The following is a 113309-nucleotide window of genomic DNA, read 5'->3' as shown; positions in this document are numbered from 1 at the left end:
TGACAAGCGGCACCGCACCACCCAGCGGTAGCGCTGTCGGCGCGACGGCGTGCCAGGCCGCCGAACCGATCGGGGTCACCTCGCACCGCCAGCGCGGCCGACGTCCCGGCGGGTCGACGAAGAGCAGCCGTTGCCCGGGCGCCAACTGCCCCAGCACCGTCGAATGCCCGTCGACGGACCAGCGGGTCCGGCTGAACAGCACCACCCAGTCGCGGGTGTCACCGTCGGGCAGCGGGCCGACGTCGCCGCGCAGCGCGGCGAGCAGGTCGCCCAGGCCCAGCTGTACGGACCGACCGAAGAGCCGCTTGACCAGGTGATCGGCGATCAGCGCGGCCCGGAACACCGGCAACCGGTACCGGGGCTGGGTCAGCCGCAGATACCCGACCAGGCTGCCCAGCAGGTGTCGGAAGCGGATGGTCGGCCCGAGCAGCCGACAGGACGCGCCCCGGCTGTGCGTCACCACGGCGTCCGGGAGCATCCACAGCTGGTGCCCGGCCTGGTCGAGCTGCCGCGCGAGGACCGCGTCGTTCCAGTAGACGGGGAACGTCTCGTCGAAGATGGTCTGCTGTCCGAGCACCGCGCGGCGCAGCAGCATGCAGCTGCCCGAGGCGAGTTGCCGGGGCCGGCTGAAGTCCTCGCCGCGCATCTGGAACCGGTGCAGCGCCTGGCGGAACCCGGGCAGCCGGCGCAGCGCGGTCACCAGCGCGATGGTGGCGGTGAAGCTGGGCTGTTGGACGTAGTGCTGCTGGAAGGTGCCGTCCGGGTTGAGGTACAGCGGGCTGACCCCGGCCACGTCCGGCCGCTCCCGCAGGTGCTCGACCATCCGCGACAGCGCGCCCGGGTGGAACCGGATGTCGCTGTTGAGCAGCAGGATCAACTGCCCGTTCGCCCGGCGGTACGCCTGGTTCACGGCGGCGGCGAACCCGGTGTTGTGGTTGTTGCGGATCAGCCGGACCCGGGGTTGGTCGGCGAGCATGTCCGCCGAGCCGTCGGACGAGCCGTTGTCGACGGCCACCACCTCGTAGTCCAGGTCGGGGTCGACTGTCGACGCCAGCGACTCCAGGCACTGCCGGGTCTGCTCGCGGGTGTTCCAGCTGACCAGCAGCACCGACAGCAGCGGGGTGCCCATCAGGCCACCGCCCGGTCGTCGCGCCGGGCGAAGATCCGCAGCAGGTCGCCGAGTCGCGGGTGCGTCACCCGGGGTGAGCGGCTGGCGGCGACGTCGGCGACCAGCAGATCGCGGGCGTTGCGCAGCCGTGCCGCCGGCTGCCAGTAGAACCGGGAGAAGACCGTGTCGTGGGAGATCACCCGGAACCCGGACTCCACAAGCATCCGACTCAGTGTGTCGGGCGTGAAGTGCCAGCGGTGGTACGCGGGAGCGATGGCGGGCCAGTCGGTGCCGAGTCGGTTGGCGGCGGCGGAGGCGATGTTGGGTACTTCGAGGGCGAGCCAGCCGCCGGGGGTGAGGGCGGTGTGCGCGGCGCGGAGGAAGGCGCGGGGGTCTTCGACGTGTTCGAGGACGTGGAAGGCGCAGACGACGTCGGCGGTGAGTGTGGGTGCGATGGTTTCGAAGTAACCCTGGCGTACGGGCATGTGGAGGTGGTCGCGGGCGAAGCTGGCGGCGGCGTGGCTGACCTCGATGCCGCTGGCGGTGATGCCGGCCTGGTGGGCGGCTTCGAGGAAGTAACCTCCGGCGCAGCCGGCTTCCAGCAGGACTGTGGGGTGGACGCCGGACAGCAGCCAGCGCAACCGGCGGCTCGCTTCGAACCGGCGCTGACCGGCGGAGGCGAAGTAGTCCTGGTAGCCGTCCGTCGTGTAGTAGGCCTCGTCGTACAGCTCCTCCGGGGCCGGGGCGCTGCCAGCGGTCCAGACGAAGCCGCAGTCCGGGCAGCTCCACAGCAGCTCGCCGAGGGTCGGCGAGTGCCCACCGGCGCGGCCGCAGAGCTGGCAGCGGACCAGCTCGATCCCATCGAGTTTCATCAGGTGCTCCGTCCGGTTCGTGGCGCCCGGGCGATCACCCGGAGTAGGTCGCCGAGGCGTGGGTGGGTCAGCCGCGGTGAGCGGAGCCCGAGCACGTCGGCGGGGAGTAGATGTCGTGCGTGCCGCAGTCGGTAGGCGAGCGGCATGTAGTAGCGGAAGACAGTGGTGTCCTGCCGGACCACCTCGAAGCCGAGGTCGGTCACCAGCCGGACCAGGGTGTCGGGGGTGAAGTGCCAGCGGTGGTAGCGCGGTTGCAGGCCCGGCCAGTCGGTGCCGAGTCGGTGGGCGGCGGCGGAGGCGATGTTGGGTACTTCGAGGGCGAGCCAGCCGCCGGGGGTGAGGGCGGTGTGCGCGGCGTGCAGGAAGGCGCGGGGGTCTTCGACGTGTTCGAGGACGTGGAAGGCACAGACGACGTCGGCGGTGAGTGTGGGTGCGATGGTTTCGAAGTGACCCTGGCGTACGGGCATGTGGAGGTGGTCGCGGGCGAAGGCGGCGGCGGCGTGGCTGACCTCGATGCCGCTGGCGATGATCCCGGCGCGGTGGGCGGCTTCGAGGAAGTAGCCCCCGGCGGGACCGGCTTCGAGCAGCACCGTGGGGCGGACTGTGGAGAGCAGCCAGCGCAGCCGCCGCCGTGCCTCGAACCGGCGTGGCGCGGCCCGGAAGTAGTCGTCGTAGCCGCCCTCGGCGAAGTAGTCCTCGTCGTAGCGTCCGTCCTCGGCGGCCTGCTCCTGCGCGGTCCAGCTGAAGCCGCAGCCTTCGCAGCGGCGCAGCAGCCCGCCGAGTCGGGGCAGGTGGGCCTGCCGTGGCCCACACAGCACGCACCGCGCGGTGCGGTGCTCGACGCTCATCGCGGACCGCCAGTGCTCGGCGACAGCACGGCCGTCGGCGCGCGCAGCAGCCGGTGCAGCCGCATCCGGTCGCTCGCGCCCAGGTGTCCGCCGGCGATGAGCAGCGTGCCGGCGACGAGCAGGGTCAGACCCGCCCGGGATGACACCGCGAGGGCGGCGTCGAGTCGTCCCGGGCCGTCCGGCAGGAACTGACTGGCCGCCGCCGCGACCAACCCGGCCGCGACGGCGGCGGCGAGCGGCGGCCAGATCGCCCGCACCAGCGGGGCCAGCGGCCGGGCCGTGGCGGTGTGGAAGTAGACAAGGAAGTACCCGGTGCTGAGCACCACCGCCAGCGCCGTCGACAGGGGTACGCCGAGCGGCCCGCAGAGCAGCAGCATCGGCACGGTGAGGGCCAGATTGAGGACGACGGAGAGCAGCACGTAGCGCGTTTCCAACCCGGGCCTGCCCTCGGCGCGGGCGGCGATCGTCGCCGCCCCGGTGATCAGGTTGAGGGCGTACGCGGGCGCGAGGATCATGATGTTCGCCGCCGCCCAGGGGACCTGGTGGCCCAGCCAGAGCCGGACCAGCGGATCGGCGCTGACCATCAGCGCCGCGGTGGCCGGGGCCAGGAACAGCGCGAGGTACCGGGTGGCGGCCAGGTAGAACCGGTCCAGCCAACCGGTGCCCCGGGAAACCGTGCGGGCGACCGCCGCGGGGAACAGCACGACGAGGGCGAAACCCGGGGGCAGACGGAGCAGGTTGAGCAGGCGACTGCCCAGGTCGAAACCGCCGGCCACGGCGGGGCCGAAGGCGCCACCGAGGACGAGGCGGTCGAGCTCCACGTTGACCATGCCGGCGCCGCTGGAGACCTGCACCCGCAGGCCGTAGCCGCCGATCCGGCGGATGTCGGCCAGGTCCGTTCGACCCCATCGGGGGGACAGGTCCGGGCACTGGCGGTGGGTCGTCGCGGCGAGCAGGAGGGTGCGGATCGCCCCGGTCGCGGCGGCCGAGGCGGCCAACGCCACCAGGCCGCCGCCGAGGCGTACCACCAGGATGGCGAGGGCGGCCGCGAGGATCGCCGTGCCGGCGCTGATCGCGGCGAGCGACCCGTACCGTTGGCCGCCTTCGAGCACGGCCCGCCACGGCAGTTCCACGGCGCCGGCCACCAGGCCGACGACGAGCCACACGGTGGCCTGCCACGCCTCGTCGGCCAGGTCACCGAGGCGTAGCAGCCCGACGAGCCACGGCCAGCCGGCGCCGAGCGCCCCGAGGGTGAGCAAGCCCAGCAGCACTGCCCAGCCCAGCCCCAGCCCGAGCAGCCGACGTACCAGGTCCCGGTCGGCCGCGCTCTCGGCTCGGGCGACCTCGCGGACCAGTGCGGAGCCGAGTCCGAGGTCGATCAGGGCGGCCATCGCCAGCAGACCGGCGAGCACTACCCAGATCCCGAACTCCCGCGGCCCGAGCCGTTGGTAGATGACCGGCACCGAGACCAGCCCGGACACCGCCATGATCACCCGCGCGGCCAGCATGCTGGCCGTGTTGCGGGTGACCCGGGTTTCGACCGCGTGGGCCGCACTAGCCACGGGGGAACCCCCGGAACAGTTCGACCACTGTCAGCAGGAGCAGGGTGAGGTCGACCCGCATGGAGCGGCAGTTGAGGTAGAGCAGGTCACACCGGAGCTTGTCCTCGACGGTGGCCGCGTATCCGCCGGTGAGCTGTGCGATGCCGGTCAGTCCGGGCCGGATCAGGTGCCGCAGGTCGTAGTCGGGCAGCCGGTCGAAGCCGGCGATGAACTCCGGTCGTTCCGGGCGGGGCCCGACGAGGCTCATCTCGCCGCGCAGCACGTTCCAGAGCTGGGGCAACTCGTCCAGCCGGGACCGTCGCAGCCAGCGCCCCAGTCGGGTGATCCGGACGTCGTCCGGCAGGGCCAGGACCGGGCCGGTGGTCTGCTCGGCGCCGACCCGCATGGTCCGGAACTTGACCACCCGGAACAGTCGGCCACCCGTGCCGACGCGTTGCTGGAGGTAGAACGGTGGGCCGGTGAACGACACCACTGCGGCGATCACCGCGATCAACGGAATCACCACGACGGCACTGAGCAGGATCACGCTGAGGTCGAAGAACCGCTTGAGCCGCTCGCCACGGGGTCGGCGGGTGCCGCCCGATCCCAGCCGAATCCACGGCAGCCCACCGAAGCGCGCCATGGCCGGTGCTCGCAGCAGACCGTAGACGGGGCGGGCCAGCACCATGATCTCGACGCCGGCACTCATGCAACTGGTGATGATGCGATCGTCGATGCTCTCCAGGGAGTGCTTGAGCAACAGGAGTCGAGGGCGGACGGTGGCCAGCACCCTGGCGAGTTCCTCGGCGCGGGCCGGCACCGGGAGGCGGACGGCCACGTCGAACTCCTCGTCGAGGCGGTCGGGCGTGGTGGTCGCGTCGTTCGCCTCGAGCACCACCACGCGGGCCCGCCGTCGGTGCTGGTCGGATCGGACCTGCTCCTGATGGGCGAACAACTCCTGAAGCTGGAGCGGGATCTCCGGACGTTCTCGCGGTTCGGACCACGGTGCCTCGGCGAGGTCGTGCGGGGCCGCGCTGTCGTTGCCTGGCATCGGAGCTGAGTCCGCGGTCACGGGTCCCGGGGTCTTTCTCAACGCGCCGACCTCCTCCTCCGTCAGGTGCTTCGAGGGCATGCGGACGAGCAACCCCGGGAGTAAGTTACTAGTCACAAATGCCCCAATAGTCCCGGATGGGTAAAAACAGGACGTCTTGCTTTGAACGTCGCATTTCAGCCCAGACCGTTGGGCGAAACACACCTTTAGTGGGTATTTGGTGGGTTACGGTCGTGCCCGGTCGTCCGGTTGCCGCTGAGGGCCGACAACCCCGTCGTTCCAAGGAGTTCCACATGGACCAGCCAGTTGTTGCCGCCGGTGTCGACCCGCCGACGGACCTGATTCCCGGGCGCGTGCTGGTGACCGGCGGCGCCGGCTTCATCGGCAGCCACGTGGTCGCCCGGCTGATGCTGATGGGCAGCCAGGTCCGGGTGCTCGACAACTTCTCCACCGGCCGGATCGAGAACCTGGCCGACGCCGCGTACGGCGGACTGACCGAGGCCGACGTCGTCTCGGGTGACATCCGTACGCCGGAGGGCGTCGATGTCATCCACCAGTGGCAGCCGGACGTGGTGGTGCACCTCGCCGCGCAGCCGAGCGTTCCCGCGGCCCGGCGGTCACCCCTGTACGACGCCGACGTGAACGTGTTCGGCACCGTCAACGTGCTGGACGCCTGCGCCCGCGGCGGCGTACGGCTGGTGATCAACGCGGCCAGCAGCGCCATCTTCGGCAGCGTCCCCGCCCACGACCTGCCGGTCCGCGAGGACTACCCGATCGCCCCGGTGAGCCCGTACGGCGTCAGCAAGGCCGCCGGCGTGCACTACCTCGACTGGTACGGGCGTCAGCACGGCCTGCCGTACACCTCGATGGTGTTCGGCAACGTCTACGGGCCCCGCCAGGAGGGCAGCGACTGCGGCGTGGTGTCCCTGATGGCCGACGCGCTGCTCGGGGGCCGGCAGGTGGTGATCTACGACGACGGCACGCAGACCCGGGACTTCATCCACGTCAGCGACGTCGCCGAGGCGATCGCCGTCGCCTGCCACCACCCCGGGGTGGGTATGGTCAACATCTCCTCGGGTCGGCAGACAAGCGTCAACGAGGTGTACGACACCGTCCGGGAGGCGTCCGGTGTCGGCAACGCGGCCCGTTACGAGCCGTTGCCCTGGCCCGGCGAGGTGCGCAACATGGCGCTGGACACCAGGAAGGCGCGCGAGTTGCTCGGGTGGTACCCGAAGATCGGCTTCACCGAGGGCGTACGGATGACGGTGCGCGACGCCCGCCGTCGCCAGGCCGGCAGCCAGATCCTGTCCCCGGCGCGGGCGTTGGAGCGCGCCGTCAGCGGCTGAGGCCTCAGCGCGTAATTCCCGTCATCTGATCGGGATTTTCATTGATCAGTCTAACTCTTGCGGGTCGGCATCCACTGCTGCCACGATGGCCGTCAATGCCTTCCGTCCCGAAGGAGTGGTCGTCATGGCGGTCTCCCGCCGCAGGTTCGTCACATCGGTGCTGGCCGGGTCCGCCCTCGCCACCGCCTCCACCACCGAGCTGCTCACCAGCATGTCCAGCCCCGCGCAGGCCGCCAGTCCTCCCGGGGACGTGGTCGGCAAGGTGACGGTCGGCTACCAGGGCTGGTTCAGCGCACCCGGCGACGGGGCGCCGATCGGCGGATGGTGGCACTGGGGCCGCGACCGGTTCCAGCCGCCCTCGCCCGCCAACACCACGATCGTGTCCTGGCCGGACATGCGCGAGTACACCCGCACCTACCCCACCGCCTACCCCAACCTGGGCAACGGCCAGCCGGCCACCCTCTTCTCCTCCTACGACCAGCAGACGGTGGACACCCACTTCCGCTGGATGCAGGAGAACGGCTGCGACACCGCCGCGCTGCAACGGTTCAACCCGATGGGCGACGAGGGCCCCACCCGCGACGCGATGACCCAGAAGGTCCGCTCCGCCGCCGAGCGGCACAACCGCAAGTTCTACATCATGTACGACGTCACCGACTGGCTGACCTTCCAATCGGAGATCAAGACCGACTGGACGACGAAGATGGCCGCGCACACCGCGTCCTCCGCGTACGCCCGACAGAACGGCAAGCCGGTCGTCTGCATCTGGGGCTTCGGCTTCAGCGAGCCCAGCCGACCCTTCACCCCGGGCCCCTGCCTGGAGGTCATCAACTGGTTCAAGGCCCAGGGCTGCTACGTCATCGGTGGCGTACCGACCTGGTGGCGGCAGGGCATCGAGGACTCCCGCCCCGGCTTCCTCGACGTCTACCACGCGTTCCACGCGATCTCGCCCTGGATGGTCTACCGGGCCAGGACCGTGGAGGAGCTGGACTCGTACTACAACAACGTCAACGTCGGCGACATGGCCGACTGCGCGGCGCGCGGCATCGACTACCTGCCCTGCGTGATGCCCGGCGACCTCGCCGGGGGCCACCGCAAGCACGGCGACTTCTACTGGCGGCACATCTACAACATGGTCCGGCTCGGCTCCCAGGGCCTGTACGTGTCCATGTTCGACGAATACAACGAGGGCAACCAGATCGCCAAGACGTCCGAAACCCAGGCCACCACCCCGGCCGGCGCGAACATCCGGGCCCTCGACGAGGACGGCGTCGCCTGCTCCTCCGACTACTACCTGCGGATCACCGCCGACGGCGGCCGGATGCTCAAGGGGCAACTCGCGCTCACCGCCGTACGCCCCACCCCGCCGATGGTCGGCACCCCGCCACCGGTCACCGGCAACCTGGCCGCCGGTCGACAGACCTCGGCGAGCAGCCAGGGCGGCGGGTTCCCGGCGTCGAACGCCGTGGACTCGAACGCCGGCAGCTACTGGGAGAGCGGCGGCGGCTCCTTCCCGCACTGGTGGCAGGTCGACCTCGGCGCCAGCCACCAGGTCAACAAACTCGTGGTGCGGCTGCCCGCCGGCTGGGGCGCGCGCACCCAGACCATCACCGTCCAGGGCAGCGTCGACGGCAACTCCTTCGCCACCATTGCCGGGGCCTCCGCGTTCGCCTTCGACCCTGCCACCGGCAACACCGTCACCCGCACGCTGACGACCACCACGGCCCGCTACGTCCGCCTCAGCATCAGCGCCAACACCGGCTGGCCGGCCGCCCAACTCGCCCAGGTCGAGGTGTACGCCGGCACCACCGTCCCGGACAGCCCGCCGTCCACCCCGAGCGGCCTCACCGTCACCGGCAAGACCTCGACGAGCGTGTCCCTGGCGTGGACGGCCTCCACCGACGACACCGGGGTGACCGGCTACCAGGTACGCCAGGGCGGCACCGTCGTCGCCACCGTCACCGGCACCACGGCGACGGTGAGCGGGCTCAGCCCGTCCACCGCGTACACCTTCACCGTCACCGCCCGCGACGCCGCCGGCAACACCTCCGGCGCGTCCTCGGCGGTCACCGCCACCACGGACGCTGCCGCAAACGCGGACCTCGCCCGGGGCCGACCCACGTCGGAGAGCAGCCACGTCCAGAGTTACGGGTCGGGCAACGTGGTGGACGGTGACGCGAACAGCTACTGGGAGAGCGCCAACAGTGCGTTCCCGCAGTGGGTGCAGGTCGACCTGGGTTCCTCGCGGACCGTTGGGCGGGTGGTGCTGAAGCTGCCGCCGTCGTCGGCTTGGGGCAGCCGGACGCAGACGCTTGCCGTGCAGGGGAGCGCTGATGGGGGGAGCTTCGCGACGCTTGTCGGATCGGCGGGGCGGACGTTCGATCCGGCTACTGGTAATCAGGTGACGTTGACGTTCAGCGCTGCGCAGGCGCGCTACGTTCGGATCACCGTCACCGGCAACACCGGCTGGCCGGCCGGGCAGCTGTCGACGCTGGAGGTCTACGCCAGCTGATCGGGCGTGGGCGGCCGCCGGGGGAGCGGCGGCCGCCCATCTCATCGCACGGGCGCAAGCCGCACATCGCCAAGGCCAACGTCGAGGCGGACAGGTTCACGTGAGCTGCCGCAACGAGAACCGTCGAGGTCCCAGTGCTTCGTGACGACTGCGCATTCTCGGGTGACTTCGCCTCCAAGCGCTCGATGAGCCTAAAGCGCGGTGGTCAGCTGAGGCGCCGGATGAACTGACGGTCTCGGGCGCTGACCGAAGCCGTCGGGATGGCCGCTCGGAGGACGACATGGCTTGACGAGCAGCACGTTGCCGGCCGGGTCGGTGATGAAGGCCGCAGCGGCGGCGTAAAACGAAGCCAGGTTGGCGTACCACGTGGCGGGCTCCGTCCAGGTCACCTTGGTGACGCTAGCGGACTGGTCCAGGTGAAGCTCTAACGCCGAATGGATGCCTGAAGCGTGCTGCGCCAACTCCCGACCCCAGTCGCAGGCGGCGTCGGTGCCCCCAGCGCGGGCGTGAGTCACGGCCCTCATCCCACGATGGTGATCAAGAGATTTGCGGGACTTTTGAAGGTCAAACTTCCCGCAAACCTCTTGATCACGAAGGTCGGCGCGGTAGCCGAGGTCAGGGCGATCACCGGGGTCAGGGCGACCGCCGGGAGTGGGCGGTGGGAGTGGGCGGTGGGTGGGACGTTGCTGCTTCAGGCTGCTCTGGCCGCCGCTGGCGGCGGCCAGAGCAGCCGAGCTGACGAGCTGCGGACAGTGTCGCGCCGGCTGAGGTTCGGTGTCGGCCTCTGGCGCGTACCGTGATCGCCGACGTTGCCCGCGCGCGGCCGGCGCCGGCTGGCGTGGCGCGACTGGCCACTGTGGTCGGTCTCACCCGCTGACGGGACGCGCGCCGGCGCTCCGACCGGATAACTCCGCGCCGAAGCCAACTGGCCCCGGCAGGGTCAGTGCTCCCAGAGGTCCTCGGTGCGGAAGTACCTGGCGGTGAACGCCTCTTCCAGGGAGCCGGTGTCCGTCTCATCTGTCCACCAACCCGGCCAGACGTCGACACCGGAGGGCTCGCTGATGGCCGTCAGGACGGTGGAGCACCGGTGACAGCGCCGAGGTGCCGAGTCACGGAACCGCCCGCCGCAGTCGCATCGCCGCAGCCGCGCCTCAAGTGCCGCCATCAGCGTGGGGTAGGCCCTGTCCTCGGAGGGGAGCGCGTCCGCGATGGTCCTGAACGTCTTGTCGTAGTAACCGACATCCACCCGCATCGGGCAGCTGTCGCAGTAGAGGAAATAGCAGTCCAGCAGTGGCGAGTGGTCGAGGCGGTGGAGGCGTTCGTGGCACTCCGGACAGGCGACTTCCTCGCCGTTCAGCCAGTTGTCGTCGTCTTCGTCCGGTTGGCTCACTGGTTGATCTTCCCATGGGTGTCACGCCGAGGAGCGGCGGCGATTCGCGTTTCGGCCCGGGTGGCGTCGGCCCGCTGTGAGACTGGGCGAGTGCCGGCACGTCGGTGCATCGGCGCTGGCCGACTCGACTTTGCGAGGTGGGGAAGATGTCCAACGACAGCGAAATTCGTCCCTTCCGGCTCGACACGCCGGAGGACGTGATCGCCGACCTGCGTCGCCGGATTGCGGCTACCCGCTGGCCCACCCGCGAGTTGGTCACCGATCGATCCCAGGGTGTGCAGCTGGCGACGATCCAGGAGTTGGCCCGCTACTGGATGACCGATTACGACTGGCGTGCGTGCGAGACGACGCTGAATTCGCTGCCGCAGTACACGACGAACATCGACGGCGTCGAGATTCACTTCATCCACGTACGGTCGCAGCACGAGAACGCCCTGCCGCTGATCATGACGCACGGCTGGCCGGGCTCGGTCGCCGAGCTGCTCGGGGTCGTCGGCCCGCTGACCGACCCGACGGCGCACGGCGGCACGCCCGAGGACGCGTTCCACCTGGTGCTGCCGTCGTTGCCGGGCTACGGCTTCTCCGGCGAGCCGACCGAGCCTGGCTGGGATTCCGCGCGGATGGCACAGGCGTGGGCGAAACTGATGGACCGCCTCGGGTATTCGCGTTACGTCGCACAGGGCGGCGACGTCGGCGCGGCCGTTACGGACGCCATGGGACGTCAAGCACCCGAGGGGCTGCTCGGCATCCACGTCAACCTGCTCGCCGGGGCGGTCGGCATCAAGGACAAGCTGCCGGCGAATTCCGAGCAGGAACGTGCCGCGCTCGAGGCGCTCAAGCTGTTCTCGATGGACGGTTTCGGCTACTTCCTGGAGCAGTCCACCCGGCCGCAGACGATCGGCTACTCGCTGCTGGACTCACCTGTCGGGATGGCGGCCTGGATGCTCGACCACGACACGGACAGCTACTACAAGATCTCCCGCGCGTTCCTCGACGGTGAGCCGGCCGGCGGTCTCACCCGGGACAGCATCCTCGACAACATCACGCTGTACTGGTTGACGGGCACCGGTGCTTCGTCCGCCCGGTGGTACTGGGAGCAGGGGCGGTTTCAAGCAGCGGCCCAGGCGGCCGGTCAGGCTCCGCCGCCGGTCACGGTGCCGGTCGGCTTCACCACGTTCCCCGGCGAGATCTGGGCCGCTCCGCGTAGCTGGGCCGAGGCGGTCTATCCCGGCATCGCGTACTTCAACGAGGCTGACCGCGGCGGGCACTTCGCGGCGTGGGAGGAGCCAGAACTCTTCTCCGCCGAGGTGCGGGCCGCGTTCGGGCCGCTGCGGAAAACCTGACGGTCTCACCCGCTGACGGACGTGCGCCGGCGCCAGTCGTCCGCCGGGTGGATGGTGCGTACCGGGTCGGGCACCGGCCCTCGGGGCTGCCACTCGCGGGGGTAGCCGAGGGAGACCTCCTCGAAACGCACCCCGTCGTGGATGGTGGTGCGGGGGATGTGCAGGTGCCCGTAGACCACTGTGGCCGCGTCGAAGCGCAGGTGCCAGTCGCTGGTGCGGACCGTGCCGCACCACTGGGCGAAGACCGGGTACAGCAGGACGTCGGTGGGTTCCCGCACCAGCGGGTAGTGGTTGACCAGCACCGTTGGCAGCGCCGTGTCGCGTTCGGCCAGCCGGCGTTCGGTCTCGGTGATCCGGGCCGCGCACCACGCCTCCCGGCTCGGGTACGGGTCGGGGTGCAGCAGCGCCTCGTCCGTGCACACCACACCGGCCGCGTACGCCAGGGCCAGCGACTCCTCCTGGGTGCGCGCCTCGGGCACCCGGAAGGTGTAGTCGTAGAGCACGAAGAGCGGGGCGATGGTGGCCGGGCCGCCGTCGCCGTCCCACACCGGGTACGGATCTTCCGGGGTGAGCACCCCCAACCGCCGGCACATCCGCACCAGTTCGCGGTAGCGCTCCTCGCCGCGCAGCGTGACCGGGTCGCGCGGTGGTGTCCACAGCTCATGGTTGCCCGGCGCCCAGACGACCCGCGCGAACCGACTGCTCAGCAGCCCAAGGGCCCACTCGACGTCGGCGAACCGGTCGGCGACGTCGCCGGCGACGAGCAGCCAGTCGCCCTCGTTGTCCGGGTGTAGATCCTGCACGAATGCGCGGTTCTGCGGGTGCCCGACGTGCAGGTCGCTGACGGCCCGCAGCCGGGGCGGAAGTTTCACCCCCCGAGGTTAGGACGACACGGGCGGCCCGCGGAAGCTCTGCGCCTGCCGTTCGCGCCCGATCTGAGGGCCCGCATATCCGGCGACCCGACGGGAAAGCGCGGGGGGTCCGACAGCCCGAGACCGGAGCAGGAGACAAACATGCCTTTCATCACCGTGGGGACGGAAAACTCCGCGCCCATCGACCTGTACTACGAGGATCACGGTTCCGGTAAGCCGGTGGTGCTGATCCACGGCTTCCCGTTCAATGGCGCAACCTGGGAGAAGGAGACGCGGGCGTTGCAGGACGCCGGATACCGGACGATCACCTACGATCGCCGCGGTAACGGTAACTCCGCCCAGCCGGCCTTCGGGTACGACTACAACACGTTCGCAGCGGACCTGGACGTGTTGATGACCGAGCTGAACCTGAACGAGGTGACCCTGATCGGTCACTCGATGGGCACCGGCGAGGTGGTCCGTTACCTGGGCAACTACGGCTCGCAACGGGTCAGCCGGGCGGTGCTGCTCAGCCCACTGCAACCGATGCTGGCCAAGGCGAGCGACAACCCGGAGGGCGTCGAGCGGAGCCTGTTCAAGGGCTTCCAGGACGCCATCATCAAGGACCGGTTCGCCTACCTGACGTCCTTCTGTGACGCGTTCTTCAACCCGGACCAGAACATGGGCAAGCGGGTCAGCGAAGAGGCGTACCGGGCGCACTGGCAGATCGGCGCGATGGCCTCCGGTAAGGCTACCCACGACAGCGTGAACGCCTGGCAGGAAGACTTCCGTCAGGACCTGCCGAAGATCGACATTCCGGTGTTGATCGTGCAGGGTGACCAGGACCGGGTGCTGCCGTATCCGGTGACCGGTCAGCGGCTCGGGCCGATGATGCCGACCGGCACGCTCGTCACGCTCAAGGGCGCGCCGCACGGTATCCCGTGGACCCACGCCGACGAGGTCAACAAGGCGGTTCTGGACTTCATGAAGCAGCCCGCCAAGGCTCGCGCCTGACCCGTACCGGTAGCCGATCGGACGCCCGCGCCGTGAGGCGCCGCGACACCCGGCCCACGGTTCGCACCGGGGCCGGGTGTCGTCGTCGGTCAGGGCCGGCGGGCCACCACCGCGCCGTTGGCGCCCGGCGCGTCGAACGGCACGGTACGCACGTCGACGAAGCCGGCGTCGGTGAGCCACGCCGCGTACTCGGCGCCCGAGTAGTTCCGGCCGCCCTCGGTCTCGACAAGCATGTTCATCCCCATCAGGGCCGCCTCCGGCGGTCCGGTGCGTTCGTCGTTGAGCAACAGCTCGCAGACGACGATCGCCCCGCCGGACGGCAACGCCGCGTGGCAGCGGGCCAGCAACGCCCGGTTCGTCGGCTCGTCCCAGTCATGCAGGATCATGCTGAGCAGGATGACGTCGTGCCCGTCCGGCAGCGCCGGGTCGGCGAGGAAGTCACCGGCCACCGCGTCGATCCGCCCGGTCAGCCCAGCCTCGGCGATCCGCTCCCGGGCGCGCACGCAGACGTGCGGCAGATCCAGGACGGTCGCCCGCAGCTCGGGCAGACGGCGGCAGAACTCGATCGGGAACGCGCCCGCGCCGCCGCCCACGTCGAGCAACCGGCGATGCGCGGAGAAGTCGTACGCGTCGGCCAGCGCGCTGGCGGTGAAGCTCGACGTGGAGAACATCGCGTCCCAGAACTGCGCCAGCATCTGGGGGTCCTCGGTGTCGAACATCGACTGTTGGGCCTCCGGATCCCAGGTCAAGGGTCGATCCGTGCGCAGGGCGTCGCCGATGCGGTGCCAGGGCAGGTAGGTGCGCAGGTCCGAGTAGCGGACCTGCGCCCCGAAGTAGTACGGGCGGCCCTCGACCAGGAACTGCTCGGCCAACTCGGAGTTGCGGTAACCGTCGCCGGCCTTCTCCAACAGGCCGAGCGACGCACTGGCGGCCAGCAGCAGGTCAGCGGGCCGGTCGGGCAGCCCGAACTCGGCGGCAGCCTGCTCGACGGTCATCGTCCGCCCGCCGGCGAGCCGGGTGAACAGACCGAGTTCGACGCCGGCCGCGAGGGTCTTGAACCCCCACACACCGGCCACTAGACGCATGAGGGGAGTCGGGGTGATCACCACGACATGAGATCACACATCACACGTTTCCACGATGGACGCTCACGCCCGGAGCAGCGTCACCATCCCTGCGGCCACCAGCACCCCGGCCCAGAGCCGGTCCACGTTGAACCGGGCCCGACGCAGCACACCGACCCCGAGCACCGGGACCGGCGACCACGTGGGCGTCCCGTTCGCCGGCGTGGCAGCGCCGCAGCCCGCCGGATCCCGCTGACCGGCTGCCTCCGGCTAACCGGCGATCGTCCAAGCCACAAGTGCCGGCAGGGTCAGTAGGTAGGCGCTGCCGCAGAACCGGAACGCGCTGTCCGTGGCGCGACCGGACAGTCCACGACGGCCGGTGAGCACCTCCAGCGGAGTCGTGCCCTCGTTGTCACCGCCGTCCTCGAAGGTCAACGCAGACACCAGGAGCAGGACGTCGGCCGCGATGAGAAGGGGCCACGCAGACGGTGGCGCGGCGAATCCGGCGTAGATCAGCGGCCCCAGCACGATCGCGGGCACGATGCCGAGCGAGAAAGCGCTCACGATGGTCGCGATGATGGCGTACCAGCCGAACGTCGTCAGTCGCAGAAGCACAGCCAGTCCGACGACCATGACCTGAACAACACCCATTGACACCGCAGTCACCCTTCTACGACCGCATCGCGTACCGCGAGCTGGTCAAACCTGACCCGCGTCCTCGTCGGAGCGGCGTCCCCGCTGGTCTGCACCGTCAGAGTGGCTGTCGGGCTGGGCGTGTCCTCGACGATGACCACGTCCGTCACACCTGCAGGCAGGTCGGCAGGCCATCCGGCATCGTCGGTCGGGTCACTGGTCAGGAGGCGCGCGGCACGCCCCTTCAGGCCCGTGTCGGTAGCCCGCACCGGCCGCCACACCATCAACGCCGGCCGGGGAGGCTGGTTGACGGGCACATGCGAAGGCCCGGCCGTGCTCGCTGGCGCCCAGCTGCCGTCCGGCTGTCGGCGGCGCCTGGGCCGGTCACTGACCGATCCACATGTGCAGGAGGTCTTCCCTGTCCACGACGCGGCGCTCGGAGAGCTCGGCGAGCAGCTCCAGATGAACGGGTCCGTCGACGATCTCGGCCTGGTCGGGGCGCAGCGCCCCGCCGAGACCCAAGGCCGGGACAAAGCCATAGATGGTGTCGGGGCCCACCGGACCACGCAGTGCGAGTATCCGATCGAACAACGGCTTCCTGTCGGCACCGTGAAGGTCAACGCTGCGGCGGTCCTGGGACATCAACAGAGCGTAGAGCCGGTCATCGCGGCGATCGTCCGACATCGCGCGGTCCGCCCGATCCGTGTGGACCACCCACCCGTACTGCGCGCTGATCGTCAACCGTGAGCCTGTCTGCTGCCCCCACACCTGCACATCGCCGAACGCGCTGCGGCTCACGGCAATCCATCGTTCTTCTTCCGGTAGGGCAAGGCCGTTGGTCCACGCGTCGACCGCCGGCTGCCACACCTCGGGATCACACAACCAGAACGATCCGTTACCGAAGCCGGCGAATCCGTACGTACGCCAGTGCCGCTGATCTGCCGGCGAGCTAGCCGGGCAGCATATGGCGACTCGCCAAGGTACACCCACGGCGTACCGTGTGCCGGCTGCGATTCGCGCCGTCGGCACCAGTGGGGTGGAACTGACCGGCTGGCGGGAGTAGGCATCGCCCGCACGAAACAGGCTTGCGCGGATCAGCCGGTGAACCGCTGGCCAACCCGCCGCCCCGCGAGGCTCACCACGGTGCTGCCGGCCGCCATCCCGACCAGAACCAGAATCCCCCCGACCACCCACAACCCGCTGTCGTCGGTCGACGCGGCCCGCCACGACCACACCACCGTGAACGCCACAGTCATCACCGGCGCCACCAGCCACGGGCTGAGCCGCGTCCCGGCGAGCGCGGCCAGCAGCACGAGCGTCAACACACAGCCGATCACCTGCCACGGCTCGTACGGGCCGCTGCTCGCGCCGGTCTGCGCGTCGACCGTGTACCGGGTGTCCCAGCCCAGCCAGAGGATCCACGCCCCGACCGTGGCCGCCGCCAGGAACAGAACACCGAGCAGTGCCCGGGTACCCCTCGTCGCCGTCATCCGGTGATCATCCCCTGCCTGCCGCTCTACCGGAACACGGACCGGTAGCCGACCAGATCCCTGATGGACTGTTGCCTCGGTCGGTGGCGATCCTCTACGGTCTGCTCAGCGGTGGGCGGTGCGGTCCGCATCCGACCCGACACCGCCGGTTGCCCGTCGTGCGGGCCGGGATGGTGGAGTCCCGGGTCGCCCCGTCGGCGGTGACCCGGCGGTCGTGTGACTCCCAGCTCGTCCCCGGGCGCTGATGCCCGGCGTGGCTCCGTGCGGAGCCGACGACGAGCCGGGGCACGCCGACCCACCGGGAGAGCCCCGTGTTCCTCAGCCCGCACGAGCAGGACCGCCTGCTCGTCCACGTCGCGGCCGATGTCGCCCGCGCCCGCCGCGAACGCGGCCTGCGCCTCAACTACCCCGAAGCCGTCGCGGTGATCACCGCGTTCCTCCTCGAAGGGGCCCGCGACGGGCGGTCGGTGGTCGACCTGATGTCCGCCGGCCGGGCGGTTCTCGGTCGCGACGACGTCCAGGACGGCATCCCCGAGCTGCTGAGGGAGGTGCAGGTGGAGGCGACGTTCCCGGACGGCACCAAGCTCGTGACGGTGCACCACCCGATCCCGTGATCCCCGGGGAGATCCTGCCGGCGGCGGACCCGGTCGAGATCAACGTGGGTCGTCCGGTGACCACACTGCTCGTGGTCAACACCGCCGACCGCCCGGTGCAGGTCGGCTCGCACTACCACTTCGCCGAAGCCAACCCGGCGCTGTCGTTCGACAGGGGCGCGGCCTGGGGCCAACGGCTCGCCGTTCCGGCCGGCACCTCCGTCCGGTTCGAGCCGGGCATCAACCGCAGCGTCGACCTCGTGCCACTCGGCGGCGCACGCGTCGTGCCGGGCCTGCGCGCAGAGTGCGCGGGACCGCTGGACCCGTCGCCGCACGCGGTCACGGCCGACGGGTCGCCGCGGTGAGCGCCGTGCGGCGGGACCGCTACATCGACCTGTACGGCCCGACGACCGGTGACCGGATCCGACTGGCCGACACCAACCTGCTGATCGAGGTGGAGACCGACCACTGCGTGGGCGGCGACGAGGCCGTCTTCGGCGGCGGGAAGGTGATCCGCGAGTCGATGGGACAGTCCCGTGCCACCCGCGCCGAAGGGGCACTGGACACCGTCATCACCGGCGCGGTGGTACTCGACCACTGGGGAGTGGTCAAGGCCGACGTGGGGCTGCGCGACGGGCGCATCGTGGCCCTCGGCCGGGCCGGTAACCCGGACACCATGCCCGGTGTCCACCCCGACCTGGTCATCGGCCCGTCGACCGAGGTGATCGCGGGCAACGGGCGGATCCTCACCGCCGGCGCTGTCGACACCCACGTGCACTTCATCTGCCCGCAGATCGTCACCGAGGCGCTGGCCAGCGGCATCACCACGATGGTCGGCGGCGGCACCGGGCCGGCCGAAGGGACCCGCGCGACAACCGTCACCCCGAACGCCTGGCACCTGGCCCGGATGCACGAGGCGCTGGACACCATGCCGGTCAACGTGCTGCTGCTCGGCAAGGGCAACACCGTCTCCACCGAGGCGCTGTGGGAACAACTGCGGGCCGGTGCGGGCGGTTTCAAGCTGCACGAGGACTGGGGCACCACACCGGCGGCGATCGACGCCTGCCTGCGGGTGGCGGACGCGTCCGGGGTCCAGGTGTCGATCCACACCGACACGCTCAACGAGGCCGGCTTCGTCGCCGACACCCTGCGGGCGATCGGCGGGCGGGCGATCCACTCGTACCACACCGAGGGAGCCGGTGGCGGGCACGCACCGGACATCATCACCGTGGCCAGCGAACCGAACGTGCTGCCGTCGTCGACCAACCCGACCCGGCCGTACACCGCCAACACCCTGGCCGAGCACCTGGACATGTTGATGGTCTGCCACCACCTCAACCCGTCGGTGCCGGAGGACCTGGCCTTCGCCGAGAGCCGGATCCGACCATCCACGATGGCCGCCGAGGACCTGCTGCACGACCTCGGCGCGATCTCGATCATCGGTTCCGACTCGCAGGCGATGGGCCGGGTCGGCGAGGTGATCACGCGGACCTGGCAGAGCGCCCACGTGATGAAGGACCGGGTCGGCGCGCTGCCGGGCGACGGGCCCGCCGACAATCACCGGGCCCGGCGGTACGTGGCGAAGTACACCATCTGCGCCGCGATGGCCAACGGGCTGGAACGGGAGGTCGGCTCGGTCGAACCGGGCAAGCTCGCCGACCTGGTGCTCTGGGACCCGGCGTTCTTCGGCGTCCGGCCGCTGCTGGTGATCAAGGGCGGCATGATCGCGTACGCCCAGATGGGCGACGCCAACGCCTCGATCCCGACACCGCAGCCGATGCTGCCCCGGCCGATGTTCGGGGCGTACGGCGCGGCGGCGGCCGCCACCAGCCTGGCCTTCGTGGCCCCGGCGGCGCTGGACGCCGGGCTCCGCCTGGACGTGCGTCGTCGGGTGGTGCCGGTGAGTGACGTACGGTCGCGGGGCAAGGCCGACCTGCCGGAGAACAACGCGATGCCGCGCATCGAGGTGGACCCGGACACCTTCACGGTACGGATCGACGGGCAGGTGGTGGAGCCGGACCCGGTGACCCGGCTGCCGATGGCCCAGCGGTACTTCCTGTTCTGATGGCGACGCCGAGCCTGCTGTTGTTGTTGGCCGACGGACGCTTCCCGGCCGGGGCGCACGCGCACTCCGGTGGTCTGGAGGCGGCCGTCGCCGCCGGCCGGGTCACCGACCTGGCGTCGTTGGAGGCGTTCCTGGCCGGGCGACTGGCCACCGCCGGTCTGGTCGGCGCGGCGTTCGCGGCGGCCGCTCACCGGGTGGCGATGCCCGAGCCGATCGGCTCGGCGCACCCGGCCCGGTCCGCCCAACCGTCGGACACGCCGGCTGAGTCCGCCGCTCGGTCGCGGGCGCTGGCTCGGCTCGACGCGGAGCTGGACGCGCGTACCGCCGCCCCGGCGTTACGGGCGGTCTCGCGCCGACAGGGCCGGGCGTTGCTGCGTGCCGGCCGGACCATCTGGCCGGACGCCCCGTTCGCCGATCTGCCCGCGACGCCCGGTGGGGCACACCAACCGCTGGTGCTCGGGCTGCTCTGCGCCGCGGCCGGGCTGTCCCGAGTCGAGACCGCCACGATCGCCGCGTACGGGACGCTGACCGGGGCGGCCAGCGCCGGCGTACGGCTGCTCGGCCTCGACCCGTACCAGGTCCAGGCCCTGCTGGTCGGCTTGGCCGACGCCTGCGACGGCACGGCCGCCGACGCGGCGCGGGCCGCCGACGACCCACCGGAGCGGCTGCCGGCCGCCGCCGCTCCACTGGCCGACATTCATGCCGAAATCCATGCCACCTGGGAGGTGCGTCTCTTTGCGTCCTGACACCGTTGTGCCGAGCGCTGTGCCCGCCGTCGAACCGATCACTCCGTCGGCGGCCACGCCGCCGCCGGCCATGCCACCCCATGACGAGACCGTTCCGCACACCCATCCGGAGCCGGGGGTGGACCCCCATCCGCCGTTGGCGCGTGCCGGCCGTGCCCTGCGGGTCGGCATCGGCGGACCGGTCGGTTCCGGTAAGACGGCCCTGGTGGCGGCGCTCTGCCGTGCCTTCGCCGACGAGTTGCGGCTCGGCGTGGTGACAAACGACATCTACACGACCGAGGACGCCGACTTCCTCCGGCGGGCCGGCGTGCTGGACCCGGCCCGGATCCGCGCGGTGGAGACCGGTTGCTGCCCGCACACGGCGATCCGCGACGACATCGGCGCCAACCTGGACGCCGTTGACGAGTTGGCCGAGGCGGTCGGCCCGCTGGACCTCGTCCTGGTGGAGAGCGGTGGGGACAACCTGACCGCGACCTTCAGCCGGGGGCTGGTCGACCGGCAGATCTTCGTGGTCGACGTGGCGGGCGGGGACAAGGTGCCCCGCAAGGGCGGGCCGGGGGTCACCGCCGCCGACCTTCTCGTGATCAACAAGACCGACCTGGCGCCGATGGTGGGTGCCGACCTCGCCGTCATGGATCGTGACGCGCGGGCCCGGCGCGGCGACCTCCCGACCCTCTTCCTGTCCATCGTGGGAGACCCCACGGCAACGTCGGTCGCGGACTGGATCCGGCACGAGTTGACCCACCACGCCGCCCTGCACCCGCTGGCCGTGCCGGTCGGCCCGGCCTGATGCGAGCGCTCGCTCGGCTGGTCGCCCGGGCCGACGGGCGGGGCGGTACGGCCCTGGTCGAGTTGCACGGCGAAACGCCGTTGCTGCTGCGCCAGACCCCGACCGACGGTGGTGTCGCCACTGTGCACCTCGTCGGCGGGGCGGCCGGACCACTCGCCGGAGACGATCTGCGCCTGGAGATCGAGGTCGGGCCGGGCGCGGCCGTCCGGGTGCACAGCGTCGCCGCGTCGATCGCCCTGCCGGGTCGCGCGGGTGCCGTGTCCCGGATGGCGGTGCGGGCGGTGATCCACGCCGACGCCACGCTGCACTGGCTTCCGGAACAGTTGGTCGCGGCGGCCGGCTGCGCGCACCTCGCCGAGTCCCGGATCGAGCTGGCCGCCGGCGCGAGCCTGCGGTGGCGCGACGAGCTGATCTGCGGCCGGTACGGCGAGGCGCCCGGCGGCGCCGTCGTACACACCCAGGTCGACTACGCGGGTCGACCACTGCTGCGTCAGTCCCTCGCGGTGGGACCGCAGGCGCCGGGCTGGGCCGGCCCGGCGGTCCTTGGCGGCGCCCCGGCCACCGGATCGCTGCTGGTGGTCGACCCCTCGCGACCCGCCGAACCGCCAACGGCCGAGGGCAGCGTCGCCCGGCTGCCATTGGCCGGCGGCCCCGCCACACTGTGGACGGCCACCGCTCCCGACGCGCACACCCTGCGCACCCACCTAACGGTCTAGGAGCCGCTACCGGGCCGAGTGCCGGTCTTGGCGGTCTTGCTGGTCTTGGCGGTCCTGCCGGTCCTGCTGGGCCTGCCGGTCCTGCTGGGCCTGCTGGTCCTCCTGGTCTTGCTGGTCTTGGCGCAATGCCGTCTTGGCCCTGCGCGACGCCGCCATGGCCCGTGTCCCCCGCGGCGGCCGAGCGGGGATTGGCCTCGACCGCCGAAACCGTTCCCGAGGCCAGGTTGGTGCAGAGCACGACGGTGCCGGCCGGCGGACACTCCAGAAAGCGTGATGTCTGTGAGTCATCACGGTGACTCACAGACATCACGCTTCCTGCCGTGTGGGGTGGGAGGTCGGGCCGCGCTCACGGCCGTGCCGAACTAACCGCGAGCCCGAACGCCCGGAGCCGAACGCCCGGAGCCGAACGCCCGGAGCCGAACGCCCGGAGCCGAACGCCCGGAGCCCGCAGCCCGCAGCCCGCAGCCCGCAGCCCGCAGCCCGCAGCGGGGAGCGGGGAGCGGGAAACGGCAGCGCGGAGCGGGAAGGGGAAGGGGTCAGCGGGGAAGGGGAGCGGGGAAGGGGTCAGCGGTGTGGGCCGGCCGCGTCGGCGTGCACTCGTTGCCGGGCCGGGTCGAGGCGGTCGATCAGGTCGTCGAGCTGGCGTACGAGGTTGGCGGCCGGGGGCGTGCCCGGCTCGCTGGTCTCCGCGACGCCCATCTCCGTGATGCCCAGTTCGGCGATGCTGGCTCGGACCCGCTCGTCCAGGCGGGCGTGCTCACGGCGGCCCCGAGCGGTCAGGTACGCCCGGATGCGTCGGCGGTCGATCGGATCGATCCGGCGGAAGACGAGGTTGCGGTCGACGAGTTGGTCGACCAGCTTGGTGAGGGTGCCCGGCGGCAGCGACGCCTCGGCGGACACCTCGCTCATCGGGTGGCCCTGGCCGTCGGCGAGCAGGCAGAGCACGCGCCACGCCTCGATGCTGATCGCGTCGTCGGCCAGAATGGCGCCCAGTCGGCGGGAGAGCAGCCGTTCGGCGCGGGTGAGCGAGCGCAGCAGGTCGGCTGGCGTCCCGGGCACGTGTGACATGAAACTCCCTGGGCCGGTGGCCCTGTCATGGTAGCGAGTCGTCCCGGTCAGTGGTGAACGCTGGTCTTCCGTCGTGGGCCGGGCAATCATGTGCTCATGTCCGCGCCGGCACCGCCGTGGCTGACCGTCGACCGTGCCGTGGTCAGCATCGCGCTGGTCTATCCGATGCGCGGGCCGGCCGGCATGTTCGGCCCCACCTGTGAGCTTTGCGCGCAGCTCGCGGTCGAGGAGATCAATCGGTGCGGTGGCGTGCTGGGCCGGGAGGTTCGCCTGGTGCCGGTCGACGGTGGCGCACCGCCGGCAGAGGTGGCCGCCGAGGTCGAGGCGTTGGTGTCGGTGGGGGCCGTGCAGGGAGTGACGGGGTGGCACATCTCCTCGGTGCGCCAGGCGTTGGCGCCCCGCGTCGCGCACCGGGTGCCGTACGTCTACACCGCACTCTACGAGGGCGGCGAACACACCGAAGGGGTCTTCCTGACCAGCGAGACGCCGGATGCCCAACTGTGGCCCGCGATGCGGCTCCTCGCCGGGGAACAGGGTGTGCGCCGCTGGTTCGTGGTCGGCAACGACTACGTGTGGCCGCGCCGTACGTCCCGGGCCGCCCAGCGGTACGCGCTGCGTGCCGGTGGGCAGGTGGTGGGCCGGCACTTCCTGCCGTTGGACGCGCACGACTTCACCGAGGTGTTGCGCCGCATCGAGCACAGTGACGCGGACGCCGTGTTGATGCTGCTGGTCGGTGCCGACGCGGTGCGGTTCAACCGCGCGTTCGCCCGATCCGGCCTGGACCAGCGCTGCCTGCGGCTGAGCACCCTGATGGACGAGAACATGCTGTTGGCCAGCGGCGCCGGCGCGACCCGGAGGCTGTACAGCACTGCGGGTTTCTTCGCCGGGCTGGTCACCCAGGAGAATCTCGACTTCCACGGCGAGTTCGCGCGGCGTTTCGGGGTGGAGGCGCCGCCGCTGGGCAGCCTGGGGGAGTCCTGCTACGAGGGCGTCATGCTGCTCGCCGCGCTGATCGGCCAGGCCCGCACCCTCGACGTGCGGGCCATCGAGACGGCCGCCGACACGGTCACCTATCAGGGGCCGCGTGGGCGGTTGCGGCTGCGTCAGCGGCACGTCCGGCAGCGCATCTACCTGGCCGAGGCCGACGGGCTCGACTTCACAGTGCTCGCCCAGCTCTGAACCGGGGGGCAGTCAGCCCACCCGACCCTTGACAGCGCCACCCGATCCCGTCCTAAGATGCTTCCTGCGTGAAGTATCTGGCCACGGGGTCAGGTCTCACCATTGCGTGCCCACCGTTGGCGGATTCGTCCGCCAGCCATTGTGGTGGCACTTATTCTGCGTCTTTCCGAACGGCCGACACCGTTTCCTCCCCAACGGTGTCGGCCGATTTTCGTGCGCGCCTCGACGTCCCCTCGGAAACAGTCAATTAAGGACTGGGAAACACCGGCGCAATCATGCCGGTCGACGCTTTCGGTGCCCATAACCGATCCGGTGCCCTGCGCGACGTCCACCCGTCGACCTTGGCACCGCCCACGTCAGCTCCATCGGACCGCACCGACCGTCCTAACGCCACTTGAGTGCACCGCAGGGAGAGTAGATGTCATTATTCCGGGGCCGCCGCATCCTGGCGGGTGCCATGACCCTGGTCGCCGCGGCCGCGTTGACCGCGTGCGGCAGCAAGACCACCGACGAGGGCGGCGCGACCGGCGTCACCGCCGACGTCTCCGGCGACACCGTCAAGGTGGGCCTGCTCAACTCGCTCTCCGGGACCATGGCGATCAGCGAGGTCACCGTCCGCGACTCCATCATGCTCGCCGTCGAGGAGATCAACGCGGCCGGCGGTGTCCTCGGCAAGAAGATCCAACCGGTCGGTGAGGACGGCGCCTCGGACTGGCCCACCTTCGCCGAGAAGGCCGAGAAGCTCATCTCCGAGGACCGGGTGGCCGCCGTCTTCGGCTGTTGGACGTCGGCCAGCCGCAAGGCGGTCAAGCCGGTGTTCGAGAAGAACAAGGCGTTGCTGTTCTACCCGGTGCAGTACGAGGGACTTGAGCAGTCGCCCTACATCTTCTACACCGGAGCGACGACCAACCAGCAGATCGTTCCCGGACTTGACTACCTCAAGTCGCAGGGCGCCAAGTCGGTCTATCTGGTCGGTAGCGACTACGTCTTTCCGCGAACCGCGAACAAAATCATCAAGGCGTACGCGGCCGCGAACGGGATGACAGTGCTGGGTGAGGATTACGCGCCGCTGGGCTCCACCGAGTTCGGCACCATCGTCAACAAGGTCAAGTCGTCCGGCGCGGACGCGGTGTTCAACACGCTCAACGGTGACAGCAACGTGGCCTTCTTCAAGGAGTACAAGTCGGCGGGTCTGAGCGCCGCCGCGATGCCGGTGGTGTCGGTGTCGATCGCCGAGGAAGAGGTAAAGGGCATCGGCACCCAGTACCTGGAGGGCCAGCTGACGGCCTGGAACTACTACCAGACCACGCCGGGCGCGGCGAACTCGAAGTTCGTGGCCGCGTACAAGGCGAAGTACGGCGCGGACAAGCCGACCAGCGACCCGATGGAGGCCGCGTACGTCAGCGTGCACCTGTGGAAGGCGATGGTCGAGAAGGCCGGGGCCTTCGATGTGGAGAAGGTCCGTTCCGCCTCGGACGGGATCACCTTCGACGCGCCGGAGGGTCTGGTCACCGTCGACGGCAAGACCCAGCACATCGCCAAGACCGCCCGGATCGGCAAGATCGGCGCGGACGGCCTGATCACCGAGGTGTGGAACTCCGGCAAGCCGGTCGCGCCGGACCCGTACCTCAAGACCTACCCGTGGGCGAGCGGCCTGAGCTGACGACGCCGGCCCGGGCGGAACGCGTTGCCGCGCGCTCCGCCCGGGCCACCCGACCAGCAGTTCGGAGTACCCACAGTGACAGTCCTCTTCGGTCAACTCTTCACCGGCATCAGCATCGGCGCGGTGCTGCTGCTCATCGCGCTCGGCCTCGCGCTGACCTTCGGCCAGATGAACGTGATCAACATGGCGCACGGTGAGTTCATCATGGCCGGCGCGTACACCACCTATGTCCTGCAACAGAGCATCACCGGCGCCGGCCTGTCGCTGGCGGTCGCGCTGCCGGTGGCGTTCGTGGTCGCCGGCACCATGGGTGTCCTGCTGGAGGTGCTGCTCATCCGCCGGCTCTACGCCCGGCCGCTGGACACCCTGCTGGTCACCTGGGGCGTGTCACTGATCTTGCAACAACTGGCCCGGGACATCTTCGGCAGCCCGAACGTGCAGACCCGCGCGCCCGAGCTGCTCACCGGCAACGTGGCGCTGCCCGGCGGGCTGACCATCGCCAACAACCGGCTGTTCATCCTGGCCCTGGCGCTGGCCGCCGTCGCGGCGCTCACCCTGGCGCTGCGACTCACCCCGCTCGGGCGTCGTATCCGCGCTGTGGTGCAGAACCGCGACCTCGCCGCCGTGTCCGGCATCGCCACCTCTCGGGTCGACCGGACGACCTTCTTCCTCGGCTCCGGCCTGGCCGGGCTCGCCGGGGTGGCCCTCACCCTGCTCGGCCCGATCGGCCCGACCATGGGCACCAACCTGATCATCGACGCCTTCCTGGTCGTCGTGGTCGGCGGGATCGGCCAACTCAAGGGCAGTGTGATCGTCGCCTTCGCCCTCGGCGTGCTCCAGGCCACCGGGGAGTACCTGACCACCCTCAGCGTCGCCAAGGTGATCGTGTTCGTGGCGATCGTCGCGTTCCTCCAGTGGCGGCCACAGGGCCTGTTCACCCTGCGGACCAGGAGCCTCGCATGACAGCCGTCACCCCCGCGCCACCCGACACCGCCGTCCGCCCGGCGCCCGCCGGCGCCGTACCACCGGGCCGCCCCGCCGGCCGCTCACGGATGCGGACGCTGGCCGGCTTCGCCTTCGGCGCGGCGCTGCTGTTCGCCGTCGCCCCGCTGGTGTTGTCGGACTTCCGGTTGGCGTTGCTGGCCAAGTACCTCTGCGTCGCCATGGTCGCGGTCGGCATCGGGATCGCCTGGGGCCGGGGTGGGATGCTCACGCTCGGCCAGGGTGTCTTCTTCGGCCTGGGCGGCTACGCGATGGCCATGCACCTCAAGCTCGCCGACGCGGGTCCGGGTGGGATGCCCGACTTCATGCAGCTGTACGGGCAACTCGACGAGCTGCCGCTGTGGTGGCGGCCGTTCGCCAGCCCGTGGTTCGCGTTGCCCGCCACGGTGCTGCTGCCGATGATCGTCGCCTTCGGGCTCGGCTCGCTGGTCTTCCGTCGCCGGGTCCGCGGCGCGTACTTCGCCATCCTCAGTCAGGCGCTCGCCGCCGCGATGGTGATCCTGCTGATCGGCCAGCAGGGCACCACGGGTGGCACCAACGGGCTCACCGACATCAAGGGCTTCTTCGGCTACGACCTGGACGACCCGGTCAACCAGCGGATGGTGTACTTCATCATCGCCGGGACGCTGCTGGCGTTGCTCGCACTGGCCCGCCAGCTCATCCACAGCCGCTACGGCGAGTTGCTGGTGGCGGTTCGCGACGGTGAGGAACGGGTCCGCTTCCTCGGCTACGACCCGGCGTCGGTCAAGCTGGTGGCGTACGTGGTGGCGGCGGGCATGGCCGGGCTGGCCGGTGCGCTGTTCGTGCCGGCGGTGGGCATCATCTCGCCCGCGCTGATCGGCATCGTCCCGTCGATCGAGTTCGTCATCGGCGTCGCGGTGGGCGGCCGGGCGACACTGCTCGGTCCGGTGCTCGGCGCGGTGGCGGTGGCCTGGGCGCGTACCGCCCTCTCCGAGCGTTTCCCGGGCACCTGGACGTACCTGCAGGGGTTGCTCTTCGTGGTCGTGGTGGCGTTCCTTCCCGGCGGCCTGGCGTCGCTGTGGGCCTTGGCCCGCCGCCGTGACGTCGACGCGCAGCCGCTGCGGCGCGGGCGGTTGTCGCTGGGCCGACGACGCGCCGAGCGGACGGAGGTACCGGCGGCATGAGCGGCGAGCGGTTGGACGGGTTGTCCGTCAGTGACGTGCGGGTCAGCTTCGACGGTTTCACCGCGGTGGACGGCGTCTCGTTGGAGGTGCCCGCCGGCGACATCCGGTTCCTGATCGGGCCGAACGGCGCCGGCAAGACCACACTGGTCGACGCGATCACCGGTCTGGTCCGGGCCACCGGTTCGGTCCGGTTCGGTGACGAGGAACTGCTCGGCCGGCCGGTGCACCGGATCAGCCGGCTCGGCATCGGGCGAACCTTCCAGACCTCGACGGTCTTCGAGGAGCTGTCGGTGTTGCAGAACCTCGACATCGCGGCGGGCGCCCGACGCAGCTGGGCGACACTGGCCCGCCGTCGCCGAGGTGTGCCCGACGAGATCGCCGCCGCGCTGGAGACCATTGGTCTGGCCGAGCGGGCCGCGGACCTCGCCGGGACGCTCGCACACGGCCAGAAGCAGTGGCTGGAGATCGGCATGCTGCTGGTGCAGGACGCGCGGTTGCTGTTGCTGGACGAGCCGGTCGCCGGGATGAGCCACGAGGAACGCGACGCCACCGGCGCTCTGCTGGAGTTGGTGAGCCGGGATCGCACCGTCGTCGTGATCGAGCACGACATGGACTTCCTGCGTCGTTTCGCGCGCAGCGTCACAGTGCTGCACGCCGGCCGGGTGCTCAGCGAGGGCACAGTCGCGCAGGTCCAGGCGGACCCGCGTGTGCAGGAGGTCTACCTTGGCCACCCGGTCGACGCCGGGTCGGCCCGTACCGGCCTGGAGGCATGATGCTGACGCTGCGCGGGGTGCACGCCGGGTACGGGCGTTCTCGGGTGCTGCACGGGGTCGATCTGGCGGTTCCGCCCGACGGGGTGGCCGCCGTGCTCGGGCACAACGGCGCTGGCAAGAGCACCCTGCTGCGGGTCGCGGCCGGGCTGCTGCGCCCGAGTGCCGGCACCGTCGAGCTGGACGGCGAGGACGTCACGCGCGCCGGACCGCACGAGCGGGTGGCGCGGGGGATGGCGTACGTCCCGCAGGGTCAGCAGTGCTTCCCGCACCTGACCGCGGCGGAGAATCTGCGGCTGGTCGCCGACGGTCGGCGCGACGGGGCGGTGGCCACCGCGGAGGTGCTGGATCTGTTTCCGGCGTTGCGCCAGTTGCTGCGGCGCCGGGCCGGGCTGCTCTCCGGCGGCCAGCGCCAGCAGTTGGCCATCGCCCGAGCCTTGATCACCCGGCCGAGGCTGCTGATGCTCGACGAGCCGACCGAGGGTATCCAGCCGTCGGTGGTCGCGGAGATCCAGGAGCGGATCGTCGAGTTGACCCGGCAGTCCGGGTTCAGCGTGCTCCTCGTCGAGCAGCACCTGGGCTTCGCGCTGCGGGTGGCGGACCGCTACCACGTGTTGGAGTCCGGTCGGGTCACCTCGCACGGCGACGGGGGCGTCACGGCCGAGCGGGAGGTCCGGGCGGCGTTGGCGGTGTGATCGGGGTGGCGTCGGTCAGGTTCTCGGTGCGGGCCCGGTCGAGTCGCGGACGACCAGCAGGTGCCCGGTAGGGCGGCGGCGAGGGCGTGTCGTGCGCGGCTTGAGCGCGAGGGTGAGTGCCGTGCGGCCCATCTCGGTCATCGGCAGGCGGATGGTGGTGAGGCTGGGCGCGAGGTCGGCCGCCACGGAGACGTCGTCGAAGCCGACCACCGACATCCGCGCGGGCACCGGCACGCGGCGGGACCGCAGCGTCGACAGCACGCCCATCGCCATCACGTCGTTGAGCGCGATGATCGCCGTCGTCTCCGGATGCTCGTTGAGGATCTGCTCGGCGGCGGCGCGTCCACCGCCGCGGGTGAAGTCGCTGTGCACGACGGCGAGGTCGGCGGGGGACCGCCCGCGCTGCCGCAGGGCCGACGACACCCCGGCCAGCCGGTCGGCGACCGTGGTGAGGCCGGCGCTGCCGGCGGCGACAGCGATCCGCCGGTGGCCGAGGTCCATCAGGTGCTGGGCGAGCGCGTGGCCGCCGGCCTCGTTGTCCGGCAGGACGGCGTCGACGCCGAGCGCGTGTCGTCCGATGGCGGCTGCCCGTCCGCCGTGGTCCTGGAACGCGGCCAGTTCGGCGCGGGCCGCGCTCTCCATCCGTGGGTCGTCGTAGCCGGAGCCGCTGATCAGCACGATGCCGACCCGTTGGGCGATGAGGTGGCGCAGCTGTTGCAGCTCGTAGTCGGGGTCGCGGCCGGACTGGCAGATCTGCACCAGCAGCCCCTGCTCGGCAGCGAGTTGGATGACCCCGGCGGCGATCTCGGAGAAGTACGGGTCGTCGACCTGGTGGACGATCAACCCCACGGTGGAGGTGGCCCCACTGGCCAGGGTGCGGGCGTACGGGTTGGCCACGTAGCCCAGCTCACGGGCGATCTGCCGGATCCGGTCGGCGACCTCGGCGCTGACCCCCTCGCGGCCGGCGAGTGCTCGGGAGGCGGTCGCCAGGGAGACGGCGGCGTGTTCGGCGACGTCAACGAGGCGCGGCCGCCGGCTGGCCCTGGGCATCCGCAATCCTCCGAAAACATTCATCCCGCCCGATCTGTTGCGAGCGACATCGATCGAAGCCTAGGGTACGTAAGCGCTTACGTAAGCGCTTACGTGACCGGCATCCGGCATGCCGCGAAACGAGGTGACAGCCATGTCCAGGGCCCGACGAGCAGCCGTCTCCCTCCTGGCGATCGGCGCACTGACCGGCGCCAGCGCGCCACCGGCGCAGGCGGATCGCAGCATCCCGTCCGACGTCCACCCGGCGCTGCGCGCGCACCTGGTCGCCGCGTACGACTTCGACCACCCGGTGCCCGGCGACCCCGCCCTGGAGCGCGACCAGGGGCGTTCCGGCACCGAGATCGAGCTGATCAACGGCGGTGTCGCCATGCGGGTGCCGGACCGCGCCTACCGGGGCAGCCGCAACGCGGTACAGACCCGGCAGGTCGCCCCCGCCGTCGCCGGCAACGACGACTGGAAGGCCGGCACCTGGTCGGCCAGCGGGGTGCGGACGCTGCGGGCCTTCAGCGCCACCGCCGGCACCACGGTCATGGGCTGGTTCAAGCTGAACATGGACAGCCCGCTGCCCAACTCCACCACCGCCGACCCGGACGACAGGTACAACGCGATCGGCCTGGCCGGAGTGCTGACCGGCGACTCCGACGGCCACGGCGTCCGCGCCCTGCTGGAGCTGATCGACGTCGACGGGGAGTTGCGTCTCGTCGCGCTCGGCCGGCGGCTCGACGGCGGCAACTCACAGACCTTCGCCGCCACCCGCGACTGGCGCGAGCTGCTGCCGGTCGGGGAGTGGGTGCACCTGGCCGCCACCTTCGACTTCACCACCGGCGCGCTCGCCCTCTACCGCAACGGCGAACCGGTCGACGGCTTCTACACCCGCGCCGACGACCCGTGGCTGGTGTCCGGGCCGGGCCCGCACGTGACCACCGCGTCCGACCCCCGGGGCATCAAGATCGGCGGCAGCTTTCCCCAGGACACCCTGGAACGCAACCCGTGCGACTGCCGGATGGACGGCCTGATGTTCCTCGACAGTGTGGTCTCCGCGAACGACGTGCGGAGGCAGTACCGCCACCTTGCCCGCTGACCACCCTCGGCACCGTCCCACCGAGACGGAGACACGCGTGCGCACCCTGCACCGCCGCGCCGGCACCGTCCGCCGGCCCACAGTGAGGGCCGGCCTCACCGCCCTCGTGCTGATCCTGTCCACACTGGTCGCCGCGCCGGCACGAGCCGCCGACGCGGTCGACGACCCGATCCCCGACATGCCGGTCCAGTCCCGACTCGGGCTGGTCCTCAGCGAGTACGCCAGCTTCCCGCAGTCGTACCCCACGCCGGCGCCGACCGACGCGCGGCTCATGCGTACCGCCCGGATCAACACCATCATGGAGGTGCCCGACGGCTCCGGCCGGCGGGCGGTGCCCGACCTCAACGGCAGCCTCTACCTGGTCGAGGGCGGCGTGCCGCACGTCTACCTGGACGTGGCCGCGACGTTCGCGCCGCGGTTCTTCTCCGGTCGTGGGCTCGGCCAGGGCTTCGGGTACGTCGCGTTCCACCCGGAGTTCGGGGTGAACGGCCGGTTCTACACCATCCACACCGAGTTGGCGTCGACGACGACCGTCACTCCGGACTACGCCCAGCCCAACACGCTCTTCCACGGCGTCATCACCGAGTGGGCGGCGACCGATCCGGCCGCCGCCACCTTCGCCGGTACGCACCGGGAGGTGCTGCGCATCGGCTTCGGCGGCCAGGTGCACGGCATCCAGGAGATCAACTTCAACCCCACTGCCAAGCGCCACGACCGTGACTACGGCCTGCTGTACCTGGCCGTCGGCGACGGTGGCCAGGGCGCCCGCAACACCGACCCGCAGAACCTGGCCCTGCCGCACGGCAAGCTGCTGCGGATCGACCCCCGGGGCACCAACTCCGCGAACGGGCGCTACGGCATCCCCGCCGGGAACCCGTTCGTCGGCCGGGCCGGCGCGCTCGGCGAGCTCTACGCGGTGGGTTTCCGGGACCCGCACCGGTTCAGTTGGGATCGGGCGACCGGCCGGATGTACCTCGGGCACATCGGCGAACACGCCGTCGAAGCCATCTACGAGGTCCGTGCCGGGGACAATTTCGGCTGGAGCGAGCGCGAGGGCTCCTTCGTCTTCGACAAGGCGGCCACGAACCCCTGCGACCGGCTGCTCCCGCTGCCCGCCGACGACGACAGGTACGGCTACACCTACCCGGTCGCCGCGTACGACCACGACCCCGCCGCCGGCTGGAACTGCACCGACGACGTCGGTGTCGCGGTGGCCGGCGGCTTCGTGTACCGGGGGCGGGCGCTGCCCGCGCTGCGCGGCACGTACGTCTTCGGTGACCTGGTCGACGGCCGGGTGCTCTCCACCGAGGCCAATGAGATGCGCCGGGGCCGGGGGCTGGCCACGATCCACCAGCTCGCGCTCTTCGACACGGCGGGCACCCCGGTCCGGATGCGCGACCTGTCCGCACCGGGCGCGCCCGGTGACCCCAACCGGGTGGACCTGCGCTTCGGCACCGACGCCGCCGGTGAGCTCTACGTCGTCGCGAAGGCCAACGGAAAGGTCTGGAAGGTGACCGGTACCCGGGAGTTCGCCAGCGGTGACGTCGGGGACGTCACCCTCCGTCGCACCGCCGCAGCCGCGAACTGGGCGCCGGTGACGCCGGCGAAGTGGCAGTTCACAGGCGACCAGGTCATCCTGGCCGAGGCCGGGGAGAGCCGGCCCGGTCCGCGCCGGCCCTTCGAGTACGCCGTGCTGACCAACGGCCCAGCGTGGTCGTCGGTGCGGGTCGACGCCCAGGTACGACTCGACACGCCGGTGGAAATCACCAACCGGGACGTGATCATCGTCTTCGGCTGGCGCTCGGACACCGAGTTCTACTACGCCCACCTCTCCACCGACAACACGATCTATCCGCACAACGGCATCTTCAAGGTGAACAACGCCGACCGGGAACGCATCGACCACCAGTGGAACGGCCGCTCCCGGGGCGCCAACCCGGCGATCACCGACGCCGACTGGCACCGGGTTCGGGTGGTGCACCTGCCGTCCACCGGTGAGATCGCCGTCTACGTCGACGGGCACCGGGACCCGCTGATGACCGCGAAGGACACCACGTTCGGCTCGGGCCGGGTCGGCTTCGGCTCGTTCGACAACGTCGGGCGCATACGAAACCTGACCGTGACCGGCACGCCGGCCTGAGCCGAGTGGGGACGGCGGCGCTCGCGCCGCCGTCCCACCGGGTCATCCGCCGACCTGGCCCGCGGGGTCCGGTCCGCTTCGTAGACTTCCTGCCATGCCGGAGATCGTCGAGTTGCTGGCCTCGCCCGTGCACCGCTTCCTGGGCCGGCCCGCCGACGGCCCGGCCCCGGCCCCGCCCGGTGAGCTGGTCGACGCCGTCCGGATCCGGGCCGGCCTCGGCATCGTCGGCGACCGGTACTTCGGCCAGCAGGCACACCGCGACGCCAGCGTCACAGTCATCGCCCAGGAGTCGCTGCCGGTCGGCATCGGCCTGGCCGAGGTGCGGCGCAACATCCTCACCACCGGGATCGCCGTGGACGAGTTGATCGGCAGGGTGCTGGTGCTGGACTCCGGCGACGGACCGGTCAGCCTGCGGGTCAACCGGGCGGCCCGACCGTGCGCCTGGATGGACGTCACCGTCGGCCCGGGAACGTGGAAGGCACTGCGCACCACCGGCGGCATCCGCTGCACGCCCCTCAACGACGGCACCCTGCGCGTCGGCGCGATCGACGCCGTCGTCAGCTGAGGAAAGGATTCGACGGTGCCGGCTCGGCTGGCCGATTCGGCGAGGTGACGCTCTGGCGAGCTGGCGCGTGGTAGAACCAAACCGCGCATCGGCTCGCAGGTCTCCGGGCAGCCGGGGGCAATGCCGGACGGGACCTCATCCGAAACAGAGGTGGTGCGTTGAACCTCGAGCTGCGGCAGCTCATCGAGGAGCTGCGGGCTGAGCTGGCCGATGTGCCGGACAGCCTGGCCTACGCCGAGTTCGGTGAGGGGGCGGCCATCGACGCCGTACCGGCGGGGCTCCCGGCCGACCTGCGGGACCTCCTGCTGGTGGCCGACGGGCTGCGGACGGGTCGGGTCGAGCTGGCCTCCTCGTCGACCCTCGCGGGGATGCAGTACCACCTGGACTACGCGCCGGACTTCTCGTCCATCCCGCAGGACCGGGCAGGCTGGCTGGTGGTCGGCGTCCGCAGCGACGAGCCGATCTTCATGGATCGTGGCACGGGAGCGATCTGGTACTTCCCACCCACCGGCACCGAGTGGTTCATGTCCGACGCGTTCGAGGAGCTCGCCCCCGACGTGGAATCCTTCGTGGACTACTACCTGCTCGGGCCGGGCTACGCCGACCTGACCCCCGCCGACGACCGGTGGTTCGCGTTCCTCGACGAGCAGGGCCTGCTCGACGAGGACGACGAGGACGGCAGTTGAGTCAGACCGGGCTGATGTGTGCGGCCAGGACCCGCCAGCCGTGCGGGTCGTCGTGGACCCACGTCCGGGTGTAGCGCAGCCGCGCCGCGAACGGCGCCCCCTCGGAAAAGCCGGACACCCGGCCCAGGAAGAACGTCACCCCCGTCTTGCCCACGACGAGCAGGTCCAACTCCTCCTCCACCAACTCCTCGACGACCGTGCGGCGGTCCCGGTGGGCGGCCAGGTCATCCTGCTTGCTGTGGGTACGCCCGTCCGGGCCGATGGCGATCAGCTGGTCGACCAGCAACTGATCGAGGGCGGCGACGTCACCGGCCCGTTGGGCGGCCTGCAGGGTGCGCTCGGCGTCGAGCAGTTCAGCCTCGCGTGCGCTGTCCGGCATGGTGGCGTCCTCCCGTTCTGGTCCGACCCGGTGCCACCGTCGGCCCGGGCTGTCCGCATTGTGGCAGCCAACCCGGCGCGGACGGGGGTGGATCGCCGCCGACGTTCACAGACTCAGGCGAATCCGTACGACTGTCTCCCCGGGACTGGCGAGCACGGCGACTTCGTCACAGATCTGCTCCACGATGGCCAGCCCGCGACCCCGTACCGAATCGGCGGCCGGCATGCTCCGGCCGAACGCCCGCGTCGGCCCCTGGTCGACCACGTCGCAGAACAGCTGACCCGACTCGGCCCAGAGCCGCACCCAGCCGCCGCCGGTGGTGTGCTGCAACGTGTTGGTGGCCAGCTCGCTGACCGCCAGCGTCAACAGCTCCGCCCGTTCGGCCGACAGGCCACGGGCCAGCGCCCCGGCGCTGACGAACGCGCGCAGCGCTCGTATGTCGGTAGCGACCTGATACGCCATGGTGTCCGCGGCGTGGGTGGGGACACTCTGCTCGGCCACGGTCTCCCGTCGCTCGCCCGGCATCAGCCCGCCCGATGCGGCTGCCCGGCCAGCGGCACCGCGTTCCGCGCGGGTGTCGTGGGCGTGCGAGCCTCGAAGTGCGCCATCGGGCAGCAGGAACCCTTCTCGTAGCGACAGCCGTTGTCGCCACATCATGTCACCCACTGCCCGCTTGACTGTCTCGTCCGTTCGGCGGTTGATCACCTGCGGGCCGGCCCGACCAGCGTCGCCGCGCCGGCGGCGGCACTCGCCGTCAGGGACGGATGTCCAGGGCGCCGATCAGCCCGTCGCGCAGGGTGAACCGGTACCGCAGCTCGATCGGGCTGCCGGGGAAGTCGCCGGACACCCGGGTGATGGCCAGGTACGAGTCGCCCGCCTGCGACGTGACCCGGACCGGTTCCGCTGTGTACGAGTAGGCGTCCATCGTCTTCTGCCGCCAGGCGCGGATCGAGGCCCGCCCGTCGTACAGGCGGTCCTCGTCGGCGACGCTCGCGGTGTCCGCGAAGCAGGCGACGAAGGCGTCCAGGTCCCGGTCGTTGACGGCCCGGAAGTACCGGTCGATCACGTCGGGCAGGTCGAGGGCCATCTGCTCCTCCTGCGGCACGGGCCGCCGTCGGGCAGCCGTCGGGTTCCCGGTCCGACCTCACCGTACGAGAAGCGGGCGGCACCGCGCGGAGCAACCAGCAGAACCATTCCCGCTGCGGCCGCCGGGTTTGCTGCCGGTGGGCCCGGGTAGCCACGCGTTTCCGAAAGCGAAGGGCAGGGGCATGGCCGAGCTGGCGTTCGTCGACAAGGTTGCGGCACGGGCGGGTCTCCCGCCGGAGCAGGCACGCCCGCTCACCGAGGCGGTCCTGCGGACCCTCACCGAGCGGCTCAGCGGCGGGGAGGCGGGCGCGTTGGCCCCCCACCTGGCCGGCGAGCTGAGTCCGCTGCTGGTCAAGGCCGCCGAGCCGCCGGAACCGTTCGGTTACGACGAGTTCCTGCGCCGGGTGGCCGACCGCGCGGGGATCGACCGTCCGGCCGCCGAGCGCGGCACCCGCGCGGTGCTCCAGACGATGCACCGGGTGGTCGGGCACCGCGAGTTCGAGGACGCCCTGGCCCAACTCCCGGCGGACCTGCGGGCACTGGCGCAACCGCTGCCGCACGGCCCCTGACCGACGCCCCCACCGCCGCGCGCCTCGGGCGTCGGTGACCGTTCGGTCCCTGGCGCGCCGCCACGACACCGGATCTACTGTGCGTTACCGATCGAACGCGCAGTGGTGGTGGTCCCGCGCCCGTCCGCCGGATCGTCGCCGCTCCGATCCGAGGAGCGTCCCCCTTGGCGTCCATGGTGTCCCCGCGTCCCCTGCTGACCGCAGCGACGACAGTCGTCGTGCTGATCACCCTCGCTCCCGCTCCCGCCACCGCGTCCCCGCACAGCTATCGGGTCGTCGACCTCGGCACCCTGAGCGGGGGTGACGGCGCTGCGACGGCGATGAACGACCGCGGCGACATCGTCGGCTGGAGCACCGTCGCCAGCGGAGCCCGGCACGCAGTGCTCTGGCGCCACGGTGTCATCACCGACCTGGGCGTGCTGCCGGGCGACACGGATTCCAGCGCCGTGGACGTCAACGAGTTCGGTGACGTGGCGATCACCTCCTTCGGCTCGGACTACCTGACCCGCGCGGTGCTCTGGCGCGACGGTCAGCTCCACGACCTGGGCACCCTGGGCGGGGAGAACAGCGTGGCGATCGGCGTCAACGACCGGCGGCAGGTGCTCGGCACCAGCGAACCGGCCGGCGAGATGCCGCACCGCTTCCTGTGGCGCGACGGTGTCTTCACCGACCTGGGCCTGGAGTACTTCTACGAGTTCACCGCCGACGTCAACAACGCGGGCGACGTGGTGGGCGGGTTCAATGTGCCGCCGCAGGACTACCCGTGCACCTGCGTCGGCGGTCTCCTGCGCAACGGCGTCTTCACCCAGATCGGCAGCGAGGCCATCGGGGTCAACAACCGGGGTCAGGTGGTGGGCGCGGCGAACGGGCGGGCGTTCCGCTGGCAGAACGGGACGTTGACCGACCTCGGCACGCTCGGTGGCTACTGGAGCCGCGCCACCGCGATCAACGACCGGGGCGCTGTGGTGGGCCAGAGCACCACCACAGCGGCGTGGCGCCCGTTCCTCTGGCGCGACGGGGTGATGACCGACCTGACCACCCGGGGCGTGTGGGAGACCGACTCGATCGAGGACATCAACATCCGGGGCCAGCTCGTCGGCGCCCGGGGGAACCGGCCGGTGCTGTTCCGCTGAGCGGCGTTCCTCGCACCACGGACGGGGCGGGGCGCGGCCTGACCCGCGGGTCAGGCCGCGCCCCTTCGTCCGAGGTCAGCCGGTTACCCCGCTGCTGACCACCCACTTCTGGTGTGCGCCGCCCGCGTACGTGCCGAGCTGGATCTGGGTGCGGTCGGCGCTGCTACCGCCGGCGGCCTCCATGATCTTGCCGGACTGCGGGTTGCGGATCGACCCGTCCGCCTGCGGCTGCCAGACCTGCGCGCCGGTGCCGTTGCAGGTCCAGAGCTGGATCTTCGTGCCGTTGGCGGTGCCGGCGTTGTCGATGTCCAGGCACTTGCCCAGCACCCGGTACGTGTCGCCGACCTTCGTCCACGACTGCGCGGCGGTGCCGTTGCAGGTCCAGAGCTGGATCTTCGTGCCGTCGGCGGTGCCCGAGTTGTCGACGTCCAGGCACTTGCCGCCGACGCCGGTGATGGTGCCGCCGGTCGGTGGCGGGGGACTGCCCGGGATCGAGTTGAGCGTGTACCACGCCTCGGTGCTCCACAGAGACTCGCCGCTGGTGGAGGTGAACGGGCGCGGCGAGCGCAGGTGCACCACCCGGCCGGCCTTGCGACCGGGCACCGTGAGGCTGACCTTCTTGCCGTCCGCCGAGAGGGTGGCCGCGGTGACGGTCAGCGTCTCCTCGTCGATCTTCGGGCCGCCGTAGTTCGACGTCGCCACGTACCGCCACTGCTTGAGCTTGTAGCGCGCGGCCAGCTCGGCGGCGGTCGCCGTCGACACCGGCTGGGTGTACTCCACCTCGAAGCCGGTAGTGGTGGCGCGCATCGCGAGCATCTCGAACGTGGTGGCGGTGTTCGGGGTGAGCTTCTGCAGGCCGTACGACAGCTTGCCGGTCTGGCCCCAGTTGCCGCCCGCGCCGAGCCCACCGACGTAGATCGCGCCGTCCGGGCCGACGTTGACCTCGGAGACGCCCGCCTCCAGGCCCTGGGTGAGCCGGAACAGCGCGCCCTGGTACTCGCCGTTGACCTTCTCCACGTTCGCCCGTTGCAGGCCGCCGTAGGTCACGTCACCGATGACGAACTGGCCGGCGTAGCGACCGCTGGTCAGGTAGAGCGGAGTGCTGGGCGAGTTGGCGATCTCGTTCTGCGGCATCCAGAGCACCGGCTGCGTGACCGCAGCGGTGTCGAACGGGCCCGCCGGGTTCGTGAAGTGGTTGAAGAACCGGCCCTGCTTGACGTGCACCAGCTTCGACGAGGGCAGCCAGCCGCCCTGGTTGTCGGTGACGAAGATGCCGCCCTCCGGGCCCCAGCCGATGCCGTGCGGCGTCCGCAGGCCGCCGGCGACGTAGCTGACCGCGCCGGTGTCCTTGTTGACCTTGAGGGTGGTGCCGCGGTTGGTGGCGGGTTGCGGGTTGGTGGTGGCGCCGCCGGAGTTGATCGAAACCGACAGGTTCAGGTAGAAGAACCCGTCCTGGTAGAGCAGGCCGAACGCGAACTCGTGGAAGTTGCCGCCGTACGGCCAGGTGGCCACCGTCTCGAGGCGCTCGGCCGCCTCGTCACCGCCGGTGTTCACCAGCCGGGTCAACCGCTGCTTCTCGGTCACGTAGACCACCCCGTCGACGATCTTTAGCCCCATCGGTTCCTTGAGGCCGCCGGCGATCTTCTTGGTGGTCACGTTGCCCGGGGTTGTCGACCCACCGGTGTTGCCGAGGATCCAGACCTCGCCGTCCTGCGAGCTGCCGGACTGGTCGCTGCCGCCCCAGGTGCTGATGACCAGCCGGCCGTCGGCCAGCCAGTCCATGCCGGTGACCTTCGGCTGGAAGCCGCTGGGCCGCAGGTTGGTCACTGTGTAGCCGGGGTGCACGCCGGTCAGCGGCAGGCCGTCGCCGGGGGTGTCGGAGACCCCCTCGCACTCCTTGCGTCCGGGTGCTGTCACCCGGACCACGCCGGCGTCGGTGCTCAGCGCAGAGTTCGGTACGACCACGAAGGTCGACGAACCGGGGGTCTTCCACTCCAGCGTGATCTGCTGCCCGCCCCCACGCTCGAAGTGGTCGATGCGCAGCGGGTGCAGGCCGGCGGTGAGGGTGACCGTGCCCTCCTTCGGCGGGGTCGCGCCGTGCAGCCCGTCGTGGTTGATCACCACGGCGTTGTCGATCGACAGCTTGGAGCCGTCGTCGCTGCTGAGCCGGAAGGTGTAGCTGCCGGCCTGGGTGGTGGTGATGTTGCCGAGCACCTGCGAGACGAAGTTGTCCTCGAAGCCGAAGTCGGCCGCCGAGGTCCAGTTGACCGTGGACATCAGCTTGTCCACGTTCGGGGTCTGGGCGGGCTTGAGCGTGCACAGCTCGGACAGCGGCACCTGCACGTCGAAGACGCGCAGCGTGACGCCCGGTTCCTGCGCGGGGGCGGCGTTGGCGGGGACGGCCCAGAGACCGGCGGCGAGGACGAGTGTCAGCGCACCCAGGACGGGATGGTGGAGTCGGCGTAGCAGGCGTGTGCCCATCGTTCCTCCAGGAGGCAGTGGAGTGTCCGACGGCCGGCGTGGATCAGTGGTGAGGATGACCGTCGGCCCGGCTCCGTAACGTCCTCGACGCCGACGAGTGACATTGCGGAAACACCGGGTGGATGGCTCGGAACATTAAGGCGTTTCGATTGGACTGTCCATGGCTTCGCCTCGATACATCAAAAGTTCCCAATGTCCGTGCGAAAGTTCGCGATAGTACGCGAAGAATGCCCGACTATTGCGACGGTCTACCGCCGTCCGCGCCGCGGCGGACCACCGCTCCGATTGCCGGTCTTCCGAGTCGGGTTGGCGGACTTGCGGGTTGCGGCTCCGCCTCGGCCCGCGCCGCCGGCGGACCGACTGTCCGCAGTGGAGGCTCCGCGTACCGAGGGCCGACGGCGAGCCGCCACCAGCACGATCGCCGAGACCACGACGACGATCAGGGCCGGGACCAACCAGGCCGGGAACCCGCCGTCGCGCTGCTCCTTCGCGGCGTCAGCCGGCTCGCTCGCCGCAGCGCCGGTGGGGGCGACGGAGCTGCCGGTGGCCCCAGGATTGGTCGAGCCCTCGCCCTCGGCCTGGGCGAGCAGCGCCGGATCCGGCCCCGCCGTGGGCACCGACCAACCGGCCGGGGCCGGCGTGCCCGGGCCCTGGTAGTCGAAGGTCACCTCGCCCCGCACCGCCTCACCGTCCGAAGCGACCGAGAGGTAGCTGGCGGTGTAGCGGCCCTTCGCCGGCCAGTGCGCGACGGTCACCATCGCCGGGAAGCCGGTGTGGTAGAGCCGTGGCTCGAACACACCGTTGACCATGAAGTACTCGGTGACCGGCTTGTCCAGTCGCTTCGGCTCACCGTAGGACCACCCGTTGTCCACTCGCGACCCGTCCGGACCGCTGATGGCGAAGTGCGCGTTGGACGCCGGCTTCTCGGTGAAGTACAACGCCAACCGGGTCAGTGGCTCGCGTACGACAGTGCCCTTCAGCGGGTTGGAGGTCGCCAGCTGGCCGTGCGCGGACGCCGGGGCGACGGGCAGCAGCAGCGTCACCACCAGTGTCGCCGCCAGCGCCGCCACGACACGGCTCAGAACCTCACGCACAGTGACCAGCTTCGATCGCATTCGTTCATCATGGTCATTTCCCCCGCACCGAACAAGACGTAGAGTTCTCCTCCCCGACGATCAACCCGACACCCGTCCCCCTCGCGTCGTTCGGAGTTCGCCCGTGTTCGTCAGTACCCCCGCCGCCCGGACCGCCGCCACCCTCGCCGCCGCCACCCTCGGTGCCCTGCTCCTCGCCGGTTGCGGGCAGGACGACGACCCCTCGGTGGGTACCCCCTCGCCGGCGCCCACGTCCGTCGCCCCGTCGGGCGCCACCCCCACCGCGTCGACCCCGACGGCCACCGGCACGCCCAGCGCCTCCGCCAGCACCGACGCGGTGGACAAACAGATCACCGTCACGATCGCGAAGAAGCGGGTCGATCCGCCCACCGGACGGGTCACCGTCAGTAAGGGTCAGCTGGTTCGGATCACCGTCACCTCCGACGTGGCCGACGAACTGCACGTGCACGGCTACGACCTGGGCGCCCGCCTGCCGGCAGGCACGCCCGGCTCGGTGGAGTTCCGCGCCGACAAGACCGGGCTGTTCGAGGTGGAGACGCACGAGTCCGAGCTGGTGCTCTTCCAGCTCGTCGTCCGCTGACCGAGATGACGGCCGCTCCCACGCTGCTGGCACACGGCGTCGGTGGCCGTCAGGACCTGCCGATCACGCTGCCGCAGCTCGTCGTCGCCGCCGCGCTGACCCTCGTCGTCACGTTCGTGGCGCTGGGCCTGCTCTGGCGCGAACCCCGGCTCGACCGGGACGCCACCGGCAGTCGCCCGGTGCCGCAGTGGCTCGCCCGACTCGTCGACGCGTCCGCGTTGCGGTGGGCGCTGCGCGGGCTCGGCCTGCTCGCCGCCGCCTGGTTCTGCCTCGGTCTGCTGGGCGGGCCCGACACCGCTGACAACCCGACCGCCGGCGCGCTCTACGTGCTGCTCTGGGTCGGGCTGGCCCCACTGTCGCTGCTGCTCGGCCCGATCTGGCGGGCGGTCAACCCGCTGCGCACCGTGCACCTGCTCGCGGCGCTGGCGACGCGGCGCGACCCGAACCGTGGGCTCCGTGAACTGCCCGACAGCGTCGGATGGTGGCCGGCCGCCGCCACACTGTTCGGGTTCGTCTGGCTGGAACTCGTCGCCCCCGACCGGGCCACCCTGCCGGTCATCACCGCCTGGCTGGCCGGATACGCGGTGGTCCTGTTGGCCGGCGCGGTGCTGTTCGGCGCCGGCTGGTTCGACCACGCCGACCCGTTCGAGGCGTACAGCACAGTGATCGGTCAACTCGCCCCGCTCGGCCGGGCCGCCGACGGCGTGCTGGTCTGGCGCAACCCGCTCGACGGGATCGCCGGCCTGCGACCCCGCCCCGGGCTGGTCGCCGTGGTGATCGTGCTGCTCGGCTCGACCATGTTCGACAGCCTCTCCAACGCGCCGGGCTGGTTGCGCTTCAGCCAGGAGAACGGCCTGCACCCGGCGGTCACCGGCAGCGCCGGTCTGAGCCTCGTCATCGCCGCCGTCGCTGTGGCGTACCTCGCCGCCACCGGTGCCGCGGCGCGCATCGGTCGCGCCGACGCCGCCGAGGCCCGGGGGGTGCCGGGCGAGATCGCCCACTCCATCGTGCCGATCGCTGTGGGGTACGTGGTCGCGCACTACTACTCGCTGCTGATCCTGGAGGGCCAGCGCACCGTCGCGTTGCTCTCCGACCCCCTGGGCACCGGCGCCAACTGGCTCGGCACCGCCGACTGGGAACCGCAGACCGCGCTGATCACGCCCTCCGGGGTGGCGACCCTCCAGATCACCGTCATCATCCTCGGACACCTGCTCGGCACGCTGCTCGCCCACGACCGCGCCCTGTACCTGTTCCCCCGGGCCCGGGCGGTGGCCGGCCAACTACCCCTGCTGGCACTGATGGTCGCCTACACCGTCGCCGGTCTGCTGCTGCTCTACGCGGGGTAGCCCCGCCCGGGTTCCGACCCGTGCGTCATGATGGCCCGTGGACTCCGATCTTCAGCGCTATCTCGACGAGCTGGTCAGCACCGCCCGGGACGTGCTCGGCGACGACCTGGTCGGCGCGTACGCGGCCGGCTCGGTGGGGCTCGGGGCGTACCAGCCAGGCCGCAGCGACGTGGACGTGGCGCTGCTCAGCGCCGGGCCGCTCACCGACACCGCCAAGCAAACGTTGGTCGCCCGGCTGCGGCACGAGGCGTTGCCCTGCCCCGCGCGCGGACTGGAACTGGTCGTCTACGACCGGGCGGTGGCCGCCTCCGGCACCCCGGAGCCCGGCTTCGAGGTCGAACTGAACACCGGGGCCGGCATGCCGTTCCGGCGCACCCTCGACCCCGCCGACCGCCCGGCCGCCGACGGCCGATTCTGGTACGGCCTCGATCGCAGCATCCTGCACCAGAGTGGACTCCCACTGCTCGGCCCGCCGGCCGGAGAGGCCTTCACCGACCTCGCCCCGGCCGACCTGCGCCGCCTGCTCATCGAGGCGCTGTCCTGGTGGCTCGCCCTGCCCACACCGCCGGCCGACCAACCCGCGCCCGGCACCGAGGACGCCGTACTCGGCGCCTGCCGGTCGCTGGTGCGCCACCGCGACGGCGTCTGGCTCGCGAAGGTGGCCGCCGGGCAGCGGCTGATCGACGCCGGCGACCCGGCCGAGGTGATCCGTCAGGCGGTCGCCGCGCGACACGGCGGGCCGCCGCCCACCGGTGCGCAGGCCCGCGCCTTCCAACAACGGGTACGCGACGAGATCGCCGGGTAGCCGCTTCGCCGCTGCGGGGGCGGGCCGCGCGGCGCTCAGCGGACCGGGCTGGCCTTCATCGAGGCGAAGAGCAGGTTGAGACCCTCGGTCATGGTCGGGTGGGTGATGATCGCGTCCCGAAGAGCGGTCCACGGCATCCCGGCGAGCATGGCCAGCTGCACCGAGGTGATCACCTCACCGGCCTCGGCGCCGAGCAGCGCCGCGCCGAGGATCCGGTCGGTGCTGGTGTCGACGACCGCCTTCCACATGCCCTGGGTCTGACGCAGGGTGCGCGCCCGGGGGATGGCGGCGACCGGCAGGTGGGCGACCTGGATGTCGTACCCGGCGCGGCGCGCCTCGGTCTCGGTCAGCCCGATCCGCGCCAGCTCCGGGGTGGTGAAGACGGCGTACGGGATCAGCCGGTCGGCGGTGCTGCGCTGGCCTCCCGCGAGGTTCGCCCGGATGATTCGGTAGTCGTCCAACGAGACGTGGGTGAACTGCGGGCTGCCGGCGACGTCCCCGGCCGCCCAGGTGCGCTCGGCGCTGGTGCGCAGGTGCTCGTCGACCTCGACGAAGCCCCGCTCGCTGAGTCGTACGCCGGCCACGTCCAGGCCGAGCCCGTCGGTGACCGGCTCCCGGCCGGCCGCCACCAGCACGTCGTCCCCGATCACCACGCTGCCGTCGTCCAGCGTCACCCGCAGCGAGTCATCGGCCTCCCGGTCGACCCGCGCGACCGCCACACCCACCCGTACGTCGATGCCGTCATCGAGGAAGACGCGCGTCACCGCGTCGCTGACGTCGGGGTCCTCCCGGGTGAGCAGCCGTGGACCGCCCTCCACCAGTGTCACAGCGCTGCCGAACAGCGCGAACATCTGCGCGAACTCCACCCCGACGGTGCCGCCGCCGAGGACCACCAGCCGGGCCGGCAGCCGGTCCAGGTGCAGCAACTCGTCGCTGGTGAGCACCCCGGCCTCGGCCATCCCGGGCACCGACGGCAGGTGGGGGCGGGTGCCCGTGTTGATCACCACGTCGCTGCCGCGCAACAGTCGCTCGCCGCCGTCGGCGAGTGCCACCCGTACGGTTCGTGGGCCGACGAACTGGGCCTCGCCGATCACCAGGTGCAGGCCGGAGTCGAGAAACTGCTGCCGGTTGGCGGCGACCATCCCCTCGACCACGTCCTGCTTGTGCGCGCGCAACAGGTCGATGTCGACCCGGCCACCCTCCACCGTCAGGCCGAGCGCCGACGCGTCCCGCAACTGGCGGGCAGCCCGCGCGCTGGTCACCAGGGCCTTCGTCGGGATGCACGCGACGTTGATGCAGCTACCGCCGATCATGCCGCGCTCGACCATGGCGACCCGCTGCCCGGATCGGGCGACGTCCATGCTCAACGTCTTGCCGGCCTTGCCGCCACCGACGACGAGCAGGTCGAACTCCTCCGGTTGGTCGGTCACCGGGCGCTCCTCTCGGTCACCGGCCAGGCCGGCGGCCACCGCTGGTGCGCGGCGGCCAGCCCAGCCTGCCAGCTCGAACGGGCACCGCGACCCGGTTCCGCGCAGAATCCGCTCGGGCCGCCCCCATTCCGCGATCTTGCACTCACTGTCGCGACGTAGGGGGCATTCCGCGCATCTCGGCGACCGAAACCGCAAGATCGGCGGGGACGGGGCCCGGGCCCGCGCGGATCCGCACGGGCCCGGGTTCGATCGCCGCTGAGGTCAGTGCCGGACGGCGCCGTTCTCGCTGACCGGCTGCCCGAAGGCGAGGAACGGTACGGGCGTCGGTGCGTCAGTGCCGATGTGCCGAGGGAAGGTCGGCTCGGCGTCGTCGGCGCTCACGTCCCGGCTTGCCGTACGGTCGGAGGCCACCGACTCGTCCGCCACCGCCGGTGCGCCAGCATGCTCGTCGTTCACCTGCTCGGCTGGGGCCTGGTCGCCGTTCGCCTGCTCGGTCGGGGACCGGTCGCCGTTGGCCTGGCCTACCGGGGTCAGGTCGGCGTAGCCGCTCTGGACCGGGCTCCGGTCGGCAGGCGCGGCGTTGAGCGGGGCGCGGTCGGCGGTGGCGCGATCGGCGTCCGCGTCGTCCACGGCGGGTCGCTCGGCGGAGTACCGGTCGACGCCGACGCGCTCGACGGTGAGCCGCTCGACGCCTACCCGCTCCGGGGCGGGCCGGTCGGCGCTGGAGCGGGAACCCACCATCGGGTACTCAGCGGTCTCCGTACCGCCGGCTGCCGCGGCCATGACCGCGGCGGCGGCCAGGTCGGCCACCCGCTTCGCCTCCCGCTGTACGCGGGCGCGGACCTCCTTGGCGTGCCGCTCGGCGGAGTCCCCGGCACGCCGGGCCTCGTCCAACCGGGCACTCTCGGCGGTCAGGTCCCGGCGGACCTCACCGAGTCGCTGCTGCATTCGGGACAGCTCGTTCTCCAGCGTCTCGCCCTCCTGGCGGATCTCGGCGAGCTGCTGGCGGCCGGTGTCCAGCTCGGCGTTCAGCTCGGCGGCCTCCTGCCGGCGCTCCTCAAGCTCCTTCTGCAGGGCGGCGAGCTGCTGCTGATGGCTGGCGGCCTGCTCGTCGGCGCGGTTGCGCAGCTCGGTCACGTGCTGCTGCGCCTCGGCCAGCAGCGCGGCGATCTGCTGCTCGGTCGCGCTGCGCTCCTCGGCCAACTCCTGCTCGGCGGCGGCCTGCTGTTCGGCGATGTCCTGCTCGGCGGCGGTACGCCGCTCGTTGACCTCTCGCTCCACGGTGGCCTGCCACTGGGCCATCTCCTGCTGGTGCTTGGAGCGGGCCGACTGGAGTTCCTGCTGGATCTGGGTACGGGCCGACTTCATCAGCGCGTCGGCGGCGACCCGGGTCTGGTTGAGCTGCTGTGCGCTCTGCTCGGTGATCCGCTTGGCTTCGTGCTGGGCGCGTTCGTGCGCGGCCTCACCGTCGGCTCGCAGCTGCTCGGCGTGCTCGCGGATCGCTGTCAGTTCAGCTTCGGCGTGGGTGCGCCGTTCCTCGTGCGCCTGCTCCTGCTCGGTCCGCCGGGCGGCCAGCTCCTCGGCCAGATCCTGACGTGCCTGCGCGGCCCGCTCACGGGTGTCGGCGAGGATCCGCTCGGACTCGCTGCGCAGCTCGTTGGCCCGGTCGGTGGCCGACTCGGTGATGATGCCGGCCTGCTTTTCGGCGAGCGCCATGATCTCGCCGACCATCGGGCCCAGATCGTGGAACGAAGCGCGGTCCACCTGCACGGGTTGCTCCTGAAGCTCAGCCAGTTCGGCGCGTAGCCGCTGCACCTCGGCGGTCAGTTCACGGACGCGGACGGCGGAGCGCCCGTGCTCTCCGCTCAGCATGGCTATCTGGCCGTCGAGCTGCTCCAGGTGCCGGTCCACCTGGCGTTTGTCGTATCCGCGCAGGGCGAGCTCGAAGCTCGGCCGGGAGGCCGCATCGTCGCGTGCTGCGTGCGGCTCAGCGCCGATGGACATGCACCATCCTCCGTACGATCGGGGCGTCAGGGTCGGCGGTCGCCTGCCCCACGGGCCGTCAGTGTGGCGCAACGCTACCGCCGACCGGACCTCATGCGAAGTCCTGCCCCACCACCTCTCACGTTGCCGTCCCGCGTTCCCCCGATCCCGCGCCGATCATCGACTCGCGGTGCCGGAAAGGTGGTGCTCCACCACCTTTGTCATCCACCACAACTCCATGATCGACGCAGGTCACCTCGGCGCGAGGTCAGCGTCGGCGGGCCACCAGGACCGCGTCGTGGTGGGTGATGTCCTCGCCGTTCGGGTTGGTGACGAGGCGGGAGCGTTCCTCAGCCGCCAGCACCTCCCAGTGGGCCGGCTCCAGATCGGCGGCCACGTCCTGAGCGGTGTACATCATGTCCGGCATGTGCATCCGGTGCGCCGACCCCCACAGATCCGACGGGTGGTGCCCGACGATCAGCAGGACACCGCCCGGTGCCACCGCCGCGGCCAGCCGGCCGAACAACTCCCGCCGCTGCGCCGGGGGCAGGTGCATGAACTGCGCGGACACCAGGTCGTACGCCTCCTCGGTGGGCGGCTTGTCCCGCAGGTCGGCGTGGGTGAACTCGATCCGATCGCCCACGCCGGCGGCCTCGGCGTGCGCGGCGGCCCGGCTCAACGCCGTGCTGGAGATGTCCACCGCCGTCACCTGCCAGCCGCGCTCGGCCAACCACACCGCGTCGCCGCCCTCGCCGCTGCCCACGTCCAGCGCGCGCCCCGGGGCCAGATCGGTGACCTCGGCGACCAGCTGCGGGTTCGGTCGGCCACTCCAGACCGACGGCCGGGACTGGTAGCGCTCCTCCCACGCCGGCTCCTCGAACGTCGTGGCCACCAACTGCCGGTACGCGGCCACCGCGTCCCGGGTCTCCTCGGCGATGAGATCGGCGTTGATCGCCGCCGCCGCGTTCAGGCCGGCCCCGGCGGACGTGATCACCTGACCGCGAATGTCGGCCACGTTGCCCGCCACCCAGACACCCGGGACGGTCGTCGCGCCGGTGGCGTCGGCGGAGATCTGGGCGCCGATGACGTGCTCACCCATCATCACCTCCTCCGGGGCCAGACCGAGCCCCACCAGCACGTCGGAGCGGGGGGTCAGCCGCGTCGCCACCACTATCGCGTCGAGCGCCACCACCCGGCCGTCGGCGAGCCGTACACCGGTCAGCGCGTCGTCGGTCACCTCCACCGCGGCGACCGGGCCGGGCACCACAGCGATGCTGCGGGCGGCGAGCCGCTCGGCGGTCTCCGCGTCGGGTGCGGGGGAGTCGTGCAGGAGGAGCAGCACGCTGGAGCTCCACTGTCGCCACATCTCGGCCTGGTGCACGCTCAGCGGGCTGGTCGCCAGGACGCCGATGCGGCGGTCCCGAACCTCCCAGCCGTGGCAGTACGGGCAGTGCAGCACGTCACGACCCCACCGCTCGGCCAGGCCGGGCACGTCGGGCAGTTCGTCGGTCAGACCCGTGGTCACCAGCAGCCGGCGGGCCCGCACCGAATCCCCGCCGTCCACGCTCAGCCGGAACCCGTCGTCGTCCCGGGTCGCCGCCCGCACGCGTCCGGTGCGGAACTGCCCGCCGTACCCGGCCACCTCGGCCCGTCCGATCGCGAGCAGCTCACCCGGCGGCGTCCCCTCCCGGCCCAGGTAGTTGTGCACCCGGTCGGCCGGCGCGTTGCGCGGCTCACCGGAGTCGATCACCAGCACCGACCGTCGGGCCCGGCTCAGCGCCAGGGCCCCGCTGAGCCCTGCGGCGCCGCCGCCCACCACCACCACGTCGTATGTCTCGTCCACCGGTATCTCCCTCTTGCTTCGTCGGCTGCGCCCACCATCCGTCGCCGCCGGCAGGGTGGCAACTATCCTTGCCGTTATGGCAAACGAGGACAGCGCCGCCCTGGCGGCCGTCGGCCCCCGGCTGCGTGCCCTACGTCACCAACGCGGGACCACGCTGACCCAGCTCGCCGACCTGACCGGCATCTCGGTGAGCACCCTGTCCCGGCTGGAGTCCGGGAGCCGTCGCCCCACCCTGGAGTTACTGCTCCCGCTGGCGAGGGCCTACCAGGTGGCGCTGGACGAACTGGTCGACGCCCCCGCCACCGGCGACCCCCGGGTACGCCCCAAACCGATAGTCATCCACGGCGTGACGTACCTGCCGCTGACCCGCCGACCGGGCGGTGTCCAGGCCTTCAAGCAGATCTTCCCGCCGGACCCGTCCGCCGGGGGCCGAATCCCGCAGGCCCACGAGGGGTACGAGTGGCTCTACGTGCTCTCCGGCCGGCTACGCCTGCTGCTCGGTGACCGCGATCTGACGCTGACCCCGGGAGAGGTGGCCGAGTTCGACACCCGCATCCCCCACCTCTTCTTCAACCCCGGCCCCGGCACCGCCGAAGCCCTCAGTCTCTTCGGGCCGCAGGGGGAGCGGTTGCACGTCCGCGCCCGCCCGGCCAGGCCCGACAAGCACCAGTAGCCCCGGACGCGCCGCCGTTCAGGTGGTGTAGTCAGCGTTGATCCGGATGTACCCGTCGGTCAGGTCGCACCCGTACACGGTGAAGGCGCCGGCGCCGATACCCAGGTCGACCTCGATCACCACGTCGTCGCCTTCGAGGTGGCGCCGCAGCCGAACCAGCGTCTCCTCGGTGGCCTGCGCCGGATACACCTCGATACCGCCGAAGCCGATCCGGACCCGTTGCTGGTCGATGTCTTCGTCGTCCTCGCACTTGCCGACCGCCATGGCTACCCGGCCCCAGTTCGGGTCCGCGCCGTGCACGGCTGTCTTCACCAGCGGCGAGTTGACGACGGCCTTGCCCACCCGCTTGGCCTGCTCGCCGTCCCGGGCACCGCTGACCCGGACCTCGATGAGTTTGCTGGCGCCCTCGCCGTCGCGGGCGACCATCCGCACCAGATCCAGCGCGACCGTATACAACGCCTGTTCGAACTCGTCCAGATCGACCGGCCCGGCCAGGCCGTTGGCGAAGACCGCCGCCGTGTCACTCGTGGAGGTGTCGGTGTCGATGCTGACCGCGTTGAAAGTGCGGGCGATGACCGACCGGAACACCCGGTCCAGGTCGGCCGGCTCGATGCGGGCGTCGGTACAGAAGAAGGTCAACAGGGTCGCCATGTTCGGTTCGATCATGCCGACGCCCTTCGCGACGCCGACGATGCTCGCCGCTCCGCAGCTGGCCCGCACCACCTTGGGCGTGGTGTCGGTGGTCATGATCGCCCGGGCGACCCGGTCGAAATCGGCAGGCGGAAAGGGCCACCGAAGATCGGCCAGGCGCTGTCGCACCCTCGGCATCGGATACTGCTTCCCGATCACCCCGGTCGAGGCGATGAGCAGTTCGTCGTCGTCCAGTCCGGCGGCGCGAGCCACTGTGGACCGCACCTCGCGGGCGTTCTCCAGCCCTTCCTTGCCGGTGGCCACGTTCGCGTTGCGGGAGAGCACCACGACGCCGCGGGCGGACGATGTCGACGCCGCCGAACGGCTGAGCAGGACGCTGGGGCCGGCGAACCGGGAGCGGGTGAACACCGCGGCGCTGACCGCTGGCACCTCGGAGACCAGGGCGGTGAAGTCGTCCTCGTCATCCTTGAGCCCGGCGTTCGCGACCACCGCGCGGAACCCCTGCGGAACGATCATGTACTGCTCCATCCTTCTCGTCTCGGCCCGGTCCTGGCCCCCGAACCCAGCGGCGGACGACGTCAAGGCTCACACCAGCTCGGACACCTGTCGCCGGCCGGTCACCGGGGAGCGGACCTCCGGACGCCGCCACGGCGCAAGCCGAAGCACATGGGCGGGCAGTCACAGCGGCCAGCCCTTCGTGACCCACGGTATCAATGAGGTAGCTGGCCGACGGATGCCCGGCTGCGGCATCCCAGGGGGCGGTCCGCCGCACCGTGGTCCGACCGGATGGCCTCGGAGCGAGGCGGCCGGGCGCGACGCGGTGGCGGTGACGTGCCGCGAGGGCCGGACCGGTTCCCCTCCGGTCCGACCCCCGCGATCAGGTCCGCGCTAGGCGCGGATCCTGCGCTGCCGGACGACCAGCAGCAGCGCCGCGCCCAGGAGCACCGCCAGCACGCCGGCGCCCATCCAGAGCCCGGCCGGGAACGACGTACCGGTCACTGGGAGCTTGCCCTTCACCGGAATGGTGATGGTGGACTCGGGCGAGACCGGCGCCGGGCCGTCCGGCGGGGTGCCGGTCGCCGTCGCGGTGTTGCGCACCGACCCGTTGTGGTAGTCGGCCTTGCTGACCGTGTACGTCGCCGTGCAGATCACCGCAGCACCGGCCGCGAGGGTGACGGAGCCGTTCGGGGTCCGCTCCGGACCACAGGTGATCGGGCCGAGGTTGGCAGCCGAGGCCGGCGCGGTCAGCGCGTCGGTGATCGTCACCCCGGTCAGCGACACCTGACCGGTGTTGGTGACCACGAACTGGAAGGGCACGTGCTGCCCCGGTCGGACGATCTTGTCGGTGCTGCTCGACTTCACCACGGTGATCGCCGCGCCACGGGTGGCTGTGACCTCGGCGGAGGCCGGCGCGGAGCGTACCGGTGCGGGTGGGGCCTGGCCGGGGATGGTCGGCGGCGTGCCGGCCGCGACGGCCGTGTTGGTGATTCGGCCGGCCTCGACGTCCGCAGCGGTGACCGCGTAGGTCGACGTGCAGGTGGTGCTCGTCCCGGCGGCCAGGCTGACCGCGCCGTTGGCGACCGGCGGCGTGCCGCAGGTGATCGCCCCGGGCGTTCCGGTGCCGGAGAAGTCGGTCTCGTCGACGGTCACCGCGCTGAGCGCTGTGGTACCGGTGTTGGTCACCACGAACCGGTACGTGACCACGTCGCCTGCCGCGGACACCACTGTGGGCGTCACCGACTTGGTGATGGCGATCGCCGGGTGGGGGATCGGGATGTCCACGGGCGACGGTGGGGATACCGGCGGCGGTCCGAACGGGGGCGTACCGGTGGCCGTGGCGACGTTGCGCAGCGACGAGCCGGCGAAGTCCTCAGCGGTCACCGTGTAGATCGTCCGGCACTGGATGGAGGCGCCCGGCGACAACGTCACAGCGCCGTTCGGGATGTTCTGCGGACCGCAGGTGATCGGCCCGAGCACACCACGCTCGGACGGCGGCAGCACCGTGTCGTTGACCGTCACGTTGGTGAGGGTGAAACCGCCGGTGTTGACGACCAGGAAGGTGTAGGGCACCTGCTGGCCCGGCGCGGCGATCGCCACAGTGGTCGTCGATTTGATCACCTCGATGTCGGCGACGAGGCCGGACTCCGGGATGGTCAGTGTCGACGGCGGCGAGTCGACCGGAGCGCCCCCGCCCGGCGGTGTGCCGTGTGCGGTGGCGACGTCGGTGACGCCGCTGTTGTCGAGGTCGGCCTGGGTGACGGTGTAGGTGGCGGTGCAGGTGGTGCTCGCGCCGGGCGCCAGGGTGGTGGCCGGGCAGGTGATCGGGCCGAGGTCGACGTTGGAGGACGGCGGGGTCTGCACGTCTGTCACGTTGACGTTGGTCAGCGTGAGCCCACCGGTGTTGACCACGTGGAACCGGTACGGGACCTGCTGACCGACCGCGGTGATCGCCACCGTCGTGGAGGTCTTCACGACCTGGATCGCGGCGATGACTCCCGCGTCCGGAATGGTGAGTGTCGACGGCGTCGAGTCGATCGGCGTGTCACTGCCGGCCGGTGTGCCGTGTGCGGTGGCGACGTCGGTGACGCCGTTGTTGTCGAGGTCGGCCTGGGTGACGGTGTAGGTGGCGGTGCAGGTGGTGTTCGCGCCGGGCGCGAGGGTGGTGGCGGCGCAGGTGATCGGGCCGAGGTCGGCGTTCGACGACGGCGGTGTCTGCACGTCGGTCACGTTCACCGAGGACAGCGTCACGGTGCCGGTGTTGGCGACCAGGAACCGGTAGGGCACCTGCTGCCCGACCGTGTTGATCGAGACGGTGGTGGACGACTTCAGCAGCGAGATCGACCGGATCAGGTCGGCCGCCGGAATGGTGAGCGTCGAGGGCGCCGAGTCGATCGGGTCGTCGCTGCCGGCCGGTGTGCCGTGTGCGGTGGCGACGTCGGTGACCTCGTCGTTGTCGAGGTCGGCCTGGGTGACGGTGTAGGTGGCGGTGCAGGTGGTGTTCGCGCCCGGGGCGAGGGTGGTGGCGGCGCAGGTGATCGGGCCGAGGTCGGCGTTTGACGACGGTGGGGTCTGCACGTCGGTCACGTTCACGTCGTTGAGCGTCACGCCGCCGGTGTTGGCCACCAGGAACCGGTACGGCACCTGCTGACCGACCGCCGTGATCGACGTGGTGGTTGACGACTTCACCACTGAGATGCCGGGCACGACCACGTCGCTCGGGATCGTCAGGGTGGCCGGCGGCGACTGTACGGGCGGCCGACCGCCGGGTGGTGTGCCCTGGGCGGTCGCGCTGTCCCGGACCGAGCCGAAGTCCAGGTCGGCCTGGGTGACGGTGTAGGTGGCGGTGCAGGTGGTCTGCGCGCCGGGGGCGAGGGTGGTGGCGGCGCAGGTGATCGGGCCGAGGTTCGCGTTGGACGACGGCGGTGTCTGCGTGTCCGTGACTGTCACTCCGGTGAGGGTGAACCCACCGGTGTTGACGACGTGGAACTGGTACGGCACCTGCTGCCCGACCGAGGTGATGGACGGGGTGGTGGAGGTCTTCAGGATCGCGATGGAGGCGACCAGGCCGGTCTCCGGAATGGTGAGTGTCGAGGGCGTCGAGTTGACAGGTGCGCCGACCGTTGGGGTGCCGTGCGCGGTGGCGACGTTGGTGACGCCGTCGTTGTCCAGGTCGGCCTGGGTGACCGTGTAGGTGGCGGTGCACAGGGTCTGCGCGCCCGGTGCGAGGGTGGTGGCGGCGCAGGTGATCGGGCCGAGGTTCGCGTTTGACGACGGCGGTGTCTGCACGTCGGTCACGTTCACGCCGGTCAGGGTGAATCCGCCGATGTTCAGCAGGTGGAACTGGTACGGAACCTGTTGCCCGACAGTGGTGATCGATGTGGTGGTCGAGGTCTTCAGGATGGCGATCGCCGCGATCAGGCCGGCTTCGGGGATTGTCAGCGTCGAGGGCGGCGAGGTGACCGGCGTACCGCCGCCGGGCGGGGTGCCCCGTGCGGTGGCGACGTTGGTGACGCCGTTGTTGTCCAGGTCGGCCTGGGTGACGGTGTAGGTGGCGGTGCAGGTGGTGCTCGCGCCGGGTGCGAGGGTGGTGGCGGCGCAGGTGATCGGGCCGAGGTTGGCGTTCGACGACGGCGGTGTCTGCACGTCGGTGACGGCCACGTTGGTCAGGGTCAGGCCGCCGGTGTTGGCGACCAGGAATCGGTACGGCACCTGCTGCCCGACCGAGGTGATCGAGGTGGTGGTGGACGACTTCACCACGGTGACGGCGGCGGTGAGCGCCGGCGCCGGGATGGTCAGGGAGTTCGGGTCGGAGACGACCGGTGGACCGGTGGGTGGGCTGCCCTGTGCGGTGGCGACGTTGGTGACGCCGCCGTTGTCCAGGTCGGCCTGGGTGACCGTGTAGGTGGCCGTGCAGGCGGTCTGAGCCCCTGGCGCGAGCGTGGTGGCGGCGCAGGTGATCGGGCCGAGGTTGGCGTTCGACGACGGCGGGGTCTGCACGTCGGTGACCGAGATGGCCGTCAGCGGGACGCCGCCGGTGTTGACCACGTGGAACGAGTACGGCACCTGCTGACCGACGCTGGTGATCAGCGTGGTGGTCGACGACTTGATCAGGGCGATGTCGGCGGGCGTGGCGCCCGCGCAGGAGAGCGTGGTGCTGAACGGGAAGTAGTGGATCTCGCCGCCGCGGTGGTCAAGCGTACGGGTGATGACGCTGCCCTCGGTGTTGCTGGAGGAGAGGTCGGTGAGGCTGGCGTTGGGGGCGTAGATGGTGCCCTCGACGGTGGCGGCGTTCGGGGTGAGGGTGAGCGCGGTGGCGGTCGGGAAGTTGAACAGGATGTAGCGCGCCTGCGGCCCACCGATCCCGGCGAAGTTCGGCGCGGTCCAGGCGAACGTGTTGCCCACGCCGCTGGTGTCCACGTTGACCAGCAGTGGCGTGTCGGCGGTCGGCTGGCTCGCGAAGGTCAGGGTCTGGATGTTGGCCAGGTCGGCGGCGGTCAGGTTGAGCACGTTCGTCACGCCCGGGGTCAACGTGACGACGGCGTTGCTGCCTGGCGGGATCGGGCGGGGCAGCACGTCGCCGTTCGGCGTGCGCAGCACCACTGTGTTGTCGCAGGTGGCCAGGCCGGCCGTGGTGTCCCGGAAGGCGGCGAACGCCCCGGCGAAGTTGATCGGCGAGGTCGGCCCGACGCTGGCAACCGGCTGCCGGGTGACCAGCTCCACCCGGGGTGAGGCGTCGTAGTCGTTCGCCGGCAGGATCCTGGTGTTGACCTGGGCGCCGTTGTTGTCGGTGTTGCGGACGAAGGTGCCGGTCAGGTTGCCGACCTTGGCGTAGCCGTTGGAGAGCACCTGGAGGCGGCTGCCGCCGACGCTGCCGGCGAAGTTGACCCGTCCACCCACGACCAGGGCGGTGGGGTTGGCGTCGCCGGGCACCACGAACGATCCGGCGGTCGCGCCGGCGAGCTGGTAGTTGCCGAAGGTGAGGTCGCCGCCGACGGCGAGGGTTCCCTCGTTCTCGTCGTTGTTCACTGTGGCGTTGCCCTCGGTCATCACGCCGAAGCTCAGCGCCTCGGCGACCGGGTCGACGGGGCCGATGGCCTCGTCGACGGCGGCCAGTACCGGGTTGATCGGGGTGGGTGCGCCAGGCGCCGGCACCAGCAGACCGTTGACCGCCAGCACGCCCGCGACGGCGGCCAGCGCCGTCGCCCGTGACCTGCGGCTACCCCACCACGAAATCCTCATCACGCCCCCGTTGGTTCGAATGTGCCAGGGGAGCTTATAGGGGCAAAAACACCCTTATGCCGTGTTTGTCCGAATGATGGCCCTGCCGGGCGGGCTTCGAACTGTGCGCACCGAACTTCCGTGTTTATGATCGACAACCCCCGACCGGGGACCGACACGGCCGATCGATTCGGTCCGGAGCAGAGCTGAGGTGCGCGACGGTGATCCGCGAGGCGTACGCCTGCTGGGTGCGCGAACCCGGCGTGGCCGAGATCCAGCCGGTGTCGCTGACCGCCCCGGGCCCCGACGAGGTGCTGGTCCGGACCCGCTACTCCGGGGTCAGCCGGGGCACCGAGACGCTGGTCTTCGCCGGCCGGGTGCCCGCCGACCAGTACGCCACGATGCGCGCGCCGTTTCAGGAGGGCGAGTTCCCCGGCCCGGTGAAGTACGGCTACCTCAGCGTCGGCGTCGTCGAGCAGGGCCCGCCGGAGCTACTCGGGCGAACGGTGTTCTGCCTGCACCCACACCAGAGCGCGTACGTCGTGCCGGTGAGTGCCGTGGTGCCGGTGCCGGAGGGTGTGCCGGCCGCCCGAGCGGTGCTCGCCGGCACTGTGGAGACGGCCGTCAACGCCCTGTGGGACGCGGCGCCGCTGGTCGGCGACCGGGTCACAGTGATCGGCGCGGGCATGGTGGGCTGCTGCGTCGCGGCGCTGCTGGCTCGGTTCCCCGGCGTGCACGTCGAGTTGGTCGACACCGACGCCCGCAGGGCCGGCGTCGCCGGGGCCCTCGGCGTCGACTTCGCCAACCCGGCCGACGCCAGTGGCGACCGGGACCTGGTCGTCCACGCCAGCGCCACCGCCGCCGGCCTGCAACAGTCGCTGGACCTGCTCGCCCCGGAGGGCACCGTCATCGAGCTGAGCTGGTACGGCGACCGCCCCGTGCAGGTGTCACTGGGCGGGGCGTTCCACTCGGGTCGACTCAGCGTGCGCAGCAGCCAGGTCGGCATGGTGGCACCCGCCCGACGGGGACGGCGCAGTTACGCCGACCGACTGGCGCTCGCCCTGGACCTGCTCGACGACCCGGCCTTCGACGCGTTGATCACCGGCGCCTCGCGCTTCGCGGAGCTACCCGACGTGCTCGCCAGACTGACCTCGGGCGACCTGCCCGCGCTCTGCCACCTCATCACCTACGAAGACGGAGAGTGATCGTGTTCAGCGTGACCGTTCGGGACCACATGATGATCGCCCACAGTTTCCGAGGTGAGGTGTTCGGGCCCGCCCAAAAGCTGCACGGCGCGACATTCGTGGTGGACGCGACGTTCCGCCGGCCGGACGTGGACGCCGACGGGATCGTGGTGGACATCGGCCTGGCCACCGAGCAGCTGCGGGCCGTGCTGAGCGAGCTGACCTACCGCAACCTCGACGACGAGGCGGCCTTCGCCGGGGTGAACACCACCACCGAGGTGCTGGCCCGTACGGTCGCGGACCGGCTGGTCGAACGCGTGCACGCCGGTGAGCTGGGCGCGGGGGCGCGCGACCTGACCGGTATCACTGTCACCCTGCACGAGTCGCACATCGCCTGGGCGAGCTACGAGCGGTCGTTGTGACCGAAGCGGGCCGGGCGGTGCACGTCGTCCTGCCCGGTGACATCGACGATCCGGCCACGCCCAGCGGCGGCAACTCCTACGACCGGCGGATCTGCGCCGGTCTGGGCGAGCGCGGCTGGTCGGTGCACGAGCATCCGGTGCCCGGCACGTGGCCGCATCCCGATCCGGCCGACCGGGCGACGCTGGACGGGGTGCTCGCCGCCGCGCCCGACGACGCCGTGGTGCTGATCGACGGCCTGATCGCCTCGGCCGTGCCGGACCTGCTCGCCCCGCACGCCCGTCGGCTGCGCCTGGTGCTGCTGGTGCACCTGCCGCTGGACGACGAGCCGGAGGCCCGCGCGCTGGCCACCGCCCGGGCCGTCGTCACCACCAGCGAGTGGACCCGCCGAGCCCTGCTGGCCCGCCATCCGGCCCTCGCCGGCCGGGTCCGGGCCGCGCCGCCCGGGGTGCGGCCCGCGCCGCCGGCAGCCGGCTCGGCGGCCGGTGACCGGTTGCTCTGCGTCGCGGCGGTCACCCACCACAAGGGGTACGACGTGCTGGTCGACGCATTGGCCACGCTGGTCGGCCGGCCCTGGACGATGCTCTGCGTGGGCACTTTGGCCCGCGAACCGGATCTGGTGCACCGGCTGCGCGACCGGTTGACCGGAGCGGGCCTCACCGAGCGGGTGCGACTGGTCGGCCCGCTGACCGGCGCGGCGTTGGACGACGCGTACGCCGCCGCCGACCTGCTGGTGCTGCCGTCGAGAGGCGAGACGTACGGCATGGTCGTCACCGAGGCGCTGGCCCGCGGTCTGCCGGTGGTGACCACCGAGGTGGGCGGGCTGCCGGAGGCGCTCGGTCACGCGCCCGGCGGTGACCGCCCGGGACTGCTGGTCCCACCCGGTGACCCGGCGGCGCTGGCCGCCGCGCTGATCCGCTGGCTGGACGACGACGCGCTACGCGCCCGGCTGCGGCGGGCCGCTCTCGCCCGGCGCGACACCCTGACCGACTGGCCGGTGACCACCGGGTTGCTGGCCGGCGTGCTGAAGGAGGTGGCGGAATGACCGCCGAGGAGACCCTGCCGTTCGCCGACTGGCTGCGGTTGCGTGAGCCGGCCGACGCGGCGGCGCGCGCCGAGGACCTGCTGGATGCCGTCCGGGCCCGGCTGACCGGCTACACCCCGACGGTGATCCATGACCTGGGCAGCGGCACCGGGTCGATGAGTCGTTGGCTGGCCGCCCGGCTACCCGGACCGCAGCACTGGGTGCTGCACGACCGGGACGCCGACCTGCTGGCCCGGGCCGCCGAGGGCATGCGGGGGGTGACAGCCGCCGACGGCGCCCCGGTCACCGTCCACACCCGCTGCGGCGACCTCACCCGGCTGACCGCCGACGACCTCGCCGACGGTTCCCTGGTCACCGCATCCGCGCTGCTGGACATGCTCACCGCCCAGGAGGTCGAACGGGTGGCAGCCGCCTGCGTCGGCCGGCCAGCCCTGTTCGCCATTTCGGTGACCGGGCGGGTCCGGTTCACCCCGGCCGACCCGCTCGACGAGGCGGTCGAGGCCGCGTTCAACGACCACCAGCGGCGTACCGTCGAGGGCCGGCGGCTGCTCGGCCCGGACGCCGTCGCCGCCACCGCCGCCGCGTTCGCCCGGCTCGGCGTCGACGTGCGGGAACGGCTCAGCCCGTGGCGTCTCGGCCCGGAGCAGGCCGACCTGACCGCCCAATGGTTCCGAGGATGGCTCGGGGCCGCCTGCGAGCAGCGCCCCGACCTGGCCGAACCCGCCCAGGCGTACGCCCGCCGCCGGTTGGCCGACGCGGCTGCCGGCCGACTCACGGTGCTCGTCGAACACACTGACCTCCTCGCGGGTGGATGAACCGTTCACGCCCTGGGTACGTGCACTAGGGCAAGTGGACGATCTTCAAAAAGGAGGCCGGCGCCGATGTTCTGGGCCTGGGCACGAGTGGTCGGCGGGGTGGGTCTGCTCGCCGTCCTGCTGTGGCAGGTGGGCAGCGGCCCGTTCCTCGCCGGAGTACGACTGATCGACGCGTCAGCGTTGGCTGCGGCGCTGGTCATCGGGGTGCTCACCACTGTCTGCGCGGCGTGGCGGTGGAGCCTTGTCGCCGGCGGCCTCGGCGTACGCCTGCCACTGGCGACCGCTGTGGCGCACTGCTACCGGGCCGTGTTCCTCAACGCCACACTGCCCGGCGGGGTGCTCGGCGACGTGCACCGGGCGGTACGCCACGGCCGCGACGCCGGCGACGTGAGCCGGGGCATCCGCGCTGTGGTCTGGGAGCGTGCCGCCGGGCAGGTGGTCCTGGTCGGGGTCGCGCTGGTGGTGCTCGCCGCCTTCCCGTCGCCGGTCCGGCCGTACCTGCCGGTCGCCGCCGCGCTGCTCGTCGCCGGCGGGCTGGTCGTCGTGCTGCTGGCCCGGGTCCTCCCGAACGGTGGCGGGTCGCGCTGGGCGACGGCACTGCGTACCGCCGTGGCGGACGTTCGGTCGGGCCTGCTGGCGCGGCGCACCTGGTTCGGTGTGCTGGTCGCCTCGGCCGTGATGGTCGCCGGTCACCTGGCCACCTTCCTGGTGGCGGCGCGTACCGCCGGATCGGACGCCCCGCTGTCCCGACTGCTGCCGTTGACGTTGCTCGCCCTGCTCGCCATGGGCCTGCCGTTGAACGTGGCCGGTTTCGGGCCGCGCGAGGGGGTGGCGGCGTGGGTGTTCGGCGCGGCTGGCCTCAGCGCGGCCGAGGGCATCGCCACCGCCACCGTCTACGGCGCACTGGTGTTGGTGGCCAGCCTGCCCGGGGCCGCCGTGTTGCTGGCCCGTCGGCGTCGAATTCCGGTCGCCGCTCGGGAAGCCGCCTCCGGCGGCGGATGTTGAGTCGGTTGTGAGACGGTACGCGTCGCCGGACGGCGGTGGCGCCGGACAAAGGAGTCCCATGCCCGAAGCATTGCCGGTTGCCACGATCCGCACGCAGGTCACGGTGCCGCTGGCGTTTCCGGATGGCTACACCACGACAGCCCGGGTGTTCACCTTCAAGGGCCTGGTGGACGGTCGGGAGCACCTGGCCCTCGGCCTCGGCGACTGGGCGGGCGCCCTGGACCGGCTCGCCGCCGGGGGAGTAGCCCCGCTGGTCCGTCCCCACAGCGAGTGCCTGACCGGCGACGTGTTCGGCAGCCAACGCTGCGACTGCGGGCCGCAACTGCGCGAGGCGGTGCAGCGGATCGCCGAGACCGGCGGTTTCCTGCTCTACCTCCGGCAGGAGGGCCGCGGCATCGGCCTGTACGCCAAACTCGACGCGTACGCGTTGCAGGACGCCGGGTTGGACACCTACCAGGCCAACGTCGCGCTGGGCCGGGGCGAGGACGAGCGGGACTACACCGCCGCCGCGCAGATGCTGGCCACGTTGGGCGTGCCGCGGGTCCGACTGCTGAGCAGCAACCCGGACAAGGCCGAGCAGTTGACCCGGCTGGGCGTGGACGTTGCCGAACGGGTGCTCACCAGCGTCTTCCTCTCGCCGGCCAACGCCGAATACCTGGCGGCGAAGGCGGCCAAGGCGGCGGAGGTCGAGGCGGCCGAGGCGGTCGAGGCGGCGGATGTGCTCGCGGGCCGGGCGCCTGAGCGGCCCGTCTCCCGATGAGTTGGCGGCCGGGCCCGACGCGGCCGTACGTGCTGCTGAGTTGTGCCGCCTCCATCGACGGGTACATCGACGACGCCTCCGAGCAGCGGTTACTGCTGTCCAACGAGGAGGACCTGGACCGCGTCGACGCGGTCCGGGCCAGCTGCGATGCCATCCTGGTCGGCGCCGGCACCGTCCGACGAGACGATCCTCGGCTGCTGGTGCGCTCCCCGAGCCGCCGGGCCGAGCGGGTGGCGGCCGGTCGACCCGCCTCGCCCACCAAGGTCACCCTGACCGCTCAGGGCGACCTCGACCCGAGCGCCCGCTTCTTCACCGCCGGTGATTCGGCCCGGCTCGTCTACTGCGCCACTGGAGCGCGGGACAAGACCGAGGAACGGGTCGGCCGACTGGCCACCGTGATCGACGCGGGTGAGCCCGTCGACCCGGGGTGGTTGCTGACCGACCTGGCCGGGCGGGGCGTACAACGGTTGATGGTGGAGGGCGGCGGGACGGTGCACGCCCAGTTCCTCGCCGCCGGTCTCGCCGACGAACTGCACCTGGTGGTCGCCCCGTTCTTCGTCGGTGACGGCCGGGCGCCCCGCTTCGTCGGCGAGGGTCGTTTCCCCTGGCACCCGGGTCGCCGCGCCCGTCTGGCCGAGGCCCGCCAGATCGGCGACGTGGTCCTGCTCCGCTACGCCCTCTCCGACCGCTGCCCCACCAACCCCGCCGCCCGCCCCACGGACCCGCCCGCCCCTACCGGTCCCACGCGTTGATCATGGGGTTGGCGGGTGATTCGATCTCCACGGACCCCGCCAACCTCATGATCATCCCGACCGGGTGGGTGGGGTGGCGTTATTTGTGTGGACGGTGGGGGTGGGTTCGGACAGGATTTCCGGATGTCCGTACCGAACCTGGCCCTGCTGCGCTGGCAGTTCGACCTGACGTGGTCGCTGTTCGAGTACCACCTTGAGCGACTCGACTATGCGGACTTCCTCTGGGAGCCGGCCGACCACTGCTGGTCGGTGCGGCAGAGCACCGACGGCACCTGGACCCCGGACTGGGCTGACACCGAACCCGACCCGGTCCCGGTGCCGACGATCGGCTGGCTCACCTGGCACGTCGGCTGGTGGTGGACCGTGGCGATGGACCATCTCCGGGGTGGATCAGCCCGGCAGCGCACGGCCGTTGTCTGGCCGGGCGCGGGCGAGCCGAGTGTCGCCTGGCTGCGTGGACTGCGCACCGAATGGCTGGGTCTGCTCGACCAGTTCGGCGACAGCGACAGCGACAGCGACCTCGACCGCATCGCGACGTTCCCCTGGCCGGACGGGACCGACCACACCGTCACGCACACGATCGGTTGGGTCAACTCCGAACTGATGAAGAACGTCGCGGAGATCGGTCAGCTCCGGCTGCTCCGCGCCGCACGCACCGATCGGGGCGGCCCGGCTGCTCGACCGTAGTACTTTCGCCACACGAGTGCCGTGACGAAACCGGAGGCGGCGTGCTCAGTGCCCGGTGTGTCGAGTGCGAGGCGGACCTGCCCGTCGGCACCGGCCGGGGGCGCCCGCGCCGCTACTGCTCCCGTCGCTGCCAGGCCCGCGCGTACCGCAGGCGTCGAGAGCACGGCCCCACCAGCAGCCCACGTCGTATTCGGGACCTGCCCGCGCCGACCGGCGGCGACCCGCGCCACCGGTTGGTCGCCCTCGCGGTCGAACTGGCGGACGCGGGCGGTCTGGACGCCGTCTCCCTGCGGGTCCTCGCCCAACGCGCCGGCCTGCCCGCCCACGCCGTCTACCGGCACGTCCGGAACCGGGTCGATCTCCTCGCCGCGATGGCCGAGCAGATCACCGCCACCCGCCCGCCCGGCACCGCGCCACTACCGCGCGATCCGCGCCAACGGCTCGAACGGCTGGCCGGGGACGAGTGGGCGATGTACCGCGGACATCCCTGGCTGCTGGCCATCCTCGCCACCGACCGGCCGCCGACCGGGCCGGCGGTACTCGCCATGGTCGACCGGGTGGTGACGGCGTTCACCAGCGCCGGGTACGAACCGGCCGAGGCGTTCCGCGCCTACCTGGCGCTCAGCGGCTACATCCAGGGCATGGCCCTGCTCATCCGGCGTGACCCCGAGGACGACACCACCTACCACGCCTGGTGGTCGGCGACCCTCACCCGGCTGGAGCGGACCGGCCGTACCCGGGACCGACAGTGGCTGGCCGCGGCCGGGCAGACCACACCTGACGCCGACCTGGACACCTGGTTCCAGTTCGGCCTGCGCGGGCTGCTCGACGGCCTGTTGCACAGCCCCACTCGGTAGGGTGGCCGGCGTGCCGCGACTGGAGATGATCACCAAGGACAACGTGGAGGCCGCGTGCCGGGTCAGCGTGCGGCCCGACCAGGAGAAGTTCTCGTCTCCGGTCGCCTGGTCCCTCGCCGAGGCGTACGCGCAGCCCGAGATCGCGTGGCCGCGTCTGATCGTCGAGGATGACGAGATCGTCGGCTTCCTGATGGGCTTCTTCGACATCGTGTGGGACCCGGCCCAATCGGACGACAGGCGCTCGGGGCTGTGGCGGCTCAACATCGCCGCCGAGCACCAGGGCCGGGGGTACGGCCGCTTCGCGGTACAGGCCGTTCGCGACGAGGCCCGCCGACGTGGGCACGACCGCGTCTACACGACGTGGGAGCCGGGGCCGGATGGCCCGGAGCAGTTCTACCTGAAACTCGGGTTCCAGCTGACCGGTGAGACCAGTGAGAACGAGGTGGTGGGCGTCCACTCCACGCACTGACCGGAGGCAGTGGACGACCCTGGACCGAGTGATCAGGGGTGCGGCGGGGCCTGCGTACGATGCGGGGTCGAGTTCCCCTCGTCGCGGCGGAGGTATCGGGCAATGGCAGGCCAGCACGAGGGTTTCGCCCTCGGCATCGACCTCGGCACGTCCAACACCGTCGCGGTGCTGCGCTGGCCGGACGGGCGGACCCGTCCGCTGCTGATGGACGGTCAACCGCTCAGTCCGTCCGCCGTCTACGCCGACCCGGACGGCACCCTGCACACCGGCTGGGACGCCCGCCGGTTGGCGCAGGCCGACCCGGCCCGGTTCGAGGCGAACCCGAAGCGTCGGGTGGACGAGCCGACAGTGCGGCTCGGCGACCGCGCGTACCCGCCGGCCGACCTGCTCGCCGCGGTGCTGGCGGCGGTCGGCCGGGCGGCGGTGGGCGCCGTGGGTTTCCTGCCGCCGGCCGTGGTCACCTGCCCGGCCGCCTGGGACGCGACGCGGCGACAGGTCCTCGCCGACGCGCTGCTGCGGGCCGGCTGGCCGCAGGCGGCCGAGCACACTCTCGCCGGGCCGACGCCGCCCGGCACCCGGCTGCTGCGGGAGCCGGTGGCCGCCGCCCGCTACTACACGCAGGTGCTGCACCGTCCGGTGCCGGTCGGCGGGGCGATAGCGGTGTTCGACTTCGGCGGCGGAACACTCGACGTCGCGGTGCTGCGCAACGAGGGCGCCGACCCCTGGGGTGACTCCGGCTTCAGCGTGGTCGCCGACGGTGGCCTGCCCGACCTGGGCGGTCTGGACCTCGACGCCGCGCTGGTGCGGCGGGTCGGCGAGTTGGTCGATGAGCGGCACGCCGCGCAGTGGGCCCGGCTCACCCGACCGGCGGATCCGGCGCAGCGCCGCGACCAGGTCCGGCTCACAGACGAGGTACGTGGTGCGAAGGAAACCCTGTCCCGGTCTACGGTCGCCCCGGTCGCGGTGCCGGGAGTGGCCGAGACGATCCAGCTGACCCGGGCGGACGTCGAGCGGGTGGCCACGCCGCTGCTGCGCCGGGCGGTGCAGCGGGCCCGGGAGGTCATCGCCGCCGCCGGGCTGCGCCCCGATCAGCTCGACGGGTTGTTCCTCGTGGGCGGGTCGTCACGAATCCCGCTGGTGGCCCGCATGCTGCACGCCGAGCTGGGGATCGCGCCGACCGTGCTGGACCAGCCCGAGTTGCCGGTGGCCGAGGGCGCCCTGACCGACCTGCCGCTGCGCAAGCCGCTACCTGCCCCGGCGTACGCGGGAGCGCCGCTCGCGCCACCCGCGCCGGCTCCGGTGAGCCCGCCCGCGCCGGCTGGATCGCCCGCGCCGGTCGTACCGTCGCAGCCCTGGCCGGGGTCGACCCCGCCGGCGGGGCCGCCGCCCAGGCCGGGCCTGGCCGGCGCCACCCCGACCCCGGCCGGCGGCGCGACAGGCTGGCGACGGGCGCGCTGGGTGGTGCTCGGCGCGGTGCTGGCCCTGGTCGGGGTGGCCGCCGCGGCGACGCTCTACCTGACCCGGGACCGCTATCCGGATCTGACGTTCGACTCGCTGCGCGAGCTGTCCCGGCTGTCGGCTGGCGCCGAACGGCCGCTCGACATGTGGACGGCGGTGCTCGACGACCGGGCCTACCTCGCGTTTCCGCTGCCCGACGACCGGCTGGAGGTGGTGGCCGTCGACGCGGGCGACGGCCGCGAGTTGTGGCGCGAGCAGACCGACGTGCGGGCCGACGACTGGGAGACGATCATCGCCGTCCCCGGGGCGGTAGCGGTCCTCGCCGACGCACCGGGCGACAGCACCCCCCGACCGCTGGCCGTCCTCGACGGTCGTACCGGCGAGCAGCGCTGGCAGCGCGTTCTGCGTGGTGACGACGACGTCTACTTCGCCGACGACACGGCGGTGCTGGTGGACCGGGCCGCTGACGAACTGGTCGGCCTGCGCCTGACCAACGGCTCGGCGAAGTGGACGCAGCCCAACCCCCGCGGCCAGTACGCCGGTGGCCGTACCGTGGTCCGGCCGGTCGGCACCGACGCGGCGGCGGGCGGACCTGCCTTCCTCGACGGCACGCCCCGCAACCCGTGGGCGAGCAAGGGGCGGCGACTGGTCCAGGTGGGTGCGGACCGGTCGGTGCGGCTGCTCGACATGGCATCCGGCGCGGTGCTGCGCCAGTGGGGGAGCGTTGCCGACCTCGACGATCTGGTGGTCGCCCACGAGGACCGCCTGTACGTGGCCGCCAACGAGGGCGGTTACCAGCTGCTCGCGTACGACCTGGGTTCCGACGCCGAGCCGGTGGTGCTGCACCGTTCCGGCAACGACGAGTACCGCCCGAAGGAGCTGGTGGCCTGCGGTGAGCGGCGGGCCTGCCTGTTGCAGGTGCCGAACAACGACGCCGGGCGCACCGAGGTGGTGGCGGCCACCGAGGGTGAGGGCATGATCAGGTGGTCGGCGCCGGGCGTGACCGGCCTGATCCCGTTGGGTGAGCAGGTGCTCGCCCAACGGGAGTTGCCGGAACCGGCAGTCACCGTCTTCGACGCCGCCGGCAAGCCGGTGCTGCGCGACCGGGGCGGGGTGGCGGTCCGCCTGGACGCGGGCAACCTGCTGGTCTTCGCCAAGGCGCCCAGCCTGGTCGCGGACAACCGGGTGCTGGCTGGGGTGTGGGCCGAGTCCGGGGAGGTCGACGAGTTGGGTGAGCTGAAGGACGTGCGCAGCTCGTCCTGCTCGTGGAACACCCACGTGATCGCCTGTGGCGCGGAGAAGGACTTCGTGCTGTATCGCTTCACCGACGACTGACGTCGTCGGCCCACCGGTCAGCTCGTACGATGCTCCGGTGAATCTTCGAGGTACGGTCCGCGCCGATCGTCCGTTGGTGGTTCTTGCCGTGGGCGAGGAGGCCCGCTACCTGCCACCCGACCTGCCGGTCCTGCTCACCGGCATGGGCAAGGTGAACGCCGCCAGCGCGGTGGCCGCGGTACTGGCCGCCGGGCCGCGCCCCGCCCTGCTGCTCAACCTGGGTACGGCCGGCGCGTTGCGCCCCGGGCTGGCCGGCATCCACGAGGTCGCCACAGTGCTCCAGCACGACCTGGACACCGAGCTGCTGCGCACGCTCACCGGCGAGACCTACGGGGCGCCGCTGTCGCTGGCCGCCGAGGGCGCGGTGCTCGCGACCGGTGACACCTTCGTGGCCGACGACGCCGAGCGGGACCGGTTGGCGCAGCGCGCCGACCTGGTCGACATGGAGGGGTACGCGGTGGCCTGGGCAGCGGCGCAGGCCGGCGTGCCGTGCCGGCTGGTCAAGCAGGTCAGCGACGAGGCGGGCGATGGTGCGGCCCGGACCTGGCAGGAGTCGGTGGACGCGTGCGCCCGGGACCTCGCCGAGTGGGCCGGTCGACACTGTGCCTGACTAAGCAGGGGTCAGTCGTCGGGTTGCCGCATCCGCAGGCCCGGTGTGGTCTCCCGGGCCGCTCCGGGAATCAGGATGTGCGCCGCCAGCGTGAGCGCCACGACGGCGGTGACCAGCAGCGGCGGCCAGCGGCCGGCCCACGGCAGCGTGAGCAGCGGCAGGGGGAGGCAGAGCATTCGCCGCCACGGCACGAGCATGGACACCAGCAGGGTGAACAGGGCACGGCCGATCACGAACAGCGCGGGGCCGCCCAGGATCAGTAAGAGCCACCCCACCGGCGTGGTGCCGGTCGGCCGGGTGACGACCAGGTCGAACGAGGCCGCCGTGGCGACCACCCCGGCCAGCATCACCAGGTGGGTGTACGGAGCCACCCGGGCCGGCCGGCCCGACTTCGGCCCGGCCCCCGCCTCCAGCAACTCGCCGGCCCGGAAGACGTAGACCTGCCAGAGCAGCAGCATGATGGCAAACGCGCAGAACAGCGCGGCGACCCGGAGCCCGGCCAGCGGGCCCCGGCTGACCTGCAGCGTGGGAACCAGGATGATGTCGCCGAGGGCCAGGATGATGAACTGCTGGTACCGCTCGCCGAGATGCGCGGTGGTCCGCTCGTACTGGTCGAAGGGCACCCGGCCCAGCCGGGGCGTCGGGTAGCGGGCCGCCGCGGAGAGCAGGTCGATAGTGATGGCGATGGTCCAGAGGGCCCAGCTCACAGTGCCGGACACCGCGCCGGTGATCCAGAAGACGCCGGACACCACGAACCAGAAGAAGAACCGGGTGGCCCGGACCATGGCCGCCCGATGTCGCTTCCGGTACAACGTCGTGACCAGGATGATGCCGCGGATCACGTGCGTGCCGACGTAGGAGATCGCGAAGACCATCGCGTGCCCGTCGGAGACCATCGGCAACGACGCCGCCATCCCCACCGAACCGACCATGGCGACCATCAGGATGGCCTGGATGGGGCGTTGCTGCGGGTCGTAGAACTCGGTGGTGGTGGAGGTGACCGACCAGGTCCACCAGATCGCGGTCAGCATCAGCAGGACCATCGCGGCGCCGGACCAGTTGTGGGTTTCCGCGAGCAGGGTCGAGGTCAGCGCGAGCGAGGCCACGAAGACCACGTCGAAGAGCAACTCCAGCAGCGTTGCCCGGGTCGAACCGTCCGGCCGGCGTACCAGTGCCGCGGTGCCTCCGGTGGTCATGCCCGGCCTCCCGCCGTGTCTCCGAGGATTATCGGCGGTGCCGGCGCGGCCCGTCCCGGGATCGGCGATTCCCGCCGGCCGGGGAGGGGCAGGGGTCAGTCGGCGGGTTGCCGCAGCCGCAGGCCCGGCGTGGTCTCCCGGGCCGCTCCGGGAAACAGGATGTGACCGGCCAACCCGAGTGCCACGATCGTGGCCACCAGCACCGGCGGCCAACCGCCGGCCCACGGCAGCACCAGCAGCGGCAGGAGCTGCCAGGCAACTCGCCGCCACGGCACGACCCACGACACCGCCATGGTGAACAGGACGCGGCCGACCACGAACAGCGTCGGACCGGCGATGATCAGCACGAGCCACGGCACCGGCGTCGTTCCGGTCGGCCTGGTGACGACCAGGTCGAAGGTGGCGGCAGTGGCGGCCACGCCGGCCAACATGACCAGATGGGTGAACGGAGCCAGCCGCGTTGCCCGGCTCCCCTTGGACCCGGCCGCCACCAACAACTCGCCGGCGCGGAAGACGTAGATCTGCCAGAGCAGCAGCATGGTGGCAAAGGCGCAGAGCAGGGAGGCGAGCCGGAGGTGATCGAGGTGGCCCCGGCTGACCTGCAACGTCGGCAACAGGATGATGTCGCCGAGGGCCAGGATGATGAACTGTTGGTACCGCTCGCCCAGGTGCTCGGTCGTCCGCCCGTACTGCGCGAGCGGCACCCGACCCAGCCAGGGTGTGGGGTAGCGGGCCGCCCCGGCGACCAGGTCGATCGTTATGGCGATCGTCCAGAGCCCCCAGTTCGGAGTCTCTGACAGCGCGCCGAGGACCCAGAAGACGCCGGATGCCGTGAACCAACAGAGGAACCGGGTGGCCCGCTCCCTGGCCGTCCGGTGCCCCTGCCGGTGCAGGGCGGTGACCAGAATGACGCAGCGAATCACGTGCGTGCCGACGTACGAGATCACGAACAGCATCAGGTGCCCGATGCTGACCATCGGCAGCGAGGCCGCCATCCCCACCGAGCCGACCATGGCGATCATCAGGATGGCCTGGATCGGGCGTTGCTGAGGATCGTAGAACTCGGTAGTGGTCGTGGTGACCGACCACGTCCACCAGACCGCTGTCAGCATCAGCAGCAGCTTGGCGCCGCCGGACCAGGAGAGCTCTTCGGACAGCAGTTTCGATGTCAGTGCGAGGGCGGCCACGAAGACCACGTCGAAGAGCAACTCCAGCAGTGTCGCCCTGGTCGACTGGTCCAACCGGCGTACCAGCGCCGCATTCCCCTTGGTGGTCATGCCTGGCCTCCCGCCGCGTCTCCGAGGCATTATCGGCGGCGCCGACACAGGCCGTCCCCGGATCGGTGATTCCCGCCCGTCGGGGAAGAGGGCGTCCGGAGGTTGCCACGGTGTCGGGCGCCGGGCGATGCTTTGCCGCATCCGTTAGTCTCGATCTCTTCGGAGGTTCGGATGCGCCGCTTCCCGCTGGTCGCCCTCGTCCTGACCACCCTGCTGCTCGTCGCGCCCGGCGCGGCGCAGGCCGCCGTCCCCGACCGTTCCGCCGCGCCCGCCGCCGATCCGACGGCCACGCTGACCGGGGTACGCACCCCGGGCACCGCCTGGGGTCTCGACCCCGCCACCGGCCGGATGACCCTCACCGTCGACGACACCGTGGCCCCCGACGAACTGGCGGCGCTGCGGGCGGTGACCGACCGGGCCGGAGTGCTGCTGCGCCGCGAACCCGGAACGCTGCGCCCCCTGATCGCCGGCGGGCAGGGCATCTACGGCGGCGGTGGCGCGCGCTGCTCGCTCGGCGCCAACGCGCGCAGCGGCAGCACCTACTACGTGATCACCGCCGGGCACTGCACCACCGCCGCCGCCACCTGGTACGCCGACAGCGCCCAGACCACAGTGCTCGGCACCCGCACCGCCACCAGCTACCCCACAAACGATTACGGGCTGATCCGCTACACCGGCCGGATCGCCCACCCGAGCGCGGTCTACACCTACCCCGGCCTGCTGACCATCAACGGTCCCGGCAACGCGTACATCGGTCAGGCGGTGTGCCGCAGCGGCAGCACCACCGGCGTGCGCTGCGGCACCGTCACCGGTCTCAACCAGACCGTCAACTACGCCACCGGCGTGATCTACGGGCTGATCCGCACCAACATCTGCGCCGAACCGGGGGACAGCGGCGGACCGCTCTACGTGGCCTCCACCGGCAGGATCCTCGGCATCCTCTCCGGTGGCACCGGCAACTGCACCGCCGGCGGCACCACCTACTACCCGCCGATCGCGGAGGTGCTGGCCGCGTACGGGCTGACGTTGCCCTGAGCGTCGAGGTGTGACGCGCGACAGGTTGCCCGTCCCGCGCGGGACACCTAGGCTCGGCGACGCCCAGCACCCCCGCCGCGAGGACGTGTGCCCGATGCCGACCGCCCCCCGACCTGACCAGCCGAGTGCTCCGGCCGGCCTTCCGTCGATCGAGGTGGCGGCCGTGGGGGAGACGATGGTGGTGCTGTGTCCCGCGCCGGGTGAGCCGCTGGAGAGCGCCGAGCGGGTCGCCGTCTCGGTCGGTGGGGCCGAGTCCAACGTGGCCGGTTACCTGGCCCGCCTGGGACACCTGACGACCTGGGTGAGCCGGGTCGGCGACGACCCCTTCGGTCGGGCCGTCGTCCGGCACGTCGCCGCCGCCGGAGTCCGCGTCGACCAGGTCTGCGTGGACCCGGCCGCTCCCACCGGCCTGTACGTCAAGGACCCCGGCCCGGAGGGGACCGCCGTGCACTACTACCGGGCCGGGTCGGCGGCCGCCCGCATGGACCCCGCCACGCTGGCCGACCCGGCGCTGGCGGGTGCCCGGGTGCTGCACCTGTCCGGAATCACCCCGGCGCTGTCCGCGTCCTGCCGGGCGCTGGTCGAGCATGCGGTGACCGACCGGCCGCTGGCGCGGGCGTTGGTCAGTTTCGACGTCAACCACCGAGCCCGGCTGTGGTCCGCCGAGCAGGCCGCGCCGGTGCTGCGTGACCTCGCCAACCGCTGCGACCTCGTCTTCGTCGGGCAGGACGAGGCGGAAACCCTCTGGGGCGCCACCGACCCGGCGGCCGTCCGCGAGCTGTTGCCCGATTCGGAGACCGTGGTGGTCAAGGACGGCGCGGTGGGCGCGACCGCGCTGGTCCGCGACGCCGAACCGGTCTTCGTTCCCGCGCCCCGGGTGACGGTGGTGGAACCGGTCGGCGCCGGGGACGCCTTCGCCGCCGGCTATTTGGCCGGGCTGCTCCGCGGCCTCGACCCGGTGCGGCGGTTGCGCCTCGGTCACCTCGTCGCGGCACAGGCGTTGACCAGCAGCGGCGACAATGCCCCCGTCCCGCAGTGGGCCTGGTTCGAGAAACTCATCGACGCCCCCGCCGACGCCTGGTCGCCACTCGACCTGACCGACCCGGGCGCGACGACCTGAGCCGGGCCGGCGGATTACGACCCGACCAGCAGCAACAGTCCCACCGCGACCTCGGATGGAGTGCACCATGACCACACCGGACTTCGACCACATCTTCGGCGGCGCCCGGGTGATGGCGATCCTGCGCGGCCTGCCGGTCGCCGAAACCGTTCGGCTCGCCGAGCGTGCCTGGGATCTCGGCATCGACGTGGTGGAGGTTCCGGTGGCCACCGCCGACGCGGTGCCGGCGCTGCGGGCCGCCGTCGAGGCGGGGGCCGCGCGTGACCGGATCGTCGGCGCCGGCACCGTGCTCGACGTCGACCAGGTCGCCGCGGCGGCCGACGCGGGCGCCCGGTTCACCGTCGCGCCCGGCCTGGACCTCGCGGTCGCCGACGCCGCCGCCGCGCGTGGCCTTCCGCACCTGCCCGGTGTGGCCACCCCCACCGAGGCCCAGCAGGCACTGCGGCACGGCCTCACCTGGCTCAAGGCGTTCCCCGCGATCTCCCTCGGCCCGGCCTGGTTCAAGGCCGTCGCCGGCCCGCTGCCGCAGGTGCGCTTCGTCGCCACCGGCGGCCTCGACGCCGGCAACGCGGGAGCGTTCCTGCAAGCAGGCGTACGCGTGGTGGCCGTCGGCTCCGCCCTCTCCGACCCCACCCAACTGGACGCCCTAGCCAAGCTGACCCGCAGCGCCCTCTAACCCCCCGCCCCGCACCCCAACCACCCAGCCGCGATCTTGCACTTTCTGTCCCGACGAAGGTCGCGAATCGGGGCACATCGGTGACCGTAAGTGCAAGATCGACGCGGGTGGTGAGAGGCAACGTGGGGCACGCGTGGCGGGGTTGCGCCATGGCGTAAGTGCGCCGGGGTGCGGTGCGCGGTGGGGGTGGGCTCTGCGTCGATGCTGTGGTGCGTACCACTTCTCGACACAAAGAGGTCATCGTGGCTCTGTCTCACCGGCGCCGCCGATCCGGGCTGATCGCCCTCGGCGCCGCCCTCACCCTGGCGGCCGGGTTCACCCCACCCGGCGCGGGAGCGGCCGCCGCCCCGCCGAACAACCCCGACCGACCGGCGAGTCAACCCCCGGCCGCCGCCGGACGCGCGTCCACCGTCACCCTGATCACCGGTGACACCGTCACCGTCACCACAGCGGCGGACGGCAGCACGGTGTCGACAGTGCGCCGGCCGGACGGCAGCACTCCCAGCTTCCACCGCACAGTGCGCGACGGCGACACCTACGTCTACCCGGACGCCGCGCTGTCCTATGTGACACGCGGTGTGCTGGACCGGCAACTGTTCAACGTCACCGACCTCATCGCCGACGGTTACGACGACGCGCACACCGACGCGCTTCCGCTGATCGTCACGATGACCGACGCGGCGGCCCGCAACCGCACCCGCCCCACCGTCGACGGCGCCGAGCTGGTTCGACAGTTGGACAGCGTGCAGGGCGCGGCGCTGACCCGCCAGCGTGCCGCCGCCGACCGGTTCTGGACCGCGCTGACCGCCGGTTCGACCCGGCGTACGGGTGACGCCCCGACCCTGGCCAACGGCATCGCCAAGGTCTGGTTGGACGGTCGGGTGCACGCGGACCTGGCCGAGTCCACAGCGCAGATCGGCGCGCCGAAGCTGTGGGCCGAGGGCAACACCGCCACCGGTGTCGACGTCGCGGTGCTCGACTCGGGTGCGGACGCCGAACACCCGGATCTCGTCGGGCAGATCGCCGAGTCCAGCAGCTTCGTGCCCGAGGAGCCCGACATCCTCGACTACAAGGGCCACGGCACACACGTCGCCTCGACGATCGCCGGCACCGGCGCCGCGTCCGGTGGCGCCGAGCGGGGCGTCGCCCCCGGTGCCCGCCTGCACATCGGCAAGGTGCTCAACAGCGAGGGCAGCGGACAGAACTCGTGGATCATCGCCGGCATGGAGTGGGCGGCCCGTGAGCAGAAGGCCCGGGTGGTCAGCATGAGCCTGGGCGGTGAGGCCACCGACGGCAGCGACCCGATGAGCCAGGCGGTCGAGCGACTCAGCGCCGAGACCGGCGCCCTCTTCGTGATCGCCGCCGGCAACAGCGGCCCGGCCACCATCGGCAGCCCGGGTGCCGCCAACTCCGCGCTCACGGTGGGCGCCGTCGACGCCACCGACCACCTCGCCGACTTCTCCAGCCAGGGGCCACGCGCCGGCGACGGCGGGCTCAAGCCCGAGATCACCGCCCCCGGCGTGGACATCCTGGCGGCCCGCTCGCACCTCGTGCGGGGCGGCTCCGGCGACTACACGCTGATGAGCGGCACGTCGATGGCCACCCCACACGTGGCCGGCACGGCCGCGCTGGTCGCCGCCGCACACCCGGACTGGACCGGTCAGCGGATCAAGGAAGCGCTGGTCAGCACGGTCAATGCCACCCCCGAGTACACCCCGTACGAGGCGGGTGCCGGCCGGGTCGACGCTGTCGCCGCCGCGCACGCCACAGTCTTCGCCACCCCGAGCGCCTACTCCGGCTTCCAGGCGTGGCCGCAGCAGCCGGGCACGAGCGTCGACCGTACGGTCACCTACACCAACCTCGCCAGCGCGTCGGTCGAGCTGAAGCTGGCCCTCGACGCGGCCACCGCGCCGGCCGGACTGTTCGCGCTCTCCGCCGACCGGGTCACAGTGCCCGCCGGCGGCACCGCCACCGTCACGGTGACCGCCGCGTACGACAAGCTGCCGGTGGAGAAGCAGGTCAGCGGCATGATCGTCGCCACCGACGACACCGGTGCGGTGCGCGGGCGCACCCTGATCGGCGCCGGCAAGGAGGGCCAGCGGCAGAACCTGACGCTGGTCGCCAAGGACCGCGACGGCAAACCGCTCGTCGGCAAGGTCATCCTCACCGCCGACACCCTGTTCACCGCCGTGGACCTGCCCGAGAGCGGCACCGCCACGCTGCGGCTGCCGGTGGGAAGCTGGAACGGTTGGATCTCCGCGGACGTGCGCGGCGCGCACGGGCCGCACTCCAAGGGCATGGCGATGCTCAGCTTCACCGACGTGAACCTGGACCGCGACCGCACCGTCACCCTGGACGCGCGGGCCGCCCGACAGGTGCAGGCCCGGGTGCCGCAGGAGGCCACCGCCAGCGCGCTGCGGATGGACATCCACCGGTCCACGAAGAACGGTCTCACCGAGAGTCAGGTGCTGCCCGACGACTCGTACGACAGCATGTGGGCGTTGCCGACGAGCCGTCCGGTGACCGACGGCGAGTTCGAGTTCGGTGCTCGGTGGCGGCTGGAGCAGCCGGCGTTGACGGTTTCGGCGGGCGGTCGCTCGTACGACGATCTGTTGGTGAAGCGGGCTACCCCGGCGCTGCCGGCCGGTCGTCGCCAGCTGGACGCGGTCTACGTCGCCGACGCGTCGGCGACGGGACTGGCCAAGCGTCCGGTCCGGGACCGGGCCGTTGTGGTGCGCCGCAGTGACAGTGTGGACATCGCCACCCAGGCACAGGCCGCAGCGGCGGCCGGGGCGAAGCTGCTGCTCGTGGTGAACGACGGCGTCGGTCGGCTCCAGCCGTGGGACGAGGCACCGTGGAGCCCGGAGAGCCCGGCCCCGGTGACAGTGGCGACCCTCGGCGCCGACGAGGGTGGGCAGCTCATCGCCGCGCTGGAGCGGGGCGCGGTGCGGCTCACCGTCGAGTCGCATCCGGAGACCACCTACCTGTACGACGTGGCGCACCACTGGACCGGCACGGTGCCGGCCGACCCCACCTACCGGCCCACGAAGCGGCAGCTGGCCCGGGTCGACGTGGAGTTCCGCAACTACCGGCAGGGCAAGGCGCTGGAGTTCCGTACCGACGTCTGGCGCGGCTGGGCGTCGAGCAACCAGGAGCCGGCCCCGGCGCAGGGCCGACGCACCGACTGGGTGAGCGCCGACCAGCGGTGGATCGACGACGCGTTCATCGCCGGCGAGACCGGTCAGCACCTAATGGCGGTCGCCACGTACCCGGCCAGCAAGCCGAGCGCCGTCACCTGGTTCGGGCCGATCCAGCGACCCCGGATGGGCGGCAACTACGTGCCGGTCCGCTACCTGGACACCGTCTACCTGCCCGCGCCCGGCTGGGGCGACGGGGGCGGACACATCGGTGAGGCGTACGCGAACTACGACATGGTCAACCGGACCACCCTCTACCAGGGCGACAAGGAGCTGGACTGGGGTAACGCCGAGTACCTCCAGGTCTCCGGGCTGGCGGGGCAGCGACTGCCGTACCGGCTGGTGGTGGAGAACGACAGGGCCGCGTGGACCAACCCGTACTCCCGGCAGACCCGCACCGAGTGGGGCTTCCACTCGGCGGTCACCGGGGAGGAGTCGGCCGAGGTGCTGCCGATGATCCAGCTCGACTACCAGGTGGCCATCGACTCCGCCGGCAAGGCGTCGCGGCGGGCACCGTTGACAGTTGTCGCCTCCCACCTGCCCGACGTCACGGGCACGATCGGCGCGGTGACCGTCGAGGTGTCCTACGATGACGGGGCGACCTGGCAGAAGCAGCGGCTGACCCGGCACGGCGACGGCTGGCGTACCTCGTTGGCGGCACCGGCGAAGGCCGGCTTCGTGAGCCTGCGCACCACGGCGCGGGACACCGCCGGCAACACCGTGAGCCAGAGCATCGGCCGGGCGTTCGGCCTGCGCTGACAGCACTGCGGCCGGCCGCCGCTCGGGATGCGCGAAACACCCCGAGCGGCGGCCGGTGCCGTCAGTGGCGTTCCTCGGCGAGTTGGTCCCAGTCCGTCACGACCGGCAGCAGGTCGCCGCCCAGCCAGGCGGCGCTCTGATCGTCGTGGTGTGGGTCGCCGGGAACCCCGCAGGCGCCCAGCGGGACGACCCAGCGGCTGTCCGAGCGGCGGGCCAGGTCCCAGACGAAGCGCGCCGCCGGCCCCCGGAAGCACCAGTGGGTGACTCCGGGCACGCTGGAGGTGGCCAACACGCAGTCGTGGTCACCGTCGAGCCGGGGACCGGGCCCGGTGTCCGGGCCGGGCAGGGCCCGCCACGCCGCCAGCCGGTGCAGGTCCCCCCAGGGCACCGGCTCGGCCGCCGCGTCGGCGACCTCCTCGGCCGCCGCGCGTACCAGTGCGGTGATGTCCACATCGGGCAGGGGGGTCGCGCCGAGCAGGTGCTCCAGCGCGTGACCGACGCGCGGCGTCAGCGCCAGCCAGGGCGCGAACACCTCGGGGTACGCGGGCAGCTCGGCCAACGCGGCCAGCGCCGGGTGGGCGGCGATCCGGCGTACGACAGCCGCCCGCAGGATGGCGTAGGCCGCCGCGTCCGTGCTGTCGGCGGCCATCCGGCGATCCCAGCGTAGTAGTCGCTCACGCAGCGCGCCGGCGGCCGGACCGAGCCCCGTCGACTCGGCGAGGACCGCCAGCAGCGGCCCGGCCGAGCCCAGGTACGTGTCGGTGTGCACCGAGGCCATCTCGTCGGCCGTCCAGGCCGGACGGGCGTCGAGCAACTCGGCGATGCGATGCGCCCGGTGCGGTGGGGCGAACTCCACCCCGAGCGGCGCCGCCAGCCCGCGCTCGTTGGCCATCACCGAACGACCGACCACCTCGGCACGGGGCATCGGCGCGTGCCAGCCCTGCCAGGCGTACGCGGCGTCCCATCCGGGGACCACCCGCCGGCCGTTTTCGGGGTGTCGTACCGGCACCGCGCCGGCGACCCGGTGCAACAGCCCTCCGGCGGTGTCCGCCGCCTGCACCACGTTTACCGGCTCCACCCAGTGCCGCAGCGCGTGGTCCACGTCGGCCACGGTGCGGGCGCGCAGCAGCTCCGGCAGCGTCGCGAAACCGAGGTCACCCCGGACCCGGGGCGGGTAGCGCAGGCTGACCGCCGTCTCGTCGTCCGGCCCACCGGCGATCACCGGACCACTGTCGGTCTCCACCACCTCGACCTCGACCGGGTCGGCCCCGGCCACCTCGATCGTCTCGACGTGGCGGTGCGCCGGTCGCCAGCCGTCCGGGCCGAGCGCCTGCACCCGGGGGCCGTCGCGGCGCAGCCGCTCCGCGTACACGTCCTGGTAGTCGGCCATCGCGTTGGTGATCGCCCAGGCCACTCCGCCGGTGTGCCCGAAGTGCGCGATGCCCGGCACTCCCGGCACCGCCAACCCGACCACGTCGTACTCCGGGCAGGCCAGCCGGATCTGCTGGTAGACACCGGGATCCTCGATGAACCGGTGCGGATCCCCGGCGAGCAGCGCGGCCCCGGTGCCGGTGCGCTCGCCAGCCAGCAGCCACCCGTTGCTGCCGGCCACGGCCGGCCCGTCGGTGGCGAACAGGTCGATAGCGTCCGGCCCGAGCCGCTGCGCCACGTGCTCGCGCCAGAGCTTGCCGGGGAACCCGGCGAACAGGATGTGGTGGCCCAGCCAGACCGCGAGCGGCGTCCACGGCTCCCACCGACCCGGGCGCAGCCCGGTGGCGGCGAACTCCGGTGACCGGGCCGCCCCGGCGGCGAGAGCGGCGTTGACGCCGTCCACGTAGGCGCCCACCCACTCGGCGGTCGCCGGGTCCAGCGCGGCGTGGCAGCGGCGTGCGGTGTCGTCGAGCCGGACCTGCCGGACGAACCGGTCCCAGCCGAGCGCGTCGGGCCCGAGGAACGCCGCGCTGGTGCCCTGGGCGCGGTGCCGTTCCACCTCGATCTGCCAGGCCCTGTCGTACGCGGTCACCCGGCCCTGCGCCACCGCCAGCGCGAGCGGGTCGTCGGCCCGCAGGTGCGGCACTCCCCACTGGTCACGGAAACGCCGCTCGCCGCCGTGCTTGCTGGTTCGCTCGCTGTGCTCGCTCACGCCGGCTCCGGGACCACTGTGGTGGCGCGGCGTCGGGCCGCGGGGACGACAAGCGGGGTGCCCGTCTCCGGGTCGTCGATCACCCGGCAGGGCAGCCCGAACACCTCCGCCACCAGCTCGGCGGTGACCACCGACGCCGGCTCCCCGGCGGCCACCACGCGTCCGTCGCGCATCGCGATCAGGTGGGTGGCGTAGCGGGCCGCGTGGTTCAGGTCGTGCAGCACCGCGACAAGGGTGCGGCCCTGCTCCTCGTGCAACCGGGCGCAGAGGTCCAGGATCTCGATCTGGTGGGCGATGTCGAGGTACGTGGTCGGCTCGTCGAGCAGCAGCAGAGGCGTCTGCTGGGCCAGCGCCATGGCGATCCAGACCCGCTGCCGTTGCCCGCCGGACAGCTCGTCCACCGCCCGGTCGGCGAGGTCGTCGACCCCGGTCGCGACCATCGACTCCTCGACCACCCGTTCGTCCTCGCGGGACCACTGCCGCAGCAGCCCCTGATGGGGGTAGCGACCCCGGGCGACCAGCTCGGCGACGCTGATGCCGTCCGGTGCGATCGACGACTGCGGCAGCAGGCCGAGCGTACGGGCCACAGTACGGGCCGGCAGGTCGTGAATGTCCCGCCCGTCCAGCAGCACCGCACCGGCGCTGGGGCGCAGCATCCGGGACAGGGCGCGCAGCAGCGTCGACTTGCCGCAGGCGTTCGGCCCGATGATCACCGTGAAGGACCTGTCGGGCACCGCCACTGTCAGGTTCTCGGCGATGGTGCGCTGGTCGTAGGCGAGGGTCAGCGCGGTGCCGCCGAGTCGGGAATCGCCGGATCGCATGGGTGCTCCTTCGAGGGCGTCACTGGTGTTCACAGCCGGCCCGCCCGACGTTCCATCGCCAGCAGCCAGACCAGGTAACCGCCGCCGATCACGCCGGTCACCACGCCGACCGGGAGTTGGTGCCCGGCGAACGCGCGCTGCGCCACCAGGTCGGCCCCGACCAGCAGCGCCGCGCCGACGGCCATCGACGGCAGCAGGTTCGGGCCCGGGGCCCGGGTCAGTCGTTTCGCCACGTGCGGGGCGACGAGCGCCACGAACGACACCGGACCGGCGGCGGCCGCCGCGAACGAGACCAACAGCACGGCGGCAGCGAGCAGCACCAGGCGCAGCCGGCGCACCGGCACGCCCAGGCCGCTGGCCGCGTCGTCGCCCAGCTCCATCATCCGCAGCGCCGGGGCGCAGCCGACGAGCACCAGCGGCGCCACCACGACCAGGACGGCGAGCAGCGGCCCGGCGTTGGCCCAACCCCGTCCGTCCAGACTGCCGGTGAGCCAGAGCACCGCGCGGGCGGCTTCCATCAGGGGCGCCCGGGTCAGCAGGTAGCCGTTGACACCGGTCAGGATCGCGGACACCCCGATGCCGACCAGGATGAGCCGGAAGCCGTGCACCCCGCGCCGCCAGGCGAGCGCGTAGATCACCAGACCGGTGCCGAGACCACCGACGACCGCCGCGCCGGCCAACGCCAGGCTGCTGCCGCCGAGGACGACCACCACCAGCGCCCCGGTCGACGCCCCCTGGGTGAAGCCCAGGATGTCCGGGCTGCCCAACGGGTTGCGGACCAGCGACTGGAACACGGTGCCGGCGAGAGCCAGGGCCGCACCGACCAACAGGGCGGTGACCAGCCGGGGCAGGCGCAGCTCGAGCACGATGAACTGCTCGGCCACGGTGCCACCGCCGGTGAGCGTGCGCAGCACGTCCGCCGGCCCCATCGGGTAGTCACCACTGCCCAGGGCCACCAGACCGAACCCGGCCGCGAGCACCGCCGCGCCAGCCCCGACGCCCAACGCGCGGGGCCGGAACCGCAGCGACAACCCCCATGAAGTACGAATGACAGTCACGCCATCGCTCCGCTTCGCTGCGCGCTGGCGCGACGCGCCACAATCCTGAGCCTGCCGATTCGCTCGCTCCGCTCGCTCACGGTTGCGCCACCGGTCGGCGGCTGACCAGCCACAGGAAGAGCGGGCCGCCGAGCACAGCGGTCACCATGCCGACCTGGAGTTCTCCGGGGCGGCCCAGCACCCGGCCGAGGACGTCGGCGCCGAGCAGCAACGCGGGCGCGAGCACCGCGCAGTACGGCAGGAGCCAGCGCAGGTCCGGACCGGTCAGGGCGCGGACCAGGTGCGGCACGAGCAGCCCGACGAAGACGATCGGCCCGCACGCGGCGGTCGCCGCGCCGCAGAGCAGGGTGACGGCGACGATCACGGCGGCGCGGATCAGCGCGGGTCGAGCGCCGAGGGCTCGCGCCGCGTCGTCGCCAAGCGCCAGCGCGTTCAGCGGACGGGCGGCACCGAGCGCGACCAGCAGCCCGATGAGGATGAACGGCAGCACCCGGGTCACCGTCGCGGAGTCCGCGCTGGCCAGTGAGCCGACCGTCCAGAAACGCAGCCGCTCCAGCGACGCGGTGTCCAGCAGCATCACCGCGCTCACGTAGGAGTAGAGGGTCGCGTTGAGCGCCGCCCCGGCCAGCGCGAGTCGGGCCGGGGTGGCGCCGCGTCCGCCGCCGACGGCGTAGACGAGCGCGGTCACCGCCGCCGCGCCGAGCAGCGCGAACCAGACGTACCCGCCGACGGCGGTGACGCCCAGGAACGCGGCGGCGGTGGCGACGGCCGCGGACGCGCCGGCGTTGATGCCGAGCAGCCCGGGGTCGGCGAGCGGGTTGCGGGTGAGGGCCTGCATGACCGCGCCTGCCACGCCGAGGGCGGCGCCGGCGAGCAGCCCGAGCAGGGTGCGGGGCAGGCGCATCCGGTGCACCACCGCGTACTCGGTGGCGTCGCGGTGCAGCAACCCGGACCAGACGTCGGCGAGCGGCATGGCCTTCGCGCCGACCGCGATGCTGAGCACCACGATCACCGCGAGCAGTGCGACGGCGGCGACCAGGCCGGCGGCGCGGGCCGCCCGACGGCCACGCCGGCCCGGGGGTACGGCCGTTTCCCTGGCCGGCACGGGCGGTGCCGGTCGGGTGACGGTGGGTGTGGCGTCCAGTGTGGGCTCCGGGGTGGTGGCGACACGGCGTACCGCTGTTGACAATGACCGAGGTTAGGCTAACCTAACCCCGCTGCCCTGGTCGACCCCGGCCAACCCTTGATCGAAAGACAACACCATGCCCGATGCCCTGTCCGCCCGCCGCCTCTCCCGCCGCGGCCTGCTGGCCGCCGGTGGCGCTGCCACGCTGGCCACCCTGCTTGCCGCCTGTGGCAAGGACGACGCCGCGAAGCCCGCCGCCGGCAACGGAAGTGGGCCCTGGTCGTTCACCGACGACCGCGGCACGAAGGTCGAGGCGGCGGCTCGTCCGGCCCGCGTGGTGGCCTTCACCGGCGTGGCGGCGGCCCTGATCGATTTCGGTCTCGACAAGCAGCTGGTGGGCGTGTTCGGTGAGACCAAGCGCGCCGACGGCACGGCCGAGCCGCAGGCCGGCGACCTGAACGTCGAGGGCGTCGAGATCCTCGGCAACGTGTGGGGCGAGTTCAGCCTGGAGAAGTACGCGGCGCTGCGTCCCGAACTGCTGGTCACCCACATGTACGACCCCGACGCGCTCTGGTACGTGCCGGACGAGAGCAAGGCCAAGATCCTCCCGCTGGCGCCCAGTGTGGCGATCACCACCGCCCGGGTGCCGATGACCAAACCCATCGAGCGGTACGCGGCGCTGGCCGAGTCGCTCGGCGCGGACCTGTCCGCGAAGAAGGTCACCGACGGAAAGGCCCGCTTCGACGCCGCCGCCGAGGCGGTCCGGGAGGCGGTCAAGGCCAACCCCGGGATCAAGGTGATGGCCTGCTCCGGCAGCCCGGACCTCTTCTACGTCTCCAACCCGAAGGTCAGCACCGACCTGATGTACTTCGCCGAGTTGGGCGTCGACATCGTGGTCCCCACCAAGCTCGAAGCCGGCGACTACTTCGAGGCGTTGAGCTGGGAGAGCGCCGGCAAGTTCCCGGCCGACCTGATCCTGCTGGACAACCGCAGCACCACCCTGCAGGCCAAGGACCTCACCGCCAAGCCCACCTGGCAGCAACTGCCGGCGGTCACTGCCAACCAGGTGAGCCCCTGGGACGCGGTACCCCGCTTCTCGTACGCCGGCTCCGCGCCACTGCTGGAGAACCTCGCCACCGCCATCCGGAACGCGAAGAAGGTCAGCTGACGCCATGAGTACGAGCGCCGCACCGATCGCCTCGCAGTACCGCTTCTACGCCGCGCACGTCGTCCGGGCCCACCGGGTGGGCGCCTCGCTGATCCGGGTCACGTTCGGTGGCGCTGAGCTGGCCGACTTCGCAGGCGGCGGCCGGGACCAGAGCGTCTCGCTGTTCCTGCCACACCCCGGGCAGCACGCCCCGGTGGTCCCGGTCGAACAGGGCGAGGACTGGTTCGGCGGCTGGCGGGCACTGCCGGCGGACGTCCGCGCCGTGCTGCGCTCGTACACCATCCGGGAGCACCGCCCGGCCGACACCGAGATCGACATCGACGTCGTCAGCCACGGCGACACCGGCCCCGCCTCCCGCTGGGCGGCCCTGGCCGGCCCCGGCGACCGGGTGCTGCTGCTCGGTCCGGCGGTGCCCGACAACCGCAGCGTCTGCTTCCGCCCGCCGGACGGCACGGACCTCGTGCTGCTCGCCGCCGACGAGACCGCGCTGCCGGCCACCGAGGGCATCCTGGCCTGGCTGCCCGCCGGCACCCGGGTGCGCGCCTGGATCGAGGTGCCCGACGCCGCGGACATCACCGACCTGCCCACCGACGCCGACGCCGAGATCAGGTGGATCGTGCGGGGCAGCACACCGCCCGGCAGTGACCTGCTGGTCAGCTCCCTTCGTGCCGCCCGGCTCCCCACCGGCGGCGCCCCGTACGCCTGGATCGCCGGTGAGTCCGGCGTGGTGCGGGCGCTGCGCCGGCACCTCGTCGACGAGCGCGGCTTCGACCGCCGGAGGGTGACCTTCGCCGGCTACTGGCGACGCGGACTGTCCGAAGAGGACCTGCGTGCCGAGGCGCTTGCCGGCGCCACCGCCTGACTGACGACCCCAACCGATCGGCAGCACTGCCCCGAGGCGCACCGCCGCGCCGGGGAGGGTTCCGGCTGCCCCTCGTCGAGAACGTGGAAGGACATTCCGTGACCGTGCCGACGTACCCCGTCGAGACCACCACGCCGCCACCGGCGTCAACCGCCGCGCGGGCCCAGCTGCTGCACGGCGGCTCGGTCGAGCAGTACCGCCGGACGATCGCCGACGGCGTCGACCGGGTCGCCCGCCGCGTGGCCACTGTGGACCGTCCCAGCACCGGAATCACGCCGGCCGAGCTGGCCCCAGTGGTCGACCGGGTGGACCTGGACCGTCCGCTGGGCGACGCCGGCGCCGCACTGGACGAGCTGGAGAACGTCTACCTGCGCGACGCCGTCTGGTTCCACCATCCCCGCTACCTGGCCCACCTCAACTGCCCGGTGGCCATCCCGGCACTGCTCGGTGAGGCGGTGCTCACCGCCGTGAACTCCTCACTGGACACCTGGGACCAGAGCGCCGGGGCCACCCTCATCGAGCGCCGGCTGGTCGACTGGACGGCCGAGCGGATCGGCCTCGGCCCCCTCGCCGACGGCATCTTCACCAGCGGCGGCAGCCAGTCCAACCTCCAGGCGCTGCTGCTGGCCCGGGAGGAGGCGTGCGCCGACGCCATCGGCCCGTCGGCGCGCGCCGAACTGCTGCCCCGGTTGCGTGTGCTCACCTCCGCCGCCGGTCACTTCAGCGTGCAGAAGTCGGCCAAACTGCTCGGCCTCGCCCCGGACGCGGTGATCGCGGTACCCACCGACGCCCGGCGACGGATCCGGCCGGCCGCCGTCCGTGAGGAAATCGCCCGGTGCCGGCAGGCCGGGCTGGTGGTGATGGCCGTCGTCGGGACGGCAGGAACCACCGACTTCGGTTCGATCGACCCGCTGACGGACCTGGCCGGGATCTGCGCGGCGGCCGGCGTGTGGCTGCACGTGGACGCCGCGTACGGCTGCGGTCTGCTCGTCTCGCCGACGCGCCGGCACCTGCTCGACGGCATCGAGCGGGCCGACTCGGTGACCGTCGACTTCCACAAGTCGTTCTTCCAACCGGTCAGCTCCAGCGCGCTGCTGGTCCGCGACCGGCGGACGCTGCGGCACGTCACCTACCACGCCGACTACCTCAACCCGGCCCGGATGGTGGAGCAGCGCATCCCCAACCAGGTCGACAAGAGCATGCAGACCACCCGCCGGTTCGACGCGCTGAAGCTCTGGCTCACCCTGCGGGTGATGGGCCCGGACGCGCTCGGCGGGCTCTTCGACGAGGTCGTCGACCGGGCCGCCGACGCCTGGCGACTGGTCAGCGAGGATCCGCGCTTCGAGGTGGTGACCCGCTCGGAACTGAGCACAGTGGTGTTCCGCTACCTGCCCACCGGCCCCGGCCGGGAGTTGGCCGACGCCGCCAACCTGCACGCCCGGGAAGCCCTCGCGGCGTCCGGTCTCGCCGTGGTCGCCGGGACCCGGGTGGACGGCCGGCACTTCCTGAAGTTCACACTGCTCAACCCAGAAACCACAGTCGACGACGTCGGGTACGTGCTCGACCTGATCGCCACCCATGCCGGCCAGTACGTGCACGACCACGTCGACGCCGACCTGATCTGCCCCGTCGGCTGACGCCGATGAACCTGCCCTGTCGGCTGACGCCGTGACCACGAACCCGCGCCTGGAGACCTCGATGTCCACCCACGACTTCATCGCCATCGGGTTGGGCCCGTACAACCTGGGTCTCGCCTGCCTCACCGCGCCGATCGACGAACTTGACGGCGTGTTCCTGGAGGCCCGGCCGAGCCTCGCCTGGCACCCCGGCATGCTGCTGGAGTCGGCCCGGTTGCAGACCCCGTTCATCGCCGACCTGGTGAGCCTCGCCGACCCGACGTCGCCGTACTCCTTCCTCAACTACCTCAAGGAGATCGGCCGGCTCTACCCGTTCTACATCCGGGAGAGCTTCTACCCGCTGCGCAGCGAGTACGACGCGTACTGCCGGTGGGCGGCGGCGAAACTGCCGAACCTGCGCTTCGGCCAGAGCGTGACCACTGTGGAGTACGACGCCGCCGACGAGCGGTACGTGGTGCGGGCCAGCACGGGCACGGGGGAGACCGTGGAGTACCGGGCCCGGCATCTGGTGCTCGGCACCGGCACCCCGCCGCACCTGCCCCCGGCCGTGGCCGACCTGCCGGGCGACGCCGTGCACAACTCCCACTACCTGGAGCACCGGTCGGCGCTGCGCGCCAAGCGCAGCATCACAGTGGTGGGCAGCGGGCAGAGCGCCGCCGAGATCTACCACGACCTGCTCGGTGACATCGACCGGTACGGCTACCAGCTCAACTGGGTGACCCGGTCGCCGCGGTTCTTCCCGCTCGAATACACCAAGCTGACGCTGGAGATGACCTCACCGGACTACGTGGACTACTTCCACGCGCTGCCCGAGGCGACCCGCTACCGGCTGGAGTCCGAGCAGAAGGGCCTGTTCAAGGGGATCAACGCCGACCTGATCAACGACATCTTCGACCTGCTCTACGCGCACAGCGTGCACGGGCCGGTGAACACCCGCCTGCTCACCAATACCGAGCTGATCAGCGCCGACCACCAGGACGGGCAGTACACGCTGGGGCTGCGTCAGGTGGAGCAGGAACGCGACTTCGCCCTGCGTACCGAGGGGTTGGTGCTGGCCACCGGCTACCACTACCGGGTGCCGGAGTTCCTCACGCCGGTGTCAGACCGGATCCGCTGGGACGCGCACGGCCGCTTCGACGTGGCCCGCAACTACAGCATCGACCACAGCGGGCGGGGCATCTTCCTGCAGAACGCGGGCACCCACACGCACAGCATCACCTCACCGGACCTGGGCATGGGCGCCTACCGCAACTCCTGGATCATCAGCGAGCTGCTCGGCCGGGAGCACTACCCGATCGAGAAGAGCATCACCTTCCAGGAGTTCGGGGTGTCGTCGTGACCAGCGTCTTCACCCGCGTCGACGAGGGGCTCGGTGAGTTCGCGCTGCGGCCGCTCGATCCGGACGCCGACGCGGCGCTGTTGCACACCTGGGTGACCCACCCGAAGGCGGCGTTCTGGATGATGCAGGACGCCGACCCGGCCCAGGTCACCGAGGAGTACCGGCGCATCGCCGAGCACCCGCACCACGACGCGTACCTCGGCCTGTGGCGGGGGAGTCCCGCCTTCCTCGCGGAGCGCTACGACCCGGCCCACGTCGAGCTGGTCGGCCTGTACGACCACCAGCCCGGTGACGTGGGCATGCACTTCCTCTGCGCGCCGGTCGACGCGCCGGTGCGCGGCTTCACCCGGGCGGTGATCGGCACCGTCATGGCGTGGCTCTTCGACGACCCGACGACCCGACGGGTGGTCGTCGAACCGGACGTGCGCAACACCGCCGTGCACGCGCTGAACGCCGCCGTCGGCTTCACCGTCGTCGGCCCGATCGCCAAGCCCGAGAAGGACGCGCTGCTCAGCGTCTGCACCCGAGCCCAGTTCCAGGCCGCCGCCGACAGCGCCACCGCCGACCGCGCCGCTGCCACCCGAACCGAAGGAGCCCCGGCGTGACCACCACCGCCGTCCCCACCCACCCGCCCGTCGCCGCCGCGCACAACGCCTCCGGCGACCCGGTCGAGCACCTCACCCCGCAGCGCTGGGCCCGGGCCAACCGACTGCTGGTCCGCAAGGCGCTCGCCGAGTTCACCCACGAGCGGCTGCTCACCCCGGAGGCCGTGGCCGGCCCCGACGACCGGCAGTGGTACGAGGTCCGCGGCGACGACGGCACCGTCACCTACCGGTTCGCGGCGCGGGTGCTCGCCCTGGCGCACTGGCAGATCGACGCGGACAGCATCACCCGACACCGCGACGGCACCTCCCTGGCCCCGGACGCGGTGGACTTCATCGTCGAACTGCGCGACACCCTCGGGCTCTCCGCGCGGGTGCTCCCGGTCTACCTGGAGGAGATCACCTCGACGCTGGCGGGTACGGCGTACAAGCTGGCCCAGGCCGCGCCGAGCGCCGCCGAGCTGGCCGAGGCGGACTTCCAGACCATCGAGACCTCGATGACCGAGGGCCACCCCTGCTTCGTGGCGAACAACGGCCGGCTCGGCTTCGGCGTCGACGAGTACCACCGGTACGCCCCGGAGGCCGCCGCGCCGGTGCGGCTGGAGTGGCTGGCCGCGCACCGGGACCACTCGACGTTCAGCAGCGCCGCCGACCTCGACTACGACACGCTGATCGAGAGCGAGCTGGACGCCGAGACCCGGGCCCGGTTCGCGGCCACGATGGCCGATCTCGGGCTGGACCTCGCCGACTACCACCTGATCCCGGCGCACCCGTGGCAGTGGTGGAACAAGCTGGCGGTCACCTTCGCCGGGGAGCTGGCCGAGCGGCGGCTGGTGCACCTCGGCCCCGGGCCGGACGTGTACCTCGCCCAGCAGTCCATCCGTACCTTCTTCAACGTCAGCGAGCCGAGTCGGCACTACGTCAAGACCGCGCTGTCGGTGCTGAACATGGGCTTCATGCGGGGGTTGTCGGCCGCGTACATGGAGGCCACCCCGGCGATCAACGACTGGCTGGCCGACCTGATCGCCGCCGACGAGGTGCTGACCGGCACCGGCCTGACCGTCATCCGGGAACGGGCCGCTGTGGGCTACCGGCACCGGCAGTACGAGGCGGCCACCGAGCGCACCTCCCCGTACCGCAAGATGCTTGCCGCCCTGTGGCGGGAGAGCCCGGTGCCCGAGCTTGAGCCGGGGCAGCGACTGTCCACCATGGCCGCGCTGCTGCACGTCGACGACGAGGGCGGCTCACTGGCGGCGGCGCTGATCACCCGGTCCGGCCTGGCGCCCGAGGTGTGGCTGCGTCGCTACCTGGACGCCTACCTGACCCCGCTGCTGCACAGCTTCTACGCCCACGACCTGGCGTTCATGCCGCACGGCGAGAACGTCATCCTGGTCCTCGACGAGCAGGACACCGTCCAGCGGGTGATCTTCAAGGACATCGCCGAGGAGATCGCGGTGATGAGCGACACGGTCGAGCTGCCGGCGGCGGTGGAGCGGATCCGCGTCGAGGTGCCCGACGACACCAAGCTGCTGACCATCTTCACCGACGTGGTGGACTGCTTCCTGCGGCACCTCAACGCGGTCCTGGTCGAGGCCGGCGTGCTCGCCGAGGACCACTTCTGGCGCACTGTCGCGGCCTGCGCCGCCGACTACTTCGACCGGGTGCCGCACCTGGCCGAGCGGGTCCGCCACTACGACCTGTTCGCCCCGGAGTTCACGCTGTCCTGCCTCAACCGGCTGCAGCTGCGCAACAACCAGCAGATGATCGACCTGGCCGACCCGTCGGCGGCGCTCCAGTTCGTCGGCACCCTCACCAACCCGCTCGCCGCCCACGCTCCGGCCCGGTGACCGCTATCGCGTTTGGTCAGCGCGCACGCCAACGGGTGCAATAGGAGGATGGGAGTTCTGAGTACCGCCAGCCTGTTCGCCGCCACACTGACCACCGGCCTGACCGCCGGGCTGTTCGCCGCCTTCGCGTACGCGGTCATGCCGGGTCTGGCCCGCACCGACGACCGGACGTTGGTGCTCGCCATGCGGCGGATCAACGAGTCGATCCTCAACCTGTGGTTCGCTGTGTGCTTCGGCGGCGCGCTGCTGTTCACGCTGCTGGCGGCGGCGCTGCACCTGGGGGCCGAGCGTCGGGCGGTGCTGCCGTGGATCGTCGCCGGGCTGCTGCTGTACCTAGTGGTGCTCGGCGTCACCGCCGTGGTCAACGTGCCGCTCAACAACGTGCTGGCCCGCGCCGGCGACCTCGACGACGCCACCGACCTCGCGGCGCTGCGGGCGCGCTTCGAGGTCACCTGGGTACGCGCCAACGTGGTCCGCGCCGTCGCGTCGACCGGCGCCTTCGGGTTGTTGGCGTGGGCGCTGGTGGCCGAGGGCCGGCTGCTCGGCTGAGGCCGGATGAGCGACCGACCGGGCCGGCGTCGGCTCAGTCGGTCGGCTCTGCCGTGCCGGCCCCCTGGAACGCGCGGGCCAGCTGGGCGAGGTCGAAGCCCTCGAAGTGCTGGAGGAACCGGCGGCGTACGGCGGCCAGGTGACTGGGCCAGGATTCCTGTAGGCGGGCGTAGCCCGCGTCGGTGAGGACGGCGTTCCAGCCGCGCGCGTCCTCCTCGCACCGTTCCCGCCGGACCAGGCCCTGCGTCTCCAGCCGGATGATTGTGCGGGTCATGCCGCTGAGGGAGAGGTGGCAGAGCGCGGCGAGCTCGTTCATGCGCATCCGCCGGTCTGGTGTCTCGGAGAGGTTCATCAGCGCGGTGTACTCGGTGAGCGGTAGCTGACGGTCACCGACCATGTCCGCGTCGATCGCGCGGGGCAGGACGTGCATCACCTGGCCCAGGGCGCGGACCAGGGATTCCTCTTCTGAGGTGAGGGGTTGCGGCGTCGCTGCGGAGGGGTTGGACATCCTCCTATCATACTTGTTTGACTGAGCAAGTGCTTACCCTCCGTGTGATCACGCCCATAGGCCACATATTTGCTTGACCAATCAAGCAGCGGTTAGCGTTCCGGTCGTCAGGCAAGGACCTCTGAAAGGCGCCACACATGACCAGGATCGGGATCATCCTCGGAAGCACCCGCCCGGGGCGTAACGGCGAGGCCGTCGCCCGCTGGGTGCTCGATATCGCCAAGCAGCGCTCCGACGCGGAGTACGAGCTGATCGACCTGCTCGACTACCAGCTGCCGCACCTCGACGAGGCGTACCCGCCCTCGATGGGCCAGTACACCCAGCCGCACACCAAGCGGTGGGCCGAGACGATCGCGTCGTTCGACGGGTTCGTCATCGTCACCCCCGAGTACAACCACTCGACCTCGGGCGCCCTGAAGAACGCCATCGACTTCCTCTACGCCGAGTGGAACAACAAGGCCGTCGGCTTCGTCAGCTACGGCTCGGTCGGCGGGACGCGCGCCGTGGAACACCTGCGTCTGATCTCCGGTGAGCTCCAGATGGCCGACGTGCGCTCGCAGGTCGCCCTGTCGCTCTTCACCGACTTCGAGAACTTCAGCGTCTTCAAGCCCAACCAGTTCCACCAGGACTCGCTGACCGCCACGCTCGACCAGGTGGTGGCCTGGAGCACGGCGCTCGCTCCGCTGCGCAAGGCCTGAGCGTCTCGCGCCTGTCGGAAACGGCCGTGGGGGGTCCCACGGCCGTTTCCGGGCGTCCAAGCACCGTCTCGGCTCACCGTGTCGCAACGCCCACGGCCAGCGTCGGAGGGGATGCGTTCACTACCCTTGGCGCGATGAGCCGATCCGCCGCCGCTGGTCGGGCTCCGCTCTGGCGGGACCGGACCTTCGGCACGTACTGGGTCGCCCAGTCGCTCTCGGCGGCCGGCGACTCGTTCGCCTTCCTGGCGGTGCCGCTGCTGGTGCTCCAGGCGACCGGGTCGGTGGCGCGGATGGGCCTGCTCACCGCCGTCGCGGGCGCGGCGTCCGTCGTCGCCGGGATCTTCGGTGGGGTGCTGGTCGACCGGTACGACCGCCGCACCCTGATGGTCGTGGCGGATCTGACCCGGCTGGTGCTCTACGCAGTGGTGCCACTGGCGTGGCTCGCCGGCCCGCAGGTCTGGCTGCTCTTCGTCGTGCTGCCCATCTGCGAGGCGGCCGGCATGCTGTTCCAGGTCGCCGCGGTGACAGCGGTCCGCAACCTCGTGGACTCCGACCGGATCACCGAGGCCAACGGCCGGTTGCAGGCGACGTACGCGGCGGCGGCCGTCCTCGGGCCGCTGCTCGCCGGTGTGGTGGCGGCCCGCTTCGGCCCGGCCACCGCCATCGCCGTCAACGCGGTGAGCTTCGCGCTCTCGGCGGCCGGCCTGTGGCTGATCCGACTGCGCCCCGTCCAGGCTGACGAGGGAGTGGCCCGGCAACGCCCGCTGGCCGAGTTCCTGGCCGGGGCACGGTTCCTGTGGCGGCAACCCGTGCTGCGCGCGCTGACCGTCCTGTTGTCGGTCTTCATCTTCCTCACCTACGGCTTCGTCGACGTGTTGATCTACCACGTCACGCACGACCTCGGCGGCTCCGAGGGCACCGTCGGCACGGTGCTCGGCCTGGCCGCGCTGGGTACTGTCGCCGGCGCGCTGCTGGTGGCGCCGCTGCGCCGCCGTCGCGGCTTCGGCCCCACCTGGATCGGCGCGCACGCGATCTGCGGTTTCGCCGTGGCGGGGGTCGGCATCGCCACCACAGTGCCCGCTGTCACCACGCTGACCGCCGTGTACCTGTGCTGTCTCAGCGTCGGCGGGATCTGTTCGATGTCCCTGCGCCAGGAGATCACCCCCGATCACCTGCTGGGCCGGGTCACATCGGCGTTCTGGAGCACGCACTACGCCCTCGGTCCGGCCGGCGCTGTCGTGCTGACCTGGGCCGCCGGCCGCTACGGTGCTCCGGCGGTGACGCTCGCGGCGGGCGCGGGATGCCTGCTGGTCGCGGTCGGCGGCCTCTTCACCCCGATCCGCCGAGCCGGCGCGGAGCCGGCCGCCGGGCAGCCCGGACTGCGCCCGGCCCCTGCCGGAGGCACCGCTGGTTGAGACGGCGGCACCGCTGGTGGAGAGCGGCGGCGCCCTTGGTGGAGACGGCGGCACCGTTGGTGGAGAGCGGCGGCACCGTTGGTGGAGACGCTATGGAGCTGATGTCGTAGACGATTCAGGCGGTGGGGGCGCTCCAGGCGGTGGGGAAGATCCGGACGGCCCGGCCAGCGGCCGATTCGTTTGTGACATCAGCTCCAAAGGCGCCGACCACCACTGTGGCCTCCTGAGTGAGCGGACCGGGCGCGGTCAGAACTCCTGGTACATCACGTGCAGGCCGACCCGGCCGAGGGTGGGGTGACGGAACGCGCCCGGCACGGTGCCGATCACCGCGAAGCCCTCCCGCAGGTACAGCCGCACCGCAGAGGTGTTGCTCTCCGCCACGGCGTTGAACTGCATGCCGGCGTACCCCTGCCGGCGGGCCCAGGTGAGGGCGTCACGGCACAACGCGGTGCCCACGCCCCGGCCCCGCGCGTCGGCGGCGACCATGAAGCTGGCGGTGGACACGTGCGCGCCCGGCCCGGGCCGGTTGGTGCCCATCTTCGCGGTGCCGAGCACCCGCTCGCCGTCGACCGCCACGACGGTCCGCCCCGGCGGTGCCTCGACCCACATGCCGTACGACTGCTCGGCGGTCATCGCCGGGTCGTAGGGGAACGTCTCCTGTGCCCGGATCACCTCCTCGATGATCGGCCACACCTGGGACCAGTCCCGGTCGACGAACTCCCGAATCAGCACCTGGGGAGGTTAGGCCCCGGCAGGAGCCCCGGACAATCCGTTATCCGCTGGTGCATCTGCGCGGCCTACCCGGTGCGAAGCATGGATCGTGACGAGACGTCACGGATCCGGTCGCTTCGACGAAAGGCCCGCTGATGAAGATCGCACGAATCGCCGCCCGGATGGCGGTGGGTGCCATGGCCACCGCGCTGGCCACCACCGCTGTCGCCGTACCGGCCGCTCTGGCCACCGGCAAGCCCAAGCCGCTCGGCACGACGTCACTCGCCCAGGTGCTCACCCGCGACAGCAGCGGCTTCGACCGCAACTCGGGTGACTTCGACGTGCTGACGGCGGCCGTGCTGGCCGTGTTGGAGGCCAAGCCGAACTCTCCGGTCAAGGTGCTCACCGACGGCACCGTGGCGCTGACCGCGTTCATCCCCACCGACGCCGCGTTCCAGCAGTTGGTCCGCGAGATCACGCAGGCTCGGAAGCTGCCGAGTGAGAGCGCCGCCTTCACCGCCGTGGCCGGGCTGGGCATCGACACCGTCGAGTCGGTGCTGCTCTACCACGTGGTCCCGGGCGCCACCATCGATCGCAAGACGGCGGTCCGGGCCGACGGCACGGACCTGACCACCGCGCTCGGTTCGACAGTCGAGGTCGACGTGCGCACCTACCTGTACTTCTTCCGTCAGGTGCGGCTGGTCGACGCCGACACCGACGACCGTGACGCGCGCGTCGTCTCCTACGACGTCAACAAGGGCAACCGGCAGATCGCGCACGCCGTGGACCGGGTGCTGCGCCCGATCGACCTGCCCTGACCCCGAAGGGTGGCGTCCGACCACGTGCCGGACGCCACCCGCGCCGGGGCGTCAGCCCGAGGCGAGCGCGGCGAGTTCCTCGTCGAGCAGTGCCGCCAGCCGGGCGGACCGCCCGGGATGGCTGCGCACGGTCATCCCGCGGCTGGGCATCTCCACGGTCATCAGCAGGTACAGGTGCAACCGGTAGAGGCCGAGCCGGCGGCGTGCCGAGGCGTTCAGCACCAACGGTTCGGCGGCGCTGGCCTGGTAGCCGCGCAGCAGGGGGTGCTCCGGTTCGTCCTCGACGCGTCGGAAGAGCAGCGGCGAGACCAGGTCCAGCAGTGGGTCGCCGTAGAGGAACCGCTCGCCGTCCACCAGGCCGCGCAACCGCAACCGGCCGTCCGCGTCGGGCGCCGCCAGCACGTTGCCGTCCCAGCAGTCGAAGTGCAGCAGCACCGGGCGGCGCACCTCGTCGAGCACGTCGGCGTGCCGCCCCACCAGCGCACGCAGGTGCTCCGGGGTCACCGGCAGTCGGACGCCCCAGTCGGCCGCGTCGGCCAGGAGCGCGTCGAGCATCGCCGTGAACGCCGCCCGCCAGGTCGGCCCGCCGGCCCGATCGTCGTCGTACCCGAACCGTTCACCGGTCACCCGGTGCAACGCGGCGAGAGCCACCCCGAGGTCGTAGCGCGCCGGGCCGTCGTGGACCGCGACACCGGCCTCGGCCAGGTCGGACAGCGACCGGCCGGGCAGCATCGCGGTGACCAACCACTCGCCGTACGCCGGGTCGGCGCCGCGCCAGAGCACCGGGGGGACGGGCACCTGCGGCGCCCGCTGCGCGACGAGCCGGAAGTACCGCTCCTCGGCAGCGCACAGCCCGCGCTCGTAGCGTAGAAGCGGCGTTCCGACCGGCGGAGCCAGTTTCAGCACCACCCGACTGTCGTCGTCGAGCAGCGCCCACCAGACCGTGGCGTACCCGCCGCCGGCCAGCGGACCGGCGTCCCGGACCCGGGTGTGTGGCCCGAACGACGCACCGACTAGGTACGCGACATCGGCGCGCGTGAGGCGGCGCTGGGTCGGGCTGGCACCGGTCACGACGTGGCGTCACCTCGCCGCGCGCGTGGCGCGGAAGCCGCTGTGGCGCGGGTGGACAGTGGGACGGGACCGGCGGTGTCGCGGCGGACCAGTTCGGCGGGGAGCACCTCGACCCGGGGCGTCGGGGCCCCGACGCCGAGCACCAGGGACATCGCCCGCACACCCATGTCGACAAGGGGCAGCCGCACTGTGGTCAGCGCCGGGGTCACATCCCGGGCGATCGGCATGTCGTCGAAACCCAGCACCGAGATCTGCTGCGGCACTGCCAACCCACGCGCGCGCAGGGTGGCGAGCGCGCCGATGGCCATCGAGTCGTTGAGCGCCACGATCGCGGTCAGTTCCGGGTCGGCGTCGAGCAGCCGGGCGGTGGCCTCGGCGCCACCGTCGCGGTCGAACTCCGCGTACCGGATGCGCCGTTCGGGCAGCTCGCGCCCCTGCTCGGTGAGGGCCTGCCGGAGGCCGGCGAGCCGGTCGGTGGTGGTGGTCAGGATGCGCGGGCCGGCGACCACGCCGATCGCCCGGTGCCCCAGACCGCACAGCTCCCGACCGGCGAGGTAGCCGCCGGTCCGGTTGTCCGGCATCACCGCGTCGCCGGAGTGCTCGTGCCGGCCGATCACCGCCACCCGCCCGCCGGTTGCCTCGTACGCGGCGAGCTTCTCGTTGAGTTGTCGGGTGAACGCCTCGTCGTGGTAGCCCGAGCCGGCCAGGATCAGCGCCGCCACCTGGTGGCCGCGCAGCAGCTCCACGTACTCCAACTCGCGGTCCGGGTCCCGGTAGCTGTTGCAGATCATCAGCAGCCGGCCCTGGTCGGTGGCGACCCGTTGCAGCCCTCGGGTGATCTCGGCGAAGTATGGGTCGGAGACGTCGTGCACGATCACGCCGACAGCGCTGCGGTGCGAGCGGGCCAGCAGTTGGGCGTGCGCGTTCGGCACGTACTGCAACTCGGCGACGGCGGCGAGCACGCGTTCGCGCAGCTCGTCGGTGACCGGCTTGCTGCTGCCGTTGATGACGCGGGAGGCGGTGGCGGGCGAGACGCCCGCGCGGCGGGCCACATCGGACAGGGTCGCCATGGCCCGCCCCCTCGATCTGTTGACGGCGTTTCGTCGTGCCGGCTAGCGTCACCGTACCGCAGAGAAAGCCCTTTCCCGCAGGGAGGCCCGGCCGTGTCCGATCGCTTCGCGGTACTTCAACTTGACGACCTTCCCGCCCGACGCTGCTCGTGTGGGACCACCCGCCGGGGTTTCATCGCCGAGAGCGAGGGCCAGGCCAGCGTGCATCTGCTCCAGGTGCAGGACGCGGTGACGCACCACCACCGGATCGCCACCGAGTACTACGTCGTGCTCGCCGGTGAGGGCGAGATCGAGCTGGACGGGGTCCGTCACCCGGCTCGGCCGATGTCCGCGTTCCTGATCAAGCCGGGCTGCCGGCACCGGGCCATCGGCGACCTCACAGTGCTGCTGGTGTCCTTGCCGGCCGCGGACGACACCGACGAGTACTTCGATGCGTGATCGGTCGGCGCCGCTGCCCGGCGGGGTCGGGGTGTCCCGGCTGCGCGTCTACGACACGGTGGCCCCGGACGGCCTGGTCGGCGGCACCCCGCACGTGCACCTGTGCTGCACCGAGGGGTACGTGGTGACCGGTGGCGAGGGCGCGGTGCAGACCCTGACCACTGCCGGCTACCGGGAGACGCCGCTGCGGCCGGGGGCGGTGGTCTGGTTCGAGCCGGGCACCGTGCACCGACTGGTAAACGGTGGTGGGCTCAGCATCGTGGTGCTGATGCAGAACAGCGGCCTGCCCGAGGCCGGCGACGCGGTGTTGACCTTCCCACCCGAGGTGCTGGCCGACCCGGCCGCGTACGCCGAGGCGGCGGCGTTGCCCGACGGGGGAGCGCCGGGCGCGGACGTGCTTGCGGCGTACCGCCGTCGTGATCTGGCGGTGACCGGCTTTCAGGCGCTGCGCTCCGGTGGGCCGGCGGCGCTGGCCGCGTTCCACGCCGCCGCGGTCGCCCTGCGCCAGCCGCTGCTGGCGCGGTGGCGGCAGCGGTGGGAGGCCGGCGCGGGCCGTGCCGCCGCCGACACCGCCGCGCAGCTCGACTCCCTGGAGCGGGGGGATCCCGGCCACCTGGGCGACGCCGGGGTGTTCGCGGTCAACGAGCCGGTCGAGCGGGGCCGGCTGGGTATGTGTGGCCTTCTCGACACCTACCCGGCGGCCGGCTGAGCGTCCCTTCGGGACGGCCGCTGTGGTCCCCAGGCATCGGTGGAAACAGATCGAGGAAAGGCCTTGCCCGGCGTGAGGGGGCCGCCTACGCTCCAGGAAAGCGTTTGCCTGATCCGCCGACCGGCCCGGTCCATGGGCGTCGTGCCGGGCCCCGAGGAGGTTCCGCGTGACCGAGAACTCTTTGGACACGGCGGGCCGGCAGGCCGCCGCCGACCAGGCCAGTGGTGCGCGAGCAGCCGCTGCCGGGCCCGGCAGCGGCGGTGCGGACGGCCTCGACGCAAGGGCTTCGTCCACTGTCGTGACGACGCCACCCGGCGGCGGGCGTCCACCCCGGCCCACGCTCGGTCGCCGGGCCGTGACCTTCGCCGACTCGCTCTGGCGCCCGGCGTTGGTGCTCGCGGTCTTCTTCGCCGCCTGGTGGTTCGTGGCGGCCCGCGAGTACGTCCCGAACTACCTGGTGCCCACCCCCGGCCAGGTGTGGGAGACGATGACCACCCAGTGGTCCGAGCTGGCCCGGCACACACTGGTGACCCTCTACGAGACGGTGCTCGGCTTCGTGCTGGCCGCCGCGTTGGGCCTGGCCACGGCGGTCGCCATCGCCTACTCCCGCACCCTGGACAAGGCGCTCTACCCGATCGTCCTGTTCGCACAGGTCATCCCGAAGATCGCCATCGCGCCGCTGCTGGTGGTCTGGTTCGGCCTCGGCCTCACCCCGAAGATCATCCTGGCGGTGCTCATCGCGTTCTTCCCGGTGGTCATCTCCGGCGTGGCCGGACTGCGCTCCACCGACCCGGAACTGCTCGACCTCGCCGCCACGATGGGCGCCGGGCCGTGGCGCACCTTCCGCAAGATCCGCTTTCCGAACGCGTTGCCGCACCTGATGGCCGGCCTGAAGGTGGCCGTCACCCTCGCCGTTGTCGGCGCCGTGGTCGGCGAGTTCGTCGGCGCCAGCGAAGGGCTCGGCTACGTCCTGTTGCTGGCCAACGGCAACCTCGACTCCGCACTCCTGTTCGCCGACCTGATCCTCATGTCGGCCATCGGCATCGTCCTGTTCGTCCTGGTCGAGATCGCCGAGGCACTGCTCATTCCGTGGCACGCCAGCCGACGGGCCGGCGTGTCCCTCACCACCTCCTGACCGACCCCATCACGGAGGCACCGATGAAACGCACCGCCACCACCATCCTGGCCACCGCCGCCCTGCTCCTCGCCGCCACCGGCTGCGGTGGGGACGACCCCGGCGGCAGCACCAACGCCGACGGCAGCAAGCAGGTCACCCTCACCCTCAACTGGGTGCCCTACGGCGAGCACGCGCCCTTCTACTACGGCCTGCAGAAGGGTTACTACTCCGCCGAGGGCATCGACCTGAAGATCCTGCCCGGCAACGGCTCGGGCAACACCGTCAAGCAGGTCGCCCAGAAGCAGACCGATTTCGGGTGGGCGGACAGCCCGGTGCTGCTGAAGTCGGTGGCCAGCGGCATGCCGGTACGCAGCCTCGGCGCGTACCTGGAGAAGGGTCCGTCCTCGGTGGAGTTCTTCACCGAGGAGAACATCAAGACCCCGGCAGACCTCAAGGGCAAGACCGTCGGCGGCACCCCCGGCGACGCCCTCTACGCGACCTTCCCGGCCTGGCTGGAGAAGAACGGGCTCAAGAAGGACGACGTCAAGGTGGTCAACGTCGACGCCGCCGGCAAGATCGCCGCCCTGGCCGAGGGCAAGGTCGACGCCATCATGGGCTTCTTCCACGACCAGGCGCCGACCATCGAGAGCAAGACCGGCAAGAAGGTCGACGTGCTGCTCTTCGCCGACTACGGGATGAACCTGCTCGGCACTGGCCTGATCGCCAACACCCAGACCCTGCAGAAGGACCCGGAGCTGGTCCGCAAGTTCGTCCGGGCCACCCAGAAGTCCTGGGCCGACGCCGCCCGGGACCCGGCCGGCGCGGTGAGCGCGATGTCGGCTCTGGCCGAGAACGAGCCGGCGCCCGAGGTGCTCACCAAGCAGCTCACGCTCAACATGCCACTGATCGGCGCGGACGGCCCGCCCGGGGTGAACACCGAGGCCCAGTGGACCGAGACCATCGACCTGATGTCCCGCTACGCCGAGCTGAAGGACCCGGGAGCGCCCAGCGCGTACTGGGACTCCTCGTACGCGGCGCAGGGGTGACCCGGTGACCGCCGCGCCGGCAGCCACCGGCACCGCCATCGGGATGTCCGGGCTGACCGTCCGGTTCACCACCCGACGGTCGCAGACCACAGCGTTGGACGACGTGTCGCTGGACATCGAGCCCGGCGAGTTCGTCACTATCGTCGGCCCGTCCGGCTGCGGCAAGTCCACCCTCCTGAAGATCGTCGCGGGGTTGGTCAAGCCGACCAGCGGTGACGTGTCGCTGCTGGAACGCCCGGTGCGCGGCCCGCAGAAGGAGATCGGCTTCGTCTTCCAGAAGGCCGCGTTGCTGGAGTGGCGTGGTGCCCGGGCCAACATCCTGCTCCAGGCCGAGATGCGCGGCATGGACCGGGCGCAGGCGGCCCGCCGCGCCGACGAGTTGATCGAGATGACCGGCCTGACCGGCTTCGAGAAGGCGTTGCCACACGAGCTGTCCGGCGGCATGCAGCAGCGGGTGGCGCTCTGCCGCGCGCTGCTGCACTCCCCGCCGGTGCTGTTGATGGACGAACCGTTCGGCGCCCTGGACGCACTGACCCGCGAGCAGATGAACGCCGAACTGCACCGGATCTGGCGGGAGACCGGAACCACTGTGGTGCTGGTCACCCACTCCATCGCCGAGGCGGTCTTCCTCGGCACCCGGGTCGTGGTGATGAGTCCCCGGCCCGGCCGGATCATCCGCACCTTCCCGGTCGAGCTGCCGGCGCACCGCGACTACGCGCAGGTGATGTCGGATCCCCGCTTCGACCGGCTCGCCACCGACCTGCGTGGGTTGCTCGGCAGCGCGGCCGCCAACCACTGAGCGCGGATCGGCACGACCAGCACGACGGAAGGAACACCATGACCCGCAGGTCGATCGGCATCATCGTCAACGGCGTGACCGGACGGATGGGCTACCGGCAGCACCTCGTCCGGTCGCTGCTGGCCATCCGCGAATCCGGCGGTGTGGCGTTGGCCGACGGCACCACCGTCTGGCCGGAACCGGTCCTGGTCGGGCGCAACGAGACGAAGCTCCGGGAACTCGCCGAACGGCACGGGCTGACCGACTGGACCACCGACCTGACCTCGGCGCTGGCCCGCGACGATGTCGAGATCTACTTCGACGCGCAGGTCACCCAGCAACGGGAGAAGGCGATCCGGCAGGCCATCGAGGCCGGCAAGCACATCTACACGGAGAAGCCGTTGGCCGAGGACACCGCGGCGGCTCTCGACCTGGCCCGGGCGGCGGACGCGGCCGGTGTCCGCACCGGTGTCGTGCAGGACAAGCTCTTCCTGCCCGGCCTGCGCAAGCTCAAGCGCCTCATCGACGGCGGCTTCTTCGGCCGGATCCTCTCGGTGCGCGGCGAGTTCGGCTACTGGGTCTTCGAAGGCGACTGGCAGCCGGCTCAGCGGCCGTCGTGGAACTACCGGGCCGAGGACGGCGGCGGCATCGTGGTCGACATGTTCCCGCACTGGCACTACGTGCTGGAGGAGCTGTTCGGCCGGGTCACCGCCGTCTCCTGCGTGACCGCCACCCACGTGCCCGAACGGGTCGACGAGGCCGGTCAGGCGTACGCGGCCACCGCCGACGACGCCGCGTACGCCACCTTCGAACTCGACGGCGGGGTGATCGCGCAGATCAACTCCTCGTGGGCCGTGCGGGTGTACCGCGACGAGCTGGTGGAGTTCCAGGTCGACGGCACGGAGGGCAGCGCGATCGCCGGCCTGCGCAACTGCCGGGTTCAGCACCGGGCGGTCACTCCGAAGCCGGTGTGGAACCCGGACCTGCCGGCCACCGAGGACTTCCGCGCCCAGTGGGCCGAGGTGCCCGACAACGAGGAGTTCGACAACGGCTTCAAGGTGCAGTGGGAGGCGTACCTGCGGCACGTGGTGGCCGGCGAGCCGTTCCGGTGGGACTTCCTGGCCGGCGCGCGCGGCGTGCAGCTCGCCGAGCTGGGGCTGCGCTCCGCCCGCGAGGGTGGTCGCATCGAGGTGCCGGAGCTGCGCTCATGAGCGCCGAGGTGGTGCTGCCCGGTGGGCGGCGGCATCGGCTCGCCGGGGGGAGCGGCTTCACCCGACCGGACGCGCCGGCGACCAGCCGGATCGCGTACGCCGCCGCGCACGTGGTCGCCGATCCGGGCGCGGAGAACGTGCCGGGCGCCCCGGCGGCGGTGGACTGGGACACCACCCTCGCCTTCCGGCGGCATCTCTGGTCGTACGGGCTGGGGGTCGCCGAGGCGATGGACACCGCCCAGCGGGGGATGGGGCTGGACTATCCGGCCACCCGGGAGCTGATCCGGCGCAGCGCCGCCGAGGCCCGCGCGGTCGGCGGGCGGATCGTCGCCGGGGTCAACACCGACCAGCTGCCGGTCGGCCCGGCCACACTGGCGGCGGTCACCGCCGCGTACGCCGAGCAGCTCGACGACGTCCGCGCCGCCGGCGCCCGACCGGTGCTGATGTGCAGCCGGCACCTGGCCGCCGCCGCACGCGGTCCGGACGACTACCTGCGGGTGTACGACGAGCTGCTGGGCGCCGCCGACGAACCGGTGGTGCTGCACTGGCTGGGCCCGATGTTCGACCCGGCGTTGACCGGCTACTGGGGTGCTGTCGACCTGGACCTGGCCACCGACACGGTCATCGAGCTGATCAAGGCACACGAGTCCAGTGTGGATGGAATCAAGGTGTCGCTGCTGGACGCCGACCGGGAGGTCGCGTTGCGCCGCCGCCTGCCGGCCGGGGTACGCCTCTACACCGGCGACGACTTCCACTACCCGGAGCTGATCCGGGGTGACGAGGTGGGTCACTCCGACGCGCTGCTCGGGGTGTTCGCGGCCATCGCGCCAGCAGCCGCCGCCGCGCTGGCCGCCCTGGACCGGGGGGACCTGACGGCGTACGACGAGCTCTTCGGGCCCACAGTGCCGCTGGCCCGGCACCTGTTCGCGGCGCCGACCTGGCACTACAAGACGGGGATCGTGTTCCTGGCCTGGTTGGCCGGGCACCAGGACCATTTCACGATGGTCGGTGGCGCGCAGTCCGGTCGGTCTCCGGCGCACCTGGCCACCCTGCTCACCCTTGCCGACGCGGCCGGGCTGCTGCCCGACGCCGACCTGGCCGCCGCCCGCGCCCGAGCGCTGTTCACCGTCGCGGGGGTGACCCAGTGAGCGCGAGGAGTGAGCCGGCCTTGCGAGCCCCGCAGTCGGGAGCGAAGACCAGCCCAGTGAGCCTCGCGCGGTTCTCGTTCAACCAGGCCACCGCCCAGCGCTGGCCGCTGCCCGAGGTGGTGGCCGGGTGCGTGGCGGCCGGTGTACCGGGCATTGGCCTGTGGCGGGAGCCGGTGGCCGAGTACGGGATGGCCCGCTCGGCGAAACTGGTCCGCGACGCCGGCCTCGCCGTCACGTCGCTGTGCCGGGGCGGGTTCTTCTCCGCCGACGACTGGCGGACGGAGAACCTGCGCGCCATCGAGGAGGCCGCCGCCCTCGGCGCTCCGGAGTTGGTGCTGGTCTCCGGTGGGCTGCCCGCCGGCAGCCGGGACATCGACGGCGCCCGGCGTCGGGTCGCCGACGCGATCGGTGAGCTGGCCCCGCACGCCGAGGCAGCCGGGGTACGGCTGGCCATCGAGCCGCTGCACCCGATGTTCGCCGCCGACCGGTGCGTGATCGCCAGCCTCGGCCAGGCGCTGGACATCGCCGAGCGGTTCGACCCGGCCGTGGTCGGCGTGGTCGTCGACGCGTACCACGTCTGGTGGGACGACACGGTGTACGCGCAGATCGCGCGGGCCGCCGCCCGGATCGCGGCGTTCCAGGTCTGCGACTGGGTGACCCCGCTACCGGAGGGGGTGCTGCTCGGCCGGGCGCTGCCCGGTGACGGCTGCATCGAGCTACGTCGGCTGCGCGAGGCGGTGGACGCGGCCGGCTACGTCGGCCCGATCGAGGTGGAGGTCTTCTCCGCCGAGGTGTGGGCGCGTCCGGGCGCGGAGGTGCTCGACGCGGCGATCGCCGGCTACCTACGCCACGTTGCCTGACGTCCTCGAACGGCGCTGGCCGGCGGCGGTCGGCGCCTGGCTGGGCATCGGCACCGCACCCGCCACGCTGGTGCTCGGCGCGGCGATGGCCGCCCGACACGGCGGTGCGGTGCCGGTGGCCGGGCTGCTGGTCGGCGGGGCGCTGATGGCGGCCCTGCTCTGGGGGCAGGGCCGGATCGGGCTACGCCGGCCGCTCGGCGACGGCGGGACGTTGACCGCGGTGCTGCCCGCGTACCTGGGGGACACCTCGCGGCTGCTGCTGACGGCGGTGCTGGCCGTGTCGATGATCGGGTGGAACGGGTTCAACGTCGGGCTCGGCGGGGCCTCGCTGGCCGCGTTGACCCACCTGCCGGGCTGGGCCGGGCCGGTGCTGCTGGAGGTGGCGGTCCTCGCCGTCTCCTGGGCGCCGGCCCGGCTCGGCAACCGGGTCGCGGTGGTCACCACGCTCAGCGCGGTGGTGCTGGTCGGCTGGTGCCTGACGGTGCTGCCACCACCCGGTGCGCCGGTCCGCCTCGCCGGCGGCGGGCTCGCCGACGCCGCCGCGCTGATCGGGTACGCGGCCGTGTTCGCGCTGCGCGCACCGGATTTCAGCGTGGGCCTCTCCCGAAGGCGGGACCTGGCCTGGTGCGTGGGGCTGCTGATCGGGCCGGCGCTGCTCGGGGTGCTCGCCGGGGCTGGCCTGTGGCTGCGGACCGGCTCGGCCGACGTGGTCGCGCTGCTCGCCACCGGCTCGGGGCTGGCCGCGTACGCGAATCTGTTCGTCGCGGTGGCGGTCTTCGCGGCGGCGCTGACCACCACGTACTCCGGTTCCCTGGCGTTGCGCGGTCTGGCTCCCCGCCTGCCGGCGCGGGCGGCGATGCTTCTCGTTGCGGTGCTCGGCGGGATGCTGGCGGTGGCGCGGTTCGACCGTCTGGTGCTGCCCTGGTTGACAGTGCTGGCCGCCGCGTTACCGGTGCTGGTGGTGCCGATGGCAGTGGAAGCCGCGGCCCGTCGGCGTGGTCGTGTCCCGCGTACCGTGCCCGCCTGGTGCTGGATGCCACCGGCGCTGCTCGCGGTGGCCTGCACGCTCGCCGGGGTGGGTGTCGCCCCGCTGCTCGGACTGGCCCTGGCCGCGGCGTGCACCGTGCTCTGGCGGCGACGAGGAGACGTAGCCTAGGCCGCAGCGGGGATGGTGGCGTCGATGAGGTGCGGGCCCGGCTGGTTCAGCGCCGCGGAGAACTGCTCCGCGAGTTGCTCGGCGGTGGTGGCGCGGGTGGCGGGCATCCCGAACGCGTTCGCCAGCCCGACGAAGTCGATCTGAGGGTTGGTCAGGTCGAACAGCGGATTGGCGTCGGGGTCGACAGAGCCCGGCTGCTTGCTGAAGTAACCCCACTCCTGGCGCAGGATCGCGTACCCGTGGTTGTTGAGGATCACGTTGGTGATGTTCAACCGTTCGCGCACCTGGGTCCAGAGCGCGGTGGCGGTGTACATGACGCAGCCGTCGGCCACCAGCGCCACCACCGGCCGGTCGGGTGCGGCGACGGCGGCGCCGACGGCCAGGGGCAGGCCGTCGCCCATGGCGCCACCGGTCTGCATGAGCACGTCGTGTCGGGGAGCGCCGGCGGTGGCGGCGGCGAGGGCGGTGCCGGAGCTCACGGACTCGTCGATGATGATGGCCCGTTCGGGCAGGAGTGCCGCGATGACGTCGGCCCAGTTCTGCACTGTGAGTGCGCCGGTGGGTAGCGCCGGTCGGTGCGGGTCGGTGACCTGGGCCGTCGCGTCCGGGGCCACCAGGTCGGCGAGCCGGACCAGCGCGGCGACGGCGTCCTGACCGACCTCGGCCAGGACGTGCGTCTGGGCGCCCTCGGGTACGAGGAGGCTCGGCTGGTCGGGGTAGGCGAAGAACGAGACCGGCGCCTTGGTGCCCGCGACGACGACGTGCCGCGCCCCGTTCAGTTGGTCGAGCACCTGGTCGGGATAGAAGCCGAGCCGGGGGAACGCCGGTAGGCCTGCCCCTCGTTCGACACGGTTGGAGTAAAGCTCCTGGAAGACGCGTGCACCAGTCGCCGCGGCGATCCGGCCCGCTGCCAGCAGGCCCGCCTCCCGCAGAGCCGGTCCGCCGATCACCAGTGCTGTCGTCTCGCCACTCCGCAGAGCCTCAGCGACCTGGGTGATCGTTCCCTGGTCGACGGTCGGCGCCGGCCGGGGCCGCACGGGAGCGCCGGCCGCGCCTCCGTCGGACCAGGACACGTCCGCCGGCATGATCACGGTGGCGATCTGGCCGGGTGGCTCCAGGACGGCGGCGAGGGCGGCAGCGGCGTCCGGGCCCGCGCCGGCGGCGTCCTCGGGGCGGCGGACGGGACCGCGCAGCCATCCGGCGAGGGCGGCGATGTCGGAGTTCAACGGTGGGTCGAAGGCGGTGTGGAACGTCGCGTGGTCCCCGACGATGTTCACCACCGGCGAGTTGGCGCGGCGGCTGTTGTGCAGGTTCGTCAGGCCGTACGCGAGACCGGGCCCGAGATGCAGCAGCGTCGCCGCCGGCTTGCCGGCGATCCGGGCGTAACCGTCGGCCGCGCCGCTGACCACGCCCTCGAAGAGAGCGAGCACGCCGTGCAGCTCGGGAACCGACTCCAGCGCTCCGACCAGGTGCAGCTCGGTGGTGCCGGGGTTCGTGAAGAGCACCTCGACCCCGCCGTCGACAAGCGTCCGCAGCAGTGCTTCCGCGCCGTTCACGCACGTCACCCCATCGCCGGTCGGATCAGCAGTGATTCGATACTAAGCTCGCATTTCGGACTACTGCTGCTAGGTTCCCGGTAAATACCCCGGTAGGTGAGGAGGGGGATCCGATGGAACGGGGATGGGCACGAGCGGGGCTACCGGGTCCGGTGCCTGGACATCAACATCGATCGGTCCTTCGACATCTGCTAGCTAGGCGCTCCGGTTCGTGGCCACCCAGTCGCGAGAGGCGGTGAACTTCTCGACCGGGTCGCCGAGGACCGACCACGGCCACTCGGTGACCATCCCGTCGAGCAACGCGAACACGTGCGCGGCCGCGTCGAACTCCTCGGCCAGTTCGAAGGTCAGCGCGAAGATCGCCAGCCGTGGCGCCCAGCCGGGACCGGCGGGAATGTAGTCCGGGTGGAAGATCGAGTTTTCCGCGGCGGTGAGAAGCTCGGCGCGGACCTCGTCCGAGTCGAAGTACGCGTTGCCCTCTTCCACGTCGGTGGCCTCCCACCTCTCGAAGTGGGCGACGGCCACCAGTTCGTGCAGGAGGCTGTTGGGTCCGGCCGCCGCGGCGGCGCTCCGCGCGAAGTCGAACATCTCCTCGTGGCTGCCGGACCACTTCTTGCACAGATACTGCAACCGCTGCTCGTGCGCGACCACGTGCCCCGGGTGGAGTCGCGTCACCGCCTCGAAGCGCTGCTGAGCCTCCGCCGCCCCGATGCCCAGGCCCCGTGCGCTGGTGACCAGCCAGGCTCGTGCGGTGACGTTGTCGGGTTCCTGGGCGAGCACCTTCTCCAACAACGCTTCGGCGTAGTGCAACCGCTCATGGAACGCCTTGAACTGGGCAGCGGCGGTGTACTTGGCCCGCTTGCCGCCGCGTGCCTCCCACGCCCAGTGCACCGCGTGACAACCGGCGACCAGCACGGGCAGCGTCGACTCGGGCTCGGCGTCGATCCAGTCGCCGATCCAGTCCTGGATCCCGTCGACCCCGCCGACCGCCTCCATGAGGTAGGCCATCTCGTCCGGATCGGCGGCCATGGTGAGCAGTTCCCGGGCGAACTTCCACCTGCGCTTCTCCAACGCCCGGATCAGGGCCTTGCGGTGCGGGTCACCATAGGTCGGGTCCAGTGCCGGGGCCTTTGACCGCTTGATGAATGACCACATGCCACCGAACCCCCATGTCGTACGCCAGGTGGCCGCTGATACTAGATGATCACGCGGCCGGCGGGCTGACCGGTGCGCGCCTCAGTGGTGGCGGAGCCGACTCGTGGGGCTGGGCGCCCTCGCCGAGGCGTTGTGATCTTATACGCACCAGTGATCCGTAACACCGCGCAAATCTTCGATTAACCGTCGTGGACTTGGGTGGGGGAGCGCTCCCAGTGCGGGTCGCGACCAATGAACGACGCTCCACAAGGGAGCAATCGAAAGGAGCCTCGTGGCTACAGGCACGAGCGGAAACAGGCTGCGAAGACTGGCGATACCTACGCTGGTCGTCGCCCTGATCACCGGTACCACCGGTGTCGCGGGAACGGCGTCGGCGGCACCCGCTGGGTCGCCGGGCAACGGCAGTGGCGCCGGCTACTTCACCGCCGGGTCCGACCGGAAGGTCACCCTGACCGACGGGGCCGACCGTCGACCCGGCGGCAACCGTGCGGCAACACCGAAGGCAGCCGTCGACGAGACCGGCTCCGGCATGTACGTCGTCGAGTTGGCCGAGGACCCGTTGACCACGTACGCCGGTGGGGTGTCCGGTCTGGCGCGGACCCGCCCCGCGGCGGGTAACCGGCTGGACGTGACGTCGACGCCGTCGCAGGCGTACCGCCGGCACCTCGACACGCGGCGGGGCGCCGTCGCCGCCGCAGCCGGAGTCACTGTCAACGCCGTCTACACCAACGCCTTCAACGGGTTTTCGGCGAAGCTGACCGCCCAGCAGGTGAGCACGTTGCGCGCGGACAAGCGCGTCCGCGCCGTCACCGCCTCGCGGGCCCTCGGCACCCCCTCGGCGCCGCCCACCGCGCCCACCGCGACCGCCGCCAACCCGACGCCCGCCACCTCGAGTGACGCGGACCAGTCGGCGCCGACGGACCGCTCCGGCCGGCCGGCCAAGCCCGGCCCCGGCACGGGCGCGGGCATGGTGATCGGCGTCCTGGACACCGGCATCTGGCCGGAGAGCGCGTCGTTCGCCAAGACGATGCCCGCTCCCGCGAACTGGCACGGCACCTGCCAGACCGGTGTGGCCTTCGTGGCCGAGCACTGCAACGGCAAGATCGTCGGTGCCCGGTACTTCGCCGACTCGTGGCTCGCCGGCGGTGGTTCGGTGCCCGAGGGCGAGTTCCTGTCCCCCCGCGACGCGTCCGGGCACGGCACCCACACCGCCTCCACGGCGGCCGGCCTGCCGATCTCGAACGTCACGATCGACGGTCGCCGCTTCGGTCCCGTCTCCGGGGTGGCGCCGGATGCTCAGATCGCCGTCTACAAGGTGCTCTGGGGTGGCATGGGCTACGACGCCGACATCATCGCCGGCATCGACGCGGCCGTCGCCGACGGCGTGCAGGTGCTGAACTTCTCGATCGGGTCGCAGCTCGGCGACTGGGAGGCCAACACCCCCATCGGCATGGCGTTCCTCAACGCCTCGCTGGCCGGGGTCTTCGTCGCGGCGTCGGCCGGCAACACCGGCATCGTGAGTGGGGCCATCAGCAACGCGGCACCCTGGGTGACCACTGTCGGCGCGGCGGTGACCAAGCTCGACGAGGCCACCGCCAAGCTGGGCGACGGCACGAAGCTGGTCGGCGGTTCGCTGGACGCCCTGCCCGGCGGCGGCGCACTGCCGCTGGTCTTCGGCGATCAGGCCGGCTCGCCGGATCTGGGCGCGGTCTACTGCGAGCCCGGCAGCCTGGACCCCGCCAAGATCAAGGGCAAGGTGGTCGCCTGCGCGCTGTCCGACATGTTCGGCTCCGCCGCCGAGATCAAGGCCAAGGGCGGGGCGGCGATGATGGTATTCGACCCGGTCGGCAACTACCGGATCAACTCCATCTTCAACTTCCCGGTGGTCTACCTGCCGACCGAGAAGCAGGCCGGCACGCTGTTCAACTACCTGATGCGCCACCCCACCGACGCCACCGTGTCGTTGCGCACCGGCGGTGACGGCTCCAGCGTCCCGGGCATACCGAGCGTGGCCGACTTCTCCTCCACCGGCCCGGACAAGGTGACCCTCGGCGTCTTCAAGCCCGACCTGGTCGCCCCCGGGTCGAACATCATCGCCGCGGTCTCACCAGCGGGCAACTTCGGGCGACAGTACGACGCGTACTCCGGCACCTCGATGGCCTCGCCGTACGTGGCCGGGGCGGCGGCGATCCTGCGCGCCACGCACCCGGACTGGTCACCCGGCGCGGTCGCCTCCGCGCTGCGCACCACCGCCACCGACACCGTCGGCACCAGCAACCCCCTCGACCAGGGCAGCGGCTTCATCAACCTTCCCCGGGCCACCGACCCGGGACTGGTCATCGAGCCCACGGCGGCGGAGCTGATCGAGTTCAGCGAGACGACCGAACCCGACGGCAAGGCCCTCAACCTGCCGGCCATCTCGTTGCGCGAGTACGACGGGACCCGCCCGGTGACCCTCACCCGCACCCTCACCAACGTGGGTAAGGCGCGGGAGACCTACCGTTCGTCGGTGTCCGGTCTGCCCGGCATGAAGGTCACCGTGTCGCCGGCATCGGTGACCCTGGCGCCCGGCACGTCCGCGACGGTCACCATCACGCTGCGTCGGGGCAGCGCGCCCTGGGACCGGTACGTGACCGGGTCGATCACCTGGCAGGGTAAGGCGCACAGCGCCCGGATCCCGGTCGCCGCCCGTCCGTGGGGCATCTCGGCCCGGCCGTACGCGGACGACGGCGAGGAGTTCGCCCGGATGGCCAACGGCGCCTTCGGCATGGTCCAGCCGGGCTTCACCGGCCCGCTCGTCGGTCGCAGCACCGGTTACACCCCGATGCGGCGCACGTCGTACTCGATGCCGGCCGGCGTCTACGGGGGCGTGTTCGACCCGAGCGCCACCGGAGTGAAGACTGTCGACTTCACCGTGCCGGCGAACACCGCAGGCATTGTCGTCGAGGCCAACACCGCCGATCCGAACACGAACCTTGATCTCTACCTGTACAAGGGCGACACCCTCGTCTACAGCAGTGACAGGTTCTGGACCAGCGCCGAGCAGGCGTACAAGTTCCTGCCCGAGCCGGGGCGCTACACCGCGTACGTGTTCGCACAGTACCCCGGTGGTCCCGTCGTCGACTTCGAGCTGGGCCACGCCATCATCGGCCGAAACGCCACGTATTCGGGTGCCACCCTCACGCTGCCCTCCACCTCGGAGCGCGGTCAGGGCTTCAACTTCACGCTGAAGCCCAACAAGCCGCTGGCCGAGGGTGACTTCTGGGCGTACACCGAGTACCGCACCAACGGCACCGTGGTCCCCGGCAACCTCGTCTACACCCAGCAGAGTTCCTGGCAGTAACCGTTCAACCGAGCGTGGGGCGGTGCCGACGTGCACCGCCCCACCGACGGTGACGCCGTGGTCACGACCTCAGGGCAGCGGGTACGCGGTGAGACGGTCGGCGAGTTGCTTCGGGTGGCTGAGCGGCACGCAGTGCCCTCCGTCGATCTCGTCCGGGACGACGCCGAGCCGGTCGGCGGCAACCCGGCGCTGGAAGTCGGCCGGGAAGAACCGGTCCTCGCGGGCGAGGAGGACCGTCGTCGGCACGTCTGGCCAGGCGTCCAGGGGCCACGGCTCGTCGCCCTCGGCGCTGACCTGGTCCCGGCTGTGTGATGCTGCCTCGGCGATGACCTCGGCCGGGACACCGTTGTAGAACTGCTGCTCCTCACTGAGCCCCTCGGCGCTGCGGTAACCGGTGTTGGCCCACCAGTCACCGGGCCTCTCGCCGGGCTTGGGGACCATCGGTGTGAGAAGGACGAGCAGCCGCACCGGCAGCTTGTTGGCAATGAGCGGCGCGGTGAACGCACCGTACGAGTGCCCGACGACCACGAGATCGCTCCGGTCGCCGATCGCGTCGACGACCGTCTGGCAGAACTCGGTGAACCCCGCGGATCTGTCCTCGATCGGCAGCTCCGGTACGACCACGTCGTGGCCGCGGCTGGTCAGCTCGGGGACGAGGAGATGCCAGTCCCAGGCGCTGCCCCCGCCGCCGTGGATCAGAACGAATGTCGCCATGCCCCGCAGCCTCACACACGGGTACGACACGCGCCTCTGTCGATGACGATGCACTGGATACGGACGACGAATGCGCTTCGGGACAGTCACATCGAGGTTCAGGTCAGTAGGGTGCCGTCGATGGGGCACCGGCCACCCCGGAGGTAGTCCTCGGCGTGGCCCAGGTGACGTCTACCGATTTCGAAGGAAGCCCGCCATGAGCAGCCCACGCGAGACGTTCCTCCGACTGGTGAACGGAGTCTGCGACGGTCCGTACGAGGACTTGGCCGACCTGTACGCCGAACAAACCCACGTCACGCATCCGTTCCACCCGCTCAACCCGCCGTCGCTGCGTAGCCGCAACGAACTGCACGAGCATTTCACCGCGCCGCCTCCCGTCACCCGGACGCTGGTCCGTAAGCCAGTCGACGTGACGATTCATGAGACTGCGGACCCGGAGGTGATCGTCGCCGAATTCGCCTATCAGGGGCGGGTAGCCGAGACAGGTGAGGCGTTCACGGTGCCCTGCGTCTTCGTGATGCGTATCCGCAATGGGCTCATCATCGAGTCCAGAGATTACATCGACCCCATCGCGAGCGCGCGGGCCTGGGGTCAACTCGACAGCCTCCTGACCGCACTCCGTCCCCAAACAAGCGCCTCCATCGAGGGCGCAGCCCGACCCTGATTCGCGCCCGACGCCCTGCGCACGCATCTGCCGCGGCGAGGTGACGCGCTCCTCGGCGGCTGATGACGGCGCCGAGGAACTCCGGGGCCTGGGCGATCGGCGTGGTAGCGCCGGCGGGCGGGACGCTCCCGCCCGCCGGCGACCTGGGTCAGGTGACCGTGATGGTCAGGTTGAGTGAGCGGGTCTCCCCACTGGTGTAGGTGACCGTCACCCGGGCGGTGAAGGTGCCCTTGCGGGGGTAGCTGTGCGACGTCGACCGTAGTGTCGCCCCGTGTGTGATGGCGCTGTTGTCGCCGAAGTCCCACGCGTAGTCGGTGATGCTCTGCCCGGACGGCGCCGTCGCCGTGGCGGTGAGCGTGGTGGTCAGCGGTGCGACGCCGCCGGTCGGGTTGGCGGCCAGGGCCAACGTCCCGCCCGGCTCCTGTTTGACCCCGGCGCCGTTGAACCGCAGCCAGTCCAGGGCGAGCAGGTCCGGGGTCCCATTGACCTGGGCGGCGTTGACGAA

103 protein-coding genes and 1 pseudogene (2 of these 104 cut by a window edge) are annotated in these 113309 nt (G+C 71.7%); 64 read left to right on the top strand and 40 right to left on the bottom strand.

The features are described 5' to 3' along the window. The 5 genes in view from OHB44_RS19185 to OHB44_RS19165 are tightly spaced (each overlapping or abutting the next) and all read right to left on the bottom strand, a layout consistent with a single transcriptional unit that may run on beyond the window. On the bottom strand, window positions 1–1129 hold the 5' portion of the coding sequence (locus OHB44_RS19185) for a glycosyltransferase family 2 protein (RefSeq protein ID WP_238682438.1). Its footprint begins 179 nt before the window's first position; 1129 of the gene's 1308 nt are visible here — the first part of the coding sequence; it begins with the start codon at window positions 1127–1129; its stop codon lies beyond the left edge, outside the window. After that, window positions 1129–1980 carry a class I SAM-dependent methyltransferase gene (locus OHB44_RS19180; RefSeq protein ID WP_238682437.1) on the bottom strand — a complete coding sequence of 284 codons (852 nt, stop codon included), beginning with the start codon at window positions 1978–1980 and terminating at the stop codon, window positions 1129–1131. The genes OHB44_RS19185 and OHB44_RS19180 overlap by 1 nt, the downstream gene beginning before the upstream one ends. Continuing rightward, entirely contained in the window at window positions 1980–2828 is an 849-nt protein-coding gene (locus OHB44_RS19175; RefSeq protein ID WP_330437753.1) for a class I SAM-dependent methyltransferase, read from the bottom strand. Before OHB44_RS19175 ends, OHB44_RS19180 begins: the two co-directional genes overlap by 1 nt. Next, a complete protein-coding gene (locus tag OHB44_RS19170) occupies window positions 2825–4390 on the bottom strand; it encodes a lipopolysaccharide biosynthesis protein (RefSeq protein ID WP_330437752.1) in 1566 nt (521 codons plus the stop codon). Before OHB44_RS19170 ends, OHB44_RS19175 begins: the two co-directional genes overlap by 4 nt. Continuing rightward, window positions 4383–5420, bottom strand: coding sequence for a sugar transferase (locus tag OHB44_RS19165; protein WP_330437751.1), 1038 nt, complete (start codon window positions 5418–5420; stop codon window positions 4383–4385). Before OHB44_RS19165 ends, OHB44_RS19170 begins: the two co-directional genes overlap by 8 nt. Window positions 5421–5713: 293 nt before the next feature. Here OHB44_RS19165 and OHB44_RS19160 point away from each other — a divergent pair, with 293 nt between their 5' ends. Beyond that, a complete protein-coding gene (locus OHB44_RS19160; RefSeq protein ID WP_266302282.1) occupies window positions 5714–6766 on the top strand; it encodes a GDP-mannose 4,6-dehydratase in 1053 nt (350 codons plus the stop codon). A gap of 124 nt (window positions 6767–6890) precedes the next feature. Next, window positions 6891–9278 (top strand): galactose-binding domain-containing protein, encoded by a 2388-nt coding sequence (locus tag OHB44_RS19155; protein ID WP_330437750.1) that lies wholly within the window; start codon window positions 6891–6893, stop codon window positions 9276–9278. A 191-nt stretch (window positions 9279–9469) separates the two neighbouring features. Here the strand turns inward: OHB44_RS19155 and OHB44_RS19150 are convergent, their stop codons facing one another. Further along, window positions 9470–9667, bottom strand: a complete 198-nt coding sequence (locus OHB44_RS19150) for a hypothetical protein (RefSeq protein ID WP_238682431.1) — start codon at window positions 9665–9667, stop codon at window positions 9470–9472. Between the two features lie 551 nt (window positions 9668–10218). After that, on the bottom strand, window positions 10219–10668 hold the full coding sequence (locus OHB44_RS19145; RefSeq protein ID WP_330437749.1) for a hypothetical protein: 450 nt from the start codon (window positions 10666–10668) through the stop codon (window positions 10219–10221). 146 nt (window positions 10669–10814) lie between these two features. On the opposite strand from OHB44_RS19145, the gene OHB44_RS19140 reads away from it, so the two are divergent. Further along, on the top strand, window positions 10815–12011 hold the full coding sequence (locus tag OHB44_RS19140; protein ID WP_330437748.1) for an epoxide hydrolase family protein: 1197 nt from the start codon (window positions 10815–10817) through the stop codon (window positions 12009–12011). A gap of 5 nt (window positions 12012–12016) precedes the next feature. Here OHB44_RS19140 and OHB44_RS19135 read toward each other — a convergent pair whose 3' ends face one another. After that, the gene (locus tag OHB44_RS19135; protein ID WP_330437747.1) at window positions 12017–12883 is read right to left on the bottom strand and encodes a metallophosphoesterase family protein; all 867 of its coding nucleotides are present in this window, start codon (window positions 12881–12883) and stop codon (window positions 12017–12019) included. Window positions 12884–13024: 141 nt separating this feature from the next. Here OHB44_RS19135 and OHB44_RS19130 point away from each other — a divergent pair, with 141 nt between their 5' ends. Further along, window positions 13025–13876 carry an alpha/beta fold hydrolase gene (locus OHB44_RS19130; RefSeq protein ID WP_238682427.1) on the top strand — a complete coding sequence of 284 codons (852 nt, stop codon included), beginning with the start codon at window positions 13025–13027 and terminating at the stop codon, window positions 13874–13876. Window positions 13877–13965: 89 nt separating this feature from the next. Here the strand turns inward: OHB44_RS19130 and OHB44_RS19125 are convergent, their stop codons facing one another. From OHB44_RS19125 to OHB44_RS19105, 5 genes are all read right to left on the bottom strand, one after another. Then, window positions 13966–14982 (bottom strand): acetylserotonin O-methyltransferase, encoded by a 1017-nt coding sequence (locus OHB44_RS19125; protein ID WP_238682426.1) that lies wholly within the window; start codon window positions 14980–14982, stop codon window positions 13966–13968. A gap of 228 nt (window positions 14983–15210) precedes the next feature. Beyond that, window positions 15211–15597 carry a hypothetical protein gene (locus OHB44_RS19115; protein WP_330437746.1) on the bottom strand — a complete coding sequence of 129 codons (387 nt, stop codon included), beginning with the start codon at window positions 15595–15597 and terminating at the stop codon, window positions 15211–15213. Between the two features lie 5 nt (window positions 15598–15602). Then, complete coding sequence (locus tag OHB44_RS33500) at window positions 15603–15857, bottom strand: DUF7161 family protein (RefSeq protein ID WP_442932705.1); 255 nt, start codon at window positions 15855–15857, stop codon at window positions 15603–15605. 100 nt (window positions 15858–15957) lie between these two features. Continuing rightward, entirely contained in the window at window positions 15958–16563 is a 606-nt protein-coding gene (locus tag OHB44_RS19110; RefSeq protein ID WP_330437745.1) for a GAD-like domain-containing protein, read from the bottom strand. A 104-nt stretch (window positions 16564–16667) separates the two neighbouring features. Next, window positions 16668–17063: a hypothetical protein gene (locus OHB44_RS19105; RefSeq protein WP_330437744.1), complete on the bottom strand. Its 396-nt coding sequence runs from the start codon at window positions 17061–17063 to the stop codon at window positions 16668–16670. An 83-nt stretch (window positions 17064–17146) separates the two neighbouring features. Here OHB44_RS19105 and OHB44_RS19100 point away from each other — a divergent pair, with 83 nt between their 5' ends. From OHB44_RS19100 to OHB44_RS19070, 7 genes are all read left to right on the top strand, one after another. Further along, the gene (locus tag OHB44_RS19100; protein WP_238659749.1) at window positions 17147–17308 is read left to right on the top strand and encodes a hypothetical protein; all 162 of its coding nucleotides are present in this window, start codon (window positions 17147–17149) and stop codon (window positions 17306–17308) included. A gap of 66 nt (window positions 17309–17374) precedes the next feature. After that, window positions 17375–17677 carry an urease subunit gamma gene (locus OHB44_RS19095; protein ID WP_030335444.1) on the top strand — a complete coding sequence of 101 codons (303 nt, stop codon included), beginning with the start codon at window positions 17375–17377 and terminating at the stop codon, window positions 17675–17677. Beyond that, window positions 17674–18021 carry an urease subunit beta gene (locus tag OHB44_RS19090; RefSeq protein ID WP_308193602.1) on the top strand — a complete coding sequence of 116 codons (348 nt, stop codon included), beginning with the start codon at window positions 17674–17676 and terminating at the stop codon, window positions 18019–18021. Before OHB44_RS19095 ends, OHB44_RS19090 begins: the two co-directional genes overlap by 4 nt. Then, window positions 18018–19721, top strand: a complete 1704-nt coding sequence (locus OHB44_RS19085; protein WP_238682421.1) for an urease subunit alpha — start codon at window positions 18018–18020, stop codon at window positions 19719–19721. The genes OHB44_RS19090 and OHB44_RS19085 overlap by 4 nt, the downstream gene beginning before the upstream one ends. Further along, window positions 19721–20467 carry an urease accessory protein UreF gene (locus OHB44_RS19080; protein ID WP_330437743.1) on the top strand — a complete coding sequence of 249 codons (747 nt, stop codon included), beginning with the start codon at window positions 19721–19723 and terminating at the stop codon, window positions 20465–20467. Before OHB44_RS19085 ends, OHB44_RS19080 begins: the two co-directional genes overlap by 1 nt. A 70-nt stretch (window positions 20468–20537) precedes the next feature. Beyond that, window positions 20538–21257, top strand: coding sequence for an urease accessory protein UreG (gene ureG / locus OHB44_RS19075; RefSeq protein WP_442932704.1), 720 nt, complete (start codon window positions 20538–20540; stop codon window positions 21255–21257). Then, window positions 21257–21973: an urease accessory protein UreD gene (locus OHB44_RS19070; RefSeq protein ID WP_330437741.1), complete on the top strand. Its 717-nt coding sequence runs from the start codon at window positions 21257–21259 to the stop codon at window positions 21971–21973. The genes ureG and OHB44_RS19070 overlap by 1 nt, the downstream gene beginning before the upstream one ends. 564 nt (window positions 21974–22537) lie before the next feature. On the opposite strand, the gene OHB44_RS19065 is transcribed toward OHB44_RS19070, so the two are convergent. Then, on the bottom strand, window positions 22538–23041 hold the full coding sequence (locus tag OHB44_RS19065) for a MarR family winged helix-turn-helix transcriptional regulator (RefSeq protein WP_330437740.1): 504 nt from the start codon (window positions 23039–23041) through the stop codon (window positions 22538–22540). 96 nt (window positions 23042–23137) lie between these two features. Here OHB44_RS19065 and OHB44_RS19060 point away from each other — a divergent pair, with 96 nt between their 5' ends. The 6 genes from OHB44_RS19060 to urtE all read left to right on the top strand — a co-directional run bounded on the left by OHB44_RS19060 (window position 23138) and on the right by urtE (window position 29495). Next, the gene (locus OHB44_RS19060) at window positions 23138–24220 is read left to right on the top strand and encodes a substrate-binding domain-containing protein (RefSeq protein WP_238682416.1); all 1083 of its coding nucleotides are present in this window, start codon (window positions 23138–23140) and stop codon (window positions 24218–24220) included. A 418-nt stretch (window positions 24221–24638) separates the two neighbouring features. Then, on the top strand, window positions 24639–25883 hold the full coding sequence (gene urtA / locus OHB44_RS19055; RefSeq protein ID WP_238682415.1) for an urea ABC transporter substrate-binding protein: 1245 nt from the start codon (window positions 24639–24641) through the stop codon (window positions 25881–25883). Window positions 25884–25958: 75 nt separating this feature from the next. Then, window positions 25959–26846: an urea ABC transporter permease subunit UrtB gene (gene urtB / locus OHB44_RS19050; RefSeq protein ID WP_112605839.1), complete on the top strand. Its 888-nt coding sequence runs from the start codon at window positions 25959–25961 to the stop codon at window positions 26844–26846. Then, window positions 26843–28030, top strand: a complete 1188-nt coding sequence (gene urtC / locus OHB44_RS19045) for an urea ABC transporter permease subunit UrtC (RefSeq protein ID WP_266302298.1) — start codon at window positions 26843–26845, stop codon at window positions 28028–28030. The genes urtB and urtC overlap by 4 nt, the downstream gene beginning before the upstream one ends. Beyond that, window positions 28027–28803, top strand: coding sequence for an urea ABC transporter ATP-binding protein UrtD (gene urtD / locus OHB44_RS19040; RefSeq protein ID WP_238682412.1), 777 nt, complete (start codon window positions 28027–28029; stop codon window positions 28801–28803). The genes urtC and urtD overlap by 4 nt, the downstream gene beginning before the upstream one ends. After that, entirely contained in the window at window positions 28803–29495 is a 693-nt protein-coding gene (urtE, locus tag OHB44_RS19035; protein WP_238682411.1) for an urea ABC transporter ATP-binding subunit UrtE, read from the top strand. The genes urtD and urtE overlap by 1 nt, the downstream gene beginning before the upstream one ends. A 15-nt stretch (window positions 29496–29510) precedes the next feature. On the opposite strand, the gene OHB44_RS19030 is transcribed toward urtE, so the two are convergent. Beyond that, on the bottom strand, window positions 29511–30545 hold the full coding sequence (locus OHB44_RS19030; protein WP_238682410.1) for a LacI family DNA-binding transcriptional regulator: 1035 nt from the start codon (window positions 30543–30545) through the stop codon (window positions 29511–29513). Between the two features lie 133 nt (window positions 30546–30678). Here OHB44_RS19030 and OHB44_RS19025 point away from each other — a divergent pair, with 133 nt between their 5' ends. From OHB44_RS19025 to OHB44_RS19010, 4 genes are all read left to right on the top strand, one after another. Further along, a complete protein-coding gene (locus OHB44_RS19025) occupies window positions 30679–31626 on the top strand; it encodes a LamG-like jellyroll fold domain-containing protein (protein WP_266302300.1) in 948 nt (315 codons plus the stop codon). 37 nt (window positions 31627–31663) lie between these two features. Then, complete coding sequence (locus OHB44_RS19020; RefSeq protein WP_330437739.1) at window positions 31664–33766, top strand: PQQ-dependent sugar dehydrogenase; 2103 nt, start codon at window positions 31664–31666, stop codon at window positions 33764–33766. Between the two features lie 94 nt (window positions 33767–33860). Then, on the top strand, window positions 33861–34331 hold the full coding sequence (locus OHB44_RS19015) for a molybdenum cofactor biosysynthesis protein (protein WP_112589888.1): 471 nt from the start codon (window positions 33861–33863) through the stop codon (window positions 34329–34331). Window positions 34332–34489: 158 nt separating this feature from the next. Further along, on the top strand, window positions 34490–35017 hold the full coding sequence (locus OHB44_RS19010) for a hypothetical protein (RefSeq protein WP_238682407.1): 528 nt from the start codon (window positions 34490–34492) through the stop codon (window positions 35015–35017). A 1-nt stretch (window position 35018) separates the two neighbouring features. Here the strand turns inward: OHB44_RS19010 and OHB44_RS19005 are convergent, their stop codons facing one another. From OHB44_RS19005 to OHB44_RS18995, 3 genes are all read right to left on the bottom strand, one after another. Next, window positions 35019–35396, bottom strand: coding sequence for a nuclear transport factor 2 family protein (locus OHB44_RS19005; RefSeq protein WP_112672939.1), 378 nt, complete (start codon window positions 35394–35396; stop codon window positions 35019–35021). Between the two features lie 105 nt (window positions 35397–35501). Next, entirely contained in the window at window positions 35502–35921 is a 420-nt protein-coding gene (locus tag OHB44_RS19000) for an ATP-binding protein (RefSeq protein WP_330437738.1), read from the bottom strand. A gap of 229 nt (window positions 35922–36150) precedes the next feature. Then, complete coding sequence (locus OHB44_RS18995) at window positions 36151–36483, bottom strand: nuclear transport factor 2 family protein (RefSeq protein WP_238682406.1); 333 nt, start codon at window positions 36481–36483, stop codon at window positions 36151–36153. Between the two features lie 181 nt (window positions 36484–36664). On the opposite strand from OHB44_RS18995, the gene OHB44_RS18990 reads away from it, so the two are divergent. Both OHB44_RS18990 and OHB44_RS18985 read left to right on the top strand, forming a co-directional pair. After that, window positions 36665–37051, top strand: a complete 387-nt coding sequence (locus tag OHB44_RS18990; protein WP_238682405.1) for a DUF2267 domain-containing protein — start codon at window positions 36665–36667, stop codon at window positions 37049–37051. A gap of 173 nt (window positions 37052–37224) precedes the next feature. Next, window positions 37225–38184 (top strand): hypothetical protein, encoded by a 960-nt coding sequence (locus tag OHB44_RS18985; protein ID WP_330441257.1) that lies wholly within the window; start codon window positions 37225–37227, stop codon window positions 38182–38184. A gap of 75 nt (window positions 38185–38259) precedes the next feature. Here OHB44_RS18985 and OHB44_RS18980 read toward each other — a convergent pair whose 3' ends face one another. Together OHB44_RS18980 and OHB44_RS18975 are read right to left on the bottom strand one after the other, a co-directional pair. After that, on the bottom strand, window positions 38260–40665 hold the full coding sequence (locus OHB44_RS18980) for an RICIN domain-containing protein (RefSeq protein WP_330437737.1): 2406 nt from the start codon (window positions 40663–40665) through the stop codon (window positions 38260–38262). A 248-nt stretch (window positions 40666–40913) separates the two neighbouring features. Then, window positions 40914–41780, bottom strand: a complete 867-nt coding sequence (locus OHB44_RS18975) for a copper resistance CopC family protein (RefSeq protein ID WP_330437736.1) — start codon at window positions 41778–41780, stop codon at window positions 40914–40916. Window positions 41781–41883: 103 nt separating this feature from the next. Here OHB44_RS18975 and OHB44_RS18970 point away from each other — a divergent pair, with 103 nt between their 5' ends. From OHB44_RS18970 to OHB44_RS18960, 3 genes are read left to right on the top strand one after another with little or no spacing between them, the layout of a single operon-like run. Then, a complete protein-coding gene (locus tag OHB44_RS18970) occupies window positions 41884–42360 on the top strand; it encodes a hypothetical protein (RefSeq protein WP_330437735.1) in 477 nt (158 codons plus the stop codon). Between the two features lie 5 nt (window positions 42361–42365). Beyond that, on the top strand, window positions 42366–43706 hold the full coding sequence (locus tag OHB44_RS18965) for a hypothetical protein (protein ID WP_330437734.1): 1341 nt from the start codon (window positions 42366–42368) through the stop codon (window positions 43704–43706). A gap of 37 nt (window positions 43707–43743) precedes the next feature. Then, on the top strand, window positions 43744–44511 hold the full coding sequence (locus OHB44_RS18960) for a nucleotidyltransferase domain-containing protein (RefSeq protein WP_330437733.1): 768 nt from the start codon (window positions 43744–43746) through the stop codon (window positions 44509–44511). 35 nt (window positions 44512–44546) lie between these two features. On the opposite strand, the gene OHB44_RS18955 is transcribed toward OHB44_RS18960, so the two are convergent. From OHB44_RS18955 to OHB44_RS18945, 3 genes are all read right to left on the bottom strand, one after another. Continuing rightward, the gene (locus OHB44_RS18955) at window positions 44547–45941 is read right to left on the bottom strand and encodes a dihydrolipoyl dehydrogenase family protein (RefSeq protein WP_330437732.1); all 1395 of its coding nucleotides are present in this window, start codon (window positions 45939–45941) and stop codon (window positions 44547–44549) included. A gap of 261 nt (window positions 45942–46202) precedes the next feature. Continuing rightward, window positions 46203–47945, bottom strand: a complete 1743-nt coding sequence (locus OHB44_RS18950; RefSeq protein WP_330437731.1) for a hypothetical protein — start codon at window positions 47943–47945, stop codon at window positions 46203–46205. Window positions 47946–48192: 247 nt separating this feature from the next. Further along, on the bottom strand, window positions 48193–49767 hold the full coding sequence (locus OHB44_RS18945; protein WP_330437730.1) for a bifunctional NAD(P)/FAD-dependent oxidoreductase/class I SAM-dependent methyltransferase: 1575 nt from the start codon (window positions 49765–49767) through the stop codon (window positions 48193–48195). 76 nt (window positions 49768–49843) lie between these two features. On the opposite strand from OHB44_RS18945, the gene OHB44_RS18940 reads away from it, so the two are divergent. Then, the gene (locus OHB44_RS18940; protein WP_266302310.1) at window positions 49844–50440 is read left to right on the top strand and encodes a helix-turn-helix domain-containing protein; all 597 of its coding nucleotides are present in this window, start codon (window positions 49844–49846) and stop codon (window positions 50438–50440) included. A gap of 18 nt (window positions 50441–50458) precedes the next feature. On the opposite strand, the gene argJ is transcribed toward OHB44_RS18940, so the two are convergent. From argJ to OHB44_RS18925, 3 genes and pseudogenes are all read right to left on the bottom strand, one after another. Beyond that, window positions 50459–51607, bottom strand: coding sequence for a bifunctional glutamate N-acetyltransferase/amino-acid acetyltransferase ArgJ (gene argJ, locus OHB44_RS18935; protein ID WP_330437729.1), 1149 nt, complete (start codon window positions 51605–51607; stop codon window positions 50459–50461). A gap of 372 nt (window positions 51608–51979) precedes the next feature. Further along, complete coding sequence (locus OHB44_RS33495) at window positions 51980–55348, bottom strand: DUF7507 domain-containing protein (protein ID WP_442932703.1); 3369 nt, start codon at window positions 55346–55348, stop codon at window positions 51980–51982. Window positions 55349–55453: 105 nt separating this feature from the next. Continuing rightward, a pseudogene (locus tag OHB44_RS18925) lies at window positions 55454–56830 on the bottom strand (choice-of-anchor A family protein); the annotation flags it as partial. 200 nt (window positions 56831–57030) lie between these two features. Between OHB44_RS18925 and OHB44_RS18920 the strand changes: the two are divergent. The 12 genes from OHB44_RS18920 (at window position 57031) to OHB44_RS18865 (ending at window position 68206) form a co-directional block, all read left to right on the top strand. Continuing rightward, entirely contained in the window at window positions 57031–58014 is a 984-nt protein-coding gene (locus OHB44_RS18920) for a zinc-dependent alcohol dehydrogenase (protein WP_238682389.1), read from the top strand. A gap of 2 nt (window positions 58015–58016) precedes the next feature. Beyond that, the gene (locus OHB44_RS18915; RefSeq protein WP_238682388.1) at window positions 58017–58415 is read left to right on the top strand and encodes a 6-pyruvoyl trahydropterin synthase family protein; all 399 of its coding nucleotides are present in this window, start codon (window positions 58017–58019) and stop codon (window positions 58413–58415) included. Next, on the top strand, window positions 58412–59458 hold the full coding sequence (locus OHB44_RS18910) for a glycosyltransferase family 4 protein (RefSeq protein WP_330437728.1): 1047 nt from the start codon (window positions 58412–58414) through the stop codon (window positions 59456–59458). Before OHB44_RS18915 ends, OHB44_RS18910 begins: the two co-directional genes overlap by 4 nt. Then, window positions 59455–60273, top strand: coding sequence for a class I SAM-dependent methyltransferase (locus OHB44_RS18905; RefSeq protein WP_330437727.1), 819 nt, complete (start codon window positions 59455–59457; stop codon window positions 60271–60273). Before OHB44_RS18910 ends, OHB44_RS18905 begins: the two co-directional genes overlap by 4 nt. A gap of 66 nt (window positions 60274–60339) precedes the next feature. After that, on the top strand, window positions 60340–61278 hold the full coding sequence (locus OHB44_RS18900) for a lysylphosphatidylglycerol synthase transmembrane domain-containing protein (RefSeq protein WP_238682385.1): 939 nt from the start codon (window positions 60340–60342) through the stop codon (window positions 61276–61278). A 58-nt stretch (window positions 61279–61336) separates the two neighbouring features. Continuing rightward, on the top strand, window positions 61337–62038 hold the full coding sequence (locus tag OHB44_RS18895; protein ID WP_238682384.1) for a GTP cyclohydrolase II: 702 nt from the start codon (window positions 61337–61339) through the stop codon (window positions 62036–62038). After that, on the top strand, window positions 62035–62790 hold the full coding sequence (locus tag OHB44_RS18890) for a RibD family protein (protein ID WP_238682383.1): 756 nt from the start codon (window positions 62035–62037) through the stop codon (window positions 62788–62790). The genes OHB44_RS18895 and OHB44_RS18890 overlap by 4 nt, the downstream gene beginning before the upstream one ends. 123 nt (window positions 62791–62913) lie before the next feature. Then, the gene (locus OHB44_RS18885; RefSeq protein ID WP_238682382.1) at window positions 62914–63477 is read left to right on the top strand and encodes a DinB family protein; all 564 of its coding nucleotides are present in this window, start codon (window positions 62914–62916) and stop codon (window positions 63475–63477) included. A 41-nt stretch (window positions 63478–63518) separates the two neighbouring features. Beyond that, on the top strand, window positions 63519–64334 hold the full coding sequence (locus OHB44_RS18880) for a TetR/AcrR family transcriptional regulator (protein WP_238682381.1): 816 nt from the start codon (window positions 63519–63521) through the stop codon (window positions 64332–64334). 25 nt (window positions 64335–64359) lie between these two features. Beyond that, entirely contained in the window at window positions 64360–64803 is a 444-nt protein-coding gene (locus OHB44_RS18875) for a GNAT family N-acetyltransferase (protein ID WP_266305137.1), read from the top strand. Window positions 64804–64905: 102 nt separating this feature from the next. Next, window positions 64906–67596 (top strand): Hsp70 family protein, encoded by a 2691-nt coding sequence (locus tag OHB44_RS18870; RefSeq protein WP_330437726.1) that lies wholly within the window; start codon window positions 64906–64908, stop codon window positions 67594–67596. Window positions 67597–67633: 37 nt separating this feature from the next. Next, the gene (locus OHB44_RS18865) at window positions 67634–68206 is read left to right on the top strand and encodes a nucleosidase (protein WP_238685137.1); all 573 of its coding nucleotides are present in this window, start codon (window positions 67634–67636) and stop codon (window positions 68204–68206) included. An 11-nt stretch (window positions 68207–68217) separates the two neighbouring features. Here the strand turns inward: OHB44_RS18865 and OHB44_RS18860 are convergent, their stop codons facing one another. Together OHB44_RS18860 and OHB44_RS18855 are read right to left on the bottom strand one after the other, a co-directional pair. Then, the gene (locus OHB44_RS18860; RefSeq protein WP_238685138.1) at window positions 68218–69402 is read right to left on the bottom strand and encodes a low temperature requirement protein A; all 1185 of its coding nucleotides are present in this window, start codon (window positions 69400–69402) and stop codon (window positions 68218–68220) included. A gap of 95 nt (window positions 69403–69497) precedes the next feature. Beyond that, on the bottom strand, window positions 69498–70679 hold the full coding sequence (locus OHB44_RS18855) for a low temperature requirement protein A (RefSeq protein WP_266302316.1): 1182 nt from the start codon (window positions 70677–70679) through the stop codon (window positions 69498–69500). Between the two features lie 171 nt (window positions 70680–70850). Here OHB44_RS18855 and OHB44_RS18850 point away from each other — a divergent pair, with 171 nt between their 5' ends. The 4 genes from OHB44_RS18850 (at window position 70851) to OHB44_RS18835 (ending at window position 77466) form a co-directional block, all read left to right on the top strand. Further along, on the top strand, window positions 70851–71714 hold the full coding sequence (locus OHB44_RS18850; protein WP_330437725.1) for a S1 family peptidase: 864 nt from the start codon (window positions 70851–70853) through the stop codon (window positions 71712–71714). A 94-nt stretch (window positions 71715–71808) separates the two neighbouring features. Then, a complete protein-coding gene (locus tag OHB44_RS18845; RefSeq protein WP_330437724.1) occupies window positions 71809–72834 on the top strand; it encodes a sugar kinase in 1026 nt (341 codons plus the stop codon). A 67-nt stretch (window positions 72835–72901) separates the two neighbouring features. Then, the gene (locus OHB44_RS18840) at window positions 72902–73510 is read left to right on the top strand and encodes a bifunctional 4-hydroxy-2-oxoglutarate aldolase/2-dehydro-3-deoxy-phosphogluconate aldolase (RefSeq protein ID WP_238685142.1); all 609 of its coding nucleotides are present in this window, start codon (window positions 72902–72904) and stop codon (window positions 73508–73510) included. 242 nt (window positions 73511–73752) lie between these two features. Then, window positions 73753–77466 (top strand): S8 family serine peptidase, encoded by a 3714-nt coding sequence (locus OHB44_RS18835; protein ID WP_330437723.1) that lies wholly within the window; start codon window positions 73753–73755, stop codon window positions 77464–77466. A 61-nt stretch (window positions 77467–77527) separates the two neighbouring features. Here the strand turns inward: OHB44_RS18835 and OHB44_RS18830 are convergent, their stop codons facing one another. The 4 genes from OHB44_RS18830 to OHB44_RS18815 form a co-directional block, all read right to left on the bottom strand. Then, window positions 77528–79609 carry a penicillin acylase family protein gene (locus OHB44_RS18830; RefSeq protein ID WP_330437722.1) on the bottom strand — a complete coding sequence of 694 codons (2082 nt, stop codon included), beginning with the start codon at window positions 79607–79609 and terminating at the stop codon, window positions 77528–77530. Continuing rightward, window positions 79606–80430: an ABC transporter ATP-binding protein gene (locus tag OHB44_RS18825; protein ID WP_266302321.1), complete on the bottom strand. Its 825-nt coding sequence runs from the start codon at window positions 80428–80430 to the stop codon at window positions 79606–79608. Before OHB44_RS18825 ends, OHB44_RS18830 begins: the two co-directional genes overlap by 4 nt. A 29-nt stretch (window positions 80431–80459) precedes the next feature. Next, window positions 80460–81488: a FecCD family ABC transporter permease gene (locus OHB44_RS18820; protein WP_238685146.1), complete on the bottom strand. Its 1029-nt coding sequence runs from the start codon at window positions 81486–81488 to the stop codon at window positions 80460–80462. 76 nt (window positions 81489–81564) lie between these two features. Further along, entirely contained in the window at window positions 81565–82461 is an 897-nt protein-coding gene (locus tag OHB44_RS18815) for a FecCD family ABC transporter permease (RefSeq protein ID WP_442932702.1), read from the bottom strand. Between the two features lie 289 nt (window positions 82462–82750). Here OHB44_RS18815 and OHB44_RS18810 point away from each other — a divergent pair, with 289 nt between their 5' ends. The 7 genes from OHB44_RS18810 (at window position 82751) to OHB44_RS18780 (ending at window position 90618) form a co-directional block, all read left to right on the top strand. Continuing rightward, the gene (locus OHB44_RS18810) at window positions 82751–83782 is read left to right on the top strand and encodes an ABC transporter substrate-binding protein (RefSeq protein ID WP_238685147.1); all 1032 of its coding nucleotides are present in this window, start codon (window positions 82751–82753) and stop codon (window positions 83780–83782) included. A 4-nt stretch (window positions 83783–83786) separates the two neighbouring features. Further along, complete coding sequence (locus OHB44_RS18805; protein ID WP_330437721.1) at window positions 83787–84644, top strand: siderophore-interacting protein; 858 nt, start codon at window positions 83787–83789, stop codon at window positions 84642–84644. Between the two features lie 98 nt (window positions 84645–84742). Next, window positions 84743–86281, top strand: coding sequence for a pyridoxal phosphate-dependent decarboxylase family protein (locus OHB44_RS18800; protein ID WP_330437720.1), 1539 nt, complete (start codon window positions 84743–84745; stop codon window positions 86279–86281). Window positions 86282–86342: 61 nt separating this feature from the next. Beyond that, on the top strand, window positions 86343–87620 hold the full coding sequence (locus OHB44_RS18795; protein ID WP_330441254.1) for a lysine N(6)-hydroxylase/L-ornithine N(5)-oxygenase family protein: 1278 nt from the start codon (window positions 86343–86345) through the stop codon (window positions 87618–87620). Then, a complete protein-coding gene (locus tag OHB44_RS18790) occupies window positions 87617–88225 on the top strand; it encodes a GNAT family N-acetyltransferase (protein ID WP_330437719.1) in 609 nt (202 codons plus the stop codon). Before OHB44_RS18795 ends, OHB44_RS18790 begins: the two co-directional genes overlap by 4 nt. Continuing rightward, window positions 88222–90069, top strand: coding sequence for an IucA/IucC family protein (locus tag OHB44_RS18785; protein ID WP_330437718.1), 1848 nt, complete (start codon window positions 88222–88224; stop codon window positions 90067–90069). Before OHB44_RS18790 ends, OHB44_RS18785 begins: the two co-directional genes overlap by 4 nt. 48 nt (window positions 90070–90117) lie before the next feature. Further along, window positions 90118–90618, top strand: coding sequence for an anthrone oxygenase family protein (locus tag OHB44_RS18780; RefSeq protein WP_266302325.1), 501 nt, complete (start codon window positions 90118–90120; stop codon window positions 90616–90618). A gap of 34 nt (window positions 90619–90652) precedes the next feature. Here OHB44_RS18780 and OHB44_RS18775 read toward each other — a convergent pair whose 3' ends face one another. Further along, a complete protein-coding gene (locus OHB44_RS18775; protein WP_238685153.1) occupies window positions 90653–91126 on the bottom strand; it encodes a MarR family winged helix-turn-helix transcriptional regulator in 474 nt (157 codons plus the stop codon). A 137-nt stretch (window positions 91127–91263) separates the two neighbouring features. Between OHB44_RS18775 and OHB44_RS18770 the strand changes: the two genes are divergently transcribed. Beyond that, a complete protein-coding gene (locus tag OHB44_RS18770; protein WP_238685154.1) occupies window positions 91264–91824 on the top strand; it encodes an NADPH-dependent FMN reductase in 561 nt (186 codons plus the stop codon). A 134-nt stretch (window positions 91825–91958) separates the two neighbouring features. Further along, a complete protein-coding gene (locus tag OHB44_RS18765) occupies window positions 91959–93239 on the top strand; it encodes an MFS transporter (RefSeq protein WP_330437717.1) in 1281 nt (426 codons plus the stop codon). A gap of 246 nt (window positions 93240–93485) precedes the next feature. Here OHB44_RS18765 and OHB44_RS18760 read toward each other — a convergent pair whose 3' ends face one another. Continuing rightward, window positions 93486–93971 carry a GNAT family N-acetyltransferase gene (locus OHB44_RS18760; protein WP_238685156.1) on the bottom strand — a complete coding sequence of 162 codons (486 nt, stop codon included), beginning with the start codon at window positions 93969–93971 and terminating at the stop codon, window positions 93486–93488. 134 nt (window positions 93972–94105) lie between these two features. Here OHB44_RS18760 and OHB44_RS18755 point away from each other — a divergent pair, with 134 nt between their 5' ends. After that, on the top strand, window positions 94106–94768 hold the full coding sequence (locus OHB44_RS18755) for a fasciclin domain-containing protein (protein WP_330437716.1): 663 nt from the start codon (window positions 94106–94108) through the stop codon (window positions 94766–94768). A 51-nt stretch (window positions 94769–94819) separates the two neighbouring features. Here OHB44_RS18755 and OHB44_RS18750 read toward each other — a convergent pair whose 3' ends face one another. Together OHB44_RS18750 and OHB44_RS18745 are read right to left on the bottom strand one after the other, a co-directional pair. Further along, window positions 94820–95839, bottom strand: coding sequence for a phosphotransferase family protein (locus tag OHB44_RS18750; RefSeq protein WP_330437715.1), 1020 nt, complete (start codon window positions 95837–95839; stop codon window positions 94820–94822). Further along, window positions 95836–96909, bottom strand: a complete 1074-nt coding sequence (locus OHB44_RS18745; RefSeq protein WP_330437714.1) for a LacI family DNA-binding transcriptional regulator — start codon at window positions 96907–96909, stop codon at window positions 95836–95838. Before OHB44_RS18745 ends, OHB44_RS18750 begins: the two co-directional genes overlap by 4 nt. Before the next feature lie 93 nt (window positions 96910–97002). On the opposite strand from OHB44_RS18745, the gene OHB44_RS18740 reads away from it, so the two are divergent. The 9 genes from OHB44_RS18740 (at window position 97003) to OHB44_RS18700 (ending at window position 105372) form a co-directional block, all read left to right on the top strand. After that, a complete protein-coding gene (locus OHB44_RS18740; protein WP_091398731.1) occupies window positions 97003–97347 on the top strand; it encodes a cupin domain-containing protein in 345 nt (114 codons plus the stop codon). Beyond that, window positions 97340–98056, top strand: coding sequence for a cupin domain-containing protein (locus OHB44_RS18735; RefSeq protein ID WP_330437713.1), 717 nt, complete (start codon window positions 97340–97342; stop codon window positions 98054–98056). The genes OHB44_RS18740 and OHB44_RS18735 overlap by 8 nt, the downstream gene beginning before the upstream one ends. Before the next feature lie 166 nt (window positions 98057–98222). Beyond that, window positions 98223–99191 carry an ABC transporter permease gene (locus OHB44_RS18730; protein WP_330437712.1) on the top strand — a complete coding sequence of 323 codons (969 nt, stop codon included), beginning with the start codon at window positions 98223–98225 and terminating at the stop codon, window positions 99189–99191. 23 nt (window positions 99192–99214) lie between these two features. Then, the gene (locus OHB44_RS18725) at window positions 99215–100219 is read left to right on the top strand and encodes an ABC transporter substrate-binding protein (protein WP_330437711.1); all 1005 of its coding nucleotides are present in this window, start codon (window positions 99215–99217) and stop codon (window positions 100217–100219) included. Window positions 100220–100262: 43 nt separating this feature from the next. Next, window positions 100263–101018, top strand: a complete 756-nt coding sequence (locus OHB44_RS18720; protein ID WP_247669117.1) for an ABC transporter ATP-binding protein — start codon at window positions 100263–100265, stop codon at window positions 101016–101018. 38 nt (window positions 101019–101056) lie between these two features. Further along, a complete protein-coding gene (locus OHB44_RS18715; RefSeq protein WP_266302332.1) occupies window positions 101057–102208 on the top strand; it encodes a Gfo/Idh/MocA family protein in 1152 nt (383 codons plus the stop codon). Beyond that, window positions 102205–103356 (top strand): dihydrodipicolinate synthase family protein, encoded by a 1152-nt coding sequence (locus tag OHB44_RS18710; protein WP_330437710.1) that lies wholly within the window; start codon window positions 102205–102207, stop codon window positions 103354–103356. Before OHB44_RS18715 ends, OHB44_RS18710 begins: the two co-directional genes overlap by 4 nt. A gap of 56 nt (window positions 103357–103412) precedes the next feature. After that, window positions 103413–104216 carry a sugar phosphate isomerase/epimerase family protein gene (locus OHB44_RS18705; protein WP_330437709.1) on the top strand — a complete coding sequence of 268 codons (804 nt, stop codon included), beginning with the start codon at window positions 103413–103415 and terminating at the stop codon, window positions 104214–104216. After that, entirely contained in the window at window positions 104209–105372 is a 1164-nt protein-coding gene (locus tag OHB44_RS18700) for a hypothetical protein (protein WP_330437708.1), read from the top strand. Before OHB44_RS18705 ends, OHB44_RS18700 begins: the two co-directional genes overlap by 8 nt. Here OHB44_RS18700 and OHB44_RS18695 read toward each other — a convergent pair. Continuing rightward, window positions 105369–106928: an acetolactate synthase large subunit gene (locus OHB44_RS18695; protein ID WP_238685166.1), complete on the bottom strand. Its 1560-nt coding sequence runs from the start codon at window positions 106926–106928 to the stop codon at window positions 105369–105371. The genes OHB44_RS18700 and OHB44_RS18695 overlap by 4 nt on opposite strands. A gap of 195 nt (window positions 106929–107123) precedes the next feature. Next, on the bottom strand, window positions 107124–108083 hold the full coding sequence (locus OHB44_RS18690) for a DUF4034 domain-containing protein (RefSeq protein ID WP_330437707.1): 960 nt from the start codon (window positions 108081–108083) through the stop codon (window positions 107124–107126). Between the two features lie 271 nt (window positions 108084–108354). On the opposite strand from OHB44_RS18690, the gene OHB44_RS18685 reads away from it, so the two are divergent. Beyond that, window positions 108355–111426 carry a S8 family serine peptidase gene (locus OHB44_RS18685; RefSeq protein WP_330437706.1) on the top strand — a complete coding sequence of 1024 codons (3072 nt, stop codon included), beginning with the start codon at window positions 108355–108357 and terminating at the stop codon, window positions 111424–111426. 69 nt (window positions 111427–111495) lie between these two features. On the opposite strand, the gene OHB44_RS18680 is transcribed toward OHB44_RS18685, so the two are convergent. Further along, window positions 111496–112140, bottom strand: a complete 645-nt coding sequence (locus OHB44_RS18680; protein ID WP_330437705.1) for an alpha/beta fold hydrolase — start codon at window positions 112138–112140, stop codon at window positions 111496–111498. 196 nt (window positions 112141–112336) lie between these two features. Between OHB44_RS18680 and OHB44_RS18675 the strand changes: the two genes are divergently transcribed. Next, on the top strand, window positions 112337–112804 hold the full coding sequence (locus OHB44_RS18675) for a nuclear transport factor 2 family protein (RefSeq protein ID WP_330437704.1): 468 nt from the start codon (window positions 112337–112339) through the stop codon (window positions 112802–112804). Window positions 112805–112952: 148 nt separating this feature from the next. Here the strand turns inward: OHB44_RS18675 and OHB44_RS18670 are convergent, their stop codons facing one another. After that, window positions 112953–113309, bottom strand: the end of a protein-coding gene (locus OHB44_RS18670) for a ThuA domain-containing protein (RefSeq protein ID WP_330437703.1). Its footprint extends 3108 nt past the window's final position; 357 of the gene's 3465 nt are visible here — the last part of the coding sequence; its start codon lies off the right edge, out of view; it ends in the stop codon at window positions 112953–112955.

Source organism: Micromonospora sp. NBC_00821 (assembly GCF_036347035.1).
Taxonomy (GTDB): Bacteria; Actinomycetota; Actinomycetes; order Mycobacteriales; family Micromonosporaceae; genus Micromonospora; species Micromonospora hortensis.
The sequence above is the reverse complement of the archived record's forward strand: the minus strand, read 5'-3'. Positions and strand labels throughout refer to the sequence as shown.

What these genes read in the sequence shown, in the direction of transcription:
- ureG (WP_442932704.1), top strand. Translation starts at nt 20,538, where the DNA reads ATGCCACCCCATGACGAGACCGTTCCGCACACCCATCCGGAGCCGGGG.
- OHB44_RS19015 (WP_112589888.1), top strand. Translation starts at nt 33,861, where the DNA reads ATGCCGGAGATCGTCGAGTTGCTGGCCTCGCCCGTGCACCGCTTCCTG.
- OHB44_RS18810 (WP_238685147.1), top strand. Translation starts at nt 82,751, where the DNA reads ATGCCCGATGCCCTGTCCGCCCGCCGCCTCTCCCGCCGCGGCCTGCTG.
- OHB44_RS18725 (WP_330437711.1), top strand. Translation starts at nt 99,215, where the DNA reads ATGAAACGCACCGCCACCACCATCCTGGCCACCGCCGCCCTGCTCCTC.
- OHB44_RS19025 (WP_266302300.1), top strand. Translation starts at nt 30,679, where the DNA reads ATGTCCAGGGCCCGACGAGCAGCCGTCTCCCTCCTGGCGATCGGCGCA.
- OHB44_RS18905 (WP_330437727.1), top strand. Translation starts at nt 59,455, where the DNA reads ATGACCGCCGAGGAGACCCTGCCGTTCGCCGACTGGCTGCGGTTGCGT.
- OHB44_RS18980 (WP_330437737.1), bottom strand. Translation starts at nt 40,665, where the DNA reads ATGGGCACACGCCTGCTACGCCGACTCCACCATCCCGTCCTGGGTGCG.
- OHB44_RS18895 (WP_238682384.1), top strand. Translation starts at nt 61,337, where the DNA reads ATGCCCGAAGCATTGCCGGTTGCCACGATCCGCACGCAGGTCACGGTG.
- OHB44_RS18715 (WP_266302332.1), top strand. Translation starts at nt 101,057, where the DNA reads ATGACCCGCAGGTCGATCGGCATCATCGTCAACGGCGTGACCGGACGG.
- OHB44_RS18985 (WP_330441257.1), top strand. Translation starts at nt 37,225, where the DNA reads ATGGTGTCCCCGCGTCCCCTGCTGACCGCAGCGACGACAGTCGTCGTG.
- OHB44_RS18990 (WP_238682405.1), top strand. Translation starts at nt 36,665, where the DNA reads ATGGCCGAGCTGGCGTTCGTCGACAAGGTTGCGGCACGGGCGGGTCTC.
- OHB44_RS18940 (WP_266302310.1), top strand. Translation starts at nt 49,844, where the DNA reads ATGGCAAACGAGGACAGCGCCGCCCTGGCGGCCGTCGGCCCCCGGCTG.
- OHB44_RS18950 (WP_330437731.1), bottom strand. Translation starts at nt 47,945, where the DNA reads ATGTCCATCGGCGCTGAGCCGCACGCAGCACGCGACGATGCGGCCTCC.
- OHB44_RS18795 (WP_330441254.1), top strand. Translation starts at nt 86,343, where the DNA reads ATGTCCACCCACGACTTCATCGCCATCGGGTTGGGCCCGTACAACCTG.
- OHB44_RS19155 (WP_330437750.1), top strand. Translation starts at nt 6,891, where the DNA reads ATGGCGGTCTCCCGCCGCAGGTTCGTCACATCGGTGCTGGCCGGGTCC.
- OHB44_RS18690 (WP_330437707.1), bottom strand. Translation starts at nt 108,083, where the DNA reads ATGTGGTCATTCATCAAGCGGTCAAAGGCCCCGGCACTGGACCCGACC.
- OHB44_RS18745 (WP_330437714.1), bottom strand. Translation starts at nt 96,909, where the DNA reads ATGGCGACCCTGTCCGATGTGGCCCGCCGCGCGGGCGTCTCGCCCGCC.
- urtE (WP_238682411.1), top strand. Translation starts at nt 28,803, where the DNA reads ATGCTGACGCTGCGCGGGGTGCACGCCGGGTACGGGCGTTCTCGGGTG.
- OHB44_RS18860 (WP_238685138.1), bottom strand. Translation starts at nt 69,402, where the DNA reads ATGACCACCGGAGGCACCGCGGCACTGGTACGCCGGCCGGACGGTTCG.
- urtC (WP_266302298.1), top strand. Translation starts at nt 26,843, where the DNA reads ATGACAGCCGTCACCCCCGCGCCACCCGACACCGCCGTCCGCCCGGCG.
- OHB44_RS18780 (WP_266302325.1), top strand. Translation starts at nt 90,118, where the DNA reads ATGGGAGTTCTGAGTACCGCCAGCCTGTTCGCCGCCACACTGACCACC.
- OHB44_RS18845 (WP_330437724.1), top strand. Translation starts at nt 71,809, where the DNA reads ATGCCGACCGCCCCCCGACCTGACCAGCCGAGTGCTCCGGCCGGCCTT.
- OHB44_RS18815 (WP_442932702.1), bottom strand. Translation starts at nt 82,461, where the DNA reads ATGCCGCTCGCCGACGTCTGGTCCGGGTTGCTGCACCGCGACGCCACC.
- OHB44_RS18875 (WP_266305137.1), top strand. Translation starts at nt 64,360, where the DNA reads ATGATCACCAAGGACAACGTGGAGGCCGCGTGCCGGGTCAGCGTGCGG.
- OHB44_RS19065 (WP_330437740.1), bottom strand. Translation starts at nt 23,041, where the DNA reads ATGTCACACGTGCCCGGGACGCCAGCCGACCTGCTGCGCTCGCTCACC.
- OHB44_RS18680 (WP_330437705.1), bottom strand. Translation starts at nt 112,140, where the DNA reads ATGGCGACATTCGTTCTGATCCACGGCGGCGGGGGCAGCGCCTGGGAC.
- OHB44_RS18720 (WP_247669117.1), top strand. Translation starts at nt 100,263, where the DNA reads ATGTCCGGGCTGACCGTCCGGTTCACCACCCGACGGTCGCAGACCACA.
- OHB44_RS18805 (WP_330437721.1), top strand. Translation starts at nt 83,787, where the DNA reads ATGAGTACGAGCGCCGCACCGATCGCCTCGCAGTACCGCTTCTACGCC.
- OHB44_RS18765 (WP_330437717.1), top strand. Translation starts at nt 91,959, where the DNA reads ATGAGCCGATCCGCCGCCGCTGGTCGGGCTCCGCTCTGGCGGGACCGG.
- OHB44_RS19160 (WP_266302282.1), top strand. Translation starts at nt 5,714, where the DNA reads ATGGACCAGCCAGTTGTTGCCGCCGGTGTCGACCCGCCGACGGACCTG.
- OHB44_RS19175 (WP_330437753.1), bottom strand. Translation starts at nt 2,828, where the DNA reads ATGAGCGTCGAGCACCGCACCGCGCGGTGCGTGCTGTGTGGGCCACGG.
- OHB44_RS18755 (WP_330437716.1), top strand. Translation starts at nt 94,106, where the DNA reads ATGAAGATCGCACGAATCGCCGCCCGGATGGCGGTGGGTGCCATGGCC.
- OHB44_RS19140 (WP_330437748.1), top strand. Translation starts at nt 10,815, where the DNA reads ATGTCCAACGACAGCGAAATTCGTCCCTTCCGGCTCGACACGCCGGAG.
- OHB44_RS18890 (WP_238682383.1), top strand. Translation starts at nt 62,035, where the DNA reads ATGAGTTGGCGGCCGGGCCCGACGCGGCCGTACGTGCTGCTGAGTTGT.
- OHB44_RS19070 (WP_330437741.1), top strand. Translation starts at nt 21,257, where the DNA reads ATGCGAGCGCTCGCTCGGCTGGTCGCCCGGGCCGACGGGCGGGGCGGT.
- OHB44_RS19165 (WP_330437751.1), bottom strand. Translation starts at nt 5,420, where the DNA reads ATGCCAGGCAACGACAGCGCGGCCCCGCACGACCTCGCCGAGGCACCG.
- OHB44_RS19080 (WP_330437743.1), top strand. Translation starts at nt 19,721, where the DNA reads ATGGCGACGCCGAGCCTGCTGTTGTTGTTGGCCGACGGACGCTTCCCG.
- OHB44_RS18885 (WP_238682382.1), top strand. Translation starts at nt 62,914, where the DNA reads ATGTCCGTACCGAACCTGGCCCTGCTGCGCTGGCAGTTCGACCTGACG.
- OHB44_RS19000 (WP_330437738.1), bottom strand. Translation starts at nt 35,921, where the DNA reads ATGCCGGGCGAGCGACGGGAGACCGTGGCCGAGCAGAGTGTCCCCACC.
- OHB44_RS19180 (WP_238682437.1), bottom strand. Translation starts at nt 1,980, where the DNA reads ATGAAACTCGATGGGATCGAGCTGGTCCGCTGCCAGCTCTGCGGCCGC.
- OHB44_RS19105 (WP_330437744.1), bottom strand. Translation starts at nt 17,063, where the DNA reads ATGACGGCGACGAGGGGTACCCGGGCACTGCTCGGTGTTCTGTTCCTG.
- OHB44_RS18870 (WP_330437726.1), top strand. Translation starts at nt 64,906, where the DNA reads ATGGCAGGCCAGCACGAGGGTTTCGCCCTCGGCATCGACCTCGGCACG.
- OHB44_RS18710 (WP_330437710.1), top strand. Translation starts at nt 102,205, where the DNA reads ATGAGCGCCGAGGTGGTGCTGCCCGGTGGGCGGCGGCATCGGCTCGCC.
- urtD (WP_238682412.1), top strand. Translation starts at nt 28,027, where the DNA reads ATGAGCGGCGAGCGGTTGGACGGGTTGTCCGTCAGTGACGTGCGGGTC.
- OHB44_RS18840 (WP_238685142.1), top strand. Translation starts at nt 72,902, where the DNA reads ATGACCACACCGGACTTCGACCACATCTTCGGCGGCGCCCGGGTGATG.
- OHB44_RS18965 (WP_330437734.1), top strand. Translation starts at nt 42,366, where the DNA reads ATGACGGCCGCTCCCACGCTGCTGGCACACGGCGTCGGTGGCCGTCAG.
- OHB44_RS18900 (WP_238682385.1), top strand. Translation starts at nt 60,340, where the DNA reads ATGTTCTGGGCCTGGGCACGAGTGGTCGGCGGGGTGGGTCTGCTCGCC.
- argJ (WP_330437729.1), bottom strand. Translation starts at nt 51,607, where the DNA reads ATGATCGTTCCGCAGGGGTTCCGCGCGGTGGTCGCGAACGCCGGGCTC.
- OHB44_RS18850 (WP_330437725.1), top strand. Translation starts at nt 70,851, where the DNA reads ATGCGCCGCTTCCCGCTGGTCGCCCTCGTCCTGACCACCCTGCTGCTC.
- urtA (WP_238682415.1), top strand. Translation starts at nt 24,639, where the DNA reads ATGTCATTATTCCGGGGCCGCCGCATCCTGGCGGGTGCCATGACCCTG.
- OHB44_RS19060 (WP_238682416.1), top strand. Translation starts at nt 23,138, where the DNA reads ATGTCCGCGCCGGCACCGCCGTGGCTGACCGTCGACCGTGCCGTGGTC.
- OHB44_RS18995 (WP_238682406.1), bottom strand. Translation starts at nt 36,483, where the DNA reads ATGGCCCTCGACCTGCCCGACGTGATCGACCGGTACTTCCGGGCCGTC.
- OHB44_RS33500 (WP_442932705.1), bottom strand. Translation starts at nt 15,857, where the DNA reads ATGGTGTGGCGGCCGGTGCGGGCTACCGACACGGGCCTGAAGGGGCGT.
- OHB44_RS18775 (WP_238685153.1), bottom strand. Translation starts at nt 91,126, where the DNA reads ATGTCCAACCCCTCCGCAGCGACGCCGCAACCCCTCACCTCAGAAGAG.
- OHB44_RS19030 (WP_238682410.1), bottom strand. Translation starts at nt 30,545, where the DNA reads ATGCCCAGGGCCAGCCGGCGGCCGCGCCTCGTTGACGTCGCCGAACAC.
- OHB44_RS19130 (WP_238682427.1), top strand. Translation starts at nt 13,025, where the DNA reads ATGCCTTTCATCACCGTGGGGACGGAAAACTCCGCGCCCATCGACCTG.
- OHB44_RS18855 (WP_266302316.1), bottom strand. Translation starts at nt 70,679, where the DNA reads ATGACCACCAAGGGGAATGCGGCGCTGGTACGCCGGTTGGACCAGTCG.
- OHB44_RS18675 (WP_330437704.1), top strand. Translation starts at nt 112,337, where the DNA reads ATGAGCAGCCCACGCGAGACGTTCCTCCGACTGGTGAACGGAGTCTGC.
- OHB44_RS18825 (WP_266302321.1), bottom strand. Translation starts at nt 80,430, where the DNA reads ATGCGATCCGGCGATTCCCGACTCGGCGGCACCGCGCTGACCCTCGCC.
- OHB44_RS18975 (WP_330437736.1), bottom strand. Translation starts at nt 41,780, where the DNA reads ATGCGATCGAAGCTGGTCACTGTGCGTGAGGTTCTGAGCCGTGTCGTG.
- OHB44_RS18770 (WP_238685154.1), top strand. Translation starts at nt 91,264, where the DNA reads ATGACCAGGATCGGGATCATCCTCGGAAGCACCCGCCCGGGGCGTAAC.
- OHB44_RS19005 (WP_112672939.1), bottom strand. Translation starts at nt 35,396, where the DNA reads ATGCCGGACAGCGCACGCGAGGCTGAACTGCTCGACGCCGAGCGCACC.
- OHB44_RS18735 (WP_330437713.1), top strand. Translation starts at nt 97,340, where the DNA reads ATGCGTGATCGGTCGGCGCCGCTGCCCGGCGGGGTCGGGGTGTCCCGG.